Annotated in this window: 81 protein-coding genes, 1 other RNA gene and 1 pseudogene (1 of these 83 running past the window's edge); 13 read left to right on the top strand and 70 right to left on the bottom strand. The window is 55.0% G+C overall.

Translation table 11 applies throughout. The features are described 5' to 3' along the window. Positions 1 to 246, bottom strand: a pseudogene (locus A6R74_RS22055) (electron transfer flavoprotein subunit alpha/FixB family protein); the annotation flags it as partial. Between the two features lie 42 nt (positions 247 to 288). Further along, positions 289 to 1038, bottom strand: a complete 750-nt coding sequence (locus tag A6R74_RS22050; protein WP_064236609.1) for an electron transfer flavoprotein subunit beta/FixA family protein — start codon at positions 1036 to 1038, stop codon at positions 289 to 291. Positions 1039 to 1530: 492 nt separating this feature from the next. Between A6R74_RS22050 and A6R74_RS22045 the strand changes: the two genes are divergently transcribed. Next, positions 1531 to 3195 (top strand): electron transfer flavoprotein-ubiquinone oxidoreductase, encoded by a 1665-nt coding sequence (locus tag A6R74_RS22045; RefSeq protein WP_064236608.1) that lies wholly within the window; start codon positions 1531 to 1533, stop codon positions 3193 to 3195. A 68-nt stretch (positions 3196 to 3263) separates the two neighbouring features. Here A6R74_RS22045 and A6R74_RS22040 read toward each other — a convergent pair whose 3' ends face one another. The 18 genes from A6R74_RS22040 to A6R74_RS21955 form a co-directional block, all read right to left on the bottom strand. After that, positions 3264 to 5465 (bottom strand): putative bifunctional diguanylate cyclase/phosphodiesterase, encoded by a 2202-nt coding sequence (locus A6R74_RS22040; protein WP_240488294.1) that lies wholly within the window; start codon positions 5463 to 5465, stop codon positions 3264 to 3266. 109 nt (positions 5466 to 5574) lie between these two features. Then, positions 5575 to 6012 carry a hypothetical protein gene (locus tag A6R74_RS22035; RefSeq protein WP_064236606.1) on the bottom strand — a complete coding sequence of 146 codons (438 nt, stop codon included), beginning with the start codon at positions 6010 to 6012 and terminating at the stop codon, positions 5575 to 5577. Between the two features lie 11 nt (positions 6013 to 6023). Then, positions 6024 to 7253: a hypothetical protein gene (locus A6R74_RS22030; protein WP_064236605.1), complete on the bottom strand. Its 1230-nt coding sequence runs from the start codon at positions 7251 to 7253 to the stop codon at positions 6024 to 6026. Positions 7254 to 7413: 160 nt separating this feature from the next. Continuing rightward, positions 7414 to 9624: an ATP-dependent helicase gene (locus tag A6R74_RS22025; protein ID WP_064236604.1), complete on the bottom strand. Its 2211-nt coding sequence runs from the start codon at positions 9622 to 9624 to the stop codon at positions 7414 to 7416. Further along, positions 9621 to 10193 carry a DUF1285 domain-containing protein gene (locus tag A6R74_RS22020; RefSeq protein ID WP_064236603.1) on the bottom strand — a complete coding sequence of 191 codons (573 nt, stop codon included), beginning with the start codon at positions 10191 to 10193 and terminating at the stop codon, positions 9621 to 9623. Before A6R74_RS22020 ends, A6R74_RS22025 begins: the two co-directional genes overlap by 4 nt. Positions 10194 to 10231: 38 nt before the next feature. After that, complete coding sequence (locus A6R74_RS22015) at positions 10232 to 11062, bottom strand: TatD family hydrolase (RefSeq protein ID WP_064236602.1); 831 nt, start codon at positions 11060 to 11062, stop codon at positions 10232 to 10234. Between the two features lie 45 nt (positions 11063 to 11107). After that, on the bottom strand, positions 11108 to 11443 hold the full coding sequence (locus A6R74_RS22010; RefSeq protein ID WP_064236601.1) for a PilZ domain-containing protein: 336 nt from the start codon (positions 11441 to 11443) through the stop codon (positions 11108 to 11110). Between the two features lie 36 nt (positions 11444 to 11479). Then, a complete protein-coding gene (locus A6R74_RS22005; RefSeq protein WP_064236600.1) occupies positions 11480 to 12466 on the bottom strand; it encodes a DNA polymerase III subunit delta' in 987 nt (328 codons plus the stop codon). Then, positions 12457 to 13110: a dTMP kinase gene (tmk, locus tag A6R74_RS22000; protein ID WP_205634234.1), complete on the bottom strand. Its 654-nt coding sequence runs from the start codon at positions 13108 to 13110 to the stop codon at positions 12457 to 12459. Before tmk ends, A6R74_RS22005 begins: the two co-directional genes overlap by 10 nt. Positions 13111 to 13144: 34 nt before the next feature. Beyond that, positions 13145 to 14152: an endolytic transglycosylase MltG gene (mltG, locus tag A6R74_RS21995; protein ID WP_064236598.1), complete on the bottom strand. Its 1008-nt coding sequence runs from the start codon at positions 14150 to 14152 to the stop codon at positions 13145 to 13147. 77 nt (positions 14153 to 14229) lie between these two features. Then, complete coding sequence (pabC, locus tag A6R74_RS21990) at positions 14230 to 15027, bottom strand: aminodeoxychorismate lyase (RefSeq protein WP_064236597.1); 798 nt, start codon at positions 15025 to 15027, stop codon at positions 14230 to 14232. A 53-nt stretch (positions 15028 to 15080) separates the two neighbouring features. Beyond that, the gene (fabF, locus tag A6R74_RS21985; RefSeq protein ID WP_064236596.1) at positions 15081 to 16319 is read right to left on the bottom strand and encodes a beta-ketoacyl-ACP synthase II; all 1239 of its coding nucleotides are present in this window, start codon (positions 16317 to 16319) and stop codon (positions 15081 to 15083) included. A 192-nt stretch (positions 16320 to 16511) separates the two neighbouring features. Next, a complete protein-coding gene (gene acpP, locus A6R74_RS21980; RefSeq protein WP_008956801.1) occupies positions 16512 to 16745 on the bottom strand; it encodes an acyl carrier protein in 234 nt (77 codons plus the stop codon). Positions 16746 to 16869: 124 nt separating this feature from the next. Continuing rightward, on the bottom strand, positions 16870 to 17613 hold the full coding sequence (gene fabG / locus A6R74_RS21975; RefSeq protein WP_064236595.1) for a 3-oxoacyl-ACP reductase FabG: 744 nt from the start codon (positions 17611 to 17613) through the stop codon (positions 16870 to 16872). A gap of 57 nt (positions 17614 to 17670) precedes the next feature. Beyond that, on the bottom strand, positions 17671 to 18630 hold the full coding sequence (gene fabD, locus A6R74_RS21970) for an ACP S-malonyltransferase (RefSeq protein ID WP_064236594.1): 960 nt from the start codon (positions 18628 to 18630) through the stop codon (positions 17671 to 17673). 112 nt (positions 18631 to 18742) lie between these two features. After that, the gene (gene plsX / locus A6R74_RS21965; protein WP_064236593.1) at positions 18743 to 19792 is read right to left on the bottom strand and encodes a phosphate acyltransferase PlsX; all 1050 of its coding nucleotides are present in this window, start codon (positions 19790 to 19792) and stop codon (positions 18743 to 18745) included. Between the two features lie 43 nt (positions 19793 to 19835). Further along, positions 19836 to 20006 (bottom strand): 50S ribosomal protein L32, encoded by a 171-nt coding sequence (gene rpmF / locus A6R74_RS21960; protein WP_007114757.1) that lies wholly within the window; start codon positions 20004 to 20006, stop codon positions 19836 to 19838. Between the two features lie 35 nt (positions 20007 to 20041). Further along, the gene (locus tag A6R74_RS21955) at positions 20042 to 20572 is read right to left on the bottom strand and encodes a YceD family protein (RefSeq protein WP_064236592.1); all 531 of its coding nucleotides are present in this window, start codon (positions 20570 to 20572) and stop codon (positions 20042 to 20044) included. A gap of 287 nt (positions 20573 to 20859) precedes the next feature. Between A6R74_RS21955 and A6R74_RS21950 the strand changes: the two genes are divergently transcribed. Then, a complete protein-coding gene (locus A6R74_RS21950) occupies positions 20860 to 21435 on the top strand; it encodes a Maf family protein (protein ID WP_064236624.1) in 576 nt (191 codons plus the stop codon). 20 nt (positions 21436 to 21455) lie between these two features. Here A6R74_RS21950 and sppA read toward each other — a convergent pair whose 3' ends face one another. From sppA to A6R74_RS21935, 3 genes are all read right to left on the bottom strand, one after another. Beyond that, positions 21456 to 22619 (bottom strand): signal peptide peptidase SppA, encoded by a 1164-nt coding sequence (gene sppA, locus A6R74_RS21945; protein WP_064236591.1) that lies wholly within the window; start codon positions 22617 to 22619, stop codon positions 21456 to 21458. Between the two features lie 9 nt (positions 22620 to 22628). Continuing rightward, entirely contained in the window at positions 22629 to 23273 is a 645-nt protein-coding gene (locus tag A6R74_RS21940) for an HAD family hydrolase (RefSeq protein ID WP_064236590.1), read from the bottom strand. Between the two features lie 68 nt (positions 23274 to 23341). Continuing rightward, positions 23342 to 24295 carry an RluA family pseudouridine synthase gene (locus A6R74_RS21935; protein WP_064236589.1) on the bottom strand — a complete coding sequence of 318 codons (954 nt, stop codon included), beginning with the start codon at positions 24293 to 24295 and terminating at the stop codon, positions 23342 to 23344. 719 nt (positions 24296 to 25014) lie between these two features. Here A6R74_RS21935 and rne point away from each other — a divergent pair. Then, positions 25015 to 28401, top strand: coding sequence for a ribonuclease E (rne, locus tag A6R74_RS21930; protein ID WP_064236588.1), 3387 nt, complete (start codon positions 25015 to 25017; stop codon positions 28399 to 28401). Positions 28402 to 28504: 103 nt separating this feature from the next. On the opposite strand, the gene murB is transcribed toward rne, so the two are convergent. Genes murB through A6R74_RS21895 form a run of 7 tightly spaced genes read right to left on the bottom strand, consistent with a single transcriptional unit; the run spans position 28505 to position 36158 of the window. Further along, positions 28505 to 29515, bottom strand: coding sequence for a UDP-N-acetylmuramate dehydrogenase (murB, locus tag A6R74_RS21925; protein WP_064236587.1), 1011 nt, complete (start codon positions 29513 to 29515; stop codon positions 28505 to 28507). Positions 29516 to 29540: 25 nt separating this feature from the next. Further along, positions 29541 to 30005, bottom strand: a complete 465-nt coding sequence (locus tag A6R74_RS21920; protein ID WP_064236586.1) for a low molecular weight protein-tyrosine-phosphatase — start codon at positions 30003 to 30005, stop codon at positions 29541 to 29543. A gap of 50 nt (positions 30006 to 30055) precedes the next feature. After that, on the bottom strand, positions 30056 to 30844 hold the full coding sequence (kdsB, locus tag A6R74_RS21915) for a 3-deoxy-manno-octulosonate cytidylyltransferase (protein ID WP_064236585.1): 789 nt from the start codon (positions 30842 to 30844) through the stop codon (positions 30056 to 30058). Beyond that, the gene (locus A6R74_RS21910) at positions 30844 to 31077 is read right to left on the bottom strand and encodes a Trm112 family protein (RefSeq protein WP_064236584.1); all 234 of its coding nucleotides are present in this window, start codon (positions 31075 to 31077) and stop codon (positions 30844 to 30846) included. The genes kdsB and A6R74_RS21910 overlap by 1 nt, the downstream gene beginning before the upstream one ends. Positions 31078 to 31090: 13 nt before the next feature. Further along, the gene (gene lpxK, locus A6R74_RS21905; protein WP_064236583.1) at positions 31091 to 32092 is read right to left on the bottom strand and encodes a tetraacyldisaccharide 4'-kinase; all 1002 of its coding nucleotides are present in this window, start codon (positions 32090 to 32092) and stop codon (positions 31091 to 31093) included. Continuing rightward, positions 32089 to 33825: a lipid A export permease/ATP-binding protein MsbA gene (gene msbA / locus A6R74_RS21900; RefSeq protein WP_064236582.1), complete on the bottom strand. Its 1737-nt coding sequence runs from the start codon at positions 33823 to 33825 to the stop codon at positions 32089 to 32091. Before msbA ends, lpxK begins: the two co-directional genes overlap by 4 nt. 56 nt (positions 33826 to 33881) lie before the next feature. After that, positions 33882 to 36158: a DNA internalization-related competence protein ComEC/Rec2 gene (locus tag A6R74_RS21895; protein ID WP_064236581.1), complete on the bottom strand. Its 2277-nt coding sequence runs from the start codon at positions 36156 to 36158 to the stop codon at positions 33882 to 33884. Between the two features lie 97 nt (positions 36159 to 36255). Between A6R74_RS21895 and A6R74_RS21890 the strand changes: the two genes are divergently transcribed. Next, positions 36256 to 36807 (top strand): DUF2062 domain-containing protein, encoded by a 552-nt coding sequence (locus A6R74_RS21890; RefSeq protein ID WP_064236580.1) that lies wholly within the window; start codon positions 36256 to 36258, stop codon positions 36805 to 36807. Between the two features lie 16 nt (positions 36808 to 36823). Here A6R74_RS21890 and A6R74_RS21885 read toward each other — a convergent pair whose 3' ends face one another. After that, positions 36824 to 37537 carry an ABC transporter ATP-binding protein gene (locus A6R74_RS21885; RefSeq protein WP_064236579.1) on the bottom strand — a complete coding sequence of 238 codons (714 nt, stop codon included), beginning with the start codon at positions 37535 to 37537 and terminating at the stop codon, positions 36824 to 36826. A gap of 25 nt (positions 37538 to 37562) precedes the next feature. Then, entirely contained in the window at positions 37563 to 38804 is a 1242-nt protein-coding gene (locus tag A6R74_RS21880; protein ID WP_064236578.1) for a lipoprotein-releasing ABC transporter permease subunit, read from the bottom strand. A 179-nt stretch (positions 38805 to 38983) separates the two neighbouring features. Between A6R74_RS21880 and A6R74_RS21875 the strand changes: the two genes are divergently transcribed. Beyond that, complete coding sequence (locus A6R74_RS21875) at positions 38984 to 40042, top strand: agmatine deiminase family protein (protein WP_064236577.1); 1059 nt, start codon at positions 38984 to 38986, stop codon at positions 40040 to 40042. Positions 40043 to 40143: 101 nt separating this feature from the next. After that, positions 40144 to 41058, top strand: coding sequence for a carbon-nitrogen hydrolase (locus A6R74_RS21870; protein WP_205634233.1), 915 nt, complete (start codon positions 40144 to 40146; stop codon positions 41056 to 41058). Positions 41059 to 41148: 90 nt separating this feature from the next. Here A6R74_RS21870 and A6R74_RS21865 read toward each other — a convergent pair whose 3' ends face one another. The 4 genes from A6R74_RS21865 to A6R74_RS21850 all read right to left on the bottom strand — a co-directional run bounded on the left by A6R74_RS21865 (position 41149) and on the right by A6R74_RS21850 (position 46700). Further along, positions 41149 to 42105 carry a Nudix family hydrolase gene (locus A6R74_RS21865; protein WP_064236576.1) on the bottom strand — a complete coding sequence of 319 codons (957 nt, stop codon included), beginning with the start codon at positions 42103 to 42105 and terminating at the stop codon, positions 41149 to 41151. 126 nt (positions 42106 to 42231) lie between these two features. Further along, a complete protein-coding gene (gene argJ, locus A6R74_RS21860; protein WP_064236575.1) occupies positions 42232 to 43461 on the bottom strand; it encodes a bifunctional glutamate N-acetyltransferase/amino-acid acetyltransferase ArgJ in 1230 nt (409 codons plus the stop codon). 55 nt (positions 43462 to 43516) lie between these two features. Continuing rightward, positions 43517 to 46249, bottom strand: a complete 2733-nt coding sequence (gene secA / locus A6R74_RS21855) for a preprotein translocase subunit SecA (RefSeq protein WP_064236574.1) — start codon at positions 46247 to 46249, stop codon at positions 43517 to 43519. An 88-nt stretch (positions 46250 to 46337) separates the two neighbouring features. Continuing rightward, a complete protein-coding gene (locus A6R74_RS21850; protein ID WP_064236573.1) occupies positions 46338 to 46700 on the bottom strand; it encodes a hypothetical protein in 363 nt (120 codons plus the stop codon). Positions 46701 to 46814: 114 nt separating this feature from the next. On the opposite strand from A6R74_RS21850, the gene A6R74_RS21845 reads away from it, so the two are divergent. Continuing rightward, positions 46815 to 47279, top strand: a complete 465-nt coding sequence (locus A6R74_RS21845; protein WP_064236572.1) for a DUF721 domain-containing protein — start codon at positions 46815 to 46817, stop codon at positions 47277 to 47279. A 146-nt stretch (positions 47280 to 47425) separates the two neighbouring features. Here A6R74_RS21845 and lpxC read toward each other — a convergent pair whose 3' ends face one another. The 17 genes from lpxC to rsmI all read right to left on the bottom strand — a co-directional run bounded on the left by lpxC (position 47426) and on the right by rsmI (position 66463). After that, the gene (gene lpxC, locus A6R74_RS21840; RefSeq protein WP_064236571.1) at positions 47426 to 48337 is read right to left on the bottom strand and encodes a UDP-3-O-acyl-N-acetylglucosamine deacetylase; all 912 of its coding nucleotides are present in this window, start codon (positions 48335 to 48337) and stop codon (positions 47426 to 47428) included. Positions 48338 to 48471: 134 nt separating this feature from the next. Further along, on the bottom strand, positions 48472 to 49647 hold the full coding sequence (ftsZ, locus tag A6R74_RS21835; RefSeq protein WP_064236570.1) for a cell division protein FtsZ: 1176 nt from the start codon (positions 49645 to 49647) through the stop codon (positions 48472 to 48474). 34 nt (positions 49648 to 49681) lie between these two features. Further along, positions 49682 to 50971: a cell division protein FtsA gene (ftsA, locus tag A6R74_RS21830; protein ID WP_035578454.1), complete on the bottom strand. Its 1290-nt coding sequence runs from the start codon at positions 50969 to 50971 to the stop codon at positions 49682 to 49684. A gap of 313 nt (positions 50972 to 51284) precedes the next feature. Beyond that, positions 51285 to 51998, bottom strand: coding sequence for a cell division protein FtsQ/DivIB (locus A6R74_RS21825; protein WP_064236569.1), 714 nt, complete (start codon positions 51996 to 51998; stop codon positions 51285 to 51287). A gap of 40 nt (positions 51999 to 52038) precedes the next feature. Continuing rightward, entirely contained in the window at positions 52039 to 52980 is a 942-nt protein-coding gene (locus A6R74_RS21820) for a D-alanine--D-alanine ligase (protein ID WP_064236568.1), read from the bottom strand. Continuing rightward, the gene (murC, locus tag A6R74_RS21815; protein ID WP_064236622.1) at positions 52977 to 54422 is read right to left on the bottom strand and encodes a UDP-N-acetylmuramate--L-alanine ligase; all 1446 of its coding nucleotides are present in this window, start codon (positions 54420 to 54422) and stop codon (positions 52977 to 52979) included. The genes A6R74_RS21820 and murC overlap by 4 nt, the downstream gene beginning before the upstream one ends. Before the next feature lie 17 nt (positions 54423 to 54439). Then, a complete protein-coding gene (gene murG, locus A6R74_RS21810) occupies positions 54440 to 55537 on the bottom strand; it encodes an undecaprenyldiphospho-muramoylpentapeptide beta-N-acetylglucosaminyltransferase (RefSeq protein WP_082906779.1) in 1098 nt (365 codons plus the stop codon). A gap of 33 nt (positions 55538 to 55570) precedes the next feature. After that, complete coding sequence (gene ftsW / locus A6R74_RS21805) at positions 55571 to 56752, bottom strand: putative lipid II flippase FtsW (protein ID WP_064236566.1); 1182 nt, start codon at positions 56750 to 56752, stop codon at positions 55571 to 55573. Continuing rightward, the gene (murD, locus tag A6R74_RS21800) at positions 56749 to 58137 is read right to left on the bottom strand and encodes a UDP-N-acetylmuramoyl-L-alanine--D-glutamate ligase (protein ID WP_064236565.1); all 1389 of its coding nucleotides are present in this window, start codon (positions 58135 to 58137) and stop codon (positions 56749 to 56751) included. The genes ftsW and murD overlap by 4 nt, the downstream gene beginning before the upstream one ends. Before the next feature lie 33 nt (positions 58138 to 58170). After that, complete coding sequence (gene mraY / locus A6R74_RS21795) at positions 58171 to 59253, bottom strand: phospho-N-acetylmuramoyl-pentapeptide-transferase (RefSeq protein WP_064236564.1); 1083 nt, start codon at positions 59251 to 59253, stop codon at positions 58171 to 58173. A 14-nt stretch (positions 59254 to 59267) separates the two neighbouring features. After that, a complete protein-coding gene (locus A6R74_RS21790) occupies positions 59268 to 60620 on the bottom strand; it encodes a UDP-N-acetylmuramoyl-tripeptide--D-alanyl-D-alanine ligase (protein ID WP_064236563.1) in 1353 nt (450 codons plus the stop codon). Beyond that, positions 60620 to 62113: a UDP-N-acetylmuramoyl-L-alanyl-D-glutamate--2,6-diaminopimelate ligase gene (locus A6R74_RS21785; protein ID WP_064236562.1), complete on the bottom strand. Its 1494-nt coding sequence runs from the start codon at positions 62111 to 62113 to the stop codon at positions 60620 to 60622. Before A6R74_RS21785 ends, A6R74_RS21790 begins: the two co-directional genes overlap by 1 nt. A 17-nt stretch (positions 62114 to 62130) precedes the next feature. Continuing rightward, complete coding sequence (locus A6R74_RS21780) at positions 62131 to 63837, bottom strand: peptidoglycan D,D-transpeptidase FtsI family protein (RefSeq protein WP_064236561.1); 1707 nt, start codon at positions 63835 to 63837, stop codon at positions 62131 to 62133. After that, positions 63834 to 64169, bottom strand: coding sequence for a cell division protein FtsL (ftsL, locus tag A6R74_RS21775; protein WP_064236621.1), 336 nt, complete (start codon positions 64167 to 64169; stop codon positions 63834 to 63836). The genes A6R74_RS21780 and ftsL overlap by 4 nt, the downstream gene beginning before the upstream one ends. Positions 64170 to 64177: 8 nt before the next feature. Next, complete coding sequence (gene rsmH / locus A6R74_RS21770) at positions 64178 to 65134, bottom strand: 16S rRNA (cytosine(1402)-N(4))-methyltransferase RsmH (protein WP_064236560.1); 957 nt, start codon at positions 65132 to 65134, stop codon at positions 64178 to 64180. A 68-nt stretch (positions 65135 to 65202) separates the two neighbouring features. Next, positions 65203 to 65573, bottom strand: an RNA gene (gene rnpB, locus A6R74_RS21765) — RNase P RNA component class A. 32 nt (positions 65574 to 65605) lie between these two features. Then, a complete protein-coding gene (gene rsmI, locus A6R74_RS21760) occupies positions 65606 to 66463 on the bottom strand; it encodes a 16S rRNA (cytidine(1402)-2'-O)-methyltransferase (protein WP_064236559.1) in 858 nt (285 codons plus the stop codon). A gap of 114 nt (positions 66464 to 66577) precedes the next feature. Between rsmI and A6R74_RS21755 the strand changes: the two genes are divergently transcribed. The 4 genes from A6R74_RS21755 to A6R74_RS21740 all read left to right on the top strand — a co-directional run bounded on the left by A6R74_RS21755 (position 66578) and on the right by A6R74_RS21740 (position 69762). Next, positions 66578 to 68086: a penicillin-binding protein activator gene (locus tag A6R74_RS21755; protein ID WP_064236558.1), complete on the top strand. Its 1509-nt coding sequence runs from the start codon at positions 66578 to 66580 to the stop codon at positions 68084 to 68086. Beyond that, on the top strand, positions 68076 to 68447 hold the full coding sequence (locus A6R74_RS21750; protein ID WP_064236557.1) for a YraN family protein: 372 nt from the start codon (positions 68076 to 68078) through the stop codon (positions 68445 to 68447). Before A6R74_RS21755 ends, A6R74_RS21750 begins: the two co-directional genes overlap by 11 nt. Positions 68448 to 68505: 58 nt before the next feature. Next, on the top strand, positions 68506 to 69096 hold the full coding sequence (locus A6R74_RS21745) for a phosphoheptose isomerase (protein WP_008958676.1): 591 nt from the start codon (positions 68506 to 68508) through the stop codon (positions 69094 to 69096). A gap of 93 nt (positions 69097 to 69189) precedes the next feature. Next, entirely contained in the window at positions 69190 to 69762 is a 573-nt protein-coding gene (locus tag A6R74_RS21740) for a BON domain-containing protein (protein WP_064236556.1), read from the top strand. Between the two features lie 83 nt (positions 69763 to 69845). Here A6R74_RS21740 and A6R74_RS21735 read toward each other — a convergent pair whose 3' ends face one another. From A6R74_RS21735 to zapE, 8 genes are all read right to left on the bottom strand, one after another. Then, positions 69846 to 70352: a ClpXP protease specificity-enhancing factor gene (locus A6R74_RS21735; RefSeq protein ID WP_064236555.1), complete on the bottom strand. Its 507-nt coding sequence runs from the start codon at positions 70350 to 70352 to the stop codon at positions 69846 to 69848. A gap of 66 nt (positions 70353 to 70418) precedes the next feature. Continuing rightward, positions 70419 to 71045, bottom strand: coding sequence for a stringent starvation protein SspA (sspA, locus tag A6R74_RS21730; RefSeq protein WP_007114711.1), 627 nt, complete (start codon positions 71043 to 71045; stop codon positions 70419 to 70421). 149 nt (positions 71046 to 71194) lie between these two features. After that, on the bottom strand, positions 71195 to 71962 hold the full coding sequence (locus tag A6R74_RS21725; protein ID WP_064236554.1) for a cytochrome c1: 768 nt from the start codon (positions 71960 to 71962) through the stop codon (positions 71195 to 71197). Next, entirely contained in the window at positions 71962 to 73221 is a 1260-nt protein-coding gene (locus tag A6R74_RS21720) for a cytochrome b (protein ID WP_064236553.1), read from the bottom strand. The genes A6R74_RS21725 and A6R74_RS21720 overlap by 1 nt, the downstream gene beginning before the upstream one ends. Then, a complete protein-coding gene (gene petA, locus A6R74_RS21715; protein WP_064236552.1) occupies positions 73221 to 73820 on the bottom strand; it encodes a ubiquinol-cytochrome c reductase iron-sulfur subunit in 600 nt (199 codons plus the stop codon). Before petA ends, A6R74_RS21720 begins: the two co-directional genes overlap by 1 nt. A 207-nt stretch (positions 73821 to 74027) precedes the next feature. Then, the gene (gene rpsI, locus A6R74_RS21710; protein WP_022523918.1) at positions 74028 to 74417 is read right to left on the bottom strand and encodes a 30S ribosomal protein S9; all 390 of its coding nucleotides are present in this window, start codon (positions 74415 to 74417) and stop codon (positions 74028 to 74030) included. A 13-nt stretch (positions 74418 to 74430) separates the two neighbouring features. Next, positions 74431 to 74859: a 50S ribosomal protein L13 gene (rplM, locus tag A6R74_RS21705; protein ID WP_007114705.1), complete on the bottom strand. Its 429-nt coding sequence runs from the start codon at positions 74857 to 74859 to the stop codon at positions 74431 to 74433. Between the two features lie 183 nt (positions 74860 to 75042). Continuing rightward, the gene (gene zapE / locus A6R74_RS21700; protein WP_064236551.1) at positions 75043 to 76227 is read right to left on the bottom strand and encodes a cell division protein ZapE; all 1185 of its coding nucleotides are present in this window, start codon (positions 76225 to 76227) and stop codon (positions 75043 to 75045) included. 208 nt (positions 76228 to 76435) lie between these two features. On the opposite strand from zapE, the gene A6R74_RS21695 reads away from it, so the two are divergent. After that, entirely contained in the window at positions 76436 to 76894 is a 459-nt protein-coding gene (locus A6R74_RS21695; RefSeq protein WP_064236550.1) for a YhcB family protein, read from the top strand. Between the two features lie 55 nt (positions 76895 to 76949). Here the strand turns inward: A6R74_RS21695 and A6R74_RS21690 are convergent, their stop codons facing one another. Beyond that, positions 76950 to 77711: a Nif3-like dinuclear metal center hexameric protein gene (locus A6R74_RS21690; RefSeq protein ID WP_064236549.1), complete on the bottom strand. Its 762-nt coding sequence runs from the start codon at positions 77709 to 77711 to the stop codon at positions 76950 to 76952. A gap of 128 nt (positions 77712 to 77839) precedes the next feature. Here A6R74_RS21690 and A6R74_RS21685 point away from each other — a divergent pair, with 128 nt between their 5' ends. Next, positions 77840 to 79105: a Do family serine endopeptidase gene (locus tag A6R74_RS21685; RefSeq protein WP_064236548.1), complete on the top strand. Its 1266-nt coding sequence runs from the start codon at positions 77840 to 77842 to the stop codon at positions 79103 to 79105. A 107-nt stretch (positions 79106 to 79212) separates the two neighbouring features. Here A6R74_RS21685 and hisD read toward each other — a convergent pair whose 3' ends face one another. The 8 genes from hisD to mlaE all read right to left on the bottom strand — a co-directional run. Further along, entirely contained in the window at positions 79213 to 80541 is a 1329-nt protein-coding gene (gene hisD / locus A6R74_RS21680; RefSeq protein ID WP_064236547.1) for a histidinol dehydrogenase, read from the bottom strand. Between the two features lie 14 nt (positions 80542 to 80555). Then, entirely contained in the window at positions 80556 to 81209 is a 654-nt protein-coding gene (gene hisG / locus A6R74_RS21675; RefSeq protein ID WP_064236546.1) for an ATP phosphoribosyltransferase, read from the bottom strand. Between the two features lie 209 nt (positions 81210 to 81418). Beyond that, positions 81419 to 82681: a UDP-N-acetylglucosamine 1-carboxyvinyltransferase gene (murA, locus tag A6R74_RS21670; protein ID WP_064236545.1), complete on the bottom strand. Its 1263-nt coding sequence runs from the start codon at positions 82679 to 82681 to the stop codon at positions 81419 to 81421. Between the two features lie 10 nt (positions 82682 to 82691). Beyond that, the gene (locus A6R74_RS21665) at positions 82692 to 82943 is read right to left on the bottom strand and encodes a BolA family protein (protein WP_064236544.1); all 252 of its coding nucleotides are present in this window, start codon (positions 82941 to 82943) and stop codon (positions 82692 to 82694) included. A gap of 93 nt (positions 82944 to 83036) precedes the next feature. Further along, positions 83037 to 83375, bottom strand: coding sequence for an STAS domain-containing protein (locus A6R74_RS21660; protein ID WP_064236543.1), 339 nt, complete (start codon positions 83373 to 83375; stop codon positions 83037 to 83039). Further along, complete coding sequence (locus A6R74_RS21655; protein WP_082906777.1) at positions 83372 to 84013, bottom strand: MlaC/ttg2D family ABC transporter substrate-binding protein; 642 nt, start codon at positions 84011 to 84013, stop codon at positions 83372 to 83374. Before A6R74_RS21655 ends, A6R74_RS21660 begins: the two co-directional genes overlap by 4 nt. Before the next feature lie 105 nt (positions 84014 to 84118). Further along, a complete protein-coding gene (mlaD, locus tag A6R74_RS21650) occupies positions 84119 to 84583 on the bottom strand; it encodes an outer membrane lipid asymmetry maintenance protein MlaD (RefSeq protein WP_064236541.1) in 465 nt (154 codons plus the stop codon). 16 nt (positions 84584 to 84599) lie between these two features. Continuing rightward, on the bottom strand, positions 84600 to 84956 hold the final stretch of the coding sequence (mlaE, locus tag A6R74_RS21645; protein WP_064236540.1) for a lipid asymmetry maintenance ABC transporter permease subunit MlaE. 444 nt of this gene lie beyond the right edge of the window; only the last 357 of its 801 coding nucleotides appear in the window; its start codon lies beyond the right edge, outside the window; it ends in the stop codon at positions 84600 to 84602.

The raw sequence follows: 84956 nt of genomic DNA, 5'->3' as shown, positions 1-84956 counted from the left end.
ACCCGCCAGTTCGACCAGCAGTGCGCCCATGGGCTCAGCCAGTTGATGGGCGTAAACGGCATTATCGGCGACGCGTACTTTACTCACGCTGTCTAACTTAGCGGCAGCGTCAGCCGCGGCCTGAACGCCTTCACCGGCAACCAGAACGTCAATATCACCGCCGATTTGTTGGGCGGCCGCAATTACGTGGGCCGTCGCACCAGCCAGTTGGCCTTCGTGTAAATCAGCAAGTACCAGAATACTCATGGAATTAACTCCTTTCAAAGCGCTTGTATCAAAGTACTTGTCTTAAAGAACTTTGGCTTCGTTTTTGAGCTTGTCGATCAGCTCGTCTACCGAGGCAATCTTGACGCCACCCTTGCGCTCCGCTGGCGATTCGACTTTTAGCAGGCTCACCTTGGAGGCCACCTCGACGCCGTAGTCGGCGGGGGTTTTGACATCCAGGGGCTTTTTCTTGGCCTTCATGATATCGGGGAGCTTGGCGTAGCGCGGCTCATTCAAACGCAGATCAGTGGTGACAATCGCCGGCAGTGTCAGGGCGATAGTCTGCAGGCCGCCGTCGATTTCACGGGTGACGTTGACTTTGTCCCCATCGACCGCAACCTCTGAAGCAAAGGTGCCCTGCGGCAGGCCAGTGAGGGCCGCCAGCATCTGGCCGGTCTGGTTGTTGTCGGTGTCGATGGCCTGCTTGCCAAGAACGACCAGGCCGGGCTGCTCTTCTTCGACCACTTTAGCCAATAGTTTGGCGACGGCCAGGGATTCGGCGCGCTCATCGGTTTCGATATGAATGGCACGATCCGCGCCCAACGCCAGCGCGGTGCGGAGCTGCTCTTGGGCGGCCTTGGGGCCAACGGTGACCGCGACCACTTCTGTAGCAACGCCTTTCTCTTTTAGGCGCACAGCTTCTTCCACGGCAATTTCGCAGAACGGGTTCATGGCCATTTTGACGTTGGTAAGGTCGACGTCCGAGTGATCCGCTTTAACGCGGATTTTGACGTTGTAGTCGATGACGCGTTTAACCGCGACGAGTACTTTCATAGGTTCCTCGCTTGGCTTGTCGTAAAGCCGTTACCCTGAGACGGCACCCGCCCAGCGGATACCCCTTAAATTAAGACGTGTGATGAAGACTGGCAGACCACTTCTCAACAGCGACCACCTGCCCCATCACAGCTGCTACCAACACGAACGGTGGCGCGTTTAAATTCAGCACATTAAATTCAATCAAGCGTTTGATAGACACGCAATTGAAAAACCTAACCAATTTGCCATAGCCTACCTCAAAGCGACAACACCTGATGCCTTATCAACCACTACGGCCTTAGTCGTAACTGAACGCTGATTAGCAAAGCATACAGCCAATAAATGCCTCTTTCACCATCGTCGGCGTGACCTGACACAGGTATTATGCCTATCATGGCATATAACCAGAAGCAAACGACCGTTTTAAATTAAGGCCGATCTTTTATAAGCTAGTGCTCATTCGCTAGCACGTATAAATAATGGCACTTAAAGAGAATAAGGAGAAACCGGGTGGAAACTGTTGAACGCGATGTAATGGACTTTGATGTTGTCATTGTCGGTGCGGGCCCATCCGGGCTTTCCGCCGCATGCCGCCTAATGCAGCAAGCCAACGAAGCTGAGCAAGAGCTTACCGTCTGCGTAGTTGAAAAAGGCTCAGAAGTGGGCGCACATATATTGTCAGGGGCGGTATTTGAACCCCGCGCCCTGGCAGAGCTGTTCCCAGACTGGGAGGAGCGCGGCGCACCGCTCAATACGCCGGCGATTCGCGACGATGTTTTTTTGCTAAAAGACGCCGAAAAAGCGCAGAAAGTGCCCAACGCAGTAGTGCCTAAAAGCATGCACAACACCGGCGGCGACCTTACCCGCTATGTGATCAGTGCAGGCAACCTGTGCCGTTGGTTAGCCGAACAGGCCGAAGCCCTCGGCGTTGAGATCTTTCCAGGCTTTGCCGCTCAGGACGTTATTATTGAAGATAACGCCGTGCGCGGCATTCTGATTGGCGATATGGGCGTCGCCGCGGATGGCACTCCCAAAGATGGCCATATGCCGGGCATGGAGCTGCGCGCCAAGTACACGCTGTTTGCTGAAGGTGCGCGCGGTCATTTGGGCAAACGCTTAATTAAAGACTTCTCACTCGATGAAGGTCGCGACCCGCAACACTACGGTATCGGCCTTAAAGAACTGTGGGATGTGCCTGCCGACAAGCATGAACCTGGGCTTGTGTTGCACGGCTCTGGCTGGCCATTAGATAAAAATACCCATGGCGGCTGGTTTCTTTACCATGCGGAAAACCAGCAGGTCGTCGTGGGCTTGATTATGGATCTGGGCTACCAGAACCCATGGCTCTCGCCCTTCGACGAGTTCCAGCGCATGAAGCATCATCCAGTACTTAGCCAGTACCTGGAGGGTGGCAAGCGCGTGGCTTACGGCGCCCGGGCGATTACCAAAGGAGGCTTGAACAGCCTGCCTAAAATGACCTTACCAGGCGGGCTATTGATTGGTTGCGATGCAGGCACCCTCAACTTCTCCAAGATTAAAGGTCTGCACACCGCAATGAAGTCAGGCTTGGTCGCGGCAGAGAGCGTATTTGAGGCGATCAAAGCTGGCGATGAGGGCGCGCAGGAGCTAACGAGTTTTACCCAGAAGTGGCAAGCAAGTTGGGCCTATCAGGAGCTTAAAGAGAGCGCCAGCTTCGGTCCCGCAATCCATAAATATGGCACTGTGGGCGGTGGAGCATATAACTTTGCCCACCAGTTGCTGGGCAACAAGCTGCCTAACGTCCACGACACTACTACCGACCACGGCGCCCTTAAGCCTGCGGCCGAGTTTGAAAAGATTAATTACCCCAAACCGGACGGCAAGCTTTCTTTCGACAAGCCTACCTCGGTATTTCTATCAAACACCAACCATGAAGAGGATCAACCGTGCCACCTACGCTTGGATGATCCTGAGCTGCCGATCCGCGAAAACCTGCCCGAATACGCCGAACCGGCACAGCGCTACTGCCCAGCAGGCGTCTATGAAGTAGTTGAGGATAGCGCGGGACAGCCACGCTTTCAGATCAACTTCCAGAACTGCGTGCACTGCAAAACCTGCGATATTAAAGACCCGGCGCAGAATATTACCTGGGTAGCGCCAGAAGGCGGCGGCGGCCCCAACTACCCCAATATGTAAAAAGTAGGTTTAAATCTGTCGTCACTGCTTGCCCTGTAGTCGCTGCACAAGGGGTAAGCAGTGTTTTGCTAGCGATTCGTCTTCTCCTGGTAACTCTCCTCTGCTGATAACGGCCTGTTACTATAAAATCCGTGAAAATGAAAACTGGAGTGACTGCGAATAAAACGTGTCGGCTCACGGGGGTCGATTCCTTTCGCAAACACCTGGAGGCTGAGACGCTTACCCAGCTCAATGACTGATGCAGATAGTTGTTGATCATGGCTAGAGCCTGATAAACGCTTAAGTAAAGATGAGCTGACTTTTAATGTATCTACCGGCAAAACGTTTAAATCCGATAAAGAGGAATACCCGGTACCAAAATCATCAACCACTATCTTAACGCCCATTTTTTTAAGTTCTGCAAAGATAATCGCGGTACGTTTAACATCCTGCAGCAGCATGCTCTCAGTAATTTCCAACTCAAGCAGCCTAGGATTCATGCCGGTAGTCGTTAATGCGTCGCTGATGCTCTTAACAAAACTATTGTCGTAAAATTGCAGTGCAGAAATCTTGACGGCCATCGTTAGGGTGGGAAACCCTTCTTGTTGCCACAGCATGTTTTGCCTACAGGCATTTTCGAGCACCCATTGACCGATAGGCATCGCTATACCGTTCTCTTCAGCGAGGCTCATAAATTGCGCTGGTTCAAGCAGTCCTAGCGTTGGATGCTGCCAACGAAGTAGTGCCTCCATGCCAAGCGTGTTGCCTACCTCGATGTCATGCTTTGACTGAAAGAACAACCTAAACTCTTGGCTCGCAAGCGCACGGTGCAAGCCAGACTCCAACGTTAAGCGCACATCCATTTCTGCACTTAGTTCGTCGGTATAGAACTGGACATTGTTTTTGCCCAGTTGCTTCGCCTGATACATCGCCATATCAGCACTTTTCATCAATGTTTGCTCGTCAAGCCCATCAACCGGGTATAACGAGACACCAATGCTGACCGAGATAGGGCACTCCTGCCCCGCTAGCGTAAAGGGATCTCTAACAGCAGAGAGGATTTTTTGGGCAATGGGCTCAATCTGGTCTCGTCGGCTGACCTTACTCAAGAGAATTACAAATTCGTCACCTCCTAGCCGAGCGACAACGTCACTTTCACGCACCGATGTAGTCAGACGCCTAGCCACTTCTTGTAAAAGGTGATCACCGGCATCGTGACCCAAGGTGTCATTGATTAACTTAAAACGGTCAAGGTCTAAGAAAAGCAGAGCGAAGGATTCGCCATGGCGGTCGCCAAGCTTTACAGCCTGGGTAATTAAGTGGCTCAAAAAAGCACGATTAGGCAAATTAGTTAGCGTGTCATGGAAAGCCAAGTGCTCAACCTGCTGGGCATGCACTACACGCTCGTCCATTACCCGCTGCCGCTCCCGCTGAAGTTGCCAACTCATGCGCCCAAGTATCGCCAGAATGATGAGCAGTAGAGCGCTTGTCCACGCGGCCCGCTGCCAGTACTTTCGCACTAGCAATTGAGCCTCGGCCAACTGCTCCTGGGCCGAAAGCCCTACGACGATTGATAGTGGAAAATCATAGAGTTTGCGTACCAGGGTGTAGCGCTCTACATCCTGCCAGTGGGTCAGAAAGGGGACACTAACGGCATCCAGCGTACTACTTTGCCAAGCCGCTAACGCCATCAACTCGCCTGAATCAATAGACTCCCCGATCCGCCTGACGCGAACGATTCCACCCTCGCCGACCAGCGCCAGCAAACCCTGCTGGCCCAAAGAACGAGCCTCATAACTACTCACAAAATAATTGGCATCAATAGCAATAACGACCCAGCCCGAGCCTATCTCTTGCGTTGGCGCTAGCCCAAGCATCAGTGGCCTGGTAAAGGTAAGCTGCTTCTCTTGATCAGTCTGAACCTCACCTACAGCTAAGTAATCGCCCTCCTGCGGGGTTTGCAAAGGAGGCGTCAAACGTAACCCCAGTAGCCCTGAATCAGTCGATTCAACGACCATGCCCTGGGCATCGACAAGACTGATGGTAAATAGTAGTGCAGGTGGCAATAAGCGCTGTTCATTTAATGCTTTGAGTACGTTCGCGTGACCAGTATTATTGGCGGTAAATCGAACTAATTTTAATGCCGTATCGATTTCCCTGAGCGCTCTTACAACGCGTGCTTCATAGGTATCTGTAATGTCACCCACAGACAGCTCTGCCTGACGTTCAATGGCCACGCGCTCTTTATTAACTAAAAAGTAAGTACTTCCCCATACAACCAACAGCATCATAAAAGCCACTATGCTAAATAGCACCAGTGGCTCTACAAGATGATGGGGCCATCGCTTAATAAAAGCTTTGGTTGAGCCGAGCCGGTTAGGACTTCGCTGATCATTGAGACTACTCAATTGTCACCACTCTCAAACGCTCATCGAGAAAAGCAGGGTCTATATAACCCAGTGCTTTTGTATCACTGACCAGCCGCTCTACCACAGCACGGCTATTAGCGAGCGCTTGGGGCGGCTGCCCCCGTCCGGTAAATATCTGCCTGGCCCAGTGCGCCTTGATCTGCGCGGGGGTTTGTCCCGTAAAGTGAGTGTAAAACTCGCTTCTCGCTGCCGTGCCTTCAGGCTGATCCAAGGGCACCACCATCATCCCATTGGCTATCTGCGTGCGGCGCCCTAAATAAATATCCCTTAGATCACTGCTTGTGAGGCGAGTAAAAGGCGCGTCCGCTGATACGACCACCAACACTTCGGCTAGAGCGAGGGTACAATTCAGGCTCAGCATTGCCCCAAACAAGAGGCTGATTCCAGGCGCAATAAGACGTCTAACCATTGTCACTCTCCTTAAAACACAAAGTCGAGCGCAAGGCTGAACAAGTTAATCCGTCCACCTGGGTTAAACTCGGGCTGCTGATTAATCAGCCCCGCGGATGACCCTGAACGCATATCGATATGATCATACTGGGCTGTAAGAGCCATACCTGGCCTGAAATCCCAGCGAGCCCCAAGCGTAATACTGTCTTGCTGCATCCCGCTGGATAGAATCTCATTTAATACACCATTAAGAAGCTGCGCCCCTTCTGCATAAGGCGATGGGTAGAGGGCAGTATTCAATCCCGGCTCTGAGGTGCTACTGGTGATTTTTGCCCGCGCCACCCCCACATAGGGTGTCCATTCGGCGATACGATAGCCGAAAGTCATGTAGGCTCCTTCGCTTTTGCCTAACAGAGACGGCGACGAAAAGTGAGCCCACTCTCCCATCACAAACCATGAACCGGGGTCATAACCAGCCCCTAAACTCATTAGACGCGTGCGTTTACCATCAACTTCATAGCGATTTGCAAGCGCTTCGCCGGGCAGACCAAAGAGACGGTAAATATCGAAGAACTGTGTGAGCTCATCAACGCTGACTTTCAGTTCGCCATAGCTGGCAAACAGAGTGGTATTACCCCAGTGAGTGCGGTGAGACACGCCCCATGAATCGCTCGCGTCGATACTTCCGGCTTGATAATCAGCGCTGCCTCCCCCAAAATTCACCTGCAGTTCATTGGTGACGCTGCCGCTATGATATCGATAGCGCACATCAACACCATCGAAATTAGCCACAGGGATTAAACGGTAAACTTCTTGTGGCGGCCTGGCCCACGGAGTGGCGTAATTAACCTTACGGTGCTCAGAGGCCATAAAAGAGCTCTGCACCATACGCCCAACTCGCAGGCTGAGATCAGGGCTAACATCGTATTGCACATTCGCCCATTCAATATCAGGCGCAAATGAGCCGTCATACCTCTTTTCGCTGATCACCTGAACAACAGTGGAGAGCTGAGGCGTCATACGCAGCGTTGCTTGAAGACCTAAGCGGCTATCAACTTCAGCACTCCAGTCGCCACTATACCCAGCACCTTCTGAGGCAAAGGGGTCGCCAACGAAGTCAGCGTTCCGCTCGTCAGAATGAACAACGCCCAGCGTGCCGAAACCATTAAACTCCAGGTCAGGCAAAGTGCTATCGGCCAGCAAGGCGCCGCTTTGTAAGACGATCAAAATGACGCAGAGCCAGGTGGCTTGCCTTACCATGCCCGTTCCCTATTTCATAAGTTATATGCTATGAGCTGCGGCGTATTAGCTCGGTAGGCGTGAGGGTATTAAATCGGCAGGGCCATGCTAAGTCAAACCGCTCTAAAGCTTAATTTAGCGGCAAGTGTAAAAGAGTGTGTCTTGGCGATAAATCAACTACTTACCCAACAAGCGTTGAGCCATTTTCCAACACTTCAATGGGCGCCCGGCGGGCAATAAGACGCCTTCTGCCCGCCTGATCAAAGCGCACATCAATCACGGGGTCGCTGGCACTTCCTTCTACTGCGGCCACTTCACCTTCACCAAATACCGCATGAAGAAGGCGTTGGCCGGGGTAAAATTGAGCATCGCCCGTATAACCTACCTTGGCTTCTTCAACCTGCGCCGGGGCAAGCACAATATCGTCGCGCCCAAGACTCGCCAGATAGCGCTCCACCAGCCCCACCGAAGACACCTGTAGCTCAGCCACTGGTGGGCTGTCAGCAGCCAGGCAGGAAGCAACGCGCATGCTATCCTGCCAGGCGCTTTCGGCGATAAAACGGCTAGGACGGTGCACGCCGCCGTCATGCAGCACCAGCAGTTGCTCTTGGGCGCGGGTGATGGCCACATAGAAAAGCCGTCGCTCCTCCTCCAAACGCTCGTCGCTAAGTGGGTTATCGCGGCTATAATGGGGAAAATCTTCCTCGTTGACTCCAGCCACCGCTACCAGTGGCCACTCAAGCCCTTTGGCACCGTGCACGGTACTGATCAGGACGCCGCCCGCTTGGTTCTCTACTGGGCGTTCCAATAGCTCGATAAAAGCGTCGGGATCCTGCACGCTTTGCGCTTGTTCAATCAGCACGTCGAGTAAGCGCACATCCTCCTCGCCTTTATCCCGTCGCGCCGCCGCTCGCTTCAGCGTCTTTTCAGCATCGATACTTTCCACCACGTGACGTAATAGCTTGGCGGGTGGCCATGCACTTAGTTGCGGTAGCTCGCAAAGCAGAACCCAACGCTTTTTCAGCGTGCGGCGCTGAATCGGCTTTAACGCCGTCAACATGGGATCGTGGCGCTCGGGCCACTGTTGAGTAGACGCCAACTGATAGGCGAGCCGCTGCAGTCGCTCACGGGCAACGAAGGGGGTCGGCTGGGAAAGCAGCAGGAGCAGCTGTTGCGGATCTCGCAGCAGATCCGGCCGACGCGACAGCTTTAAATAGCCCGCCAAAGCCTGCACCAGCGGCAAGCGAAAGACGAAGCGATCCTCGCGCTGAAGCCGAAACGGGATGCCTGCCTGTAGCAGAGCCAGTTGAAATGGCACCGAGAGTGCCCAGCTACGCACCAACAGGCTGACCTCGTTAAACGCTCGCCCCTTGGCCTGCCAATCCATTAACGCATTGAGTAGTAAGCGGGTGCCCTGCCCCACCGAAACACGCGTTTCGGGGTTATTGACCGCTGCTAAACAGAGCTGATTGGGACGCCGCTGGTTAGCGGCGATGGCGTGATTAGCGGCAAGCGCTAAGGCGTGGCCGTGGCGAAAGGTGGTCGATAGTGGATAGTCGGTAGCACTGCCAAAGGTGGCAGTAAAATTTTCCAGCATGGTGTCGGGTTTGGCGCCACGCCACTCATAAATACATTGGTTGGCATCGCCCACCGCCATTACCTCGGCGGTGCTGCCCACCAGCACGGATAAAAGCCGCTGCTGCGCAGCATTAATATCCTGATACTCGTCGATAATGACATGATCGAGAAAGCCCTCCACGCGACCGCGCAGACCACTATCTCCTTCTAACACCAACAGCGGGCGATAGAGTAGATCGGCATAGGTCATCACTCCTTCGGCTGCTAGTAGCCGCTCTCCCTCTACAAAGGCTGCAGGGAAATAGTCCGTGTCGGGGTCTAAATTGAGCCGCTCATAGAGCGCTTCCGGGGTCATCATCTCTGCCTTTACTAAGCCACAGAAGTGGGCCAGGGTTTCCAGACGATCCCCTTCCAGGGCAGCATCGCGGCGTTCAACCGCGTCACGCAGCACATTGAGACTCGCTTGGCGAAGCAGTCTTTCCAATTGCCAATCAGCGGACAATAGCTGGCGTGGCGCCAGCGCGCCCCATCGACATAAGCTTTGGGTTAACCGGTGGCCCAGGGAGTGAAAAGTGCGCACATCCGGTAGTGCCTGCCCAGCAGGGGCCATTGCGGCTAATCGATTTTGGAAATCATCCTTTGCGGAGCGGTTAAACATCAGCACCAGGATACGCTTTGGCGGCACCCCGCTAGCCAGTAGATGCAGCACCCGGGCAGCCATGGTGGTAGTTTTACCGGCCCCGGCCACTGCCGCCACCCGGGCGTGCCCAGCTTGGTGATTAACCACAGCTTGCTGTTCAGCGGTTAACTTCACGGCGCCTCGCCTGATGGCTCTTCGTCGAGTCTACCCAGCGCAAACCACTGCCCGGTGCTCATCAGTCCAATCTCGCTGGTGCCATTGCCTAAATCACGGGTTTCGGCGGCCTCCACCAGCTGGTAATAGACATTACGATGAAGGCGCGCAGCCAGGCCAAAACGTACCGGCAGTTGCGGCACCGCTTCCCCTTGCGGCGTTAACGTAACCGAGAGCGGATGGTCGGCATCTAAACGAACAACATCGTCAAACTGCGTGGTAAACCACCAGGCACTATCACGAAAGTCGGCTTCTACCGCGACCAGCGGCAGGTCTTCGACCTTTATCCGCCAGCGTTCCACCGGCGTTACCAGGCAGTAACCCTCGTCATCAAGTCGCAGCAGCGTTGCCAATAGGCGCGCCACTTTGGGGCGGCCAAACGGCTGGCCTTCGTGCGACCAGCTACCGTCTGCGTGAATAAAGATATTCATATCGCCAGAGAGCGCTGGGTGCCACTCATCGAGCGGTGGAATAGCACTAGCGCGCTCCTCGTCTCCGCTACCTTGCTGGAGCAATCGATCAATATTCATATCGCCCACCTCGCTTATGCGTATTCAAGGCGTATTCGCTATAAAAGCCCAGCGTTTGCCAGCCCCTGTTTAACGTGCTCCGGGGCATCCGGCGCGGCGGCACGAAACAGCTGATAAAAGTTGGCAGCGGTTTGCATGGCAACTTCATCAACGCTAATACCCCGTTGTGTAGCAATGCACTCTGCCACTTCCACTACCCAGGCAGGCTCGTTTGGCTTGCCGCGATAAGGCACCGGCGCAAGATAGGGGCTGTCGGTCTCTATCAGCAGACGATCTAGCGGCAGTTGGCCGGCCAAATCACGCAGCGAAGCGGCATTGCGAAAGGTAATGATGCCCGACAGCGAAATATAAAATCCCAGCCTTACCGCCTCACGGGCCATCGCCAAGTCTTCAGTAAAACAGTGTAATACACCGCCCACGCGAGGGTCGCTGTATTCACGTAATAGGGCGAGTGTTTCTTCTTTGGCTTCGCGGGTATGAATGATTACCGGGAGCCCCAGCTCTTGCGCCGCGATCAAATGCCGCCTGAAGCGCTCATGCTGAATCTCTACAGGTACACTGTCGCGGTAGTGGTAATCCAAGCCGGTTTCGCCAATCGCTACGGCGCCATACTGTTCAGCGGCCTCTTTAATATCCGCAACACTAGGTTCGTGCTCAACGCTATATAAAGGGTGTAACCCAGCGGAGATCGCCACATCGTGATGGGCACGGGCAATGGCCGCCAACTGCGGCATATCCTCTAACGTCACCGACACAGCAAGAAATTGGCTGACGTGAGCAGCACGAGCGGCGCCCAGGGTGGCGGCGATATCGCCTCCATGGGTCTGGTCGGATAAACGGTCTAAGTGACAGTGTGAATCAACAAACATGCAGGTCTCGACAACGAGTGGGCTATAAGCGTCTTATAGTCTGATTTAAAGCGTAAACGACTGGGCTGCTTTATCCAATTGACCGGCAAGCAGCGTCTCGATGCGGTCACGCACCGGGTAATCCTGCTGGCTGAAGTGCAGGCCAATGCCTGGCATACGGCGGCCACTCACCCCCTCCGGCGATACCCACACCACCTGACCGGTGACTGAAAGGCGTTCGCTTTCACCCGGTAACGTGAGCAGTAAAAATACTTGCTGACCAAGGGCATAATGGGTCTGAGTGGGTACAAAAATACCCCCATGATCCAGAAAAGGCATGTACGCGGAAAGCAGTGTCGGCACATCTGGAACAGTAAGAGAGAGCGCTTTCTGAGCTGCCATGACGACCTCGCTGCAAACAAACGATAAAAGAAGCCGCTATGAGCGTAGCAGCGCCGCCCAGCGTACCAACCAAGCTTCAAGCACTAACTGCGGATTGGGGTTGGCCCCCACTGCCAATAACCGCCGCTGCTCGCGGGCATAATCCAGCAGGCGAAACCAATCCTGCACCCGACCATTTTTAACCGCCTGACGATAGAGGGGCTCAAGATCAGGGTTATGCAACACCTCTGCTTCACCAGACAAACCCAGCCTAATCAGGTCTTCCAGCCAGGCGATACCGTACCATAAGATGGCATCAATCGCCTGACGATCCAGGCGTGCCGCCTCTGAAACGGGCTCGGCGCCGCGCACTAACTGTTCAAAACTGTCGTGAATCTGGTGGCGCAATGCGCGTTCTTCCGGTACGGCCAGCTCCACCGCAAGCAGCGGCAGACCACCCGCCACCTGCCACCAGAAGTAGGCATCGTCAGCGCTGCCCAGCTGCTCGATTAACCAGCCGCGACACGCCTCAAAGGCAATGCTAGGCAGTGACCACTGCTGGCAGCGGGAGCGGATCGTCGCCAGCATCCGCGAGGGCACGTCTGAAAGCAGAATAAACAGTGTTTTCTCACCGGGCTCCTCAAGGCTTTTGAGTAGCGCATTGGCGGCGGCAACGTTCATTGCCTCGGCGGGCGAAACCACAATCACCCGGTAACCGCCCTGCTGAGCCGTTTGCGAAACAAAGCGGTTAACCTCGCGAATCGGGTCAATGCGGATTTGGCGCTTACCCTCTTCCGGAGAGACTCGCAATAGATCCGGGTGGTACCCGGATGCCAGCATCGCACAACTATGGCAGTGGCCACAGGCTTGGTCGGCGGGCGAAGCGCATAGCGTTCGCGCAATCAACGCCTCCGCCAACTGCTGCTTACCAACGCCGTGGGCGCCATGAATTAACAGCGCATGGGGCATACGCCCACTATCAGCCAAGCGGGTCAAATGCTGCCACGTGGTTTGATGCCACGGCATTACGCCGGTTAGCGCCATGCAGTAACCTTCGTTAATAGAACTTGTTGGATTTGGCTTTGTACCTTATCCAGGGAGTGTTGTGCATCGATCACCGCAAAGCGCTCCGGCGCTTCTTCCGCTCGCGCCAAGTAGCCATCCCGCACCGCCTGGAAAAAGTCAGCTTGCTCCTGCTCGAAACGATCCCGCTGCTCGTGGCGATCACGCAGGCGCGACTCTAAGCGCTGTCTTGCAGCCTCTTTGGGCATATCGAGCAGTAGCGTTAAATCGGGCGACAGCCCCTGCTGAACAAAATCTTCCAGCACAGCGATACGCTCTTTGGCAATGCCTCTACCACCGCCCTGATAGGCAAAGGTGGCATCGGTAAAGCGATCGCAGACGACCCACGCCCCTCTTGCCAAGGCGGGGAGTATTTTTTCCGCCAAATGCTGTGCCCGCGCGGCAAACATTAGCAGCAGCTCTGCGTCGACGTGCAGCGGCTCTTGGGGTGCAGGATCCAGCAGCAGTGCGCGAATAGCTTCGCCACGCGCAGTACCGCCTGGCTCGCGGGTACGCACCACTTCCAGGCCCTCGGCTTCCAGACACTCGGCGACAAAGCCCACATTGGTGGATTTACCCACGCCTTCGCCGCCTTCCAGCGTAATGAAGCGTCCACGCTTACTCATCATGCTCCCTTAATGTGGTGATCAGTCATGGCGATTATCGGTTGCGGATATAGCGATTAACGGCATTGTTATGCTCCCGCAGCGTACGCGAGAAGTGGTGCGTACCATCCCCACGGGAAACGAAATAGAGCGTCTCGCCAGGCAATGGATTCACCGCTGCCTCTAAGGAGGCGCGCCCCGGCATGGCAATCGGCGTGGGCGGTATTCCGTCAATTACATAGGTGTTATACGGCGTGGCCTCGCGGATATCGGCGCGGGTAATCCGCCCTTCATAACGCTCACCCATACCGTAAATAATCGTCGGGTCGGTTTGCAGGCGCATGCCCTGCTCCATGCGACGCTTGAACACGCCAGCAATTTCTCGCCGTTCTTCGGGCGCACCGGTTTCCCGCTCGATTAACGAGGCCATAATCAGCGCTTCGTAGGGAGTCTCAATGGTTAGGTCGTCCGCGCGCTCTTCCCAAACTTCTGCAAGGATTCGCTCCATCCGCTCCAATGATTGGCGCAGGATATCAACATCGCTCATGCCCAAGTGGTACCGATAGGTATCGGGAAAGAACCAGCCTTCTGGGAAGGTATCTTCTCGGTCGAGGAGCGTCATTACCTCGGCGTCGCTCAACTCCGCGGTGCGATGGTCAAGCTTCGGCGCGGCATTGAGCAACTCGCGCATCTGCTGAAAAGACCACCCCTCAGGAATCGTCAGCGAGTAGGTGACCACCTTATTGCTGCCTAACAATGCCATCATTTCCAGACCGCTCATAGCCGGCAATAGCTGATACTCGCCGGTACGCAGCCTTGGCACGCGCTCCGGCTCGACCCGCGCTAGCAAGCGAAACGCCCAGGCATCTTCCAGCACGCCCTGGTCTTCCAATTGGGCCACAACCTGATTAAAGCCTGCGCCAGACGGCACTTGGTAAAGCATTGGCTCATCAAGCGCTAGCGGTGCCTCTAATCGGCTCTGCCAATAGAAATAACCGCCTGCTGCAGCTGCAGCCCCAACTACCACTAACACCAATAAAGCGGTTAATAACCGTTTCACCATGACACCTCTAAGAAAATTACCGGGCGATATCCAAACGAGCGATAGCCAAACAAACGATATCTAAACAACACTGGCGTTTAAGCAACACCCAATAGCTGATGTGCCAAGCGTTGGAACGGGTCAGGCTGATCTAAGGGCCAACGCTGCAACAGAGAGCCATCCGCTGCAAGTAGCTTAGTCACTGGCCATACACCCTGGACAGAGTTTGCCACCCATAACCGTTCGACATCAGCCAGTTGATGAAGCGAAAGCGTAGCTTGAACGACGCCACCTTGTTCAAGCAGTGCAGCACGCAGCGTTCCCGCCACACCGCACTGGTCAAGCGTTGGGGTTAGTACCTGCCCCGCCTGATGCCAAAAAATGTTCATACTGGTGGCTTCTACGACAAGATCTTCACTATCGGCCAGCACACCTTCGGCAATAGCGGCATCGTTCCACTCTTGACGGGCCAATACGTTTTCCAGTCGATTTAGATGTTTGATACCTGCAAGCCGGGGCTGACGGGCAAGCCGCAAATCGCAAATCCGTATCGTCACTCCCGACTGCCAGCGCTCAACTGACGGTTGAAACGGCGTTCGACGACTAAGCAGACGCGGCACCATTTGTTCCGGCTGGGCATAGCCACGCCCACCACTGCCACGGGTCAGTATTAGCTTTAGCACTTCGAACTCAGCTCTGGGGTCGCCCTGCCACGTGGCATCAAGCGCCTCCTGGCTGGGTAGCGGTATTCCCAGTCGATCACAGCCCTCCGTCAGTCGCGCCATATGGTAGCGCCACAGCACGGGCGCGCCAGCATACAGCAGTACTGTTTCAAATAGACCGTCACCATACGCCAGCCCACGATCATCAAACGGCACATAGTGTTCGTCAGACATAGTATTCGTCAAACATAGCATTCGTCAGATAACGCGGGCGGAAGCATCGTCAACTACACCTTCTTAAACAGCAGCGAGCCGTTAGTGCCACCAAAACCGAAGGAGTTCGATAGCGCCATATCAATACGCATATCACGCGCTGTATGAGGCACGTAATCCAGGTTGCAGCCTTCCTGAGGGTTATCCAGGTTAATCGTGGGAGGGGCGACTTGATCACGAATAGCGAGGATACAAAATACCGCTTCTACAGCGCCAGCTGCACCTAAAAGGTGGCCTATCATCGATTTGGTGGAGCTAACTGCGACGTTAGCCGCGGCATCACCTAAGACATTTTCAATAGCGCGGCTCTCCGCCAAATCCCCCGCAGCCGTCGATGTGCCATGCGCATTAATGTAATGCACTTTAGAAACATCTATCTGGGCGTCTTTGATCGCATTACGCATAGACAGCGCAGCGCCACGCCCATCTTCCGGCGGTGACGTCATGTGGTAAGCATCATCGCTCATACCAAAGCCCACCAGCTCGGCGTAGATATTGGCTCCCCGCGCTTTGGCGTGTTCATACTCTTCAAGCACCAGCACACCCGCACCGTCGGATAGCACAAAGCCATCGCGATCAGTGTCCCAAGGTCGGCTTGCCGCTTCCGGATCATCATTACGAGTTGAAAGTGCACGAGCAGCCGAAAAGCCACCCAGGCCCAGCGGTGTAGTGGCCATTTCAGCCCCTCCGCAAATCATCACGTCCGCATCACCATAGGCAATGGTGCGCGCACTGTAACCAATATTGTGGGTACCCGTTGTGCAAGCGGTGGTAATGGCGATATTGGGGCCTCTGAAGCCGTGCTGGATCGCCATATTGCCGGAGATCATATTAATAATGGAGCCCGGCACGAAGAATGGCGACACCTTGCGAGCACCGCCTTTGTTCAGCGCATTGTGGTTATGCTCAATCATGGGTAGGCCACCAATGCCTGAGCCGATAGCCACACCGATACGGTCAGCATTCTCTTCGGTACACTCAATACCCGAATCTTCTACCGCCTGGGCACCCGCTGCCATCCCGTACTGAATAAACAGATCCATCTTGCGGGCATCTTTAGAATTCAGATACGGGCTAATATCAAAGTTCTTAATCGAACCACCAAAGCGAGTGTTAAAACCGCTGGTGTCAAAATGCTCAATAGGCGTAATACCGCTTTTACCGGCCACAATGTTGGCCCACGACTCAACCACGCTATTACCCACTGGGGTCACCAGGCCTAACCCAGTTACCACTACCCTTTTCCGTGCCATCAGCTTTCCTCCAGGCATCCATGGTGACGCGACCCACTTGGGTCATTTGCTGCTTAAATTTGGTCAACAGTATAACGGAGATTGAACGTTATAAGCATTGTGGCTGCAAAGCAAAAAAGCCGCCCTAGGAAAGGACGGCTCTTAAGGCGGGTGGCTAGCACCCCACCCTGGTTCGATGCATCGACGCAGCCCTTACTGGTGGGCGTTCACGTAATCGATGGCTTCTTGAACCGTGGTGATCTTCTCAGCTTCTTCATCAGGAATTTCAGTGTCGAATTCCTCTTCCAAAGCCATTACCAGCTCAACGGTGTCGAGCGAATCAGCACCCAAGTCTTCTGTAAAAGAAGAACTGTTTTGGATGTCTTCTTCTTTAACGTTCAGGCGCTCTGCTACAACTTTCTTAACGCGCTCTTCAATAGTACTCATTAACGTACTCCAGTCGTTCACATTAGCCGTTTTTGATAACCAGCTATTTGGAAACCGCAAGCCAAAAGCTGCGGGGTAGTTTATAGACGCCCTTGGACAGACGCAACCGCCAAGCCCAAGGCCATCAACGCATATTCATGCCGCCATTGACGTGAAGTGTCTCACCAGTGATATAACCGGCTGCATCACTGGTCAGAAAACCTACCGCTGCGGCGATCTCTTCCGGTGCCCCTAAACGGGCCAGCGGAATTTGCTTAAGCAACATCTCGTGCTGTGCTTCAGGCAGTGCTTCGGTCATGTCAGTAGCGATAAAGCCCGGTGCCACCGCGTTTACCGTAATCGCACGCGAAGAGACCTCACGTGCCAAAGCGCGGCTAAAACCTTCCATACCTGCTTTAGCTGCAGCATAGTTAGTTTGGCCCAGGTTACCCATGGTTGCCACAACAGAACTAATTGACACAATACGCCCAAAACGCGCCTTGGTCATACCCCGCAAACACGCCTTGCTCACACGATAGACAGATTTCAAGTTGGTATCCATAACGGAGTCCCACTCATCTTCTTTCATGCGCATCAGTAAATTATCGCGGGTGATGCCAGCGTTGTTGACCAGAATAGTCGGCGCACCAAAGCGTTCAGCAATGGTTTTCAACACGCTATCAATGCTGGCCTGGTCGGTCACATTAAGGCATAAACCAGCCCCTTGAACACCGTGCTCTTTCAAATCGGCACTAATTTTTTCAGCACCTGACTCGCTGGTCGCCGTACCGATGACAATACGGCCTTGGCGACCTAGCTCACGGGCAATGGCCTGCCCAATACCGCGACTCGCCCCTGTTACCAGGGCAACTCTACTCTCTTGCGTCATAACGTTCTGCCTCTAACCGTGTAATCAAGCCAGGATAGCGAAATAAGCACCCTTTGGTTACGCCTTGTCAGCCAACGTTTCACGCGCCAGCTCAAGCGCCGCCTCCAGGCTGTCAGGATCATTCACCGCCAAACCCTTGCTACCCTTCACGATACGCTTATTCAGGCCAGTCAACACCTTTCCTGGCCCGCACTCAATAAATACCTCCACACCTTTATCCGCAATGGCTTCAACACAGGCGCTCCAGCGCACCGGCTGATAGAGCTGTTCGATTAGGCGAGTGCTTAACGTCGCGGTGTCGGCATGGGCTTGCGCATCGACATTTTGGATCACCGTGTAGCGGGGCGCTCGCAGCTCAATGCTTTGCATAGCCTCTGCCAGCCGCTCGGCCGCAGGGCGCATTAGCGCGCAGTGCGAGGGCACGGAAACCGGCAATGCCATGGCGCGCCGGGCACCTGCCTCTTGGCAAGCAATAATAGCTCGTTCAACAGCCACTTTAGAGCCAGCTATCACCACTTGACCTGGGGAATTATAGTTGACCGCTGAAACAACGTCGCCCTGGGCGGCCTTTTCACAGGCGGCTTCAACCGCATCATCTGCTAAACCCAAGATCGCCGCCATGCCACCTTCACCCGCGGGAACCGCCGCCTGCATGGCTTCTCCACGTAGACGCACTAGGTTGACACCTTCGGCAAAGCTCATGACGCCAGCGCACACCATAGCACTGTATTCGCCCAGGCTATGACCTGCCATAACAGTCGGCCGCGGCCCTTCTAACTCTTGCCACACGCGCCAAATAGCGACGCTTGCAGAGAGCAGGGCAGGCTGAGTGCAGGCGGTTGCATTAAGTGATTCCTCGGGGCCTTCTTGGACAACTTTCCACAAATCGTAGCCCAAAGCATCCGACGCTTCCTCAAATGTCGTTCCCACCACACTGTAGCGTTCGGCAAGCTCTCGCAGCATTCCAAGCTGCTGAGAGCCTTGCCCGGGAAAAATGAGGGCAAGGGGTTGAGACATGTCGTTCACCTTTGCTCTTGTAGGCATTTGCTCATATGAGCGATAGGCGAGATTATTGGCACATCCTGATGCCACCTATAAACCCGCAAAAAATTAGCTATTTATTATCTAGTCACAACTGGCGTGCGCCATCACTTTCACTTGATAACGCCCGCCAGCGGCCTGCGATCCGCGCAGGTAAATTATGCTCTACTTCCTGTAGGGCGCGCCGAATCGCGTAGTAAAATCCATCCGCATGAGCACTGCCGTGGCTTTTCACTACGATACCTCGCAGCCCTAACAAGCTCGCCCCGTTATACCGCACAGGGTCAAGCTCTTGCTTCAAGCGCCTTAACACAGGCTTGGCCAGTAGACTTGCTAAACGACCACTTAGGCGCGATTCAAATGCCATCTGCACGCGTTCAACCAACATACTCGTCAAGCCTTCGCTCGCCTTGAGGACAGCGTTGCCCACAAAGCCATCACACACCACCACATCAAGCTCGCCTTTAAATAGGTCGCCACCCTCAGCATAGCCCTGATAGTCAAAAGCACTATCACTAACCTGCTCACGCAGCAGACGGTCAGCTTCACGTACGCTAACGCTCCCCTTGGTGGCTTCTGCGCCAACATTGAGTAACGCAATACGCGGCACAGCGGTGCCATCCACACACTGAGCCATCGCCGCACCCATCAGCGCAAAATCGACCAACCGATGGGCGGGAGAGTCCACGTTAGCGCCTAGGTCCAGCAGATAACAGCGGCGCCCTTGGCGTGCTGGAATCGCGGTGCTGATCGCTGGTCGCGAAATCCCCTCGACCATGCCCAGCTCGCGCCTTGCTAAGACAACAAGCGCTGCTGTATTGCCTGCACTTACGCCGGCAACTGCTTCTCCATCGCCGACACATTGCAGCATGCGCGCCATGCTGGTCGCATGGCCTCTGCGCAACGCCCAGGCCGCCGTTGACCCCGGCATCACACTATCGGGCGCATCACGCGCCACCAAACGCGACGTTGCCGCAGCCAGAGGCTGCGGCAAACGCGAAAGCTCAGCAACAATCTGCTGACGCGGGCCAAACAGAATCAGCTCAAGATCGGGGTATTCCACCACCGCCTTTGCAGAGCCTGCGATAATCGCATGAGGGCCTTGGTCACCCCCCATCACATCAATCGCTAAGCGCATACCGCACTGAATCCGTTTAGCCGCTTAGTAGTGCAATTGAGGCTTATACCTCAACCACTTTACGACCACGATAGAAACCGTCTGGAGAAACGTGGTGGCGCAGGTGCGTGGTACCGGTTTCTTTGTCCTGGGACAAGGTCGGAGCGGTCAGCGCATCGTGGCTGCGACGCATGCCGCGCTTGGAACGAGTTTTACGGTTCTGTTGAACTGCCATGGGTGTTTACTCCAAGGTATTAAGGTAAAGGGTGCTTATTTTTTGCCTTTCAAGACATTTAGCACCGCGAAAGGGTTCGTCGCTGGCGTTATTTCTGACGCCGCGCCTTCTGTTTTGCTGACCAGCTGCTCCGCCGAGACATGACATTCGGCTTCATCGTGATAGACCACCTGGGGCAGGCTGAGAATCAACTCATCCTCAACCACCGTCAGAAGATCCAGCTGTTCCTTTTCCACCAGCACCGGTTCATGACTAGCAGGCAACTCGGCCGCTAAGGCTTCATCAGTGACCATTCCAAGCAAAAAGTCACTGCTCACCTCTTGAGGCAGCGGCACCAGGCAGCGTCGGCAGGCAAGCGCCAATGTCGCTTGCAAGTGGCCACGAATTTCACGACGACCTTGAGCGTCGATGCCAAACTCAAGCACGACTTGACAGTCGCCGGTTTGAACACCCGCCTCTTCGGCAAGACGTGGCAGCTTATCAAGCGCCACCAAGCCTTCGATTCGTTCGTGGCGGGCTGCGAGCTTATAAGGCTCCACCCGACTGGGGAGTTGTGAGGTCAACATAGGCGCGCAATGATAGGCACTCCCCCTGCTGGTGTCAAAGCTGTCGGTACATTTTTCATAGCTTCCTCAACAAATAAACAACGTAGACCTTAATAAACAGCCAACATAGGCACCTTTAGCAGCTTTCGCTACACTTTACTGCTTTGACGACGCACCAGTGCAACCATGTAGCCAGGAGTTTTACTGTGACCCTACCATCCATGACCGAGCCATCAAGCTTTCAGTCGCCAACTACTCAGTCATTAACTGCTCAGCCATCAACTGCTCACTCCTCAACCACAGAACTGGTGCTAGCCTCAAGTTCACGCTGGCGGCGCGAGTTGCTTGATCGCCTGCAACTCCCTTATCAGTGCCACTCACCCGATATTGATGAAACGCCTCATTCTGGTGAAACACCTCAAGCCCTGGTGCATCGCCTGGCACTCAGTAAAGCCAATGCTGTGTCTGCCCTCTTCCCCCAGCACTGTATTATAGGCTCTGATCAGGTTGCTTTATTTGAAGGTGACATTCTTGGCAAACCACACACAGTAGAAAAAGCCTGCGCTAACCTTGCGCGCTTTTCTGGACAGCGTGTCACCTTTCTGACCGGCTTAGCGCTCCTGGATACTCGCCACCAGCGCCATCAAGTGCACGTCGAACCCTTCGAGGTCGTGTTTCGCACTCTTAGCAGGCAAGAGATCGAAAACTATGTCACCAAAGAGCAGCCATTAGATAGCGCTGGCAGCTTTCGAATGGAAGGCCTTGGCATTGCGCTGTTTGAAAAACTGGAAGGCCGCGATCCCAACGCCCTGATTGGGCTACCGCTGATTGCGCTCTGCGAGATGTTGCGCCAAGCAGGTCTTGACCCGCTTGGCGCCCACTAACCAAAAGTAACTATGCCAACCTAGAAGCGCAGTGGGGTGTTGGGCGCACTAACACCCAGCACCTCGGCGACAACCTGGGTAAAACGCCGTGTAAAGCGATCAAACGGATCAAGGCTCGGCGTATAGTCCACCCAGTCAGTGTTACCGACCTGCTCGCGAGACAGCTGTTCGAGGCTACCCAATTGATCGACTAACCCGAGTTCGACACTCTGCTCGCCACTCCAGATTAGCCCTGAGAAAATTTCCGAACTATTGCCGAGTCTCTCCCCACGACCAGCGCGCACGTCGTCAATAAACTGCTCATGGGTTTGATTCAGCACGCTCTGCCAAAATACTTCTGTATCGTCATCCAAGGGCTGGAACGGGTCTAAAAAGGCCTTATTTTCACCCGCAGTGAGCACACGGCGTTCAACGCCAACACGCGCTATCGCCTCTTCAAACCCAAAGCCTGCGTAAATCACACCAATTGAGCCCACCAGACTCACTGGCGAGGCAACAATTTCATCTGCCGCTGCGGCTATGTAATAAGCACCGCTGGCTCCGATATCTTCAATCACCGCGATAATCGGTTTATCGCCCTGTTCGCGCAGGCGCATAATTTCCGCATAGATACGCTGAGACTGCACCGGACTACCGCCAGGACTATTAATGTGCAGTACCACGGCAGCCGCGCTTTCCGCTTCCCAAGCACGGTTTAACCCCTGGATAATGCGCTCAGCGTTGGCTGGTGAATCGCTAGCGATCACACCGCTAACCTCAACAATACCTAAGTGGCGCTGAGTGGGCGCTGTGGCACTCGGCGAATCCCAAAACAGACTATAAAGCGCGGCAAACAACGCGACCAACACAACCGTGAGAAACATCAAGCGGAAAAACAGCTTCCAACGGCGGGTACGTCGCTGCTCGGCTAAGACACCACCTATCCAGTGATCCATCATTTCTAACTGTGCTAGCCGCTGGCGTTCGCGCAGGGTTTCAGCATCGTCACCTGGCACCCCAGATGCTTGCTTAGCTCCCTTACCGGGCGGAACCTCAGCCCCTTCAGTCCAAGGATCTTCCTTTAACTCGCTGGGCTGGTCACTATTAACCGGGTCTTTATGGTCAGCGTCGTTACGCCGGTAGCCATCGGCCGGGCCGTCATGACCATCTTGCATACCACCTGGGCGGGTTGGATCGTCACTCATAAAATATCCTTATAACCGGTCAAAAAGCTCGTCGACGCTATGGGCAATCCACTTCGGGCGGCTCAATGCCAACCGTTCCGGCGCGTGAACCCCGTAACTGACTCCCACGCGATCCATTCCGATTGCACGGGCCATCTCAAGGTCGTACTCGGTATCACCGACCATCACCGCCTGCTCTACGGGCACTTCAAGCTCTGTTAACAGTTCAGACAGCATTTGCGGGTGCGGCTTTGAGCGGGTTTCATCCGCAGTACGGCTGGCATGAAACCACCCACCGCTGCCTGTTTCAGCAAAAATGCGATCCAAACCACGGCGACTTTTGCCTGTCGCCACCGCTAAACGCTGCTGCTCACGCCCGCGCAAACGCGCAATTTGTGCTTCTACGCCGTTAAAAAAAGCCATCGGTGTGGCGTCAGCCTGGACAAAATGGTGCGCGTAACGCTCGCGAAGCCGCTCAGCCTGGGCAGGCAAAATGCCTGGGCAAAGTTGTGCAATCGCCTCAGGTAGCCCCAGGCCAATAATATCTTCCACCTCAGCCGATGAAAGCTCGCCCCACTCTGCTTCCACCGCTGCCGCCTGCATGCAGGACACAATACGCGGCACGGAATCCATTAGGGTGCCGTCCCAATCAAATATAATCAGCTCGTACTGCATGGCAACTCCTTGCTCAAGGACTCGTGGTTGAAGAACCTCTTTATGAAGAACCTCTTTATAATGTCATATCAGCGAAGGGCATTTTGGCGGGCACGCTTAAGCGCCTCTTCTAAGGCCTCTGGCAGCGGCGCTTTGACGGTGACTGGACGTCCATTGCCGGGCTCTGGAAAGGTCAACGCCCGGGCATGCAAGAAAAGCCGCCCCAAGCCTAGCTGCTTGGTGAGAAAACCGCTTTCACGAGTAGCGTATTTGTCGTCGCCTAACAGCGCATGGCCCGCATGGGCGGCATGGACGCGAATTTGATGAGTTCGCCCGGTGACCGGCTCAGCCTCTATCAGGGTTACTTTTTCGAAGGTTTCGACCACCGAAAAATGGGTACGCGACACTTTACCATTAGGATCTACCCTTACCCGACGTTCACCATTGCCCGCATCAAAGCGATCCAAACGCGCACTTTCATAGGTTTTACGCGCCGGCCAACGCCCGCTAACCAGCGCCAGATAGCGCTTATCCATGCCGTGTTTTTTCAGCGACTCATTAAGGGTCACCAATGCATCGCGAGATTTGGCCAGCAGTAAACAGCCTGACGTATCCCGATCCAAGCGGTGAACCAGCTCCAGGAAGCTCAGATCATCGCGCACTTGACGCAGCGCTTCTATAAGCCCAATTTTAACCCCGCTGCCGCCATGCACAGCCAAACCAGAGGGCTTGTTAAGCACCATCCAGTCTGGGCCCTCCATAATGACACTACCGACCAACAGGTCGCGCAAATTATCGCTGACTTCCTTAACGGCTTCGCGAGGTGCCAAGCGTAGCGGCGGAACGCGGACTAAATCGCCCGCCTGCAAGCGGTAATCGACCTTTACGCGCTTTTTGTTAACGCGCACTTCCCCTTTACGCACGATGCGATAGATAAGCGCGCGTGGCGCACCCTTAAGACGCGTCATGAGAAAATTATCAATTCGCTGCCCTGCTTGCTCCGGGGCGATATCCACCCACTGCACTTCACGCCCTTCGGACATTACCGCTTACTCCTGCTCTGCTATGACGCTAAAAACGGCATTCTAACGTAGACCAAAGGGCATTGCGTCAATTGCTGGTCGTTGTCTTTACTGTTATATTCCAAGTTGTTCACCAGCTAAGCGCAAAAAGCTTCCTTGTCTAGCGCTAGTGACTAGCTGAATGATAGCTAATTGATTAAATTTGTTAGCAAAGAGCATCACCGCTGAGCTTGGTTAATGCGCCTGCCCGACTAACACGCAGGCCTGAACACAAAACGGCACCAGTGTACGCATTGGCCGTTTTCCAGTATTAAAAATTGATCTTAAAAATGCAGTAACGCTGCCGCCCGTTTTATGCCGGCAGATGAAAGTAAGCCTAGCCCTCAACGGCAGGCAGTAACTAAACAACGCCACGCCCTGAGCAGCCCCTCCTTACTCGTCACAAGGCGCTGGCTGGCTCCGGGCGAAAAGTTCAACGCTGTGCCGGTGGCCGGCGTTGGTGAATCGATGAATGCCAGGTGTTGGCGGTGTCAGCAGGGCCGGATGGACGTGACAGATCCACCGGAACACGTCCTGCCTCCGCCACGTACTCAACGCCCTATTGGCCGGGTCGGCGATGACGCCCTCCCGGCTTGACGCGTCAGCATAGCAATGCGCCGAGCACAAGCACGCAGCACCCAGCGGTTCGCCTACGTCACACCATAGGCCGTTCGCCGGTACGCAACGCTATGCGAGACACTATGAAACGGATGCTTATTAATGCGACCCAGCCCGAAGAGCTGCGTGTCGCTTTAGTTGATGGACAGCGCCTTTACGATTTAGATATCGAATCCGGTGCAAGAGAACAGAAAAAAGCCAATATCTATCGCGGTAAAATCACCCGCGTAGAACCCTCCTTGGAAGCCGCCTTTGTCGATTACGGCGCGGATCGCCACGGTTTTTTACCCCTCAAAGAGATCTCTCGCGAGTACTTCGTCAAAGACGTTTCCGGACGTCCGAGCATCAAAGAGGTGCTCAAAGAGGGGCAAGAGGTCATCGTCCAGGTCGACAAAGAAGAGCGTGGCAATAAAGGCGCCGCGCTAACCACCTTTGTTAGCCTGGCGGGTCGCTTTTTAGTGCTGATGCCCAATAACCCACGTGCAGGCGGCATTTCACGCCGCATCGAAGGTGACGAGCGCAGCCAGCTCAAAGATGCCATGGGTCAGCTGACCGTGCCGGATAAAATGGGTCTGATCGTGCGCACCGCGGGCATCGGTCGTAACCCGGAAGAGCTGCAGTGGGATCTGGATTACCTGGTTCAGGTGTGGGAATCGATCACCACCGAAGCCGCCAAGCGCCCTGCCCCGTTTTTGATCTACCGTGAATCCAACGTCATTATTCGCGCCATGCGCGACTATTTGCGCCAGGACATCGGTGAAGTGCTGATCGACAGCCCCGAGATTCACGCCGAGGCGCTGGGCTTTATTCGTCAGGTGATGCCCTCGTACCAGCAGAAGATCAAACTCTACGCGGACGAAGTGCCGCTATTCTCGCGCTTCCAGATTGAATCGCAAATCGAAACCGCCTATCAGCGCGAAGTGAAGCTGCCTTCTGGCGGCTCGATTGTGATCGATCACACCGAAGCGCTGGTCTCTATCGATATCAACTCCGCCCGCGCCACTCGCGGCAGTGATATCGAAGAGACCGCCCTGCAGACCAACTCCGAAGCCGCCGATGAGATCGCCCGTCAGCTACGCCTGCGCGATATCGGCGGTCTGGTGGTCATCGACTTTATCGACATGGGGCCAGCGCGCAACCAGCGTGAAGTTGAAAACCGCATGCGCGACGCACTTAAATTAGACCGTGCACGGGTACAGATTGGCCGTATTTCACGCTTCGGCCTGATGGAGATGTCCCGTCAGCGTCTACGCCCCTCCCTGGGTGAAACCAGTGGCGTGGTGTGCCCGCGCTGTAATGGCCAGGGCACCATTCGCGATGTGCGTTCGCTGTCGCTTTCTATCATGCGCCTGATTGAAGAAGAGGCCATGAAAGAGAATAGCGCCCAGATTCGCGCCATTCTGCCGGTACCGGTGGCCACTTACCTGCTAAACGAAAAACGCAGCGTGCTGGCTGATCTTGAGTCTCGTCAGAATGTTCGCGTCGTGCTGCTGCCTAATCCTGACATGGATACGCCCCACTACGACGTACAACGCCTGCGCGACGATCATCTGGACGAGGACGACACCCAAAGCCTATCGAGCTTTGAGCTCTCCACTGATACCGAAGTGGGCAAAGAACCGGCACATAGCTTTGTGCCACCCGCACTTCGCGCCGAGGCCGCCGTTAAGAGCGTCACACACAATGCTCCCGCACCGGCATCGCTGCAAACTGAAGAGAAAGAACCTGCGGCTGTCCAAGCTCCTGCAGCAAAAGTCGCACCAGCGTCCAGCGAGCAGCCTAGTGTTATCGGCCGCTTTATCCGCGGTTTTGCCAAGTTGTTAGGCAGCGACGAAAGCAGTGCTGAAGCCACGCCAGAACCCAAGGCTGAGACCCCAGCACCACGCAAGCCGAGTGAGCGTAGAACCAGTCAGCGCAGCAGTGAGTCGCGGCAGAAGTCGTCGCGTGGCGAACGCGGCGACAACACTAATCGTAACGAGTCACGCAGCGATAACAGCGCCCGCTCTGAGCCAAAAGCTGAACAAAAAGTTGAGCAGAAAACTGAGCAGCGCAACAGCACGCCGCGCCCTGCCAGTGACGATAATAGCGATAAGCGCAGCGGCCCTACCCGCACACGCAATCGCCGTCGCCACCCTCAGCAAGAAGAGGCTAACGGCCAAGAGACCGCTAATAAAGCGCCTCGCAGAGAGACTCAGGCAGATAGCCCTGCCAAAGATAACCCTGCCAAAGAGAGCGCTGAGAAAGACACCTCTGCCAAAGAGGGTAATAACAGTAAAGGCGCTGCACAGAAAGAGCCGCGTCGCGATAAGCAGAGCGAAGAGTTGGCCAAGCAGCCGGAGACAACACCGGACGATGGCAAGCCAAAACGTACGCGTAATAACCCGCGTAACCGCACACGTACCCAGGCGATCAATCCTCAAGCCGAAGCTGAGCAATTAAAACTGCAGGCTGAAGCACAGGATGAAACGGCATCAGCCGCGCAAGAGCCGAGCGAAGCACCTGCCACAGAAGAGCAAACGCAGGTGGCTAAAGCAGCGACAGCTGATGCACCAGCAGACGATACCGCTGCGCCTGAGTCCGACGCTAAAACTGAGTCCGACGCTAAGACTGAGCCCGAAGCTAAACAAGAACCGCAAAAGCCTGAGCAAGCGGACGTTGCCACCGCCGACCGCTCAGCGGCAGACAACGCTAAAGCGCGCAAGTCGTCGCACCCGCGTCGCCAGCCTAAAGCGGCTGCACCAGCGGAACAACCGCCCACCGCTGACACAGTTGAGCAGGATGAGACCGCTGCCAAGCCAAGCGAGCCGGTGGCCCCAGCCAGCAATGAGCAGGCAGCACCATCTGAGGTATCTGAAGTTGCTTCAGAAACAGCAGAGGCCAACGCAGCGCCTGCTGAGACCGAGCAAACTGCCAATAGTCAGCACAGTGCTAGCGAACCAGTTGCGCCTGACACCATCGAACTGCCAGCGACTTACCCAAATGCTGATATCGCTCAAAGCAGCGACGAGCGTCAACCCGAAGCGTCAGCTAGTGCCCAGGAAACCAGCCAGGCGGCAGTAACTCCAAGCGTTTCTGAAAGTGTCGCCGCTGCTGCCCCTTCGATTGAAGAGCCTTCCAGCAGCGTGCCGAAGCAAGACGCAGCAGAAAAAGGTGATGAGCTACAAAACGTTGAAGGGAGTAGCGTTGAAGGGAGTAGCGCTGAAGCGCATAGCCCTGGAACAGATAGCCCTGAAGCGAATAGCCCTGAAAAGAATAGTGGCGATCTAGGCACGACCGAGCCTCCTACGACTGAGACCACTACGACTGAAGCCCATGCAACTCAAGCAGAAGCTCAACCAGTGGCCAGCGAAGCGCCTGCTGAAGATGCTGCAACTGAAGAAACACCCAAGCCGCGCCGTCGTCGCACCCGGGCTCACAATGACCCGCGTGAGAAACGCAAACAGGCACAGCAAGACACCCATTCCGAGTAAATCGGTCGCGTGTTTCAGTAACAAAAATCCCCGCTTCGGCGGGGATTTTTGCGTTATGGGCATCGTTAGAGACCGGGTCAAGATATTAACGAATAGAGGTTAACTAATAGGGATTAACTAATCGCGGTTCGGGCTCTAAACGTATCCCAAAGTGTGCCTCAACCTGGTCAGCGATATAGCTAGCTGTTTTCATTAGGCCCTGACGATCACCGCCGCCAAAGTGCACCAGCACCAACGCTTGATGCTGGTGCACTCCGAATGCACCATCACGCATCCCTTTCAAGCCACACTGGTCGATTAACCACCCCGCCGCCAGCTTTGTTTGACCTCCCTGCTGAGGGAAATGGGGCATAGCCGGATACTGATGTAGCAACTCCACTGCCTGTGCATCAGTCACTAGCGGGTTTTTGAAGAAACTCCCCGCATTGGCAAGCACCTGTGGATCGGGCAACTTCTCGCGCCGAATGGCGCATACCGCTTCGGCTACCGCGAGCGGCGTGAGAGAGCCTACTAATCGTGCAGCGAGGTCGCCATAGCCAAGCCGGGGTGCTGGCGTGCGTGACAAACGCAAAACCAACCGAGTGATCACCACACTTCCTGCCAATTCGCCTTTAAAGATACTGTCACGGTAACCAAAAGTGCACTGCTGGGCGTTTAACCAATCAACCCGTCCTGTGGCAAGCTCCATTACTTGCACCGCTTGCAGCGTATCGGCAAGCTCAACACCGTAGGCTCCGATATTCTGCACTGGCGCGGCACCACAACTGCCAGGGATCAGCGCGAGATTTTCAATGCCCCATAAGCCACGCGCAGCGGTGGTCATCACCAGCGTATGCCAGCTAACGCCAGCCCCCACGTGAGCCAGCACATCCCCTTGATGCTGGCTAAGCCAGAACTGCTGCAAAGCAGGACGCACCACCAACCCCGGCAGTTTTTCAGGCAGTAGCACATTGCTACCGCCGCCTAGCAACGTGACTGGCCAGCCCTTACGGCAAGCCTGCGCTAGCGTTTGGCGTAAGGCGGTCAATGTCGTTGGCGCGGCAAAGCGCTCTGCTTGGCAGGGAAGCCGAAGCGTATTTGCCGCGGACAAATCGACATTGCTGAAAATAGTCATCTATTTAGCCACACCATTAGCCCCATTACAGCGCCCGCTTGAGGTGTTGAATCAAACCATCTGACGCGGCCTCAATCATATTCAGCACGTTCTCGAACCCCTCATCACCGCCATAGTAAGGGTCTGGGACTTCAGCACCGGGAGTACCAGCAAAATCCAAAAATAGCCCAACATGCGCTTTACTATTGGTGGGCTTCAGGTCGCGCATGGCGCGTAAATTGTCCTGATCCATGCCCAGAACGTAGTCGAATTCAGTAAAATCGTGCTCGCTAAGCTGGCGGGCACGCAGTCCGCTTAAATCGATACCGCGCAGCAGGGCTGCTTGCTGGGCGCGGGCATCCGGTGCTTTGCCCAGATGCCAACTGCCAACACCGCAGGAGTCAATTTCAACCTGTTCGGCAAGTCCCGCTTGCTTAATAGCACGGCGAAAAACACCTTCCGCGGTGGGAGAACGGCAAATATTACCTAAACACACAAATAACACTTTCACAGTAGCACTCCTTGACAACTCATTAGCGTCACTCGTCATTAGCGACTGGGCTAGGCCAGCAGCGCCCGCACCCGCGCCAGATCCTCGGCCGTATCTACACCGGCAGGGTTGACTTCGCAGGCCAGCGCCACTTGAATCACGTGGCCATTCTGCAGCGCACGCAGCTGTTCTAATTGCTCTAGCTGTTCAAGGCTTGAGGCTGGCCAGTCACGGTAGGCAGCTAGGAAACCGGCACGATAGGCATACAGGCCGATATGGCGAAGCCAGGCATCGGTTGACAGCAGAGTCGGTGGCGCTTTGAACTGCTCACGATCCCAAGGAATCGGTGCCCGGGAAAAATACAGCGCGCGCCCCTGTAGCGTACGCACCACCTTAACCACGTTGGGATTAAACAGCGTGTCCACGTCATTGATAGGCTCGGCGAGCGTGGCTATCGATGCTGCGGGATCGTCGGCTAGGCGCAGCGCCACCTGGTCAATCAGCGCGGGAGGAATTAACGGCTCGTCGCCCTGCACATTGACCAGCAACGCGTCATCTGACAACGCCAAAATATCAGCCACCTCGGCTAAGCGATCAGTGCCAGAAGGATGATCGTCACGAGTCATGATCACTTCGGCGCCATAAGGCAGCATAGCATCACGGATGCGGCTATCGTCGGTCGCCACTACGACTCGGCTGGCGTGGCTCTGGCAAGCTCGCCGCCATACGTGAGCAACCATTGGTTCCCCGGCAATCTCAAGCAGTGGCTTGCCAGGCAACCGGGTCGAGCCATAGCGTGCGGGTACGACAACGGTGAAGTCAGGCACTTTAAAATCTGCCATATCATCTGCAACCGTCATTAAGCGTCTCCTAAACGCTCTTGGGGGCGACCTGGAGTACGCCCTGGCGACGTGTGCAGCTTCTCATCAGCATCCATGACGCGAGCTTCTTCCGGCAACATCACCGGAATGCCCTCTTGAATCGGATAGGCCAAGCCATCGTAGTGGCAGCGCAGTTCTTGAGCATCGCGATCATATTTCAGTTTACCGTTGCACAATGGGCAGACCAGCATTGCCAGCAGTTCCTTATCCATGCGTGTATCTCCTTTAGGAAAGTGCCGACAGCCGCGCTGCCAGCCAGTGCTCAAATTCGGGAGGAAGCATTGCTTCCACGTCTAGTACCCAGCTGTTGGCCGGCGCCAGGGCGTAACACTTAACGGCGTCTTTGGCGGTCATAATCACCGGGCGCGTGTCTGCAAAGTTTAGCGCATCTGCATCAAAATGTTGGTGATCGGCAAGCGGGTGCCACTCCCCCTCAACATCCAATGCGGAAAGTGTACGAAAAAAACGCTCAGGATGTCCGATACCCGCCACCGCGTGCACTGGCAGCGTAAACGGCAGTGGCGTGAGCGGAAAGCGCTCGCCATCTTCAAGGCGACGCCAGCACAGTGGTGCTAGCTGCATGGTAGTGACAGAGCTAACCGGCAGCGGCGGCTGAGGGTCACCGTTGACGATTACCGCATCAACCCGGCGCAACCGACTGGGCGACTCGCGCAGTGGCCCCGCGGGCAGGCAGCGCCCGTTACCCAGCCCACGGGCGCCATCAATAACGACTAGCTCAATATCCCGGGCCAGTGCCAAGTGCTGCAATCCGTCGTCGCTGAGGATAATATCGCAGCCCGCCTCTACCAATGCCTGAACACCACGCGCGCGCTGCGGATCCGCCGCCACCGGCAGACCTGTCTGCTGGGCCAACATCAGTGGTTCATCGCCACTTTCGGCAACGTCAGTATCGGCGGTGACAAGTAGCGGGTAATGCGGCGCTTTTCCGCCATAGCCGCGGCTAACGATGCCTGGCGACCAACCTTGAGCCACCAGCCAGCTAGCTAGCCAAGCCACCAACGGCGATTTACCTGTCCCTCCCAAGGTGATATTACCCACCACAATAACCGGCACCGGCGCTTTCCAGGTGATTTTACGACCCTTTCGGTAGGCCTGTTCACGGCGAGCCATCGCCCACTGGTACAGCGCCCCTAACGGTCTCAGCGGTAATAGCCAGCGACTGCCCTGGTATGCGCCTTTTAGCCAGCACTCTGACAGCGTTCTCATGGCACTTCTTGAAACTGCAGCTGATGCAGCGCCGCGTAGGCGCCATCGGCATCCAGCAGCGCCTGATGCGAACCCTCTTCAATAATGCGCCCCTGATCCATCACCACAATCCGGTCGGCCCGTTCAATGGTCGACAAGCGGTGGGCGATGACTAGCGTGGTACGCCCTTCACACACCCGCTCCAGGGCTTTTTGAATATAGCGCTCGGACTCAGTATCCAGCGCTGAAGTAGCCTCATCCAGCACCAGCAGCGGCGCATCCTTGAAGATCGCCCGAGCGATCGCCAACCGCTGGCGCTGTCCGCCCGAGAGCATCACGCCGTTCTCGCCCACGGTGGTGGCATAGCCATTGGGCAGTTTGTCGATAAACTCATGGGCATAAGCGGCCTCTGCCGCCGCTTGAATAGCCTTAGGATCAGGATTGGCTACCCCATAGGCAATGTTATCGGCGATTGAGGCGTTAAATAGCGTCACCTGCTGGGACACCAGGGCAATTTGCTGGCGCAGTGGGCCCAGCGCGTACTCATCAACGTTAATGCCATCGATGCTGATACGGCCCTGGCTGGGCCGGTAGAAACGCGGCAGCAGGCTGACCAGGGTGGACTTGCCGCTTCCCGAACGGCCAACAATCGCTACCAGCTCACCCGGCGCTAGGCGCAGATTAATATCGTGCAGCACTTCGGGCTGATCGTCTGCGTAGCGGAAGCTAACCTTATCAATCACTACCTCGCCGCTTAAACGGCTGGCGATACGTTTACCACTATCCTCTTCTGGGGTCATATCCAGTAGCCCGAAAAGCTCTGATGCGGCCGCTAGACCTTTCTGAATCTCACCATTAATCTCGGTCAGTTGGCGCACGGGTTTGATCATTAGAGCGGCTGCGGTAATAAAAGCCACGAATTCACCGGGCGTCATGTTCTCCATCAGCGAAGGCGCCATGGCCAGCCAGACCAGGATTGCCATTGAGATAGCCACCAGCATCAAAATCACGGGGGAGCTGACCGCACGGGTCATGGCCTCTTTCATACTTTGGCGGCGATTCTCTTCACTGACCCGTTCGAAGCGCTGTTTTTCATACTCTTCCGCGCCGTGGGTGCGAACCACTCGGTAGCCCGACAGCGCTTCCGAGGCAATATGGGTGACATCGCCCATGGAGTGCTGAATGCGCTTTGAAATGCGCCGAAACCGTTTACTGACATAGCTCACCACTACCGCGATGATCGGCGTTACGCCCAGAAACAGTAGCGTTAACATCCAGTTAGTCCACAGTAAATAGAGCACTAGACCAATGACGAACAGGCCTTCACGCAGAATAATTGTCACCGCCTTGGTGGCCGCTCCGGCAACTTGCTCCACGTGATAGGTCACCCGCGACACCAGTTGACCACTGGAGTGGTGGTCAAAAAACCGGCCGGGCAGATGGAGAAGATGGGCAAACACGTCGCAGCGCAGGGTGTGAATCACGTAGCGGCCCACATAGGCCATGAAATAGGTGCTTAAAAAAGTACCTAAGCCCCTGGCAGAAAACATAATAATCACAAACAGTGGAAGAAATAGCCGAAACGCCGCATCCGGATTTTGAATGCCATCAATTAAGCGCTTCATCATTTCCGCCAGAGCGGTACTTGACGCGGCATATACCACAAAACCCACCACCGCCAGCGCAAACGCACGCCAATGCGGCTTAACATAGCCCAATAACCGCTTATAGATACCCCAACCTGAATCAGTCACAGGCGCTCCTGGCCATAGTGTACAGTGGGGAGAATTCTACCTGATGGCGACGCGCTTCAACACCGGTTACGTTGCCCTGGCAGGGGTCGCATCGTTTCGATCCGAATGGGCTGGGCCGCGTTTAGCCAAAAATATAGCGCTCCGTCATGGGCCGTACTCCATAGACAGCTTCCCTGCTGCCGAAAACGGCGCACGACAGAATCTACCGGATGATGAAAAGCATTACGCCGCCCGGCGCTAAATATCACATGCTCAGGTGCGGTGTGACGCACAAACTGGATACCCGAACTGGTACCGCTGCCATGATGCCCTGCCACCAATACATTAACGGGTAGCGCTACCTTACTCAGAAAGCGTCGCTCTATCTCCGTGCCCACATCTCCGGTAACCAACAGTCGCTGCTCGCCAATGCTCACTTCAAGTACGCAAGAGCGATCATTAGCAGAAAAATCGTTCTCACCCGCGGGCGGCCAAAGGATGCGGTAACGCACTCCGTCACGCTGCCAACGTTGGCCACGCTGACAGTCAATGCTAGAAACTGGCAGCGCCTCACCCTTAGGCGCCACCCATTGGCTGACCCGATGGTCCGCTAACAATGCGCCAATGCCACCCGCATGGTCATTATCAGCGTGGCTAACAATCACCTGATCAAACTGCTGTCCCGGCGACCACAGCGTCTCCAGCGGCATAAAGCCACTCCGAAAGCGCGGTCCGGTGTCATAGAGAAGGCGATAATGTTCGCTACGTAGCTCTACCAGTTGCCCCTGCCCCACGTCATACACACTGACTCTGAGCGTATTTGGAGGTATCGATGATGAAAGCGACCACCACGGCAGCGCTAAGGCCAGCGCAGTGGCTGCCAGCCGTAAACCTGGCAGTACGGCAGGTAGCCCCCAGCATAGCGACAGCAGTAGCAGAGCGAAGGCAAGCGGATACGTTAACGACCGATCAGGTTCCCACAATGGCCAGTGCTGAACAGCAAGCGTCAACAATAGGTGGAAAACGCTCAGCGCCTGCTCAAACAGCCACCACACACTATCTCCCACCAAGGGAACGGGTGATAGCAGCCATCCCAACAGTGCCGTGGGTACCATCACCGAGCTCACCCAGGGCACGGCAACTAAATTGATCAACGGGGCGGCGGGTGCCACTCGCCCAAAGGCCATCAGTACCGCGGCGGCCATAAGCGGGGCGAGCAGCAGTTGCGATCTCACCAGCGCCCAGCACCAGCCTTTCACTCCTTTGGGTCGCTGCCGTCCTTGCCAAATAAGGATTAACCACGCGACGGCTACAAACGACAGCCACATGCCAGGGCGCCATAAAGCCAGAGGATCAGCAATCAGTACTAGCGCCAGAGCGAGCCACCACGCTTGCCAAGGCCCTGGCGCATGACGTCCGCTGAGCACCCACAGCCCGATCAACGTCATCACCATTGCCCGCATGGCCGGTGGCGCCATCCCGGCCAGGGTGGCGTAACTGACACAAGCAAGCGCTGCCAGCCACCACGGCCAGGTGCGCATGCGCCAGTTGGTAGGTGTTGTAAAACGAGCAGCTAACTTGGCGAGTAACAGCACAAACGACGCCACCAGACCGACATGTAAGCCTGAAATAACCACTAGATGCGTGGTGCCGGTAGCATTCAGCAGCGACCAGTCATCCTGGGTAAGTTGTTCGCTATCCCCCAGTGTCAGCGCTGCTAACCAACGCTTGGTACGCTCTTCAAGCGTTTGTTGGGCTAAAAAACCCAGCGCGAGTTGGCGCAACGAAGGGCCCGCAGTGGAGAGCCTAACCGGCGCAGGCTCCTGACGCAGATAGCCAGTGGCGTGGATCCCCTCGCGCCACAGCCACTGCTCATAATTGAAGCTATCAGGGTTGGCAAAGCCGCTTGGGGGGCGCAAACGCAGCGTCATTTGCCACTGTTCACCGGGCTCAAATCGCTCATCGCTATAAGCGCTTATGCGCACCTTGGAGAGCGCTGAGCAGCTGGGCCGGGCCGGTCTATCTGCAGCGCTTTGACATTTATCAATGCTTAACAACAGGCGCATCGCATTACCCAGCGGCTGGGCGGTCAACACGGTCGCCTCAACGCTAATATCTTCACCGCTTAGCCCTGCTGGTAAGCGACTTCCCCATTCATTTTGTACGCCAATGAAGACCCATCCCCCGATCAGTAGCCAACTACCTACGCGCGGGCACCACACCATTACCAGTAAAGCGGCCACTAACAACCACCCAAACGCGTTTGGGGTCAGCGCTTCAGCGTGGCTGTACCAGGCCAAAATGCCTCCTGCGAGTGCCGCAAGCGCCGCTGGCATGGCAACACCTAACCGCATAGAACCCTCCCTGGCGACACTTCATTGATGGCATAGCATAGCCGAAAGGCAGCTCGATATGGATAATGGGCCACATCGATAGGTAAGAGTATCCGTCATGCCGCGCCGGTTCCTGCAGCGCTACATGCCCAAACCCGACACAATCAGGAAGCAGCGCTCGCTACGCTTTATGGCACCGCTGATTGCAGATCCGGGTTTGTGGCTTTTAACTCGCCGAAGCGTTGCCAATGCATTTAGCGTGGGCGTGTTTTGCGCGATGCTACCCATCCCTTTTCAGATGGTGGTCGCAGCGCTGGGCGCTCGCATTACGCGCTGCAACTTAGCCCTCTCGGTGGGCTTGGTATGGATTACCAACCCATTGACGATGCCAGTCATTTTTTACGGCAACTACTGGATTGGCACCTTTATACTCGGCGCGCCCGTGCGGGAAGCCCCGTCACGAATTTCGACGCGCTGGATCGCCGAACAGATGCACGACATTATGCCGCCACTGATCGTCGGCTCATTGGTAACGGCGATAGTATTGGCCATCGTTGCCAATATTGGCATTCGTTTAATCTGGCGCTGGCACGTCTCCCATAACTGGAAACGCCGCCGCCAGAAACGTCGGCAGCGGCGCGCACAGATTGAGGCAGAATTTGATGAGTAATGATTGAGTCCGGCGGTTAGAGCGCTGGCGCCTGCTCTACCAACTTGCCTGCATCCAGCTTAAGCACCCGATCTTGATGGGCCGCCAGGCTAACGTCGTGGGTCACAATCACAAAGGCACAGGCGCTCTCTTTGGCCAGCTCGTCCATCAGTGACAAAATTGTCGCCGCCGTGGTTTGATCCAGATTGCCCGTGGGCTCATCCATTAGCACTAAGCTAGGGTCGGTGACCAGCGCCCGGGCAATCGCCACGCGCTGACGCTCCCCGCCGGAAAGCTCACCCGGCTTATGATCCGCCCGCGGCTGCATACCTACCCGCTCGAGTATCTGCATTGCCCGCTTCTCGGCTGCCTTTTTTGACTGGCCGCGAATAATCAGCGGCAACGCAGCATTTTCGACGGCGGTAAATTCCGCCAGCAGATGGTGGAATTGGTACACAAACCCAATGTAGCGGTTACGGAAGCTACCCAGTGCCGCTTCATTTAAGCCCGACAGCGGCTCACCGGCGATAACCACACTACCTTCGCTGGGACGATCGAGCCCCCCCAGCAAATTGAGCAGTGTCGTCTTGCCTGACCCAGAGCTACCTACGATGGCAACCCGTTCACCGGCACGCACCTGCAAATTGAGCTTATCCAGTACCGTCAGATCCTGGGGCCCCTCACTGTAGGTTCGTGTCAGCGACTGGCAATCGAGCATGACCGCAGCGTCTTGCCCAGTATTCATCGACATCATGTCATCCTTATTCCTGAAGCCGTTATTCATAGCGCAACACATCCGCTGGCTGAACTTTTGCCGCCCGCCAAGCGGGATAAAGTGTCGACAGGAACGTCAGACCAAAAGCGGCCAAAACGATCCGAATAACATCATTCCACTGCAGTTGAGAGGGTAAATCGCTGATGAAGTAGACCCCAGCATCCAAGAACTGGATGCCCAGCGTTCCTTCCACCCAGCCAATCAGATCAGCAATGGTCAGCGCCAGCAGCACACCCACGGCCACCCCAATGGCGATACCGATAAGCCCGATGGCCATGCCCTGAACAATAAAAATGCCCATAATCGAGCTCGGTTTAGCACCTATCGTACGCAGAATGGCGATATCCGCGCGCTTGTCGGTGACAACCATGACCAGTGTCGAGACGATATTGAACGCCGCCACGGCGATAATGACGGTTAACAGTAGTGCGATCATGCGCTTTTCCATCTGTATCGCCTGGAAAAGATTGCCTTGAGAGAACGTCCAATCGCTCCCCCGATACTCCGGGCCAAGCTCATTGAGAATCGCCTGGGTTTCACTGCTGGCAGCAAATAGATCATCCAACTCCAGGCGAAGCCCGCCGACTGCATCGCCAAGACGGGCAAGCGTTTGCATATCTTCAATATTGGCGTAGGCCAAATTAGCATCTAGTTCGGCGCCGACGCTAAAAATACCGCTGACGGTAAAACGCTTTAAGCGCGGAAAGACTCCAGCCGGAGTAATCGATGCTTCAGGCACCAGCAGCGTCACTCGATCGCCCACGCCAACGCCCAAGTTGCGCGCCAGCATTGAGCCCAGTACCACGTTCCACTCGCCGGGAACCAGATCGGTTAGTTCGCCCTGGCGCATATGCTCACCAATAATCGACACGCGGTCTTCCCAATCAGGGTTAATACCATTAACCATAGCACCCTGATTACGCCCACCCACAGAGAACATACCCTGCTGCTCAACATAGGGCGCCGCACCGATAACGCGCTCCCGCTGCATTAATTCTTCGGCTAGCGTCTCCCACTCCACCATGCCCGCCCGGGACTCAATTTTAGCGTGGGGCACCATACCTAAAATACGCGTGCGCAGCTCATGGTCGAAGCCGTTCATCACCGACAACACCAAAATAAGTACCGCGACCCCCAGCATTAACCCCAGCATCGAGGTGAGCGAAATAAACGAAATAAAGTGATTCCGGCGTTTAGCGCGCACGTAGCGCAGCCCCACCAGAAAAGGCAAACGATCAAGCATGGCGTCATTCCTTATCAATAAGCGCTCATGGTACGGTTTTTTTAGTGTCTCTGCATGTTCAAACGGGCATTAGAGCGGTCTGCACCACGAGCGTTCAGATTAAAAACGTTACGCTTGCAACTTGCCCCGCCACGCCCTACATTGCGCCGATTTACTGCTGACCGTGGGGCTGCGCTTTTATGACGTACCGTTTGCTACCCGAATGGTATCCCCAGGATGGGATACAACTGACCTGGCCACGCCATGACGGCGATTGGGCACCACTACTTGCGTGCATCGAAGCCACTCTCGAACGCATTGTGATTGCCACCGCGCGCTATCAGCGCGTGCTGATTTGCGTACCCGACGAGCTCACCAAACAGCGCTTGGCCGACACTTTTGACGCCTACGGCGTGCCCGCTGAGCGCCTGCTGCTTATTGTCGCACCCACCGACGATACCTGGGCGCGGGATCATGGGCCGGTCAGTGTGGTCGACGAAGATGGCCAATTAGTCATGCTCGATTACACCTTTACTGGCTGGGGTGGAAAATTTCCCGCCGAGCGTGATAATCGACTCACCCAGCGGCTTGCTAATGCAGGCGTATGGGTCTGCCCGGTGAGCTCGCGGGATCTGGTACTGGAAGGCGGCGGCATAGAAACTGACGGTGAAGGCACCCTGCTGACCACTGAAGCATGCCTGCTGAACCCCAACCGTAACCCCACGCTATCCCGAGCAGCATTAGAAATGCAGCTTGGCGAGGACTTCGGGGTTGACCGCATATTGTGGCTGACCAACGGTCATTTAGAAGGCGACGATACCGACAGCCATATTGATACCCTGGCGCGCTTCTGCGACCCATCCACCATTGCCTACGTGCGCTGCGATGACCCCAACGACCCGCACTACACTGCCTTAGCAGCAATGGAACGGGAGCTGCAAGCTTTCCGTCAGCGCAATGGTGAACCCTACCGGCTTATCGCCCTGCCCTGGCCCCAGGCTTGCTTTGACCCGGAAGATGGCCATCGCCTGCCCGCTACCTACGCCAATTTTCTGATCATTAATCAGGCCGTGCTGGTGCCCACTTACGGCGACCCGGCGGATGTCACCGCGCTAAACGCGTTAGCGGTTGCGTTTCCCGAGCACACGCTTATTCCTATTGAGTGCGTTAGCGTTATTCGCCAACACGGCAGCCTGCACTGTTTAACCATGCAGCTTCCAAAAGGCACGCTTATTCGCGACACGCCTGTCCTGGGATAGTCTATCCAGAGAACGCTTGCCCAGCACTCGGCTGATACTGATTAAATAGTACTGATTAAATAGTACTGACTGAATAGTACTGAGTGAATAAAGGAGCCATTATGTCGATGACATCAAATTCGACGCTAACTGTCGGTATTGTGCAGCAACCCGCCTGGCCGGACAAAGCCAAAAGCCTGTCAGCTAGCGAAGAAGGTATCCGCAGTGCCGTTAAAAAAGGCGCGCAGCTGGTACTGCTTCAAGAACTGCACGCTACCCACTACTTTTGCCAATTTGAAGATCCCGCGCTGTTTGATCTAGCGGAGCCCCTCGATGGCCCTACCGGCCAGCGCTTGGCGGCGCTCGCCAAAGAGCTGGATATTGTACTGGTCGGGTCGCTATTTGAACGCCGTGCAGCGGGGCTTTACCACAATACCGCCGTGGTCTATGACCGCGCCAAAGGCCGCGTTGGGCAGTATCGCAAGATGCACATTCCCGATGACCCTGGGTTTTTTGAGAAGTTTTACTTCACGCCTGGGGATCACGACAGCGCCCGCGAAGAAGGCTTTACCCCGATCGAAACCTCGTTGGGCCGTCTCGGTGTGTTGGTCTGCTGGGACCAGTGGTATCCCGAAGCTGCACGCCTAATGGCACTAGCCGGAGCCGATTTACTGCTTTACCCGACGGCAATCGGCTGGGCCCCCAACGACGATAACGAAGAAAAGAACCGCCAGAAAGATGCCTGGACGGTCATTCAGCGCGCCCATGGCGTCGCCAACGGCTTGCCAGTACTGGTGGCCAACCGGGTGGGCTTTGAAGCAGATCACTCCGGGGTCGGCGACGGCATTCAGTTCTGGGGCGGTAGTTTCGTCTGCGGGCCCCAAGGTGAGCTATTAGCCCATGCGGGTGAAGAGACAGAGCAGCTCGTTGTGAAACTTGATATGGCGCGCAGTGAAAACACCCGCCGTATTTGGCCTTACCTGCGTGACCGGCGCATTGACGCTTATAGCGACTTAACCCGCCGCTACCGCGACTAGGACACCTTCGGTTGCTTGCTAAACAAAAAAAACGCCTGACTTGGATAACGATCCAGGCAGGCGTTTTTCATTACAGATTGATGAGCTGGGTTATTTCCAGAAATCGCGGATTGAGGCAATTCCTTGAGCGCCCACAGCACGAGCGTGATTAGCGTCAAAGCGCGTCATACCGCCAAGGGCAAACACCGGCATGCCTGCGCGCTCGACCAACTGCTGAAAATCATGCCACCCGAGCGGGAACACTTCGGGGTGCGACGGCGTGGTGCGCAGCGGCGACAGGCTAACAAAGTCGCAGCCCAGCACCGCCGCTTGGGTAAGCTGCGTCTGGTTGTGTGTCGACGCTGACAGCCACTTGCTTTCGGCAATCGGACGACGCTCAAGCTGCATCAAACGCTCGCTGGTCAAATGAATACCATCGGCATCAATGTGATCGAGCAGCGTTGGCTCACCATTGAGTAGCAGTCGCGCGCCGTGCTCACGGCACAAACTCAATGCACGTTGGGCACGGGCTAGATAAGCAGCTTCATCCAACTGCTTGGCGCGCAGCTGTACCAGCCGAATGTTATCTTCACGCAGCGCGCGCTCCAAAGACGCATCGAAATGCGCATCAATGGCTTCCTCCCCGGTAATTAGATACTCGGTAGGCAACCTTACCGCTCTCAGGATCGGCAGATTAGCCGCTGGGAAGGGGTAGTTGGAGAGCTCGCTCATAGGTACCCAACGCACCGCCTGTCCTTCACGACCAAAGGGCTCACCAGCAAACTCATGCACCTGCCATACATCAAGTAGGATGTGCTTGTCGGGATACTCATGGTGGACACGAATCAGTGGCTGGGCACTAACAATCTCAACGCCCAGCTCTTCGTGCAGCTCACGCTTTAGCCCTTCAAGACCAGTTTCATAAGGGGCCAATTTACCGCCCGGAAACTCCCACAACCCGCCATGATCAACGTTTGATGGCCGACGAGCGATCAGTACTTGCTTTTGATCGGCGCTAATAATCGCAGCTGCCGCGACGTGAACCCGTCGTTTTACCTTTATGCTCATAGACTCATATACTCGTTACGTCTTTATCCACTGCGCGCACCAACGCCTATAAGGCATTGGTGCTATCTCGCTGCGTATGCCCATTACCACGGCCAGCTAATACCACGACCCCAGGGGGACAACTGGCTAGCTGCGGTAATCCGCGTTGATAGATACATAGTCATGGGAGAGGTCGGAAGTCCATACCGTGGCACTTTCCTCACCGCGCCCCAAATTAATGCGAATAGTAATTTCTGACTGCGCCATCACGGCGCTCCCCGCTGCTTCGGTATAACCTGCAGCACGTCCGCCATTTTCAACTAAGCGTACATCACCCAAATCAATCACCACACGATTGACATCAAACTCACTCACAGGTGCTCGCCCCACAGCCGCCAAAATACGTCCCCAGTTAGCATCTGAAGCGTAAAGCGCGGTTTTAACCAGCGGTGAGTGAGCAACGGTGAAGGCCACATCAAGCGCCTCTTGACGGCTTTTAGCTTCGCCCACCTGAAGAGTAACGAATTTCGTTGAACCTTCTGCGTCGCGAATAATTGCTTGGGCCAGTTCGGTCATTACTCGCTGCAAGGCGTTGCTAAAAACGGCTATCTGTTCATCTTCGACAATGCTAGGGCCAGTACCGGTTGCCGCTAACATGCACGCGTCATTGGTTGATGTGTCGCTGTCCACCGTAATGCAGTTGAACGAGCGATCAACCGTTTCGCGCAGCAGGCGATCCAATAGTGGTGCTTCGATAGCCGCATCGGTCACCACAAACCCCAACATGGTGGCCATATTGGGCTTGATCATGCCCGACCCTTTGGCGATGCCATTAATCGTCACCTGCTGTCCACCCACTTCCAGCGTGACGGTAGCCCCTTTGGGACGGGTATCGGTGGTTAGAATACCTTGGCCTGCGAGCTCCCAAGCCACAGCGTCGCTGGCCAGACTTTCTAGCGCTGGCGCCATGCCAGCTAACAGGCGATCCATCGGCAACGGCTCACCAATCACGCCAGTTGAAAATGGCAGTACATCTTGCTCAGACACGCCTGCCTGTTTGGCCAGTTCAGCACAGCTAGCACGCGCATCGCGCAAGCCTGTCTCACCGGTACCTGCGTTAGCGTTACCGGTGTTAATCAGCCAGTAGCGCGGTGCACGGCCTTCTGCACGACACTGCTCAAGGTGCTGCTTCGCCAGCACCACCGGCGCTGCGCAGAACGCATTTCGGGTAAAGACCCCTGATACCGTCGCGGTCTCGGGCAGTTCAATCACCACCAAATCACGGCGATCCGGCTTTTTGATACCCGCCATTGCAACCCCCAGGCGCACCCCTTCTAGGGGTGGTAACTCTGGAAAGGAAGTGTTTCCAACCGCCATGATTCTCTCCTAATAGACAAAGACCGTTTCACAGAGCATCTCAAAACGGGCGCCGTTAGCTTAGTTTTCCACAGCACTGCTTGTACTTTTTACCCGAGCCACAAAAACAGGGGTCGTTGCGGCCAACTTTAGGGCCTTCGCGACGCACAGGACGCCCATCTACACCAGGCGCTTCCTGTTCGGCTTCGGACAGCTCCTGGGCCGGAGCGTCATGACGGCTAGCCGCCGTGGCAGTCTCCCGGGCCAGCGCTTCGCGACGCTGTTGCTCAAGGGCGTCTACTTCCTCGGGCTGACGAACCTGAACATGGCTCAGGATGCGCGTCACATCGGCTTTAATATGCTCTAGCAGATGCTGGAAGAGCTCAAAGGATTCACGCTTGTACTCTTGCTTAGGGTTTTTCTGAGCATAGCCACGCAGATGGATACCGCGACGCAGGTGATCCATCGACTGAAGGTGCTCTTTCCAACGCGTATCCAGCACTTGCAGCATGACCTGCTTCTCAAAGCGGCGAATCAGCTTCTCACCCGCCGCCTCGATTTTGGCTGCATAGGCCTCGCGATGCATCGTCTGAAGCCGTTCGCGCAGTTGCTCTTCACTGAAACGGTCATCCTCGGCAGCCCATTTAACCACGGGAGCTTCAAGGTTAAATTCGGTTTTCAGGTGCGCTTCCAAACCGGGCAGATCCCACTGCTCAGGCAGGCTCTGGGGCGGCACGTAATCGCTGATAGCCGTCTCCATTACCTCCTCACGGATACCAATGACAGCATCGGCAACATCGTCCGCAGCCAGAATTTCATTGCGCTGATCGTAGATCACACGGCGCTGATCGTTAGCAACGTCATCATACTCAAGCAGCTGCTTACGAATATCAAAGTTACGCCCTTCGACTTTCTTCTGAGCACGCTCGACAGCATTAGAAACCATTTTGTGCTCAATGGCTTCGCCGTGCTCAAGACCCAACGCCTGCATCAAGCGCTTAACGCGATCAGAGCCAAACAGCCGCATCAGGCTATCTTCAAGCGACAAGAAGAACCGTGTCGAGCCAGGATCACCCTGGCGCCCGGCACGGCCACGCAGTTGATTATCGATACGCCGGGACTCGTGGCGCTCAGACCCCACCACGTGCAGGCCACCCGCGGCCAGCACGCCATCGTGACGCGCTTGCCATTCGGCTTTTAGCGCTTCAACTTGCTCTTGGCTAGGGTTTTGCAATTTGGCAACTTCGGCTTCCCAATTACCCCCTAGGACGATATCGGTGCCACGACCGGCCATATTAGTGGCGATGGTAATCGCCCCCGGACGGCCTGCCTGAGCAATAATCTCGGCTTCGCTCTGGTGCTGTTTGGCGTTAAGCACGTTAAACGTCAGGCCTGCCTCGCGCATCAGCTTGGCAAGGTACTCGGATGTCTCAATAGACGCCGTACCCACCAGCACCGGTCGACCGGCTTCGGTCTCGGTTTTGACATCTTTGATGATCGCTTCGTACTTCTCTTCAGCGCTCAAATAAACCAGGTCGTTGAGGTCTTTACGAGCCAATGGCCGGTTGGTAGGAATCACCACCACATCAAGGCCGTAAATTTGACGAAACTCAAAGGCTTCAGTATCTGCCGTACCGGTCATACCGGCTAATTTTTCATATAGCCGGAAGTAGTTCTGGAAGGTCGTGGAGGCTAGCGTTTGGCTTTCGCGCTGCACCGTGACGCCCTCTTTGGCTTCAACTGCTTGGTGTAGCCCTTCTGACCAGCGGCGCCCTGGCATTGAACGACCGGTGTGCTCATCAACGATCACCACCTGGCCTTCAGATACGATGTAGTCGACATCACGGTTATACAGGTAGCGGGCACGCAGGGCTGAGTGCATATGCTGAAGCAAGTTAAGATTTTGCGCCGCGTACAGGGACTCTTCATCGCCCAATAAGCCTTCAGCGCGCATCAGCTCTTCAACTTTATTATGCCCCTGCTCCGTTAGCTCTACCTGCTTCTGCTTTTCATCGACTAAGAAGTCACCGACCACCGTGGCCTCTTCATCTTCAATCTCTTCGCCTTTCTCGAGCTGCTGGGCAAGTTGATTAACGACTTTATACAGGTCGGTATTTTCATCTACCGCGCCGGAAATAATCAGCGGCGTGCGCGCTTCATCGATAAGAATCGAGTCAACTTCATCGACAATTGCATAATGCAGGCCACGCTGTACTTTATCTTCTAACGAAAACGCCATGTTATCGCGCAGATAATCGAAACCGAATTCGTTGTTGGTGCCATAGGTAATATCGCACTGATACGCATGACGCTTCTCTTCGCCAGTCTGCCCAGAGAAAATGACGCCAATGGAAAGACCCAGAAATTCATATAGCGGACGCATCCACTCGGCATCACGACGCGCCAGGTAGTCGTTCACTGTAACTACGTGCACACCTTTACCCGGCAGCGCATTTAGATACACCGCCAGCGTCGCTACCAGCGTTTTACCTTCACCGGTTTTCATTTCTGCGATTCGACCACGGTGCAGGGTCATGCCCCCCACCATCTGCACATCAAAGTGGCGCATGCCCATAACGCGCTTACTGGCTTCTCGAACGATCGCAAAAGCTGGCGCTAGCAGTGCATCAAGAGACTCACCGGCTTCTAAACGCTGGCGCAGTTCGGCCGTCTTTCCTTGCAGCTCCGCATCGCTAATCGCCTCAAGCTCTGCTTCCAAGGCATTGATCTGCGGCACATTCTTGTGCATGCGTTTAACGTCGCGGTCATTTTTAGAACCAACGACTTTACGTAATAAATTATTAAGCATGAAATATCCAAATATTCACGAGCGTCCCATCGGACTTTGCCCTTTTACGGCATGCTCTTTATCTGCAGAGCATGCACAAAGAGGTGTATTAACGACAGACTCGGTGGGAAGGCGGGCCGCGCTGGGTCAAGACATCCCGCGCGGCGACCAGCATAGCCAGAGGGGCTAGCCAGTGACAAAGACGGCGTACAGGCGCGAAGCGCTGGGGGCTTTGAGCCCAGCGTTGCAGGGCACGCCGTCGCTTGGCAACCCAGTGGGACTGCGCGCGTAAAATCGCCGGCACCCAGAAACAGATAGTAACGCTACGCTCGCCACCGCGGAACGCATCGGCAGGGCTTAAACTGGCGGGTAAAAGGCAGCTCACTAACAGACCCGCCAGCCACCAACGCGCTAAACCGTGACGGCGATGGCGCCGCGGCAAAGCTGATTGAACATCAAGCGTAGGTGACATGCTGTAGACCGGCTCCTGAGCGTGGTAAAGTTAACCAATCGGCCATCGGCAAAAGTGGCCGACGCCATTAGCAGTGGTGGTGCCTTAAATAGCAGCACCCCAGGAATTAAGCGTATGAGTATAAAGGTTAAGCGTTCGCGCGCCCAGCCCATCGCCCGCTTGCTCTCAAAGTCGGGCGATATTAATCAACTAATGCGCCTGTCTCGCTTAATCGATCAGGCTCAACGCCACTTGCGCGCCCACTTGCCCGAAGAGATGCGTGAGCATATTTTTGTGGGTGGCTTTAGCGAAGGTCGCTTAACCCTGATTAGTGGTCAGGCGAGCTGGTTGACGTGGTTACGCTTTGAACAACGACGTCTATTAGAACTACTTCATCAACTGCCTGGCTTTGAAGGGGTGAGCGGTTTTACCTTTAAAGTCCGCCCCGTGCGCCCTATTGTGGCACCAAAGCGAAACACACGCAGCCTGTCAGCCGATGCGGGAAAAACGCTAGCTGAGTGCGCTGAAGACACCACCAATCCTGCACTTAAACGTGCCTTGGAACGGCTTGCGTCTCATGCCAGGCCACCCACCAAGTAACGTCCACACTGATTTCTTAGCCAAACAGAGTTACGGCTATATTATCCCCGCCCTAAAAAACATAAAGCACCGCCTGAGCGATGCTTTATAAGCCAAAACAAAGTGCAAATTGCACGCACTAAAGTAAGAGCTAGCCCAATCCTACATCAGGCCATGGCGGGTGCGGCGTAAGAAATAGGTGCAACCGCCTTGTCTTCTTCAAAGGTGACAATTTCAAAAGCATCGGGCTGCGCCAACAACTCGCGGCACAGCTGATTATTGAGCGCGTGACCAGATTTCACCCCCCGGAACTCCCCGATCAAGCTATACCCCAATTGATACAAGTCACCAATAGCATCCAACACTTTATGCTTAACGAACTCATCTTCGTAGCGCAGACCGCCTTCGTTAACGATACGGTAATCGTCAACTACAATAGCGTTGTCTAAGCTTCCCCCTAACGCCAGATTATTAGAGCGTAAAAACTCTAAGTCGCGCATAAATCCAAACGTACGCGCGCGGGAAACTTCTTTAACGAAGGACGTGGTCGAGAAGTCGATCAGCGCGGTCTGTTTTTGCTGCTCAAAAACGGGGTGATCAAAATCGATGGCAAACGAGACTTTGAACCCTTGATGAGGCAAGAAAACGGCTTCTTTATCGCCATCAGTCACCGCCACGCGGTGCTTGATTCGAATAAACTTCTTAGCCGCATCCTGTTCCAAAATACCGGCTGACTGAATCAAAAACACAAACGGGCTTGCGCTACCGTCCATAATGGGCACTTCAGGTTCGCTAACGTCTACATAAGCATTGTCGATTCCCAATCCAGCGAATGCTGACATCAGGTGCTCAACGGTAGCTACCTTCACCCCATTGAGAACAAGGGCGGTACATAGCTTGGTATCTTCAACCAATTCTGCCCGCGCGGGAACGTGCACAACGGGATCCAAATCGGTTCTGACAAACACAATCCCAGTATTGGCCGGCGCCGGACGCAGAGCGAGGTGGACTTTTTTGCCAGAATGCAGGCCCACTCCGGTGGCACGAATGACGTTTTGTAGGGTGCGTTGTCTGATCATGGATAGTAGCCGAACTCTAATGACGGTAATAACCGCAGGGGAAAAATTATCAAACAGTGTTCACTTTAACAGCAAACGAGCGTTTTAGCCAATAAACCGCTCGCTCGCTGTTGCAATGAGCCTGATGTCGAGGATCAATCCGCCTGGCGGCGTAGAAACGCGGGGATGTCCAGATAGTCATCGGCCTCGGAAGCGCGACGCTTTTCAGGACGAGGCTTTGCGGACGCTTCAGGTGCTTCAGCGCGCGCAGTTGCCTGCTGACGCATCACCGTTGGCTGCTGCAGCTTGCGGTAATCCGATGATTCTGCTGCTGAACGACGGGCGGGTTCACGCGCTGCCGCCTTAGGTTTTTGCCCATCTAGGCCAGCGGCAACAACGGTTACGCGCAGCTCATCAGACATTTCCATATCAATGGAGGTGCCCACAACAATTGTGGCATCTGGAGAAGCGAACTCCTGCACGGTAGCGCCCACATCGTTGAACTCGCCGATCGATAAATCGGGGCCAGCCGTGATGTTGACCAAGATACCGCGCGCACCGTGAAGATCAATATCTTCGAGTAGCGGACTACGGATAGCCTTCTCAGCTGCTTCACGAGCACGATTCTCGCCCGTGGCACCACCGGTGCCCATCATCGCCATGCCCATTTCAGACATAACGGTGCGCACATCGGCAAAGTCAACGTTGATAATGCCTGGGCTGGTAATCAGTTCTGCAATACCTTGAACAGCACCCAACAGCACATCATTAGCGGCACTAAAAGCCGTCAGTAGCGTGGCATTCTTACCCAATACGGAAAGCAGTTTTTCGTTAGGGATAGTGATCAACGAATCGACGTGCTCAGAGAGCTCTTTCATGCCCTCTTCAGCAGCGCGCATACGCTTAGGCCCTTCAAAGGGGAAGGGGCGAGTCACCACCGCAACGGTGAGAATCCCCAACTCTTTGGCGACCTGGGCAACCACCGGCGCACCTCCAGTGCCCGTACCACCGCCCATACCAGCAGTGATAAACACCATATCAGCGCCTACCAGCAATTCCGCAATGCGTTCGCGGTCTTCCATTGCCGCCTGGCGTCCCACGTCGGGATTGGCACCTGCGCCTAATCCTTTAGTGATTTCGCTACCCAGTTGCAACACGGTTTTCGCCGCACAGCGTTTGAGCGCCTGGGCGTCAGTGTTAGCGCAGATAAACTCAACGCCTTCAATATTGCTTTCGACCATGTGGTTAACAGCATTGCCGCCACCGCCGCCAACGCCAACCACTTTGATGACCGCACTGCTCGAGGGTGCGTTATCTACCAATTCGAACATAAGCCCCGTCTCCTGAACCGCGCTTGCGGCCCTGTCAGAAATTTCCTTTGAACCAGCCTTTAATTCTTGCTAGCGCCGAATGGTCTTCCTTGATATCACGCCGGGCAAGCTCGTTGCGGCCTTTATGGGCTGCAACTACTCCCCCGTGGCTTCTTAGACCTTGCCCATGACGCGTTTCCTGCAAGGCATAATGCAGCAGACCGACGCCCGTCGCATAAATGGGGTTGTGAACGACATCCGCCAAACCTCTTACATTTTGCGGACATGCGATACGAACAGGCATATGGAAAATCTCTTCCGCCAGTTCGCTAACCCCTTCCATACGCGAGGTACCACCAGTAAGCACTATCCCCGCAGCCACCATGTCTTCATAGCCACTACGGCGCAATTCATCTCTTATTAGCGTAAACAGTTCCTCATAGCGTGGTTCTACCACTTCAGCGAGCGCTTGACGCGATAGATCACGCGCAGGGCGATCGCCTACGCTAGGTACCTTAATCATTTCATCGCTTGCGGCTAAATGCGTTAACGCACAAGCGTATTTAACTTTGATCTCTTCAGCATGCTGCGTGGGTGTGCGCAGCGCCATGGCAATATCGTTAGTGACCTGGTCACCGGCGATAGGAATGACTGCCGTGTGGCGAATGGCGCCTTCGCTGAAAATAGCCATATCGGTCGTTCCACCGCCAATGTCGACCATACAGACGCCTAATTCGCGTTCATCTTCAGTGAGCACAGCCATGCTCGAGGCAAGCTGCTCTAAGATGATAGCATCAACCTCTAAACCGCAGCGGCGCACACACTTCTCGATATTCTGCACCGCGTTTAATGCTGCGGTGACTAGGTGCACCTGTGCCTCTAAGCGCACACCGGACATACCCAACGGCTCACGTATGCCGCCTTGAGCATCAATGGAGAACTCTTGCGGCAGCACATGTAACACTCTCTGGCCTTCGGAAATGGCGCGCGCTCGTGCGGAGTCAATCACTCGCTCGATGTCAGAGGGCGTCACTTCGCGCTCTTTGATTGCCACAACGCCATCCGAGTTCATTGAGCTGATATGGCTGCCTGCCACGCCAACATATACCGAGTGGATATCACAGCCAGCCATCAATTCGGCTTCTTCAACAGCTCGTTGGATAGACTGCACCGTTGATTCAATATTGATCACAACACCACGCTTCATGCCACGCGAAGGATGCGAACCAATACCAGCAATTTCAATTCCGCCATCATCGGTAGGTTGACCGACTATCGCGACGACCTTGGACGTTCCAATGTCCAGCCCGACCACCATATTGGATGCGTTGGGTGAGCCTGCCATGAGTCGGGAAATCTCCTTGCGTCATTGTTAAAAATAAATATAAATAGGATGAAGCTTAATCCAACGCTTAACATTGAAAGCGCGCTACCCAAAATAATCAGTGCAGTCTCTGAGACATTCACTAATTGTCGATAGTCGAAATTAATAACTATTTAACCCGCGACTGCACCATAGTATAGAAACAACAGTCGCAATACGACTAGTACATACCCACAATAATAGGCTTGGTAAGCAATTTAAAGCCGATTATTGGCTTTTTCAACGATGGCAACCACTCACTTTTACACCTTATTTGCATCAAGTAATAGGTGAGTTACTCATCTTGCACAGCAAATTCACTTTCTCCATGCCACGCAACAGCAACACCATTAGGGTAGCGCAGATCAATATAGCGGATTTGTTCGCTAAGAGAATTTAACTCTCGCTGCCATGAAGCCGATAATCTTGCTAAGCGCACTTCATGCTGCCGCCGCCCCAACATCACCCAAGCGCCATCGTTCAATTGCAGCCGCCAAGCACCACGGGGCTCTAACCGAAGCTGAGTGAGTTCGAGCGATAACTGTTCGAAGTGGGATTTTAGCCGATAGTAATAGTCGAGCACTTCTTCACTGCTACCAGCAGGGCCTGCCAGATCAGGCATGCCTGACGGTGGCGTTAAAGGTGCAAAAGCGAAAGGCTCACCTTCAGGGTTAAGCAAGAAATCATCATTCCAGCGCGCGACGGGCTGCTGCTCAATGAGTTCAAACACCAAGGCGTTAGGCCACTCACGGGAAATCCGCACTTCATTTAACCAGCCCACCTGCAGTGCGCGGTCGCGCAGCTCACCCAGATCTGCCGACAGCCACGTGGCATCGACCACCAGTGGTGCCAGCTGAGTACGCAGGTAGTCGGCGCTGACATACTCCCATTCGCCACGAATAGACACCCGTTCAATAGGGCGATCCAGCCACAGCCAAAGCGCACGCCCACCCGCCCCCATCAGCAGCGCCAGCAGGATAATTCCCAACCAAGCATTACGCCTCTTCATAAGGCACTTTTTAATAAGGCGCTATCAAATACGTCATTACTCATACTGTGAATGGCTCGCCTGCGGTGTTGAGTATGTGTAGCACTAGATCATCAAAGCCAATACCCGCATGCGCTGCCGCTTGAGGCACTAAGCTATGATCGGTCATGCCTGGCACCGTATTGACTTCCAATAGCCAAAAACGCCCTTCGCTATCGCGCATAACATCAACCCGCCCCCAGCCTACCCCACCAATTGCGGCAAACGCTTGCTGGCAGAGCAAGGCAAGCTCTGCTTCATGCTGAGCCGTCAAGCCACAGGGCAAATGGTACTGGGTGGTGTTAGCGATATATTTGGCTTCGTAGTCGTAGAAACCACCAGGTACTTCAACACGAATTGCTGGCAACACCTGATCACCTAGCAGCGCGACAGTGTATTCGTCACCCACTACAAAGCGCTCCGCCATCACGCGGGCGTCGAACTGAGCTGCTTCGCGATAAGCTGCCTCAAGCGCTGCCTGGCTCTTTACGATGCTAATCCCCAGCGTTGAGCCTTCATGCACGGGCTTCACAATCAACGGCAAGCCAAGTTGCTCGACCACGGCTGGCCAGTCCGCAGTGGCCTCCAACATAATGCTCTCAGGGGTGGGCAGCCCAACCGCGCTCCATACCTGCTTGGTGCGTTGCTTATCCATCCCCAGCGCCGAAGCAAGCACCCCACTGCCGGTATAAGGAATACTGAGCAGTTCCAAAGCTCCCTGTAGGGTGCCATCTTCACCGCCACGGCCATGCAGAGCAACAAAGACCACAGCAGGAGCCAGTTGCTCTAAACCTACCAAGCCATTGTCACGGGGATCATAGCCACAGGCATCAACACCTTTGCGCTGCAGCGCCTCCAGCACCGCCGCACCGCTTTTAAGCGATACCTCGCGTTCAGCGGAGGTGCCACCGTAAACGACAACGACTTTGCCAAGAGGCTGGGGGTTTGTTACGTCAACGCTCACAGATCCACCTCGTTCATCGCCAACTGAGCCTGGGCCAAGCGCAGGGAGATCCCCCCCACATCACCTGCGCCCTGGGTAATTAATATATCGCCTGGGCGTAATATGTTGGTTAACAGCGCAGGCAACTCATGCTTATTCTCGACAAACAGCGGGTCGACTTCTCCGCGTTGACGAATAGAGCCCGCCAAGGTACGCCCCTCAGCACCAGGAATAACCGCTTCACCGGCACTATAAATATCGAGCAGCACAAGCGTATCGACTTGAGAAAGTACGCGCACAAAGTCTTCGTACAAATCGCGGGTACGGCTGTAGCGATGGGGCTGGTAAAGCATAACCAGACGCCGCTCAGGCCAGCCTGCACGAATCGCTTGAATGACCATATCAACTTCGCGAGGATGGTGACCATAATCATCCACCAGCATGATGTCGCCACCACCTTGGGGCGCAGGGAAGTGTCCATGCACCTGGAAACGGCGACCAACCCCGGCAAAACCTGCCAGACCGCTCAGAATAGCGCTATCACTCACGCCTGCATCGGTAGCCACCACAATCGCCGCCATTGCATTCAACGCATTGTGACGACCCGGCATGGCCAAACGCACGTCTAACGGCGCGGCGCCACCAGGGCGTAACGCTGTAAACGACACGTCACCGCCACGCTGAGCAAAATCAACAATGCGATAATCGGCATCGCTATCAAATCCATAGGTCACGAACTGACGCTTTACCTGATCACACAGCACACGCACGTGGGGATCATCGATACACAGCACTGCTAAGCCATAAAACGGCAAGTTATGCAGAAATTCGATAAAGGTACTTTTTAGCCGTTCAAAGTCGCCGCCATAGGTCGCCATGTGGTCAGCATCGATATTGGTAACAATCGAAACCATCGGCTGTAAATGCAAAAAAGAGGCATCGGACTCATCGGCTTCAGCAACTAAATAATCACCCTCGCCTAAGCGCGCATTGGCACCGGCGCTGGTCAGCTTGCCGCCAATCACAAAGGTGGGATCCAATCCCCCTTCGGCCAGTAGTGTTGCCGTTAAACTGGTCGTGGTGGTTTTGCCATGAGTACCCGCCACGGCGATACCGTGACGAAAACGCATTAGCTCAGCGAGCATTTCAGCCCGTCGCACCACCGGCACACGATGCTCATGAGCCCAACGAATTTCTGGATTGGTCTCATCAATGGCACTGGACACCACCACCACATCGGCGCCTTCCACATTAGCCTCAGCATGACCGATCGCCACACAGACACCACATTGGCGCAGTCGCTCCAAGACCGAAGAGTTTTTGGCATCACTGCCGCTAACCGTGTAGCCCTGGTTCGCCAGTACTTCTGCAATACCACACATGCCCGCACCACCAATGCCGACAAAATGCAGACGCCGAATCCGACGCATGCCAGGGCCTGCAGCCGTCCGTGAAGGTGTCATGGTTTGGTCTGAATCGATCACGCAGAGTCTCCTACCGGCATCATCGCCAAACACCCTTCAACCAAGCGCTCCGTCGCGTCTAGATGCGCGGCCTGACGTGCTTTAGACGCCATTAAAGCCAGGGTGGTTGGGACGAGCAATTGATTTAAATATTCACTTAACCGCTCAACGGTCAGCTCAGACTGAATAACGCACTGGGCAGCCCCCGCCTTGACCAGCACCTGGGCATTGGCGCGTTGATGATCATCGACAGCAAAGGGGAATGGCACCAGCAGCGCGGGCTTAGCCGCAGCCGCCAACTCTGCTACTGTCAGCGCGCCGGAGCGGCAAACGACTAAGTCAGCCCACTCGTAGGCGGCGGCCATATCATCAATAAAAGGGCTAACCTCAGCGCTCACGCCGTGCTGCTGATAATTTTCAGCAGTGGCCGCATCACGGTCTTTACCCGCCTGATGGCGCACCTGGGGACACTGCTCGATGGGCAGTGCAGCCAGTGCAGGGGCCAAACGTTCATTAAGCGCGACAGCGCCGAGCGAACCGCCCACCACCAGCAAACGTAGAGGCCGTGAAGAGAGAGTTTCCTCATCTCGCGGCGAGTTCCCCAAAGCGGCGATATCGTCACGCACAGGGTTGCCAATGACGTCGGCACGCGCTCCAAAGGCCTCAGGAAAAGCGGCATACGTACGTTTAGCCAGTCGCGACAACACTCGATTGGTCAGGCCTGCCACGGCGTTCTGCTCATGGACGACTAAAGGAACCCTCGCCAACCATGCAGCCACCCCGCCGGGGCCGCTGGCAAAGCCCCCCAGGCCGACCACTACATGTGGTTTGAAGTCACGTATGACGGCTCGCGCCTGCAAGATTGCACGACTAAGATTCAGCGGTGCTTTGAGCCATCCCGTTAAACCGTTGCCGCGCAGCCCGCTAACGGCGATGGTATGCAATTTAATACCCGCTTCAGGCACAAGGCGGTTTTCAATACCTCGAGGGCTGCCCAGCCACTCAACTTCAACCTGTTCCGCCTGCAAAGCTTTGGCGAGTGACAACGCTGGGAAGACATGGCCCCCAGTACCGCCTGCCATAATCAGTACTCGTCGGCTAACGTTAGTCGTCACATCAAACTCCTGATAACACCAAACGGCATAGCGTTATGATAAACGCGGCTCATGACGGGATTTATACGGGGTGGATGCACGTCGAGGCCGGTGACGCGTTTCGGCATCCGTGCGCAGCAACAGCCCGACCATAATGCCAGTGACCAGCAGACTAGAGCCGCCATAGCTCATTAGCGGCAGCGTTAACCCTTTGGTCGGCAATAACCCAGAACTTACCGCCATGTTAATAAACGCCTGCGCGGCCACAACAAAGCCAATACCGTAGCTTACATAAGCACCAAACAGATGCCCTGCCAGCTCAGCTTTACGCCCGACCAACATAGCGCGGGCAATAAATAGGGTGAACAACAGCACGACGATAATTGCGCCGATCATGCCAAGCTCTTCAGCGATCACCGCAAATATAAAGTCGGTATGCGCCTCGGGCAGGTAGTGTAGTTTTTGCACACTGTTACCTAATCCAGTGCCCGTCACATGCCCCCGCCCGAAGGCTATTAACGCCTGGGTTAACTGGTAGCCAGTCGCAAATTGATCGGCCCAGGGGTCTAAAAAACTAGTCCAGCGCGCCAGTCGATAGGGCTCTATCACCACCATCATGACTGCCCCTGTACCCAGCAGTGCACCACTTCCCCCCAACAGCACGAGCGAAGCACCGCTCATCATCAGCATTCCAATGACACAAATAGTAAAGACCACCATACCGCCGAAATCAGGCGCTAAAAAAAGCAGCCCGGCAGGCACCGCCAACACGGCTAGGGGGCGCCACATGCTGAACGCTCGGCGCCGCAGATCATAGGTAAAACGCGACATAAACGCCGCCATGTAGAAAATCAGCCCGACTTTGGCAAATTCAGAGACCTGTAAACTGGGCAATGGCCCCGGCAGCGCTATCCAGCGCTTACTGCCATTGATCTCTTGACCAACCATCAGCACTAAAACCAACATAAAAATGGAAACGAGCAGTATCAGCGCTGCATTCTGGCGCCAAACTTCAAGCGGCACGCAGAGTATAAATATGCAGGCCATAATGGCTAGTACCAGGAATACGCCGTGCTGGCGCGAGTAATGATAGGTATCTTCCAACAAACCAATCGACGCCGAACTGACCATCACCCAACCTAAACCCGCCAAGGCAACCGCCGCTATGATCAACCAAATATCGCAGGGCAGATCGCGCGTGGTAAGCACCGTACGAAGACGCTGAAGTCGACTCATAGCACCTCCCCGGCTGAAGTTGATGCCTGGTGCTGCACCCAACGGCGAAAAACGTCGCCGCGCTGTTGATAGTTGGCAAATTGATCCAAACTCGCGCAGGCAGGCGAGAGCAGCACACAGTCCCCCGGCTGGGCAAGTTCAAAGGCTGTCTGCATCGCCTGAGCCAAGTCCTCGACCTGCTGAATACTGACATGTTCAATCAATGCGTCAGCTAGCCGCGGTGCATCTAAACCGAATAGCAACACATGCCGTGCACACTTAGAAAGAGGCGCGGCCAAAGGGGTAAAATCAGCGCCCTTACCTACTCCACCGGCCAGCAGAATCAAACGTCCTTCCAGCGTTGCGCCAATACCATTAATGGCCGCTAAGGTAGCGCCGACGTTGGTACCCTTAGTGTCATTGACCCAGGTGACGCCGTTAATGTGCGCAATGACTTCACTGCGGTGTTCCAGGCCTTTAAATTCTCGTAGGGCGTTGCACATGGGCGCAGCCGCAAAGCCCAACGCCTGCCCCATGGCCAGTGCCGCCAATGCATTCATATAGTTGTGCTGACCGGCTACTTTTAACTCATTAATAGCCAACCAAGGGCTGGAACCCTGCATTAACGTCAGCTTGTCGTGGTGGAACGCCAGCCCCCACTGATCTCCCTTAGGGGCTGCTTGAGTAAAGTAAGCCACTTGCTCAACGGGATGTTCAGGCCACGTGAGGGGATCATCGGCATTCACCACGGCACTCTCAGCACCGATAAAAATACGCTGTTTTGCAACGCGGTAGCCGTGCATATCACCGTGACGGTCAAGGTGATCTTCGGATAAATTCAGGAAGGCAGCACAGCTCGCCCCCAGAGAGGGAGTCGTCTCAAGCTGGAAGCTTGAAAGCTCAAGGATATACAGTGCGGCATCGGGATGGCTGGCCAACAGATCCAGAGCGGGGGTACCAAGGTTCCCACCCACCGCCGCATTAATACCGGCGGCGGCAGCCATTTCTCCTAGCAGCGTCGTCACCGTTGATTTGGCATTCGATCCGGTGATGGCCGCAATGGGGGCTTTCGCGGCACGAACAAACAGGGCTATTTCGCCCACCACCATTGGTTCGCCTGTGCGCGGATTTAGCTGATCTGCCAGCTCTTTTAAGCCCGGCATGCGTGGATCAAGCCCCGGGCTGACCACCACCTCGGCAACATCATAAAGATCCAGCAACGTTAGTGGGCCGCAGTGAACCTCAATGTCCGGATGTGCGGTTTGAAACTCCTCTAACCCCGGTGGCGCGGCACGGGTATCCGCCACCATATAAGGTACATTCAAGCGGCTTAAATGGCGGCAAATCGCACGTCCCGATATTCCCAGCCCCACCACCAGCGTTAAACCTTTAGCAACTCGAACCATCACAGGCTCCTTCTCGCCTCATGCCCACATGCATTAACGAATTTTGAGCGTTGCGAGGCCAAGTAGCACCAACACCACGGTAATAATCCAAAAACGCACGATAACCCGCGGTTCAGGCCAGCCTTTCAATTCATAGTGATGGTGCAAAGGCGCCATACGGAAGATGCGTCGACCAGTGAGCTTATAGGAACCCACTTGAAGAATGACCGACACCGTCTCCATGACAAAAATACCGCCCATGATAAACAGCACAATTTCCTGACGCACGATAACCGCCACCACGCCCAGCGCAGCCCCTAGCGCCAAAGCGCCCACATCCCCCATAAAGACCTGAGCGGGGTAAGTGTTGAACCATAAGAAACCAAGCCCGGCACCGGCAATGGTGGCGCAAAAAACCGCCAACTCGCCGGTACCGGCAATAAAGGGAATGTGTAGATAGGTGGCAAAAACCGTATTACCACTCGCGTAGGCAAATACCGATAAGCCCATGGCGACCAGCACCGTGGGCATAATGGCTAGGCCATCAAGGCCATCGGTTAAATTAACCGCATTCGAGCTGCCCACGATCACAAAATACGATAGAACGATATACAACAAGCCCAGCGGCAGCGCGACCTCTTTGAAAAGCGGTACTAACAGACTGGTTTCAACGGGCGACGACGCGGTTAAATAGAGCAGCACAGCAGCGCCAAGACCAACGACCGATTGCCAAAAATATTTCCACTTTGCAGGTAAACCACGCGGGTTTTTCTCAACGACTTTGCGGTAATCATCGACCCAACCAATGGCGCCAAAGCCTATGGTTACGCCCAGCACCACCCAGATATAAAGATTGGTTAAGTCACCCCAGAGCAAGGTGCTAATGGCAATCGCCAATATAATCATTGCCCCACCCATGGTGGGCGTACCCGCTTTTGAAAGGTGGGATTGAGGACCATCGTCACGTACTGACTGACCGATTTGCCCTTCGACCAGGCGCCGAATCATCCATGGCCCCAGCCACAAGCAGAGCATTAACGATGTGAGAGCGCCTAAAATCACGCGCAGGGTTAAATAGTTGACTACCTGAAAATCAGTTTGGTACTGCGACAGAAAATTCGCCAAGTGAAGTAACATGAACGGCGTTTACCTTATTTATCCGAACGCAGTGCATTAATGACATGTTCCATGCCCGCACTGCGCGACCCTTTCACCAGCAGTGTGGTGTCCGGCGGCAAAGTATTAATGACATGGCGCGTTAGCGCCTCGTGATCGTTAAAATGCAGCCCACGACCAAAGGCCTCGCTGGCAGCGCGTGCGGCGTCGCCCAGCGTCAATAGCTCATCAATCCCTAGCTCAGCGGCATAGCGGCCGATTTCCGCGTGCAGCGCTGCCGTCTCGGCCCCCAGCTCGCCCATTGCGCCTAACGCACACCAGCGTGGGGCTGGGAAACTCGCCAGCGTATCCAAGGCTGCTTTGACCGCCCCAGGGTTGGCATTGTAAGTGTCATCCAGCAACTTGGCACCCCGCAAACCAGGCACCACGACCAGTCTGCCGGCTAGCGCTTGCAAGGTTTCCAGGCGCGCAATAACCTGCTCTGCCGACACCCCCAGTGCTAATGCTGCCGCGGCAGCAGCCAAGGCATTACTAACATTATGCTTACCGAGTAGTGGTAAACGCACTTGGCCCAGTGCCTGACCATGCTGCAGTAGCGTGAAAGCATACCGCCCTTGAGGATCACAGGAAAGCGCTGAGGCGCTCACATCGGCCTGGGGATGAAAGCCAAAGCTGACGACTCGCCTTGGCGCCGCGCGCGAGGCCCAAAAAGCGTAGTAGTGATCATCACGATTCAATATGGCCGACCCCTGCTCACTCAGCCCGGCTAGCAGTTCACTTTTCGCCTGGGCGATCTGACCCATACCGCCAAACTCACCCACATGGGCGCCGGTCACGTTGGTAATAATCGCAATATCGGGCTGTGCCAGTGGCGCTGTCCAAGCGATCTCTCCCAAATGATTAGCACCCAGCTCTATCACGGCGGCGTTATGTTGCTGTCGCAAACGCAATAAGGTCAGCGGCGCGCCGAAATCATTGTTCAGATTTCCTTCCGTCGCTAACACCTCACCTAGAGGCGCCAGCAGTGCAGCGCATATCTCCTTAACAGTGGTTTTACCGCTGTTGCCGGTGACCGCCACCAGGGCCCCCTGCCATGCGCGCCGGTGTGCACCGGCAAGCTGCCCTAGGGCCAAGCGCGTATCGGGGCACACCAGTTGGGGTAGGTCGCTGACCACAGGCGTGTCGACCAACGCCGCCACCGCGCCCAGCGCGTGGGCGCGATCAACAAAATCATGACCGTCAAAATTGGCACCCTTTAAGGCAATAAACAGGCAACCTGGCGCAATTTTACGGCTATCGGTAATCACTGAGGAAATAGTTAACTGAGCACTTTCTGGCGGCGCCATAATGCCGAGCGCCGCGGCAATTTGACCAAGACTCCAGTGCATTATTGGGCTCTCCGCAGGGCCAAGGCGCGCTGAATCTCTTCGCCATCGCTGAAGGGGTGGCGCACGCTATCAATCTCCTGATACGCCTCATGGCCTTTACCAGCGATCAGCACTACATCCTGGGCGCCAGCTTGTTTAATGGCTGCTGCCACAGCCTCGCGGCGATCACCAATTTCAATGGGCTGCGCGTTAGCCGAGAAGCCCGCCAAAATTTGCTCACGGATTTGCGCAGCGGCCTCGTGGCGCGGGTTATCATCGGTAACCACGATGTGATCCGCCAACTGTTCGGCGGCCTTAGCCATTTCGGCGCGTTTACCTGTATCGCGTTCACCGCCGCAGCCAAATACGCACCATAGTTGACCTGCATCGCCCAGGTGAGCGCGTAGCGCCTGTAGGGCGCTCTTCAGGGCGTCCGGCGTGTGGGCGTAATCGACCACTACGCTGGGAGCACCAACATCGGCATACAGCTCCATACGACCCGGCACCGGCGTAAGCGATGTCGCTGCTTCAAACAGCGCATCAAGCGGTTCACCTAATCCGTACAGCACGGCCATCGCCAACAGCACATTATCTAAATTAAAGCGCCCCATTAAATTTAGGCGCAGCATTTTCTCGCCGTCGGGGGTCGCAATCATCGCCTGCTGACCCTGACCAAACGTCTGACAGTCCAGCACTCGCAGTGTCACGGCTTCATCTTGGCCGGTGGCCAGCACACGTACGCGGTTGCTACAGCCGGCTAGCATTAAACGCGCCAAGGGATCATCACCGTTGACCACCGCCAAGCTAAGCTCAGAGCGTCTAAACAACTTGGCCTTTGAAGCGGCGTAGGCAGCCATGCTGCCGTGGTAATCCAAATGGTCACGAGTCAGGTTGGTGAATACTCCCACACTGACGCTGACCGCTTCCAAGCGGTACTGATCCAGGGCGTGAGAAGAGGCTTCCAAGGCAACACGTCTTACCCCTTGCTGTGCCAACTCACCCAGCGTTGCTTGCAGCGCCAGGGGGCCGGGCGTGGTTAAGCCACTATCGCTTAACTCACCAGGGCGCCCCACTCCTAAGGTACCGACAAGACCCGCAGGCGTTCCCAACGCTTCGCTAAGGGCAGCGATATAGTGAGTGACCGAGCTTTTACCGTTAGTGCCCGTCACCGCAATCACTTCCAGATCACGCGGCACCTTAAAAAGTGCCCGCCCTAGTTCCCCTAAACGCGACGACAAATGTGGTAACTTCAACACTTGCCCCTCAAGCAGCACATCGCTGTGCGTCCCTTGCGCTAAAATAAGCGCAGCGCCAGCCTCAAGCGCTTGCTCGATAAAGTCGCGACCGTCACGCTGGCTGCCCGGCACGGCAACAAAAATATCCCCCGGCGTCAGCTTGCGGGAGTTCATTTCAATACGCACCTGATTTGGCAGCTTAGGCAGGTCGGCGGGCAGTGGTGACTTGGGCCATACTTGCTTGAGCGCCGCTAAAACATCGTCTGGACTCAGCGTCATGCCATCTCCTTAAAAAGCTACTCCGCCTCATGATCCGGCGGAACATCCAACAAGCGTAAAGCATTCCCTGTCACACTGGAAAAAACCGGCGCCGCGACGGCGCCGCCGTAGAACTCGCCTGCTTTGGGGTGATCAATCATTACTACAGTGACAATGCGCGGATCCGAGATGGGCGCAATCCCGGCAAAAACGCTGCGGTAAGCATCGGTGGTATAGCCTTGCTGGCCTATTTTACGCACCGTGCCCGTTTTACCTCCCACACGATAGCCCTCTACACGGGCTCGCCGTCCACCGGTATAAGCGGCTACCGAGGTTTCGAGAATATTTAGCAGGTCATTAGCAACCGACGGCGATATAGCAGGAATGCCTTGGGGCGGTTCAGAAAGGCGCAGCAGTGAAGGTGGCAAGCGCACGCCATCATTGGCTAACGCCGTGTATGCACTGGCCAGTTGCACCGCTGAAACCGACAGCCCATAACCATAGGAGAGAGTCGCCCGCTCGCTCCGCGACCAGCGAACTGGCGCAGGTAGACTGCCCGTAGACTCGCCTGGAAAACCGGTTCCGAGCGCTTGCCCCAGCCCTAGCTGATGATACTTTTCCCAAATTGCCGTATCGCTTAATTGCAGTGCCAGGCGGGACATACCGACATTCGACGATTTCTCCAAAATGCCGGGCAGATCAAGTTCACCATAATTACGGAAATCGCGAATGGTGAACTGATCCAGCCGCATCCAACCCGGAGAAGTGTCCACGACAGCGTTCCGATCCACAACGCCACTTTCTAATACGGCGGCCATGGCCAGCGGTTTCATAACTGAACCTGGCTCAAATACATCCACCAGCGCTTGATTACGTAATCCGCGCGGGTCAATGCCCGCCCGATTATTGGGGTTATAGGAGGGCAAATTAGCCATGGCCAACACTTCTCCCGTGCGCGCATCCATCATCACCAGCACACCACCATCAGCATCATTCTCAGCCACCGCGGCACGCAGCTCACGGTAGGCCATATATTGAATACGCTGATCAATAGCCAAGGTAAGCTCCCCCCCCGGCTGGGCTTCATTAATGACGCCCAGCTCGCGCACTAGGCGTCCGCGGCGATCTTTAATAACCCGCCGCTGGCCTGGGTGACCCGCTAAGTAAGGCTGGTAAGAGAGCTCTAAACCCTCCTGACCGACATCATCAACGTTGGTCACCCCCAGCAACTGGGCGGCGACCTCACCGGCGGGATAGTAGCGCTTATATTCACGCTGCGGATAAACGCCGGGCGTGCGCAGATTAAGAATCTGCTGGGCCGCCGCAGGCGTCATCTGGCGACGCAAATACATAAATTCATGCTCACTAAAGCGCGCCACCCGAGATTCAAAATCGCTCAATGTCATACCCAGCGCTTGGGCCAACATAACGCGCTGAATAGCATCTTCGGGAAGTTCTTGTGGATTGGCCCAAATGGTTACCACTGGAGTGGAAATCGCCAATGGCTCGCCATTACGATCGGTAATCATGCCGCGGTGGGCAGGGATGGTTTCATGGCGGAGAGTCCGCGCATCGCCCTGGCTTTGCAGAAAGGGGCGATCGATGACCTGAAGCAGTGTAATGCGGCCAATCAAAATAGCTGATGCCAGAGCAATCGCAAGCAAAATAAACACGAACCGCCCGCCGCCGAGAGGGGGCGCAATCGGAGCCTGACGCGAGGTACCGCCTCGACGTTCGCTCCTCATGGCCGAATCACCTCAACATCATGGACATCGGGAATTCGCATACCCAGTCGGTCAGTAGCGATTTGTTCAATGCGGGCAGGCGTTGACCATGCGCCCTCCTCAAGCAGCAGCTGTCCCCACTCCGTTTGCAGCTGATTCTCTTCTTGCTCCAGCTGTTGCAACTGAGCAAATTGAACCCGCGTCATATGGGTAGTGACGACTACGCCTAGCCCAGAAGCCATACAGAGTAGAAACAACAGTATAATAACTACCGGCCAGGTGCGTAGACGCAGCCTGAAAGGCCATTCGGCGCGTAGCGTGGTTGCCCACTGCTCAATCCGATCCATGCTCATGATCACATTTACATCCGTTTGCGTGCAGCCCGCATGACGGCACTGCGAGCACGAGGGTTGGCATCTACCTCCTCATCGCTGGGCCGCACGCCTTTGCCCAGTGCTTCAAGCCGCCGATTCAGTTGATCGTCGCGAATAGGCACCCCACGCGGCAGATCAGTATCGCCGCGCACATGGTGACGAATAAAGCGTTTCACACGGCGATCTTCTAGCGAGTGAAAGCTGATAACCACTAAGTGTCCACCCGGTGCCAACGCCTCAAGCGCAGCCTCTAAAGCACTGTCTAACTGTTCCAACTCGCCGTTGACGAAAATACGCAGGCCCTGAAACGCCTTGGTCGCCGGGTGACGACCCTTCTCCCAAGCGGGGTGGGCAATTTTTAACACTTCAGCCAAATCCACCGTATGGGTAAACGGCTTCTCGACCCGACGCGTCACTACGGCACGGGCCAATCGCTTGGCGTAGCGCTCTTCGCCATAGGTTTTAAACACGTAGGCAATATCTGCTTCACTGGCACGGGCCAGAAAATCAGCCACGCTTTGCCCCTGGGTAGGATCCATACGCATATCCAACGGGCCATCGCGCATAAAGCTGAAACCGCGCTCGGGATCATCAAGCTGAGGAGAAGAAACGCCGACATCCAGCAGCACCCCAGAAAGCTTGCCGAACACGCCTTGTTCACGAGCAAACTCGGCTAGCTGGGCAAATTCGCGCTGGGTAATCAGGAAGCGTGGATCGACTATTTCAGCGGCAGCGGCAATCGCCTGGGGGTCACGATCCATAGCCAATAGCTGGCCCTGGGCGTCCAGACGATCAAGGATAACCCGTGAGTGCCCGCCTCTCCCAAACGTACCGTCTAAATAGACGCCCTGCGCATCATGAACCAGGGCATCGACAGCACCCTCCAGTAATACGCTGGTATGGCGAAAGCGGGAAGCAACCTGTTCAGCGTCAGGAGAAGGCATTTTTTTCTCACACAAGATGTTAGAAGCAACGTAATAAAGAGCGTGCGTGCACGCCCTAATGTGGAAATGGGGGGAGTCGGCCGATAAGCCGGGTTCTGTCGTGGACAGCCATTCCTCTAGGCGCTGCGTTACCACAGCGCTCAAGCAACCTACCCGGATCCAGCGCGGGCCACGCCATTGGATCCCTATTTGGTCTTGCTCCGAGTGGGGTTTACCATGCCACGCACTGTTACCAGGCGCGCGGTGCGCTCTTACCGCACCCTTTCACCCTTACCGGCCCCAGCGGTTTATTTCAGGGGCTTAGGCGGTCTACTCTCTGCTGCACTTTCCGTCGGCTCACGCCGCCCAGGCGTTACCTGGCACTCTGCCCTATGGAGCCCGGACTTTCCTCCCCCAACACCTTTTAAGGGGTATTAGCGGCGACTGTCTGGCCAACTCCGGCGGCAAGCATACCAGCGCCCTCGACTTGCCTCAATGCTCACCTTTAATTGCTTGCAAACGAGCGTACCAGACTTGCTTACGGCCACCGAGCATTCGCGCGGCAATCGCAGCGCCCTGCTTAACGCCAACCCCCTCGGCCAACAGTGTTTCTAACAGCGCTTCCGCCGATATAGCCTGATGCTCACTCTGCTCGACCGGCGGGGCACCAGCGACAATCACCACAAATTCGCCGCGGGCCTGATTGGGATCAGCCGTCAATTGCGCCAATAGCGACGCAGGCGTGCCGTGCAGAAACGTTTCGAAAGTTTTGGTCAGTTCACGCGCCAATACCACATCGCGATCCGCCATTTGTTCCTGAAGCGCCTCAAGGGTATGCACGATACGGTGAGGCGATTCATAAAATACCAACGTCTCTTCGCGGGTTTTCCAACCCTCTAACGCCTGGCGGCGCGCACCTGGCTTGGCGGGTAGAAAACCCGCAAACACAAAGCGGTCTGTCGGCAAACCCGCGCCTGAAAGCGCAGTAATCAGCGCACAAGGCCCCGGGATGGGCACGATATGGCGATTGCGCGCCCGTAACTCACGCACCAATACAAAGCCAGGATCACTAATTAGCGGTGTTCCGGCATCGCTGATCAGCGCAATATCTTCACCTGCAGCAAGATAACTATCCAAGGTATCCACTCGGCGCGCTTCGTTGTGCTCGTGCAAAGAGAGCATGGGTTTATTCAGCCCCAAGTGCGCCAACAGGCGCCCACTATGACGGGTATCTTCAGCTGCAATGCGCGAAACTTGTCCTAACACCCGAGCGGCACGCGCGGTTAAGTCATCCAAATTCCCAATTGGCGTAGCAACCACGTACAATGTGCCCGGATTATCGTCTGTCATTGTTGACTCTCAATTCGTTGATGGCTTGCCCTGCTGGTGCGCTATGCTTGTGCAGTGGCTTGGTCAATCGCTGACAAGCAGCGACAGCGCAAATGGAAACCTAAGGAAGGATACATGAAACAGTCATTACGTGGCTTACTCACCGCGGCCCTCATGGCATTTCTGGTTGCTGGCTGTGCGATGCAATCACCTAGCGTGGTAGATCGTGCGCCCGATGAAGACCCCGGCCAGCTACTCAGCCAAGCCGAACAGCAAGCGCCAGAACAAGCCGCCAAAACGCGCCTGGAAGCAGCTAATATTCTGGCCCGCCAAGGTGAGCGCGAGAGAGCCTTTGATACCGCCGACGGGATTGATGAAAGCCTGCTATCAGAGCCGGATCGGGTACGCTGGGCACTGCTGTTTTCCGAACTCGCCCGCGCCTTGAATGAGCCGCGCGCTGTGCTTCGTGCCACCCAAGTGCTTGACGACGAACTCCCGATGCAGTCCAGTCAGCAGGAGAGGCTTGAAGAGCGTCAGCGCTGGGCTCGCGAGGCGCTCGATCAACCCAGCGGTGCCGTTAGCGTTACCCTGCCTGAGCTTGAAGGACAGGCGATAAGCCGTATCGTCGTTGCCTTGCCGGAATCAGGCCCACTCAGCAGTGTCGCCAACACCATCGCCACTGCCATGCGTCAACACCATGACGTCAAAGGGGGCAACGTCGAGCTGAGCTTCCTGGACACCTCGCGCTACTCGATGGATGAGCTTTATGACCGCGCCCAGCAGATGAATGCACAGCTGATTATTGGCCCGCTAGATAAAGATCAAGTCACTCAGCTAGAGCAGCGCGACAGCGTGCCACTACCGACACTGGCACTCAACTATGGCAGCGGCGATAGCAACCAAGCCCAGCGCCTGTTCCAGTACGGCCTTTCAGCTGAAGACGAAGCGCGTCAGGTCGCTCGCCGCGCATGGCAGGATGGTCACCGCCAAGTGTCGATGATGGTACCGGATAATGGCTGGGGCCGCCGCGTAGGCGAAGCCTTCTGGAATGAGTGGCATAGCCAGGGTGGCGAAATCACTAATGCCGTACGCTATAACCCTGAGAGCTCAGTCTCCAACGCCGTGCAAACTGCTCTTAATGTCAGCGGTGATCGCGCTCGCCTCAGTAATATTGACGCGCTCTTTCTACTCGCCCTGCCTGAGTATGCACGCCAAGTGCCACCCACTATGGATTACTACTACGCCCCCAATCTGCCCATTTATGCCACTTCGCATTTGCACGAAGGGCGCCTACAGACACGGCTTGATCAAGACCTAAACGATGTCATGTTCGTGGATATTCCCTGGCAGATCCCTGATGCGGCCGTCGGTGGCGAAGAAGCGCTCCCCTTTGCATCGACCTATCGGAGCCTACGCGACGAGTCCGATGCCTCGATGTTCCGTCTAATGGCAATGGGCGTAGATGCTTACGAACTGGCCATACGATTTTCCAATCTGGGCGAGCTTAACGGCCTGAATGGCAGCACCGGCTCGCTTTACCTAAGTGACGATGGACGCATTTACCGCGAGCTGCCCTGGGCCAAATTCCAAAACGGCGTCCCTTCGCCCATTTTAATCCCAAACCTGGGCAACAATGACGACTAACGCCCGCACTGCTCGCGCCCGAGGCGCAGCCATTGAGCACATTGCCGCTCAATGGCTGGGCCAGCAGGGGCTCGCCCTGGTCACGCAGAATCATTACGTGAAAGGGGGTGAGCTTGACTTGGTAATGCGAGATGGCGATATTCTTGTCTTTGTTGAGGTCAAACACCGTACGACGACGCGCTACGGGCACCCACTGGAAACCGTCACTTATCAAAAACAGCAGCGCCTGGTACGAGCGGCAAGGCTTTATATCGCCCGCGGCGGGCTTTCATCACCTTGCCGTTTTGATATTCTGGCGATTACGGGCAAGCCACCCGACCTCGAATTTGACTGGGTAAAAGCCGCCTTTGATGCCTTTTAACTGTTTTTGAAGTTTTTTTAAAACGGTCTTAACACTCTAATTTAACCAGGAAGCCCTGATGGACTTTCAATCTCGGATACTCGGCCACTTCAACGCCAGCATCGACACCAAGACCTACGCTAGCGAAGTACTTCCGCCGTTTATTGAAGTGGCCAGCCAAATGATGGTGCAGTGCCTTGTTAGTGAAGGGAAAATTCTTAGCTGCGGTAATGGTGGCAGTGCCGGAGACAGCCAACATTTCTCCTCTGAACTGCTCAACCGCTTCGAGCGCGAACGCCCTAGCCTACCTGCTCTGGCACTCACTACTGACACCTCTACGCTTACCTCGATTGCTAACGACTATAGCTATAACGAGGTGTTCTCAAAGCAGATTCGCGCCCTAGGGCAGCCGGGGGATGTGTTACTGGCTATCTCCACCAGCGGTAATTCAGGCAATATTGTGCAAGCCATTCAAGCCGCACATGATCGTGATATGACCGTGGTCGCCCTCACCGGCCGCGACGGTGGCGATATGGCATCGCTTTTAGGCCAGGACGACTGCGAGATTCGCGTCCCGGCGACATCGACGGCGCGCATTCAGGAGGTTCACCTACTGGTGATTCACTGCCTATGCGATCTTATCGATGAACAGTTGTTTGGCAGCGCCTAATAACTTTATTAGCGCGTTACCGTGCAGGATGTTGTTTGAACTGATCGTTTTTAAAACCCACGCTTTAATTGCCAGCACTAAGGAGTCATACCGATGACCCAACACCCCTCCCCCCGCGGCTTACTGGTCGCTGTGCTTTGCGCAACGCTGTTCATCACTGGCTGCGCCAATAACTCAGCCTCCAATCAGTCCAACTATGCCCAGCGTAGCGACGATGTTGAAGCCGTCGATACGACCATTGAGCGAGAAGTCGGCCGTGCCCTGGAACGCGCTGATGCACGGCTAGATGATGCCCGCATTCGAGCCCATAGCTATAACGGGGTTGTGCTACTGGTTGGTCAGGTGCCCAGCGAAGAGCTTCGCGATATGGCGGAAGACGTCACTAGCCAATTACGCGGGGTCAATCGAGTTCATAACGAGCTGACCGTCGCCGCCAACTTACCCGCCAGCCAGCGCTTGGCCGACACCTGGCTAACCACCAATGTCGTTAGCCATTTGGCCACCAATGACCGCATAGACTCTTCCAAAATAAAGGTTACCACTGAAAATGCCAGCGTTTATCTGATGGGCCGCGTTACCCGTGAAGAAGCTGACCGCATCGTCAACGCAGCCTCCTCCGTTGGCGGCGTTCAGCGGATCGTGAAGGTATTTGATTACCTCGACTAAACGTCTCAGCGCCTTCTAAAAGCCACAAAAAAGCCTCGCTTATTAAGCGAGGCTTTTTTGTGCGGCTCGGCTCTCCCTGGGTGTTATTTAACTACCCGCAGGGTGGGCTTTTTCTTCGCTTTGCTCTTTGCTTGAGACTCTTTATCAGCGTCCTCGCTTGAAGCACTAGAATCACTGCCAGGGCTTTCTGCAACAGGCTCAGTCACCGACAACTCAGGCTTGGTAGAGGGCTTCGCCTCATCCTCAATATCGCCAAAAGACTCGGTATCCTCACCCAGTTCAGGCTCATGACCAAAGACCATTCCTGCGCCATTTTCTCGGGCATAGATAGCGATTAAGGCCTCGGTCGGTATCATCACCTGCATAGGTTGTCCGCCAAAGCGAGCATTAAAGCCAATCGCCTGGTTCTCCATAAAGAGATCACGCACAGCAGTCGGCGCTACGTTCAAAACGATCTGTCCGTTCTGAACAAACTGGCGCGGCACCTCAACACCTGGCAAGGTAGCGTCAACGACTAGGTAAGGCGTCAACTCATTGTCCAACAACCACTCATAGAGTGCTCGGGCGAGATAGGGGCGACTCGATTTCATCTAGACTCCCTCCTCCTTACAAGAAAGGCTCCCTGCCCTCATCACGCACAAAGGAGCCGAATGAATTCAAGCGCGCATCTCTTTTTCACGCTCACTTAAAGATGCCTTAAACGCTTCACGCTCGAATACTCGCGACATGTAGGACAGCAGCGGCTTGACCTGTTTTTCAGGCAACTCGATGTTGAGTTCCGGCAAACGCCATAAGACAGGCGCCAAACAGCAATCCACCAGCGTAAACTCTTCGCTCATGAAGTAAGGCATATCCTCAAAAATCGGCGATATACCAATCAGGCTCTCACGTAGCTCTTTACGCGCCTTATCCGCCTCTTTCTTTCCACCGCTGCGGATTAAATCAACCATCGGGCACCACTCGCGCTCAATGCGGTGCATCCATAGGCGGCTTTGCGCGCGCGCTACTGGATAAACAGGCAACAGCGGAGGATGCGGGAAACGCTCATCCAAGTACTCCATCATGACCTTAGATTCATATAACACCAAGTCACGATCTAACAGCGTCGGCACGCTGTTGTACGGGTTGAGGTCTGCCAGCTCTTCGGGTGGTTTTTCATCGAGCACGTCGACAATATCGACGGCAACCCCCTTCTCGGCCAACACAATGCGCACACGATGACTGAAATGATCATCACTACCTGAGTAAAAGATCATCGACGACCGCTTGGCCACAACACCCATGAAAGCATCCTCACATCAAAACAATCTTGGATAATAACACGCCAGCGCTACCTTAGGGGAAGCTAGCTTGCTTTGCTTTATTGCCACGCCGACAAGCAAAAGGCGCACGGCTTACGCCGTGCGCCCTACTGATCATCAGCTACCGCTAATTAGTGGATGTCTCGCCAGTACTCACGCTTGAGCAGGTAAGCAATCACACCAAAAATAAAAATAAAGATCAGTACTTTAGGCGCCAGCGCCTGGGCCTGGAGCTTGGAGGGCTCGCCTACATAAGCCAGGAAGTTAGTAAGATCATACATCGCTTCCTCAAACTCAGCAGGTTCGAGCTCACCCGGCTCAGTCACTTGCAGCACATCACAAGACTGATACTTACCAGACAACGCATCCGGCTCTTGGCCCGCAACCGGATGGTCTGTTTCAGCACACACCAGCTCTTGCACGCCCTGCAGAGGCTCCAACACGTTTGGCATCGCTACCAAGTCAAACACTGTGTTGTTAACGCCTGTGGGACGGCTAGGATCCTTGTAGAAACCAAGCAGGTAAGAGTAGATCCAATCGGTTCCACGCACACGCGTTTTAAGCGACAGGTCGGGCGGTGGCGCACCGAACCAACTCTCTGCATCACCACTGTTCATGGCGTTATGCATCTGATCGTTATAAGCCAAATCAGGTGAGAAGATCAGATTCTCTTCAACCAGATCCTGAGGCATGCCCAAATCCTCAGCCGCACGGGCAAAGCGCTGGTACTTAAGCGAGTGGCAGCCCATGCAGTAGTTAACATAGAGCTTCATGCCATTTTGCAGCGAGGCTTGATCGTGCAGATCAGGATCCATCGAGTGAGGCACGCTTGCGCCTCCTGCAGCCATCGCGGTTACTGGCACTAAAGCGAAAAGGAGTCCAAATAGATACTTTTTCATTAGCCAGTCACCCTTTCCGGAACGGGTTTAGTCTTCTCCAGCTTGGTGTAGAACGGCATCAAGACAAAGAAGGCGAAATAAATCACGGTGCACGCCTGAGCTAGAAGCGTCCTACCCTCTGTCGATGGCAGCACACCCAACACACCCAGAATGACAAAGCTGATGGCAAACAGCAGCAGCATCACTTTCGACATCCAGCCTTTGTAACGCATAGAGCGCACCGGACTGCGATCCAACCAGGGCAGAACAAACAGTATGGCAATCGCCGCGCCCATAAAGATAACCCCCAGGAACTTAGCGTCTAAGCCAAACACCGAGAAGGTTATTGCGCGCAAGATGGCATAAAACGGCGTCATATACCAAACGGGCGCAATGTGGTCGGGCGTCTGCAGCGGGTTCGCCGGATCAAAGTTGGGCTTTTCAATAAAGTAGCCGCCGCCTTCTGGGAAGTAGAACACCACTACACAGAAAACAAACAGGAAGACTGCCACGCCTACAAGGTCTTTCACCGTGTAGTAGGGGTGGAAAGGGATTCCGTCCAACGGTATACCGGCTTCATCTTTCTTCTGCTTAATATCAATGCCGTCTGGGTTATTGGAACCCACCTCATGCAGGGCAATGATGTGCAGAACAACGAGCGCCAGAATAACGATCGGCAATGCGACCACATGTAGCGCAAAGAATCGGTTTAGGGTAATGCCTGAAATCAGGAAGTCACCACGCACCCACTGCGCCAGATCGGGGCCGATAGCGGGGATAGCCGAAAAAAGCGAGATAATAACCTGCGCACCCCAGTAGGACATTTGCCCCCACGGCAGCAGGTAACCCATAAAGGCTTCCGCCATAAGCACCAGATAAATAGTCATACCAAAGACCCACACTAGCTCGCGGGGTGCTTTGTAAGAACCATATAAAAGGCCACGAAACATATGCAGATAGACGACAAGGAAGAAGGCAGAGGCACCGGTGGTGTGCATATAGCGGATGAGCCACCCCCACTCCACATCACGCATTATATATTCGACGGAATCGAACGCGCCTTCGGCAGAGGGGTTAAAGCTCATCGTCAACCACACCCCGGTCAGGATTTGGTTAACCAGCGCCAGTAGCGCTAACGAGCCAAAGAAGTACCAAAAGTTGAAGTTTTTCGGCGCGTAATATTTAGAGAGGTGCTCTTGCCACATCTGAGTAGCAGGGAAGCGGTCATCCACCCAACGCATGATGCCCTTTTCCGCCTTGGCTTTATTCGGATTACCCATTAGGCAGTCTCCTCATCTTCGCCGATGATAATGATGTCATCATTTTCAAAGCGGTAGGGTGGCACTTCAAGATTGGTAGGCGCGGGGACGTTGCTGAACACGCGACCAGCCAAGTCAAAGCGAGAACCATGGCAAGGACAGAAGAAACCACCCGGCCAGTTATCAACGCCAACACCCTCAGCGTCGGGCTCCGGACGAAAGAGCGGCGAACAGCCCAAATGCGTACAGATACCAATCAACACCCCAATCTCAGGCCTGATAGAACGCATGTGGCCTTCGATATAAGCAGGTTGCTGCGGCACTGTTGATTCTGGGTCAGCCAGCACTCCCTCACCGAGCGACTCAGTGCGCTCGATCATTTCAGGTGTGCGATTGATGATCCAAATCGGACGCCCACGCCATTCGACGGTCATCCGCTCCCCAGGTTCAAGCTTAGATATATCTGCTTGAACGGGAGCACCCGCCGCTCTTGCCCTGGCACTAGGCTGCCAAGAAGCCACAAAGGGAACCGCAACCCCGACAGCACCTACCGCACCCACTACGGAGGTGGCGCCTACGAGGAAACGGCGTCGGCCTTTGTTTACGCCGTTATCTGCCATTTCAGGTTTCTCCCATCAGCTTACCCGTTCCGCCGCAAAGGTGTCTGCGACGACGAATATTAATTACGCTCTATGGTAAAAAAACAAAGCGCTGTGCACAAGAACAACCGCTCGTGACCATAGTGGTACAAGCAATATAATTTTTTGATATTCCAATAAAAAACGCCCAGGTCGATGACCTGGGCGTTTTGCCGCATAGCGTATAGTTTAACGCTTAGAGAACTGCGGACGACGACGTGCTTTGCGCAGGCCGACTTTCTTACGCTCAACTTGACGTGCATCACGCGTTACGTAACCAGCGGCACGTAGCGAAGGACGCAGATCTTCGTTGTAGTTCATCAGGGCACGGGTAATACCGTGACGAATAGCGCCTGCTTGAGAGGAACCACCACCGCCAGCGACTGTCACGAAGATGTCGAACTGGTTGAGGGTTTCAGTCAACTCAAGCGGCTGGCGAACAACCATACGACCAGTAACGCGACCAAAGTAGAGGTCTAGGTCTTGGTTATTGACCGTGATTTTGCCAGAGCCCGGCTTCATAAACACGCGAGCGGTGGAAGTCTTGCGGCGCCCGGTACCGTAATACTGCTGTGTCATGGCGAAGATTTCCTCAGAGGTTCAGTTCAAGCGGCTGTTGGGCAGCATGCGGATGCTCGGCGCCAGCGTACACTTTCAACTTAGTGTACATGGCACGGCCCAAAGGACCTTTCGGCAACATGCCTTTAACGGCAGACTCAATGATACGCTCGGGCGCATGATCAAGCATTTTGTCGAATGTCATAGAGCGCAGACCGCCCGGATAACCAGTGTGGCGGTAGTAGGTTTTAGCCTTCGCCTTATTACCGGTTACATGGACTTTCTCTGCATTGATCACGACGATATAGTCGCCAGTATCAACGTGAGGCGTAAATTCGGGCTTATGCTTGCCACGTAGGCGGCGAGCAATCTCGGTTGCCAGACGACCGAGCGTTTTGTCCGTAGCGTCGACTACATACCAGTCGCGCTGGACGGACTGCGGCTTAGCACTGAACGTCTTCATGGATGAAATCACCAGATTAAATGTATTGGGTGACTTACGCCGGTACACGACGAAGCACCATCCCTATTCTTTTTGGTTGCTGGTTTACGCCAGCAACATGCAGCGAGGCAGCATTCTACAGCAAGGCTACTGACAAGTTAAGCCGTTTCGTGACTTTTTCACTTGGCCGACGCGCGCTTGGCCCTAGGGTTTATGCGCCAGCGCCAAGTACTCCTTCGACTGCATCTCCTGCAGACGAGAAAGAGTACGTTGGAACTCGAACGTCAGCTTGCCATCGCTATAAAGCTCTTCAATGGGCGCTTCCGCAGACATTAGCAGCTTCACGCCGCGGTCATAAAACTCATCGACCATATTAATAAAACGCCGCGCTTGGTCATCCTGCTTGGCGTCCATACGCCTCACATTGGAAACCAAGACCGTATGGAACTCTCGAGCCAGCTCAATATAATCGTTTTGACTACGCGGCCCATCGCAGAGCTCAAGAAATTCAAACCAAGCAACGTCATCGTGCAATCGACGAGTTCTCAGTACGCGGTGATTTACCTCTAACGATGCCTCTGACTCCCCTTCATGCCCGGCGATCTCCCGAAAACTGCGCGAAAGCTCACGCTCAGCGGCCGCATCCAGCGGTGAGTAAAAAATAGCGGCTCGCTCCAAGGCGCGCAGTCGATAGTCAACCCCAGAGTCGACATTAACCACTTCACAGTGGCGGTTCACAAGCTCGATAGCCGGCAAAAAGCGCGCCCGCTGCAGACCATCTTTGTATAAATCATCAGGCACAATGTTTGAGGTTGCTACCAGCACCACTCCACGCTCGAACAGCGCTTCCAGCAAATTGGCGAGAATCATTGCATCAGTAATATCTTTGACAAAAAACTCATCAAAGCAAATAACCCGCGCCTCAGTGGCAAATTTACCGGCGATTAGCGTGAGTGGATTCTTTTCACCCTTATAGTGGGTTAGTTCGTTATGAACCCGCTGCATAAAGCGATGAAAATGGGTACGCATTTTGTCGGGAAAGGGCAAGGCTTCATAAAAGGTATCGACTAGGTAAGTTTTGCCACGCCCTACCCCACCCCAAAAGTAGAGTCCCTTAACGTGAGGCAAGGCAGGCCCATCGCGCGATGAGGTTTTCTTGCCCATAAAGCCAGCCATCTTAGCTTTTAGGCCTTTATTGGCGACCAGAGCTTTCGGGGCGGTTGTTGGCGCGGCGACGAGCTCATCGTAAAGCCGCTGAAGATGCTTTACCGCCAACTCCTGAGCGGCATCATATTGAAAATCATCGCGCTCTAAGTCCGCACGATAGCGCTCTATAGGCGATGCAGGGCGCGTTTTTATCGCTGCCCCACCCGCAGATGTTGATGACATGCACTCGCCTCCCACAGCATATAAGGCAGCAGCCAGCACAACCACTGGCAGCCTTAAGAAGGCTGTGATTATACCTGTAGAGGCATCCAAGCGCATGAGTGGATTGACCCAACCCGCTGACTGACGCCTATAATAGCAGCCTGTTCGATTCTTAAGCTGCTAGCTAATGCAGCCTAACTGTTATATTCAAGGCGCCAGGGAGAACACTGTGGACGCGAGCTCACCATTAACGTTTGCCATTATCGGGTTTATTGTCGGCCTGATCGTTGGAGCGGTCGCTTACCGGCTGTTAAGCAAAAGCCAGCGCGAAGCCTCTTCCATGCGCCAAAAGCTACTCGAACGCGAGCACCAGATTGCTGAGATGAAGAGCAGCGTGGGCAGCCATTTAACGGGCATTTATCAACGTCTAAGCAATATTCGTGATGAAGCCAATCAGCTTGAGCTTCAGCTCAAAGAGGACGCAGCGGAGTGGAATATTCGCGATGCGGTCATTCAACCCAGCCTCGATCTTTCGAACATCGATTCAGCCCAAGAGCAACAGACAACAGTGGACACCCCGCCACCTGCTACGCCCCGCGACTATGCGGATGGTAAGAGCGGGACGCTGTCTGAAGACTTTGGCTTGAAAGGCAATGAGGCAGCGACACCCCAGCCACCGCGCTACTAACAATGATTGATCAGCCCCGGCATCCGTTGTCAGCGGTTCGGGGCGACCCAAAATGCTAAGCCGGATTATCAATATCCACAAAGCGGTGTTCAACGTCGTATTCATCGCTTAACCACTCGCCCAGCGCCTGAACTCCATAACGCTCAGTGGCATGGTGCCCGGCAGCGATATAGTGGATGCCCAACTCCCTAGCCAGATGAGTGGTTCGCTCGGATATCTCTCCCGATACGAATACCTGCGCGCCAGCTTCAAAGGCGGCAGTTATCATGTCCTGTGCACCACCGGTGCACCAGGCGATGCGCTCGATATCACCCACCTGAGGGGCTTCAATAACCAAAGGCTGACGCTGCAAGGTTTGTGCTATTTGCGCTGCCAGTCCGCTAATCGACTGTGCCTGTGGTAAACGCCCTGACCACAACAGCCCTTCCCCCAACTCGCCATCAATACACCCCTCTACTTTCCACCCAAGGCGTCGGCCCAGCTCCGCGTTATTGCCCATCTCAGCATGAGCGTCCAAGGGCAGGTGATACGCAAGTAGGCTGATATCATGGTCAAGCAGCGTTTTAATCCGCTTTTGCTTCATGCCGGTAATCGCCACGGGCTCGTTTTTCCAAAAGTAGCCATGATGCACCAGCACCATATCCGCCTGCCAAACGACCGCTTCATCCAATAGCGCCTGACAAGCCGTCACCCCCGTCATGATGCGCTTAACCTGCTCGCTGCCGGCTACCTGCAAACCGTTAATGGTAAAATCTTTAAATTCTGCCGTACGTAACTGATGGTCACAGGCTGCCACTAATTGGTCACGAAGAATCATATTAAGTCCTTTATTGATTTAACTGCACCCGTGAGGTACTTGCTAAGAAAGTGTTACCATAAAACGATTGTAAAACTCGCTGCTTTTTATCGCGAACAGTGAGACTGACCCGTTAAGGAATTGATCGCATGCGACGCTACGTGCTGCCTTACCTATGGCCTGCTATTACTGGCGTGCTGCTCGCTGTAGTGATCCTATTTGCGCTCCCCGAGCAGTTGCCGAACCCGTTTCGTGACTCAACGCCACAAGCCCCTCAAGCCCCAGCCCCAGTCACATCTACACCCCCCGCAGTGGTGGAGCCCAGCCCCAACCGGCCTGCGCCGGAAATTCATCAGGCAGCGCCGCTATCTAGAAACGAGGGCCCCGTGAGTTATGCAAGAGCGGTGGAGCAAGCAGCCCCCGCGGTAGTTAACATTTACTCTTCGCGTATTGTGGAGCGCGATCAGCACCCGCTGATGTCCGATCCATTTTTTCAGCAATTTTTTGATAATCAGGGCGATGATGCGACTACCCACCAGCGCATGCTCTCTAGTCTAGGTTCTGGCGTCATCGTCAGCGAGGATGGCTACGTACTGACCAATCACCACGTCATCAATGGCGCCGATGAAATCCAGGTCGCCCTGCGTGACGGACGCGAAACCCTTGCGGAGGTGATAGGCACAGACCCTGAAAGCGATTTAGCCGTACTGAGAATCAATCTGGATGACTTGCCAGTTATTGAACTGACAGACTCAGCCGACGTAGCGGTAGGTGACGTAGCGCTCGCCATTGGCAACCCATTCGGGGTCGGCCAGACGGTCACCATGGGCATCATTAGCGCCACAGGGCGAAATCATTTAGGGCTAAACGCCTACGAAGACTTTATTCAAACAGATGCGGCTATCAATCCAGGCAATTCAGGCGGTGCGCTGGTTAACCCTGAAGGCGCCATGGTGGGGATCAACACGGCTATTTTCTCACGCTCCGGTGGCTCCCAAGGTATCGGCTTTGCCATTCCCGCCAACCTTGCTCACAGCATCCTGGATGAACTGGTCACTCAAGGACGAGTGATTCGTGGCTGGCTGGGCATTGAAGCGCAGGCGCTATCAAGGGAACTGGCTGCCTCCTTTGGACTGCAAACACCTCAAGGGGTGATTGTCGCCGGCGTCGTCAGCGGCGGGCCCGCCGCTAAAGCAGGATTGGAACCCGGCGATGTACTCCTCGCCGTCGATGGTCAGCCTATTTTGGATGCTCGCTCCACAATGAGCGAAATTGCCTCTATTCCGCCCGGCACCTCATTACCGCTTACCATCGTACGTAGCGGAGAGCGTATGGAAATGACGCTGGAAGTGGGAGAGCGCCCGCTCCCCACCACCCCGATTAATGAAGAGACACCCGGCCAAAGCGACTCATAAAGACCTCACACATAGGGAGCATCCATAAGAGCGACTAGCAAACATGCTGCCTTAGGCGCTTTGCTAGACGCTTTAGTTATCAAACATTGAGCTCAAACACTGAGCTATCAATCGCGAATTCGATACTCCGCTGAGCGAGCGTGAGCGGTTAATGATTCTCCCCGCGCTAACACCGACGCTATTTTACCTAGCTCAGAGGCGCCCTCCGCCGAACAGTGAATAATCGAAGAGCGCTTTTGGAAATCGTAGACGCCCAACGGTGAAGAGAAGCGCGCGGTGCCCGAGGTTGGCAGCACATGATTTGGCCCAGCACAGTAGTCACCCAGTGCTTCGGCAGTGTAACGGCCCATAAAAATTGCGCCAGCATGACGAATATCGTCTAACCAAGCCTCGGGGGCAGCCACCGAAAGCTCCAGGTGCTCAGGGGCAATGCGGTTAATCAGCGTAATCGCTTCTTGGACATCCTGACAGAGCACCAACGCTCCACGCCGACGCAGCGACTCACGCACGATCTCTTCACGCTCTAAGGTCGGCAGTAGTCGCTCAATCGCCTCTTCAACGGCATCTAAGTGCTCAGCATCCCAGCTAACCAAGATCGCTTGGGCATCTTCGTCATGCTCGGCTTGAGAAAATAGATCCATCGCCAGCCAATCGGGGTCAGTCTGTCCGTCGGAAACCACCATAATTTCCGAGGGCCCGGCAATCATATCGATACCCACTTGGCCAAATACCGCACGCTTAGCCGTAGCCACATAAATGTTGCCAGGCCCAACTATTTTATCGACCCGAGGCACACTTTCAGTGCCGTAAGCAAGCGCTGCGACCGCCTGAGCACCGCCAATAGTGAACACATAGTCGACACCCGCCAGGTGTGCCGCAGCCATCACCAGCTCATTTAGCACACCGTCCGGCGTAGGCACGACCATCACGATTTCACGTACACCGGCCACATGAGCAGGAATTGCGTTCATTAGCACCGAAGAAGGGTAAGCAGCCTTTCCACCCGGGACATAAATACCCGCCCGGTCAAGCGGGGTAACTTTTTGCCCCAACACCGTGCCGTCTGGCTCTTGGTATTGCCAGGAGCTGGGCTTTTGACGCTCGTGGTAGCGCTTAATCCGCTCGGCTGCACTGGACAACGCCTCTCGCTGTTCAGCGGGCAAATTGTCAAACGCCCTCTTCAACTGCTCGGGCGTCAACTGCAGTTCGTCCATTGAAGCAGCAGAAAGCCGGTCAAAGCGATTCGTGGCCTCAACTACCGCCGCATCGCCCCGCTGCTTTACGCTGGAAAGAATTTCTTCTACTCGCGTTTGCACCGCTTTGTCAGACACCCCTTCCCAATCTAACAATTCATCAAGCCGATGGTTAAAGGCAGCATCGCTTGTCGATAGGCGTGCAATCGTCGTAGTCGTCTGTTTGCTCATGGGGTCACTCATGGGAACACCTCAGATCATTCGGCAAGCTGGGTCTGACGCTTTTTAACCGCACTATCCAAACGGTCTAGTAACGGTTTGATACGCTCGTGCTTCATGGTCATGGCGGCTTTATTGACCACTAACCGGGTGCTGATATGAGCAATAAGCTCACGCGGCTCCATACCATTTGCCCGCAGGGTATTGCCAGTATCAACGATATCGACAATCTCATCAGCCAAATTCATTAACGGCGCAAGCTCCATCGCGCCGTAGAGCTTGATCACCTCGGCCTGGATACCCTGCTCGGCATAGTAGCGTCGCGCCACATTGACAAACTTTGTGGCCACCCGACGCCGGGCGCGGGCTGGCAACTGGCCGGTCACACCCGCGGTCATCAGTTTACAGCGGGCAATATCCAAGTCCAGCGGTTCATAAAGCCCTTCAGCTCCGTGCTCAAGCAGCACATCTTTGCCCGCGATACCAACATCGGCAGCCCCCAGTTGAACGTAGGTGGGCACGTCGGTGGCACGGATAATGACCAGCTTTACGTCGGGCAAGTTGGTATCAAACAGCAGCTTACGGCTTTTGCTTAAATCCTCTGCAGGTGTGATGCCCGCGTCGGCTAGCAGCGGTAGCGTCTCTTCCAGAATACGACCCTTCGAGAGGGCTAAAATCAGTTGCTTACTCATCGTGTCGGCCCGTCGTTATTCGCATGCAGGGATTACTAGGAGCCTGTCCGGCTTGGCCGATCGTCGCGAGAAGCACGGATTTTGAGACAAATTTATCGATCGATTGAGGCGAATAGCGCGCTATTTAACGAAATCGATCGAATAAAGTTGGCCAAAATACCGGGATTCGCAGTAGATCAGTGTTAAGTCGGACAGTATCCTAGCATGGCTTAGCCAGGAATACGGCGAATACGCGCACCCAGCAGCTGCAATTTCTCTTCAATACATTCGTAGCCACGGTCAATGTGATAGATGCGATCTACCAAGGTTTCGCCCTCGGCCATCATTGCCGCAATCACCAGCGAAGCAGACGCACGCAGGTCGGTTGCCATTACCGGCGCGCCGGAAAGTTTCTCGACCCCCTCGATCAAGGCGGTGTTGCCTTCCAACACAATATTAGCGCCCATGCGGTTTAGCTCTTGAACGTGCATAAAGCGGTTCTCGAAAATGGTCTCGACCACCCGAGAATGCCCCACGGCTACTGCGTTCATGGCCACGAACTGCGCCTGCATATCGGTAGGGAAGGCGGGATACGGTGCGGTGCGAATGTTCACCGCTTTAGGGCGTTTACCGTGCATATCCAGGGCAATCCAGTCGTCGCCACTGGTTATTTCGGCTCCCGCTTCTTCCAGCTTGGCAATGACGGCATCCAGGATATCGGCCCGGGTGCGTTTAACCTTCACCCGCCCACCGGTCATGGCGGCGGCCACTAGAAAGGTGCCGGTCTCGATACGGTCAGGCATGACGTCGTGTTCGCAGCCGTGCAGCTTCTCGACACCTTCGATGATGATGGTGTCGGTTCCATGGCCGCTGATATTAGCGCCCATTTTGATCAAGCACTCGGCCAAGTCGACAATTTCAGGCTCGCGGGCAGCGTTTTCTAAAATGGTTTTGCCATCAGCCAAGGTCGCCGCCATCAGCAGGTTTTCGGTACCGGTCACTGTGACGGTATCAAAATAGATAGTCGCCCCTTTTAGCCGACCATCGACCCGCGCACGGATATAGCCAGCCTCAACGCGAATTTCCGCCCCCATGGCTTCCAAACCACGAATGTGCAAGTCAACCGGGCGCGAACCAATGGCGCATCCGCCGGGTAGCGACACATCGGCTTTACCGAAGTGGGCAAGTAGAGGGCCCAGCACCAGGATGGAGGCACGCATTTTCTTAACCAACTCATATGGCGCGTGACACTGGGTCACCTGGGAGCCATCCAACTGAATGCTCAGCTTTTCGCCCATTACAGGCTCAACGCCCATGCGGCCAAGCAACTCAAGAGTGGTGGTAATATCCTGCAAGTGCGGCAAATTACCAATCACCACAGGACCATCGGCCAAAAGGCTGGCACAAAGAATAGGTAGCGCCGCATTTTTAGCACCGCTCACCCACACTTCACCGTCTACCGATCCATTGCCGGTAATAATTAATTTATCCATGGGACGACCGTTATTGAACGTTTTCCGGTGCAGTTTGCCACTGCCCCGGAGTAAACGTTTTGATGCTAATAGCGTGGAGCGCGCCCGAGGCGATCTCATCGCTCAGCGCAGCGTAAACGAGCTGCTGGCGTTTGACCGGAGAGAGACCTTCAAAGGCATCGCCAACCGCAATCACCTGAAAGTTACAGCCTTCACCCTGGATATGGAACTGACATCCGTCGATACGGGATTCAAGCAGTGCTTTTACCTCATTGGGTTGCATGGCGCAGAAAACTCCTTTGGGGTCATCGATATCAATGAACGTAATTGGATCGACATAATAAAGAAAAGCGGTGCGCTTGGCGATGCCGAGGTGTTAAACGGCCAGAGTCGTTGCTGGCTGCTCAATCAGAGCATCCAACTCAGCCAAAGAGGCAAGTCGGCGCAGCGCAGCTGAAAAATGAATGGCTTGAACCAGAATTCCGCGCTGCCGACAGATCCGTAGCCACTCAAACAACACGCTAATGGCAACGCTGCTGGCTTTTCCTACGCGGCTAAAATCAAAGCTGATTGATGTTAGCTCAGTATGCTTGAGCCATTTAACGCCACTGGCGGCCAAGTCGGCCGCCAACGTTACTTCCACATCACCCACCACAAGCAAGGTAGCGCCTTCTACGCTGACCGTGACGCTGGGGCGTGAATAAAGCGCTGTCACGCATCGCCTCCCTTTTCCAGCTCATCAACACCCACCTCGGGAGACCAACCGTTGATTACCGCATCGTAATCGCGGTTATTATCGCGCATGGCTTGATCAAACTGGTTGCGGAATGTCAGGCCTAAGTTGATGCCATTAACAATGACATTAACTACCCGCCACTCACCATCAGAAAGCCTTAGGCTATAACTAACGGGGTACACTTGGCCGTTATTGGCTATCACTTCCATGGCGACGCTAGCCTGATCGTCGTAGCGCTGAGCCTGTTGAGTATCCAGCACCCGCAGCTCATCATAATCAAACGTCACTAATCCGCGGGTATAGGTATCAATCAGCGTTTGACGAAACACGTCCACAAAACGACGGCGCTGTTCCGGGGAAGCGTTGCGGAAGTAGTTGCCCATCACGCTGGCACCGATATAGCGAAAATCCGCCACTTGATCAAGGTTGCTATCTACCAACGCTTCAAGCTCGCCAAGGTTGTTAGCGTAGTAATCTTTGCGGCCTTCAATATCCGCCATTAGCGATTCGACGTTATCGCGAATCATCGCCTCTGGCGTCTGAGACTGTGCATGCGACTGCAGCGGTACCAAGAACGCGACCATCATCACTGCTACCCATAACCAACGACCCAACATCAAGTTCACTCCATTCATAACCGTTATCTCCCTACCCGTTATTACACTGGGCCATTATTAAACTGGATTAGCGCCTGACATTTGAAACAGTCGCTATTTAAAACATCAGTTACTAGCCATATTGGACACAAATTGCTGGATAAGTTCTTCCAGCACCAGCGCCGACTGGGTGTCGCGAATCGTATCGCCATCTTCCAGCATCTCAGGATCTCCACCCACACTAAGACCAATGTACTGCTCACCCAACAGGCCTGCGGTTAGGATAGAAGCAATCGAATCTTTGGAGAGCTGCCCCTCAAGTTCGCTATCCAGACTTAGCACAACACGCGCATCAAACCATTGCGTATCCAGTTCAATGGCCTCCACCCGCCCTACCGTAACGCCGGCCATAGTGACCCTGGCGCGGGGTTTTAAACTGCCAATATTGGCAAAGTTAGCCTCTAGCTGGAACGACTGTGTGGGCGCAGAGAGCGTCAGTCCACTAACCCGCAAGCCGAGGAACACAAGCCCTAGGATGCCTGCCACCATAAACAGGCCAACACCGAACTCCATGGTTTTACTGCGTTTCATGAAACTGCTCCAGCCATTAAAGGCCGCCAAACATCATGGCGGTCAACACAAAATCAAGCCCCAATACTGCAAGCGACGAGTACACTACCGTGCGCGTGGTAGCACGCGAGATACCTTCAGAGGTGGGCACCAAATCATACCCCTGGAACACCGCAATCCAGGTCACCACCAACGCAAATACGGCGCTTTTGATCATGCCGTTACCAATATCACTAATAAAAGCCACGTTGGCTTGCATGTTGCTCCAGTAGGAGCCCTCAAAAACGCCCAACCACTCGACGCCCACTAAGTAGCCGCCCCAAATACCCACCACGCTAAACCCCACCGTCAGGATAGGCAGCGACACAAAGCCTGCCCATAGACGTGGAGCCAC

The sequence above is a fragment of the Halomonas sp. ALS9 genome (assembly GCF_001651035.1).
GTDB lineage: Bacteria > Pseudomonadota > Gammaproteobacteria > Pseudomonadales > Halomonadaceae > Vreelandella.
This window is presented reverse-complemented; position numbering and strand designations above follow the sequence as displayed.

Coding starts and splice junctions, on each gene's coding strand:
- A6R74_RS22050 (WP_064236609.1), bottom strand. CDS start 1,038: ATGAAAGTACTCGTCGCGGTTAAACGCGTCATCGACTACAACGTCAAA.
- A6R74_RS22040 (WP_240488294.1), bottom strand. CDS start 5,465: ATGATGCTGTTGGTTGTATGGGGAAGTACTTACTTTTTAGTTAATAAA.
- A6R74_RS22035 (WP_064236606.1), bottom strand. CDS start 6,012: ATGGTTAGACGTCTTATTGCGCCTGGAATCAGCCTCTTGTTTGGGGCA.
- A6R74_RS22030 (WP_064236605.1), bottom strand. CDS start 7,253: ATGGTAAGGCAAGCCACCTGGCTCTGCGTCATTTTGATCGTCTTACAA.
- A6R74_RS22020 (WP_064236603.1), bottom strand. CDS start 10,193: ATGAATATTGATCGATTGCTCCAGCAAGGTAGCGGAGACGAGGAGCGC.
- A6R74_RS22015 (WP_064236602.1), bottom strand. CDS start 11,062: ATGTTTGTTGATTCACACTGTCACTTAGACCGTTTATCCGACCAGACC.
- A6R74_RS22010 (WP_064236601.1), bottom strand. CDS start 11,443: ATGGCAGCTCAGAAAGCGCTCTCTCTTACTGTTCCAGATGTGCCGACA.
- A6R74_RS22005 (WP_064236600.1), bottom strand. CDS start 12,466: ATGGCGCTAACCGGCGTAATGCCGTGGCATCAAACCACGTGGCAGCAT.
- tmk (WP_205634234.1), bottom strand. CDS start 13,110: ATGAGTAAGCGTGGACGCTTCATTACGCTGGAAGGCGGCGAAGGCGTG.
- mltG (WP_064236598.1), bottom strand. CDS start 14,152: ATGGTGAAACGGTTATTAACCGCTTTATTGGTGTTAGTGGTAGTTGGG.
- pabC (WP_064236597.1), bottom strand. CDS start 15,027: ATGTCTGACGAACACTATGTGCCGTTTGATGATCGTGGGCTGGCGTAT.
- fabF (WP_064236596.1), bottom strand. CDS start 16,319: ATGGCACGGAAAAGGGTAGTGGTAACTGGGTTAGGCCTGGTGACCCCA.
- acpP (WP_008956801.1), bottom strand. CDS start 16,745: ATGAGTACTATTGAAGAGCGCGTTAAGAAAGTTGTAGCAGAGCGCCTG.
- fabG (WP_064236595.1), bottom strand. CDS start 17,613: ATGACGCAAGAGAGTAGAGTTGCCCTGGTAACAGGGGCGAGTCGCGGT.
- fabD (WP_064236594.1), bottom strand. CDS start 18,630: ATGTCTCAACCCCTTGCCCTCATTTTTCCCGGGCAAGGCTCTCAGCAG.
- plsX (WP_064236593.1), bottom strand. CDS start 19,792: ATGCGCTTAGCGATTGATGTGATGGGGGGTGACCAAGGCCCTCATGCG.
- rpmF (WP_007114757.1), bottom strand. CDS start 20,006: ATGGCAGTTCAACAGAACCGTAAAACTCGTTCCAAGCGCGGCATGCGT.
- A6R74_RS21955 (WP_064236592.1), bottom strand. CDS start 20,572: ATGTTGACCTCACAACTCCCCAGTCGGGTGGAGCCTTATAAGCTCGCA.
- sppA (WP_064236591.1), bottom strand. CDS start 22,619: ATGAGTGACGATCCAACCCGCCCAGGTGGTATGCAAGATGGTCATGAC.
- A6R74_RS21940 (WP_064236590.1), bottom strand. CDS start 23,273: ATGCAGTACGAGCTGATTATATTTGATTGGGACGGCACCCTAATGGAT.
- A6R74_RS21935 (WP_064236589.1), bottom strand. CDS start 24,295: ATGTCCGAAGGGCGTGAAGTGCAGTGGGTGGATATCGCCCCGGAGCAA.
- rne (WP_064236588.1), top strand. CDS start 25,015: ATGAAACGGATGCTTATTAATGCGACCCAGCCCGAAGAGCTGCGTGTC.
- murB (WP_064236587.1), bottom strand. CDS start 29,515: ATGACTATTTTCAGCAATGTCGATTTGTCCGCGGCAAATACGCTTCGG.
- kdsB (WP_064236585.1), bottom strand. CDS start 30,844: ATGACGGTTGCAGATGATATGGCAGATTTTAAAGTGCCTGACTTCACC.
- A6R74_RS21910 (WP_064236584.1), bottom strand. CDS start 31,077: ATGGATAAGGAACTGCTGGCAATGCTGGTCTGCCCATTGTGCAACGGT.
- lpxK (WP_064236583.1), bottom strand. CDS start 32,092: ATGAGAACGCTGTCAGAGTGCTGGCTAAAAGGCGCATACCAGGGCAGT.
- A6R74_RS21895 (WP_064236581.1), bottom strand. CDS start 36,158: ATGCGGTTAGGTGTTGCCATGCCAGCGGCGCTTGCGGCACTCGCAGGA.
- A6R74_RS21890 (WP_064236580.1), top strand. CDS start 36,256: ATGCCGCGCCGGTTCCTGCAGCGCTACATGCCCAAACCCGACACAATC.
- A6R74_RS21885 (WP_064236579.1), bottom strand. CDS start 37,537: ATGTCGATGAATACTGGGCAAGACGCTGCGGTCATGCTCGATTGCCAG.
- A6R74_RS21880 (WP_064236578.1), bottom strand. CDS start 38,804: ATGCTTGATCGTTTGCCTTTTCTGGTGGGGCTGCGCTACGTGCGCGCT.
- A6R74_RS21875 (WP_064236577.1), top strand. CDS start 38,984: ATGACGTACCGTTTGCTACCCGAATGGTATCCCCAGGATGGGATACAA.
- A6R74_RS21870 (WP_205634233.1), top strand. CDS start 40,144: ATGTCGATGACATCAAATTCGACGCTAACTGTCGGTATTGTGCAGCAA.
- A6R74_RS21865 (WP_064236576.1), bottom strand. CDS start 42,105: ATGAGCATAAAGGTAAAACGACGGGTTCACGTCGCGGCAGCTGCGATT.
- argJ (WP_064236575.1), bottom strand. CDS start 43,461: ATGGCGGTTGGAAACACTTCCTTTCCAGAGTTACCACCCCTAGAAGGG.
- secA (WP_064236574.1), bottom strand. CDS start 46,249: ATGCTTAATAATTTATTACGTAAAGTCGTTGGTTCTAAAAATGACCGC.
- A6R74_RS21850 (WP_064236573.1), bottom strand. CDS start 46,700: ATGTCACCTACGCTTGATGTTCAATCAGCTTTGCCGCGGCGCCATCGC.
- A6R74_RS21845 (WP_064236572.1), top strand. CDS start 46,815: ATGAGTATAAAGGTTAAGCGTTCGCGCGCCCAGCCCATCGCCCGCTTG.
- lpxC (WP_064236571.1), bottom strand. CDS start 48,337: ATGATCAGACAACGCACCCTACAAAACGTCATTCGTGCCACCGGAGTG.
- ftsZ (WP_064236570.1), bottom strand. CDS start 49,647: ATGTTCGAATTGGTAGATAACGCACCCTCGAGCAGTGCGGTCATCAAA.
- ftsA (WP_035578454.1), bottom strand. CDS start 50,971: ATGGCAGGCTCACCCAACGCATCCAATATGGTGGTCGGGCTGGACATT.
- A6R74_RS21825 (WP_064236569.1), bottom strand. CDS start 51,998: ATGAAGAGGCGTAATGCTTGGTTGGGAATTATCCTGCTGGCGCTGCTG.
- murC (WP_064236622.1), bottom strand. CDS start 54,422: ATGACACCTTCACGGACGGCTGCAGGCCCTGGCATGCGTCGGATTCGG.
- ftsW (WP_064236566.1), bottom strand. CDS start 56,752: ATGAGTCGACTTCAGCGTCTTCGTACGGTGCTTACCACGCGCGATCTG.
- murD (WP_064236565.1), bottom strand. CDS start 58,137: ATGGTTCGAGTTGCTAAAGGTTTAACGCTGGTGGTGGGGCTGGGAATA.
- mraY (WP_064236564.1), bottom strand. CDS start 59,253: ATGTTACTTCACTTGGCGAATTTTCTGTCGCAGTACCAAACTGATTTT.
- A6R74_RS21790 (WP_064236563.1), bottom strand. CDS start 60,620: ATGCACTGGAGTCTTGGTCAAATTGCCGCGGCGCTCGGCATTATGGCG.
- A6R74_RS21785 (WP_064236562.1), bottom strand. CDS start 62,113: ATGACGCTGAGTCCAGACGATGTTTTAGCGGCGCTCAAGCAAGTATGG.
- A6R74_RS21780 (WP_064236561.1), bottom strand. CDS start 63,837: ATGAGGAGCGAACGTCGAGGCGGTACCTCGCGTCAGGCTCCGATTGCG.
- ftsL (WP_064236621.1), bottom strand. CDS start 64,169: ATGAGCATGGATCGGATTGAGCAGTGGGCAACCACGCTACGCGCCGAA.
- rsmH (WP_064236560.1), bottom strand. CDS start 65,134: ATGCCTTCTCCTGACGCTGAACAGGTTGCTTCCCGCTTTCGCCATACC.
- rsmI (WP_064236559.1), bottom strand. CDS start 66,463: ATGACAGACGATAATCCGGGCACATTGTACGTGGTTGCTACGCCAATT.
- A6R74_RS21755 (WP_064236558.1), top strand. CDS start 66,578: ATGAAACAGTCATTACGTGGCTTACTCACCGCGGCCCTCATGGCATTT.
- A6R74_RS21750 (WP_064236557.1), top strand. CDS start 68,076: ATGACGACTAACGCCCGCACTGCTCGCGCCCGAGGCGCAGCCATTGAG.
- A6R74_RS21745 (WP_008958676.1), top strand. CDS start 68,506: ATGGACTTTCAATCTCGGATACTCGGCCACTTCAACGCCAGCATCGAC.
- A6R74_RS21740 (WP_064236556.1), top strand. CDS start 69,190: ATGACCCAACACCCCTCCCCCCGCGGCTTACTGGTCGCTGTGCTTTGC.
- A6R74_RS21735 (WP_064236555.1), bottom strand. CDS start 70,352: ATGAAATCGAGTCGCCCCTATCTCGCCCGAGCACTCTATGAGTGGTTG.
- sspA (WP_007114711.1), bottom strand. CDS start 71,045: ATGGGTGTTGTGGCCAAGCGGTCGTCGATGATCTTTTACTCAGGTAGT.
- A6R74_RS21725 (WP_064236554.1), bottom strand. CDS start 71,962: ATGAAAAAGTATCTATTTGGACTCCTTTTCGCTTTAGTGCCAGTAACC.
- A6R74_RS21720 (WP_064236553.1), bottom strand. CDS start 73,221: ATGGGTAATCCGAATAAAGCCAAGGCGGAAAAGGGCATCATGCGTTGG.
- petA (WP_064236552.1), bottom strand. CDS start 73,820: ATGGCAGATAACGGCGTAAACAAAGGCCGACGCCGTTTCCTCGTAGGC.
- rpsI (WP_022523918.1), bottom strand. CDS start 74,417: ATGACACAGCAGTATTACGGTACCGGGCGCCGCAAGACTTCCACCGCT.
- rplM (WP_007114705.1), bottom strand. CDS start 74,859: ATGAAGACGTTCAGTGCTAAGCCGCAGTCCGTCCAGCGCGACTGGTAT.
- zapE (WP_064236551.1), bottom strand. CDS start 76,227: ATGTCATCAACATCTGCGGGTGGGGCAGCGATAAAAACGCGCCCTGCA.
- A6R74_RS21690 (WP_064236549.1), bottom strand. CDS start 77,711: ATGATTCTTCGTGACCAATTAGTGGCAGCCTGTGACCATCAGTTACGT.
- A6R74_RS21685 (WP_064236548.1), top strand. CDS start 77,840: ATGCGACGCTACGTGCTGCCTTACCTATGGCCTGCTATTACTGGCGTG.
- hisD (WP_064236547.1), bottom strand. CDS start 80,541: ATGAGTGACCCCATGAGCAAACAGACGACTACGACGATTGCACGCCTA.
- hisG (WP_064236546.1), bottom strand. CDS start 81,209: ATGAGTAAGCAACTGATTTTAGCCCTCTCGAAGGGTCGTATTCTGGAA.
- murA (WP_064236545.1), bottom strand. CDS start 82,681: ATGGATAAATTAATTATTACCGGCAATGGATCGGTAGACGGTGAAGTG.
- A6R74_RS21665 (WP_064236544.1), bottom strand. CDS start 82,943: ATGCAACCCAATGAGGTAAAAGCACTGCTTGAATCCCGTATCGACGGA.
- A6R74_RS21655 (WP_082906777.1), bottom strand. CDS start 84,013: ATGTTGGGTCGTTGGTTATGGGTAGCAGTGATGATGGTCGCGTTCTTG.
- mlaD (WP_064236541.1), bottom strand. CDS start 84,583: ATGAAACGCAGTAAAACCATGGAGTTCGGTGTTGGCCTGTTTATGGTG.